Source organism: Streptomyces sp. AM 2-1-1, assembly GCF_029167645.1.
Lineage (GTDB): Bacteria > Actinomycetota > Actinomycetes > Streptomycetales > Streptomycetaceae > Streptomyces.
Window position 1 is genome coordinate 2,982,883 of sequence record NZ_CP119147.1, and the last position, 111,629, is coordinate 3,094,511.

Genomic DNA, 111,629 nt, shown 5'->3' on the forward strand with positions numbered 1-111,629 from the left:
GGGGTACTGCCGGACTCCGTACCGGTGGGGGCGTCGCCGTCCGGGCCGGAACCGGGGTCGGGGTGCGTCGCGTCACCGGTGGTGTCGTCGTTCGCCGGTTCGTCGCTCCCGGCCCTCGCGCCGTCGCTCGGTCCGGCGGGTTCGCGGAAGACGGAGAGCCGGGGGTCGCGTTCCTCAGGAGCCGTCCCCGAGGACTTCCGCTGCTCCGACTTGCCGGGGGACTCGCCCGCCACCAATGCCTCCTCTTAAAGCTGCGGGGACTGCCCCCGCTGTCCGAACCGTGTACCAGTGTCCTGTGTGAACCCTGGCTTCAGCTGCTAGACGAGAACGACATACGTACTGGTTCCCGTACAAAGCTGGCAGGCGCTCTCGACAGACAGTTGTGAGAGGGGTCACCCTGTCACTCATCCACGCGGGGAGGCATGGATGGGCAGGAGCCGCAGAACAATTCCGGAAGAGCTTTTGCTGCTCGCTCTGGACCCGACCACGGGTACCACGGCGCAGCCGCAGTCGCTCGACCTCGGCCTCGCCGGAGCACAGCTAGTGGAGCTGGCTCTGGCAGGTCGGATAGCCCCTGACGGGGATCGTATCGCCGTGGTGATGCCACGGCCGACTGGAGATCCGACACTGGACTCCGCACTGGAACTGCTGCGCAGACGCGGCAGCCCGGTACGGGCGGTCCACTGGATCGGCGGACCCCGACTCGGGCTCCGTCAGATCTATCTCGCTCATCTGGAGCGGTGCGGCATGGTGCATGCCGTGGCGGGCCAGATGTGCGGAGTACTGCCGACGACTCGCTACCAGGCGACGGACACGGCAGTCAGCAGGGACATCAAGTCCCGGCTGGACAGTGCGATCCGCACCGGCGTACCGCCGGACCCGCGGACCGCGGCGCTTGCCGCGCTGGCCCACGCGGTCGGACTCGGCAAGCACCTGTACCCGGGGAACGAGGGGCGTTCATCACGCTCCCGCCTCCGGGACCTGATCAGGCACGACCCGATGGGCGGCCTCGTGGCGCACGCCGTGATGGACGTCCAGAGCGGTGCGGGCGCACAGCCCCGCCGCAACCAGCAGGCAGCGGGAGTGCCGTTGCAGCCGCAAGCACGTCGCGGCTCCATGGCACAGACGGCTGTGAGCTGAACCGCGGTGCGCCGCGCGGGACATCCGCGCTGCGCACCGTGCTGGACCCGGGCGGGAGACCGCGCGGAAAATCCCATACCGCCGTACCGATGTCCACCAAGACCCGGTTCGGGAGCCGCACCACACGCGGGGCAGCCGGTCCACCGGCTGCCCCGCGTGCTTGCGTTCCCCGTTTCCCAGCGGAGCGAGGGCCAGGGGTGGCAGTCTGCTGAGCAGTAGATACGCACAGCTACACAGCCGGAGGTGCCGTTTCCGTGCCGTCCACCGTCAATCCCACCGTCAGGCGACGCCGGTTGGGCCAGGAATTGCGCCGCCTGCGCGAGCTCAAGGGCATGACCGCCGAAGAGGTCGCCGACCGCCTGCTGGTCTCCCAGTCGAAGATCAGCCGGCTGGAGAACGGACGCCGCTCCATCAGCCAGCGGGACGTCCGCGACCTCTGCGGGGTCTACGAGGTGGCGGACCACCGCATCGTCGACTCCCTCATGCAGATGGCCAAGGACTCGCGCCAGCAGGGGTGGTGGCACGCGTTCGGGGACATCCCGTACAGCGTCTACATCGGCCTGGAGACCGACGCGGAGTCGTTGCGCGGCTTCGAGCCCCAGGTCATTCCGGGTCTGCTCCAGACGCGGGCGTACTCCGAGGCGCTGATCACGGGCGCGCTGCCGGAGGCCCCGTCGGCCGACATCGAGAAGCGGGTGAACGTCCGGGCCCGCCGCCAGGACCGGATCAACGACCCCGAGCGTCCACTGCGGCTGTGGGTCGTCATAGACGAGTCCGCGCTGCACCGGACCGTCGGCGACAAGCAGGTGATGATCGAGCAGTTGGAGCACCTCGTCGCCTGCTCGAAGCTGCCCCACGTGACGGTGCAGGTGCTGCCGTTCGAGATGGGCGCGCATCCGGGCATCAACGGGCAGTACGCCATCCTGGAGTTCCCCGACACGGCGGACTCCAGCGTGGTCTACATCGAGGGCGTCACGAGCGACCTCTACCTGGAGAAGGCGAACGACGTGCAGCGGTACAGCGTCATGTACGAGCACCTCCGGGCCCAGGCGCTCAACGTCGAGCAGAGCCGGCAGTTCATCGTCGGGATCGCGAAGAAGTACACCGACTGAGCCGAGGGCGGATTTCCGGGAAAGGGGCCCCAGGAGAGGCCCGGAGAAAGGGGCCGGGAGAAAGGGGCCGGGGGAAGGGCCGGGCGGAAAGGGCCGAATACCCTGATCGTCGGGGGCTCGATCCGGCCACCCCGCCAAAGCACCCTTTGTGCGACATGCAGCGATGTGCCGCGTGGGGCGACGGCACGATACACCGTCGCCGCCCCATCCGGTAAGAGTTCTCTGGCAAATGCCATCCGGTCGAGTGAACGGCATCTTCCGCCAGTGGAGTTGGCGAGTAGCGTCGATCACGCCAGCTGACAGCAGTCTGGTGCGAGGCTCACCAGCAACTCATCGAAACCGGAGTGAACATGGCTATCTTCCAGGGTGCTACGGACATGTGGACCAAGTCGTCGTACTCCGGCGGCAACGGCGCCTGCGTCGAGGTCAAGTCCCCCGTCGCGGCCTCCATCGCGGTGCGCGACTCGAAGGTGACCGAGGGCCCCTCGATCACCTTCGTGCCCGGTGCCTGGAACGCGTTCGTGCGGGACGTCGCGGAGCGCACGCTCGACATCTGAGTCCGGTGACCCCCGCCGGTACGCTTCCGTCTCCGTGCCGCCCGCCCGGCTCTCTCGACCGGCCCGCCGTCCTGGCCGAGAGAGTCCGGCACGCCCGGCCGGGGACGGGGCGAACCGCCGAGGGCGCTCCGTACCGGGGGATCCGCACGAGGTGATCCGCACGGTGCCGTCCGCACCGCGCGGCCCTTCGGACCCCCGGCCGCATTCCTCACCCGGGTGGGGACCGGCTGTCGTTCCGGTTCCGTTCCGGTTTCCTTCCGGCGTCGCCGGTTGTCGATCGGCCAAGTTCCCCCCTTCTCGGACCGCACGGGACCCGCATCCCGTGCGGTCTTGCCGTTTTCGCGCGCCGCGTGCGGGGTGGGCCCGCGGGCCGCGCCCCACGCCGCTCGCGTGAGGGCGTCACGGTGGCGGGGCGAGTGGGCCCCGGCGACGGCGTGATGCCGCCGCCGCGGGATGCCCGCGTGCCCGGCAACCCCGCGGTTTCCGCGAGCCGTTCGCCGCGCCGCCCACCTCGCGCGCGTCGCGCGTATTCGATTGTCCGCACAGCCTGACGAAGTGCCCGCTCATCGTGTGGCCCCGGTCACGGTCGCGACAACGCCCCCCAAGGTCAAGAACGAGTAAAATCGTTCGAGTTACTGATTCGTGTTCACACTCATGACCGTGGATACCTTGACCGCGCCCGCGCGGAAGCGATTCAATCCCCCAAGTCCTCGTACCCGCACGGGGAACCGCTGGACGGCCGTACTGACGAAGAGCGTTCCCGTTCACAAGGCGGACCCCTGGAGGGGTACATGAACAGTCTCGACTGGACCGTACTCATCGGATACTTCGGTGTGATGGTCGCGATCGGACTCTGGTCGCACAAGCGCGTGGACACCGTCGGCGACTTCTTCACGGCCGGCGGGAAGATGCCGTGGTGGCTGTCCGGCATCTCGCACCACATGTCCGGGTACAGCGCGGTGATGTTCACCGGCTACGCCGGCATCGCCTACACGTACGGGGTCACCTCGTTCGTGACCTGGTCGCTGCCGATCGCCATCGGCATCTTCATCGGCGCGAAGCTCTTCGCGCCCCGGCTGAACCGGCTGCGCTCGCGCTTGCACGTCGCGTCGCCGCTGGAGTACCTGAAGAACCGCTACAACATCCAGACCCAGCAGGCCCTCGCCTGGTCCGGTCTGCTGCTGAAGATCGTGGACGTCGGCGCGAAGTGGGCCGCCATCGCCACCCTGCTCTCGGTCTTCACGGGGCTCACCATCACCCAGGGCATCCTCATCACCGGTGTGGTGACCGCCATCTACTGCACGGTCGGCGGCCTGTGGGCCGACGCCCTCACCGAGCTGGGGCAGTTCGTCATCCAGCTCTTCGCCGGCCTCGCGATGCTGATCGCCGTGATGGGCAAGCTGGACGGCTTCTCGACCCTGTGGACGGTCTGGGACAAGCTGCCCGAGGGTCACGCCGACCCGACGGCCGGCCCGTACACGGTCACCTTCCTGCTGGCGTTCCTCTTCATCAAGACCTTCGAGTACAACGGCGGCATGTGGAACCAGGCCCAGCGGTACATGGCCACCGACTCGGCGCGCTCCGCGACGCGTTCGGCGCGCCTCTCCGCCATCCTGTGGTTCGTCTGGCCGCTGGTGCTCTTCTTCCCGATGTGGTGCGCCCCGCTGCTCGTCGACGCGCAGAAGCCGGACGCCTCGGACAGCTACGCGCTGATGACCGAACAGCTGCTGCCGCACGGCCTGCTGGGGCTGGTGATCGTCGGCTTCTTCTCGCACACGATGGCCATGTGCTCCTCGGACGCCAACGCCATCGCCGCCGTCTTCACCCGTGACATCGCGCCGACCCTCTCGAAGGCGGCGCGCGGCTGGAACGAGCGCGCCGGGCTGATCGCGGCCCGCTGGACGACGATCGCCTTCCTGGCGTTGTCGATGTCGGTGGCCACGCAGGTCAACTCCCCCGCGTTCAAGGACATCATCACCGTCGTCATCAAGTGGGTCGCCGGTCTGATGGGCCCCATCGCCATCCCGTTCATGCTCGGCCTGCTGCGTACGTTCCGGAAGTCCGGGCCGACGGCGGCGCTGGTCAGCTGGGCGACGGGCCTGCTGGCGTTCTGGCTGGTCAACTACCCGATCAACTGGTCCGTGGACGGCGGCGTGCCGCTCCAGTACCAGGTCTCGGTGCCGCTGGCGGTGTCCCTGGTCCTGTACGTCGTGATCGGGTTCGTGAAACCGGAGGACACCCCCGAGCGCGACGCGGTGCTCACCCGCATCAACGAGGACGACGGCGACGGCTCGGCCGCCGCGGCCGTCCCCGCGCAGGCCGGTCCGGCCACGGACACCGCGCCGGTCCGGGACTGAGCCCCGCCCCGGGTCGATGCGGGGCCCGTGCGCGTGCGCACCCGGACGGATTCACGGGGTGGGTGCCTGCCCGGTGAACATCCGGAGCAGACCGTGGGGGGTGTCCCCGCCGAACATCGTCCCGTGGAGCTCGGCGGCGTCCACGGCCTCGGCCGCACTGCGGGGGAACAGCTCCCGCTCGTACGCGGCGAGCGCGGCCTCGGTGTCGCCGGGGTGCGCGGCGAGGGCCGTGCCGAGCTCGGCGGCGTCCAGCATGGCCAGGTTGGCGCCCTCGCCGGACGGGATCATCAGGTGCGCGGCGTCACCGAGCAGGGTCACCCCCCGCACCCGCTCCCACCGGTGCTCGTCGGGCAGGGCGAAGAGCGGGCGGAGCACCGGTGCGCTCTCGCCGTCGGTGATCAGCGCGGTGAGCTCCGGCGCCCAGCCGTCGAACTCCGCGGCGGTCCGCGCGGAGGCCGCGGCGGGGTCGCCGAAGTCGATCCCGGCGAACCACTCCCGCGGCCTGCGGAGCGAGACGTAGGTGTGCAGGGTGCCGTCGGCCTCGCGGTGGGCCTGGATGCCCTTGCCCGGCGCGAGCGCGTACATCGCCCCGTCGCCGACCGCCTTCGCCGCGGCGGGGTGCGCCGCGTCGGCGTCGCGGAGGTAGGTCTCGACGTACGACATGCCGGTGTAGGCGGGTACGGCGTCGGAGAGCAGCGGCCGCACGCGCGACCAGGCGCCGTCCGCGCCGACCAGCAGGCCGGTGGCGACGGAGGAGCCGTCGGCGAAGGCCACCTCGTGACGGCCGGCGCCGAGGGGGCGTACGCCGCTGACCTTGTGCCCCCACCGGACGGTGCCGGCGGGCAGCGAGTCGAGGAGGATCCGGCGCAGTTCGCCGCGGAGCACTTCGGGGCGGCCGCCGCTGCCGTCGTCGGCTTCGTCGAGGAGGACGGTGCCGTCCCGGTCGAGGATGCGGGCGGCCTCGTGGCCCTCCAGGACGATCGCGCGGAATGCGTCGAAGAGGCCGGCGGCCCGCAGGGCGGGCTGTCCGTTGTGGTGGTGGATGTCGAGCATGCCGCCCTGGGTGCGGGCGGTCGGGGAGGTCTCCGCCTCGTACACGGTGCACGGGATGCCGTTGACGTGCAGGACGCGGGCGAGCGTGAGGCCGCCGAGTCCGGCGCCGACGATCGTGACGTGGGTGCTGCTCATGGTGGCTCGTCCTCCCGCATAGATTGGAACGTTGTTCCAAACCATATTGGAACAACGTTCCATTCATGTCAAAATGGACGCATGACCACAGGACCGCGCCGGTCGCAGCGGCGCACGGAGGCGCTCTCCCGGGAGCGCATCGTCGAGGCGTCCGTCGAACTGCTCGACGCGACGGGCGAGAGCGGGCTGACGTTCCGGGCGCTCGCGCAGCGCCTCGCCACCGGCCCCGGAGCGCTCTACCACCACGTGGCCCACAAGGACGAGTTGCTGGGCGCCGCCGTCGACGCGGTCGTCACCGCCGCCGTGACCGTGGATCCACCGGGGGCGGCGCCCCTGAAGGGGTCGCCGCAGGACGCGGTCCGCGCCGTCGCGACCGGTCTGTTCGACGCCACCGAGGCCCACCCCTGGCTCGCACCCCAGCTCGCCGCCCGGCTCGCCCGCGGCCACGGCGGGACGGCGGCGCCCCGGATCTTCGAGAGCCTCGGACGGCAGGTCCGGGCGATGGGGGCGCCCCGGGAGAGCTGGTTCACGGTGACGTCGGCCCTGATGCACTACATCCTCGGCGCCGCCGGGCAGAACGCCGCGAACGCGGCGAACGCCCGGACGCTCGGACCGGACGCGAGTCGCGCGCGGTTCCTCGACGCCGCGTCCACGGCCTGGGAAGGGCTCGACCCCGACGACTACCCGTTCACCCGGGCCGTCGCGGACCAGATGCGGGGGCACGACGACCGCGAGCAGTTCCTCGCCGGCGTCGATCTCGTACTGGCGGGCATCGCTGCGAGCCGCCCGGCGGCCGGATAGCCGGCACCACCGGGCGCGGGGGCGAAGGGGTTGCCGGAAGGGGTTGCCGGAAAGCAGTGCGCCTTCCCCGGCTCAGGACTCCGCCGGGCCCCGCACCGCGCCGGTCAGCGGGGCCGGGACGCGCCATGCACGGCCATCACAGCAGAAGAGTGCGGGCCGTGACGGCCCTCAGGCGGGTCACGCCCCGAACTCCTTCCCCCCGCACCTCAGTCGCGGGGGCGGAGCGCGTCCACGACGAGGTCGAGCACCCGGCCGGTGCGTTCCGGGGTGTCGCCGATGGACACCGCCTGGAAGGCTCCGAAGACCATGGACATGACGTCGTCGGGTTCGACGTCCCCGCGGAGCGAGCCGGTGCGGGCGCCCGCCGCGAGGAGCGTCGCGATGGCGGCGGTGAGGCGTTCCCGGGTGGCGGGGGTGGCTATGGCCCCGGAGGCCCAGCCCGATCGGAGGGTGCCCATCAAGCCGCTCTTGGCCGCGACGAACCCGGCGTAACGGTCCATCCAGGCGCGCAGCGCCTCCTCGGGCGGGAGGGTGGCGAGCAACTCGTCGGCGCCGGCGGTGACCGCGTCCAGTTCGGCCGCGAAGACGGCCTCCACGAGCGCTTCCCGGGTGGGGAAGTGACGATAGAGGGTGCCGATGCCGACACCGGCCGCGCGGGCGACGGTCTCCAGCGGCACGGTGTCGTCGGCCCCGGCGAACGCGGCGCGGGCGGCAGCGACCAGCTTCTCGCGGTTGCGCCGCGCGTCCGCGCGGGCGGGACGCGCACCCCCGGCCGTGGGGGACGGTCCGTCCGGAACTTCGGCGTTCATCAAAGCGGAGGTCCCTCCGTTTGTGCTACGGTCAAACGAACGGAGGCTCCTCCGCTTATTCATCCTCTCACGAGACCTCACGAGAACGGGATGACCCCATGACGACCACAGACACCACCGCCACCGGTGCCCCCCGCGCCGGAGGGGCCGGCCGGCTCGGCGCCCGCACCGTCTCCCGCGTCGGCTTCGGCGCCATGCAGCTCCCCCGCCTCCACGCCGACCGCGCCGCCGCCCTCGCCCTGGTGCGCCGGGCGATCGAGCTCGGCGTCGACCACATCGACACCGCCCAGTTCTACGGGGACGGCTTCGCCAACGACGTCGTCCGCGAGGCCGTCCGGCCCGAGGACGACGTGTACGTCGTCAGCAAGGTCGGTGCCACGCCCCATTCCGGCGGCCCCCACCCGCTGCGCCTCGCCCAGCGGCCCGAGGAGTTGCGGGCCTCCGTCGAGGACAACCTGAAGAGCCTCGGGCTCGACCGGATCCCCCTGGTCAACCTGCGCCGCGCCTCCCGCGGCCCCGGCCTGATGGCCGAAGGCGACCAGGTGGTCGACCTCGACGACCAGCTCGCCGTCATGACCACCCTGCGCGACGAGGGCAAGATCGACGTGATCGGCATCAGCCATGTCGGCATGGACGAGCTGCGCCGCGCGCTTCCGGTCGGCCTGGCCTGCGTGCAGAACGCGTACAGCCTGGTCGCCCGCGACGACGAGGAGATGCTGCGGCTCTGCGTCGCGGAGGGCATCGCCTGGGTGCCGTACTTCCCGCTCGGCAGCGCCTTCCCCGGCATGCCGAAGGTGACCGACGAGGCCGCGGTCCTCGCGGTCGCCGAGTCGCTGGGCCGCACCCCCGCCCAGGTCGGCCTGGCCTGGCTGCTCCACCACGCGCCGAACACCTTGCTCATCCCGGGGACGGCCGACGCCGGGCACCTGGAGGCGAACGTGGCCGCCGGGACGATCACCCTCGACGAGGACGACCTCGCCGCCCTGGACACGGTCCCGACCCGCTCGGGGGAGATCGGGTGACGGGGAGTCCTCTCCCGCCCCCCGTCACCGCCCGCGAGGTCGCACCGTGTCGCCGAACGGAGCCGAAAGCCCCCGTACGAGCGAGGAGTCCACGAGCGAGGAGTAGAGGAGAAAGCGGGAGCTGTCCGGGCTCACCCCCGAGGAAGCCGCCGAGGACCTGGGCACCACCCCGGAACAGCTGCGCCGGACCCTCGGCCTCGCCGCCGCCGACCCCGTGGACGTCTGGCGACCGCGCGACTCCCCGGACCGGGCCGTACGGACGCGGGCGGCCGGCCCGTCCCCTTCACCGTCCCGACCCGCCGTGCCCGCCTCCTCGCCCGCGTGTGGTTCACCCTGCGGGAGGCGCCGCGCCACGAGTTCGCCCGGCGCTGAGACACCGAAGCGCCCCGGCGCCGAGGTCACCCCGGCGCGGCGGTTCCCGTACCGGGCGCGCCCGGGCAGCCCGCTGCCGGGATCAGGTCGTCGTCGACGGCTTCCCGCCGGACGGTTCCTCGCGCAGGGCGTCGACGACCGCGCGCTCCAGGACCGCCGACTCGTTGATCAGGGTGCCCTTCTCGCCCAGGGAGGAGTCCTCGATGAGGTAGCTCCTCTCGCCGAGGTACTCCAGCGTGACCGGGTCGAAGATCCAGGCGGTGCGCCAGCCGGCCCGGGTGTTGTCGCGGGCCACGCCGATCCCGGGCCGGCCGGCCGCGTCCACCGCGCCGGGGTCCACGGTCACGCCGGGGATCTTCGCCGCGGCCTTGTAGAGGGCGGCCGCGGTCTTCGGCGGCATCAGCGTCTCGCGCAGCAGTTCACCGATGGTGTCGAAGGCGTCCTGGTCCCGGTCCCGGTCTCCGGCCGGGGTGTCGCGCGCGTCCTGGTCGCGGGTGATCTCGGTGGTGAGTCGCCGGAGCAGGGCATCGGGGTCGGTGGGCAGCGAGGCCAGCCACGCGTACGTCGGCCGGCCGAGCCCGGCCGGAGAGCCCACGGCGGGCTCCCCGTCCGGGACCCCGACGGTGATCGGGAAGTACGAGCCGTCCTCGTGGATCAGGCCGACGTCGATCACCGGCCCCGGCTCCTGCGCCATCCAGACCTCGCGCACACGGGGCTCGGTCAGTCTCACCGGGCCGTCGAACGCACCCTCGTTCGCGGCCTGCACCGTCCTGACGTACACGAACTGCCCCTCACCGACCTTCTGTTCGTTCTTCTTCGCGGCGACGGAGGCGACTTGGTCGAGCAGCACGGCCGCACCCCGGGGAGCAGTGCTCCGGGAGGCCGCACCCGCTGCGGTCGGCGCCGGTGCGGGGTCATGGCCGGCCACGGCCAGCGTGGTCAGCAGCACCCCGCCCAGGGCCAGTCCGGCGACGGGCAGCAGGACGGCGGGGCGGAGCAGGACGGCGGGGCGCGGGAAGCGGGGGCGGACGGTGGCGCGGTCGCCGTCCTGGTCGATCAGACGCATCAGGGTGTCCTTGTGGTGGAGATGACGGCCCGGGGGGAGGTCCCGCTCGGCCGGGGCCGGCAGCAGCCGGGCCAGTTCCTCGTGGGCGGCCCGGTCGGGGCCCGCGGTGCGGTCGTTCATCGGGCTTCCTCCTGGATGGGCAGGGCCACGAACGCGGCCCTGCTCCCTGTCTCTCCGCGGCCGGGGCGGGGTTCCCTTCCGGCTCGGTCCGCCTCTGGGGTGCGCGCTTCCCGCGCGGCCCCCTCCGGGGTCCTGGGTGTCCGGCGGAGCCGGTCGTCGGTGAGCCGTCGCAGCCGGGTGCGGGCCCGGGAGAGCCGCGACCGCACCGTGCCCACGGGGATGCCGAGGGCTTCGGCGGCCTCGGCGTAGTCCAGCCCGGACCAGACGCAGAGGACGAGCACCTCGCGTTCCTGGCGGCGGAGTCCGCCGAACGCCTCCTGGACTGCGGCGAGCCGCCGCGTGTCGTCGACGCGCCCGGCCGTGGCGTCCGCGATGTCCGCCACCGGTTCCGGGGCGGGGCGGCGGGCCAGGAAGGCCAGGCGGCGCCCGGTGCCCCGGTTGGCGTTGCGCGCCTTGTTCGTGGCGATCCCGAGCAGCCACGGCCGCAGCGAGTCGCCCTCCGGGTCGAGCGCCTGCCGGGTGCGCCAGGCGGCCAGGAAGGTCTCCGACAGGACCTCCTCGGCCGTCGACCAGTCGCCCGTCAGCCGGTAGGCGTGGTTGTAGACCGCCCGCGCGTACTCCTCGTAGAGCGCGGCGAACGCCCCGCGGTCTCCCGCCCTGATGCGTGCGCGCATGCGCTGCCGCTCTTCCTGTTCATCACGTCTCACACCCCTTACCTCTCCGGCCGGAGGGAGGGGTTCCCGTGACCCGCACCACACGGAAGGCGCGCCGTACCGGATGGATGCGCATCCTCCGAGCGCCGACGGGCCGACAAGAACCATCATCGGGGCGCGGGGAGCGAGATCGGGCCATGCGGCCAGAAGGCGGTGCGTGCGGCATGTCACCCGCGCCGCACACCTCCCGGCCCTTGCCCGGCGGACGAGCCTCGCTCTACCTTACTTTGCAGTAAGTTGACTCAGGAGTAAGGGGTTTGGCGTGGTCGCGTACCAGACGGTCATGGTCGGCACGGACGGCTCGGAGTCGTCGTTGGCGGCGGTCGAGAGGGCGGCCCGGCTCGCCGCCGTCTGCGAGGCCGAACTCGTCATCGCCTGCGCGTATCAGCCGATGCGCGGGCACGAACTCGCGCAGGCGCAGGACGAGCTGGGCGCGGAGGCGTACCAGGTGGTGGGCTCGGCGCCGGCCGAGGCCACCCTGCGTGTCGCGACGGACCGGGCCAGGGCTCAGGGTGCGAAGGACGTGCGGACGGTCGCGGTGGAGGACGAGCCGGTCGCCGCGCTGACCCGGATCGCCCGGGACACCTCGGCCGATCTGCTGGTCGTCGGCAACCGCGGTCTGCGCTCCCTCGCGGGTCGCATCCTCGGTTCCGTCCCCGCCGACATCGCCAGGAAGGCGCCTCTCGACGTGCTGATCGTGCACACCACATGAGTGCGGCGGGACCGGCACAGGAGTCGTCCGGCCCCCTCGGCATCGACGCGCTGGGGGAGGCCGTGGAGGAGGTGCTCCTCGGCGGCGGCCGCGTCTGGACGCGGCAGGAGATGGCGGAACGCTCCGGGGTGGGTTCCGAGCGCACCGAGTCGATCTGGCGCGCGCTCGGCTTCCCCATGGTCGGCAAGGACGCGCGGATCTTCACCGACGCCGACGTCGAGGCGCTCCGGGCCGGGGAGCGGCTCATCGAGGCCGGGCTCATCACCGAGGAGAGCGAGATCATGATGGCCCGTGCCCTGGGCCACCACCTCTCCCGGCTCGCGGAGTGGGAGGTGCACACCCTCTGGTCCTGGATCAACCGCGAGTCGGCTTCCACCCTGGACGGGGGGACGTTGATGGCCCACGCCGCCGCACTGCTGCCGGAGATGGAGCAGTTGCAGCAACACGTCTGGCGCCGCCACCTCGCCGCGTACGCGCAGCGCGTCCTCGCCGAGGCCGACGAGGCCGCCCGCAGCCGGTCGGGGCAGGGTACGGACGGGCTCGGGGACGAGGCAGCCGGTGGCCCGGTGCCACCGTACGAGGGCGCCGACGTCCGCGACCGGGCAGTGGGCTTCACCGACATGGTCGGCTACACCCGGATGACGCGAGGCCTCGGCAACGCCGAACTCGTGCGCGTACTGGACCTGTTCGAGAGCCTCACCGGTGACGTGGTCGCCGAGGGGCGGGGCCGGGTGGTGAAGACCATCGGCGACGAGGTGCTCTTCGTCTGCGAGTCGGCCTCCGAGGCGGCCGACATCGCCCTGGAGCTCACCGCCCGCGCCGAGGCGGAGCAGCGGTTGCCGCAGGTACGGACCGGGCTCGCCCACGGAGCCGTACTCAGCCGCTTCGGCGACGTCTACGGGGCCGCCGTGAACATCGCCGCGCGGCTCACGGCGGTGGCCCGGCCCGACACCGTCCTCGTCAACACGGAGCTGGCCGGGGAGCTTTCCGGCATGGCCGCCTACGAACTCCGTTCGCTGCGGCCCGTGTCCGTACGCGGGTACAGCAGGCTCCGGCCGGTGCTGTTGCGGCCGGGCCGGGGCCACGGGCGGCCCCGGCGCGACTGACCGGCCGGAGCGACCGACCGGCCCAGCGACCGACCGGCCGGGGCGATCCCGGAACCGGCGGGCCGGAAACGCCGGACGGCCGATGTCCCGCCGTCCGCGTCGTGGATGCGCGGCGGGGCGATCGTCCGGGGCCGCCGGGGCGGACGGACCCCGGGGTCAGGTGAGGGCAGCGACCAGCAGGGCGAAGGCGGCGACGAGGACGGCGACGCGGACGTAGTGCCATCGCTCCCAGCGCTTCGTCTGCTCCTTCCAGTCCACCGGCCGGTTCTCGGGCGTCCACGTCTTGCTCCGGTTGTTGATCGGGACGAGCAGCAGGAGCGACATGACCACGCTGAGAAGCAGCAGCGCTCCCGCGCCGACGGTGAGGCCGGCGCCCTCGTGGTGCCGGCCGGCCACGGCCCAGACCACGATGAGGACGAGCGAGCCGATGTACCAGACCGGCATCACCGCGCCCAGCATCCGGCCCCCGTGCGCGCGGCCGAGTTGGCCGCTGTCCTCGGGGAGCGCGTCGAATATCCGGTTGATGACGAAGGCGACGGAGAACTCCACCCCCACCATCACGCCGACGATCACGGTGGTGGCGACCTGAAGTGCGTCGAACATGACGATCCTCCTGGGATCTAGCACTGCTAGATGATGAGGCAACGCTAGCCCTGCTGCCGCTCTCTTGTCTAGCGGCGCTAGGATCGATTCATGTCGGTACAGGAACGCAAGGAACGTGAGCGGGCGGAGCGCGAGCGCCTCATCGTCGCGACGGCCCGTGAGCTCGCCGAGCGGCAGGGCTGGGACGCGGTCACCACCCGTCGGCTGGCCGAGCGCATCGAGTACAGCCAGCCCGTCCTCTACAGCCACTTCCGCGGCAAGCGGGAGATCATCGGCGCCGTCGCCCTCCAGGGCGCCGCCGAACTGGCCGCGGCGGTGCGGGCGGCGACCGCCGCCGCGAACGGCCCGCGCGAGCGGGTCGCCGCCCTCGCGCGCGCCTACCTCGCCTTCGCCGCGGAGAACCCGGCGGTATACGACGCCATCTTCCGGCTCGACGGCGGTCTGGCGTACGCGCGGGAGGACACCCCGGCACCGCTCAAGGACGCTTTCGCCGCGCTGCTGGAGTGCCTGGGAGAAGTAGCCGGAGAGGGCGTCGCAGCTGAGTTGTTCACCGAGGTGTTCTGGGCGTCACTGCACGGCGTGGCGACCCTGACCCGGTCGGAACGGCTGCTGCCGCAGGACGCCGACTCGCGGGTGGAGCTGCTGGTGGACCGGCTCGCCGCCGTGTGAGGTCCAGGCGTCGGCCGCCCGTCGGCCGCCGTCGGTGCTCTCCGCCGGAGCCGCCGCCCGCTCCCCCCTCACGCCCGCGGGTAGCGGGCGAGCCAGCCCGGCGCCGCGGCCGTGGCGTTGTGCAGGGCCGGGCCCTGGGTCATCTCCATCGCGAAGTCGTCGGCGAGTTCGAGGAGGGTGGCCCGGCCCTCGATCTCCGCGAGCCAGGACGGCGGCAGCGCCGTCTCCCCGTGCAGCACGCCCAGCAGAGCCCCGCAGACCGCCGCGGTGGCCGAGGAGGGCCCGCCGTGGTTCACCGCCAACCGCAACCCGTGCCGTACGTCCTCGCCGACGAGCGCGCAGTACAGCCCCACCGCGAGCACCTCCTCCGCCGAGTCGTCCGCCCCCAGCGACTCGATCAGCGCGGGCCCCGGAATGCCCTGTCGTACGGCTCCGAGGGCCCGGCGCACCGCCTCGGTGACGGGCTCGTGGCCCGGGCGTTCCGCGAGCAGCGCCAGCGCCCGCTGCACCGACCCGTCCAGGGTGTCCCGCCGGGCCAGTCCGTGCATCACCACCGCGAAGGCGCCGGCGGCCAGTTGGGCCGTGGAGTGGCCGTGGCTCTGCGCGGCGCACTCGACGGCGAGCTGGTGCACCAGCTGCGGTTCCCACCCCGCGAGCAGCCCGAACGGCGCGGACCGGGTCAGCGCGGCCGAGTCCCGGGCCTCGGGGTTCTTCGGCCGCTCCAGGGTGCCCATCACGGCGTCCCCGAAGCCGAGCAGGCAGGCCCGTGCGGGGGTGCGGCGGGCGTACAGCCACTCCTCGCGCGCGAGCCAGCCGTCGTCCTCGCGCCGCTCGTCGGGCCCCCAGTCGCGCTGCGTCGCCGCCCACCGCAGATGGGCCCGGTGCACGTCGGTCGGCGGGTGCCAGGCCCCGGTGTCCCGCCGCACCTGCGCCCGTATCAGCCCGTCCACGGTGAAGAGCGTCAGCTGGGTGACTGCCGTGACACCCCCGCGCCGCCCGCCCACCGGCACGAAGTCGGCGACCCCGCCGACCCCGTACGCCTCCCGGATCTCCTCCAGCGCGAGCGGAGCGACCGCCGCCCCGAGGGCGTCCCCGAGCGCCGCGCCCAGCAGCGCCCCCCGTACCCGGCTGCGGAAGTCCTGCTGCTCCACACGGCCCCAGACAGCTGTGGTCCCGATGGTCATCCGGCCAGTCCCCCTACCGTCGGTACGGCTCCGCCAGCACTGTAATAGAGCGGGAACGACTGGTTCAGGGCTGGAACGGTATGTACGGAGTAGCTCCGGAGATCACCTTTGAACGGGATTCCCCGGGGTTCAGCCGCGTGCGCGAGCCCCGCGCCGGGCGGCCGGACGCCTCACGGCAAGGGCTTACGGCAATGGCTCACAGCGGAGGCTCCGGAGAAGTCCCGCCGGTGGTCCACGTCGACCGAGGACGACCCTCCCGGCACTCCGCGACCCGCAGCACGTCCCGCAGCGACTCGGTGGCCGCCTTCAGCGCGAACCGTACGGCCCCCTCCCCGGCCGACTCGTCGGCCAGCACCTCCCGCGCCCCGGCGAGCACGTCCTCCCCGCACGCGACGAGCTCGGCCTCCACGTCGTCGGCCAGCCGCGACATCCGGCTGCCCGGATCATCGGTGCTCAGGTAACAGCACCTGCCCTCAGGGGAGTTCCAGGGCAGCAGACGGAGCTGGGAATCGGCCATGACGTGTGCCTCGCAGAGGTGTGGGCTTCGGGTGACTTCCATCGGGTGACGCTCACCGTTCGTGACTCGGTGATCACCGCCGCGACCTACGCTCGGCAGCAGCACACGATTGCCCGCGCACAGGACAACGGGAGGACCACGATGACCGAACCGGCCGACGTGGACGAGGAGTCGGGCCGCGCCGCGCTCGGCCGGACACTGCGCTACCTGCGTGAGAAGGCCGGCAGGTCGCTGGGGCAGCTCGCCGAGGAGACCCGCTACGACAAGAGCTACCTCTACCGGCTGGAGGTGAGCCAGCGGCTCTCCAAGCTGGAGGTGATGCAGGACCTCGACCGGTACTAGGAGAGCGGGGAACTGCTCCAGGGGTTGTGGAAGGTCGCCCGGAGGGAAGTCTTCAAGGACAAGTACCAGGAGTTCATGCGGCTGGAGAACCGGGCTCGCGTCATGTGGATGTTCCAGCTCGCCATTCCTGGACTCTTCCAGACGGAGGAGTACGCCCGTGAGGTGCTGTCGGCGGCCCAGGCCTCGAACAGCAATCTCGACGTGGCCGAGGAGCAGGTCGCTGCGCGTATGAGCCGTCAGGAGATCTTGCATCGAGACCCGGTGCCCCACGTCCGACTGATCCTGGATGAGGTCGCGCTGCGACGGCCGACGGCGCACACGAAGTCGTGGCGGAGTCAATTGGACCATCTGATCGAGGTCTGCCATCTCCCCGACGTGGTTCTCCAGGTGCTGCCCTTTTCGGCTGGTGTGCACGGACTCATGGACAGCCATCTCACCGTACTCTGGGAGCCGGACGGCACCTCCGTTGCCTATGTGGAGGGCAACGGCATCAGCGAGTTGGTCGACGAGGCGGACAAAGTGACCAGCTATCGGCTGTCCTACGATCGGGTCCGCGATCTCGCCCTGTCCCCAGCGGAGTCGCTGGCATTCATCCGGGGCATTGTGGAGGAGCTTCCCTCATGAACCGCACGCTCGACTTCAGCCTCGCCGCATGGCGTAAGTCCACCTACAGCGACGGAGGCCAAACCAACTGCGTGGAAGTCTGCGACGGCTTCCCCGGCCTCGTCCCCATCCGCGACAGCAAAGTCCCCACCGGCCCCACACTCGCCGTCACCGCTCCAGCGTGGACCGCATTCCTCGACCAGTTCCGGAGCTCCGAATGACGCCTGCGTCGTCTGACCTCCGCCGCGCCGCCTGGCGCAAGTCGAGCTTCAGCGACGGCGGCCCCAACAACTGCCTGGAAGTCTCAGACGACTTCCCCGGCCTCGTCCCCGTCCGCGACAGCAAGAACCCCGCCGGCCCCGCTCTCCTCATCACCGCTCCCGCCTGGACGGCATTCGTCGCCTTCGCCGCCGGGCGCTGAGCGGGCTCCGGGCCGCGTCCCCGGGCGTGCGTCCCCGCTCGCGGGCCCCGGGGCCGTGGCCGGGCCAGCGGCCGGGGCTGCCGGCCCGCACCGGGCTGCCGGGGCAGCCCGCCGATGCGCACCGCACCCCGTAAATCCCGTTGCGTCTCACAACTGCCCCGGTAGCGTGCGCCGTTATGGACAACGAATTGAAGCGCCCCCCGTTCCAGGCGGACGAACGCACCTCACTGGTGGGCTGGTTGGACCTGCAACGCCAGATCCTGCGCTGGAAGTGCGAAGGACTGAGCGACGAGGACGCGCGCCGTCCGGTCGTCCCGACCTCACCGGCGATGACGATGGCCGGCCTCGTCTCCCACATGCGCTGGACCGAGCACACATGGCTGGAGGTGCTGTTCCTCGGCGGCGACGAGAAGGAGAACCCGGCGTTCCACGAGTCGGTCGAGGACGCCGACTGGGTCACCGACGGCCGCACTCTCTCCGAGCTCCTCGCGGAGTACGAGGCCCAGTGCGCGCGCAGCAACGAGATCGTCGCGGCGGCCTCCCTGGACGACGTCGGCCGGCACCCCGGCTTCCGCTCCTCGGGCGCCAACCTCCGCTGGATGCTGACCCACCTCATCGAGGAGACGGGGCGGCACGCGGGGCACGCGGACATCGTCCGGGAGCTGCTCGACGGCTCCAAGGGCTACTACTGAGGGCCACCGCACACCCCGCCCCGTGTCGGCTGAACCGGGCGTTCGGCCTGCCGGGGTGGTGACGGACCGGGGCTCAGCCCGTGAGGGGATCGTGCCGGGCAGCCTGCCCGGCGCCCAGGTCGATGGCGAAGACCTGGTCCAGGCCCAGGATGCCCAGGACGCGGGCGGTGTTGGCGGGCACCGAGACCAGGGAGATGCGAGCGCCTTGTCCGACGGCCTGGATCCTGGCGGACAGCAGAGCGCTGATCCCGCTGGAGTCACAGAACTCCAGACCGGCCAGGTCCAGGACCAGCAGTTGTCCCGTGGTGAGACTGAGGCCGTCCAGGGCATCGCGAAGTCCGGGCGCGGTCGCGTAGTCGAGATCACCGATGATCCCCAGTACGGGGCCGGTGGCTGCGGCGCGGGTGGTGATCGTCAGTGGGCTCATGTCAGTTCGTCACTCACGCGGGTGTGGGGCGGGGCGGGCACGCCGAGGGCGAGGAGTGCTGTGTCGTCGTCGAGACCGTCGCCGAAGGAGGCGAGCAGCCCGCCCAGGGCGGTGATCAGGGATTTCGGGCCCTGTGCGGGCTGGGCGGCGGCGAAAGCGCGCAGGGCTTCGTCGCCGTACAGCCGGCGGTCCGGTCCGATGCGGGCCTCGGTCAGGCCGTCGGTGTACAGGAGCAGGGTGTCACCGGGGAGCAGTCGGGTGCGGGCGGCGGTGAACGTCGCCCGGGGCAGGACGCCGACGAGCATCCCGCCGGGGGTGTGGAGGTAGTCGGCGCTGCCGTCGGCGCGCCGGATCAGCGCGGAGGGGTGGCCGCCCGAGGCCAGGTGCACCTCGACGTGGCCGTCGTGGGGTTCGAGGGTGCCGAACACGGCGGTGCAGAAACGCCCTTCGCCGCTGGAGTACCGCTCGTACAGCACCGTGTTCAACGTGGTGAGCGCGGAGACGGGGTCGGCGTCGTGCAGGGCGGCGGCGCGCAGGGTGTAGCGGGCCAGCGAGGTGACCGCGGCGGCCTGGGGGCCTTTGCCGCACACGTCGCCGAGGAAGAACGCCCACCGGTCGGAGCCCAGGGGGAAGAGGTCGTAGAAGTCTCCGCCCAGCAGGTCCGGGGAGGCCGTGTGGTAGTAGGAACCGGCTTCCAGACCCGGGATCTCGGGCAGCTGGGAGGGCAGCAGGCTCTGCTGGAGGACGGCGAACGCCTGCTGGAGCCGGACGCGGTCGGCCTCGGCCTGCCGCCGGGCTTCCTCGGCCTGCCGCCGGGCTTCCTCGGCCTGCCGCCGGGCTTCCTCGGCCGCCTGGCGCCCGCGCAGCAACTCGGTTTCGTAGGCGCGGCGTTCGCTGGCGTCGAAGACGGTGGTGCGGATCAGCAGCGGCTCGCCGGCGTCGCTGGTCTTCACCCGCGAGGTCACCAGCACCGGCATCCGTCGGCCGGAGGCTGCCTTTATGTCCATGGCAACGCCGCTGACCTCGCCCTTCATCTGCAGCAGCGGCGCGAAGTGCGTCTCGTGGTACAGCTTGCCGCCCACGGTCAGCAGGTCGGTGAACCGCATCCGCCCCACCACCCGGGACCGCTCCAGACCGAGCCAGCTCAGCAGGGTGTGGTTGATCTTCGCGATGGTGCCGTCCATCAGCGTCGACAGGTAACCGCACGGGGCCTGCTCGTAGAGCTCCTCGGCACTGTCCTCCAGCAGCGAGGTGAACACCGTGTTCGTGGTGTCCACGTCCTGCTCCCCACCCGGATCCGGGGACTGGCCCGGATCCGGGGACTGGCCGGTGCGGCACATCATCAGGCGGCTCCGACGAAGTCGACGATCGCGTCGGCCGTGGCCTCCGGTGCGCTCAGCTGGGGACAGTGCCCCGTCGCCTCGAGGGTGACCAGCCGGCTGCCGGGGATCGCGTCGCGGACGTAGGCGCCGACCTCGCGGGGGGCGATCACGTCCTGCCGGCACTCCAGGATCAGCGTCGGTGCCGTGACCGTCTTGAGGTCGCCGCGACTGTCGGACAGGAACGTCGTGCGGGCGAAGACGCGGGCCATGTCCGGGTCGGTCGCGCAGAACGAGGCAGTCAGCTCCTGACCGAGTTCGGGCCGGTCGTCGTTGCCCATGATGACCGGGGCCATCGCCGCCGACCAGCCCAGGTAGTTGGATTCCAGCGACTCCAGCAGTTCGTCGATGTCCTCCGCACTGAAGCCGCCGCGGTAGCCGTCCTCGTCGATGTAGCGGGGTGAGGGAGCCACCATCACCAGCCGGGAGAAGCGCTCCGGTGCCTTGGCCGCCGCGAGGACCCCGACCATCGCACTGACCGAGTGCCCCACGAACGTCACCTCCGTCAGGTCCAGCTCCTCGACCACGTCCAGCACGTCCTGGGCGTAGCCGTCCAGGGAGCTGTACCGCCGCTCGTCCCACGCCGACGGGGTCGCCCGGCCCGAGCCCACGTAGTCGAAGAGCACCACCCGGTAGTTCTCCGCCAGCGTCGGCACGACCAGGCGCCACATGTTCTGGTCGCAGCCGAACCCGTGCGCCAGCAGCAGCACAGGCCCGTCCGCACGGCCGGTGACGGTCACGTTGTTCCTGTGGCGGATATCCATACCCGCCAGTCTCCCACTCCCGGATTCTTACGAGCCTCCGAGCCCGCAGCTCCGGTGTCTCACCGCTCCACGGCTGCCTCGCCCGCCGCCGGGGCGGTGGGGATGCCGGGGTGACGGGCGGCCAGGGCCGGGTAGTCCGTGTAGCCGGTCGCCCCGCCGACGTACATCAGGTACGCGTCCCGCACCTGGTTGACCGGTGCTCCGGTGCGCAGTCGGTGGACGAGGTCGGGGTTGGCGAGGAACGGGCGGCCGAGGGCGATGAGGTCGGCGCCGGCGGCGAGCAGGCGGTCGCTCGCGGCGAGGCCGCCGTCCTCGGGGATGCGGTCCTGCGGGAGCACCGGGTTGGCGATCAGGGTGCCGGGCCAGTCCTTGCGGATGCGCTGGAAGACGGGCTGGTCCGGGTCGGCGTAACCGATGTGCAGATAGGCGATCCGGCTGCCGGCCAGGGCGGCGACGAGCGCGGGGTAGATCTCCTCGGTGTCGCCCTCCTCGATGCTGTTCACCGTGTTGCCGGGCGAGATGCGCAGTCCGACCCGGTCGGGGCCGATCTCCCGGGCGACGGCGTGGACCACCTCGGCGACGAACCTGACGCGGTTCACCACCGGGCCGCCGTAGGCGTCGGTACGGCGGTTGGTGTTCCGGGAGAGGAACTGGTGGAGCAGGTGCCCGTTGGCGCTGTGGACCTCCACCCCTTCGAAGCCGGCTTCGAGGGCGCGGCGCGCTGCGGTGGCGAAGTCGGCGACGTGGTCGCGGACGTCCCGGAGGCTCATCTCGCGCGGAACGGGCGCCTGCCGCATCCCGGCGGGCGTGTGCAGGGTTTCGGGGAGCGCCACCGGCGAGGGCGCGACCGGGGTCAGTCCGCTGGTGTCGGGGTGGCCGACACGTCCGCCGTGCTGGAGCTGGAGGAACATCCGCCCGCCCGCCGCCCGTACCGCGTCGGTGACCGCCCGCCATCCGGCGACATGGGCGGGGCGGTGGATCGCGGTGATGTTCGGGTACGTCTGGCCCACCGCGTTCGGGGTGGACGCCTCGGCGATGATCAGGCCGGCAGTGGCGCGCTGGGCGTAGTAGGTGACCATCAGGGGAGTGGGGACCCCGTCCGCCGTCGCGCGGTTACGGGTCAGCGGGGCCATCACCAGACGGTTCGGGAGCCGGAGCGGACCGAGCGCGGCGGGGTCGAAGACCGATGCCTTCGCAGAAGCGGATACGGGTGCGTTCGTCATGCCGGGAGGGTAAGAATTGACACCGGTGTCAGGTTCAAGTCCCGGAGGGAGCTGGAGCGTCGTGCGGATCGGTGAGCTGGCCCGGCGTACGGGCGTGAGCGAGCGTTCCCTGCGCTATTACGAGCAACGGGGTCTGCTGGCCTCGGACCGTACGCCCGGCGGTCACCGCGAGTACTCCGACGGCGCGGTCGACCGGGTCATCCGCATCCAGGAGTTCTACGCGGCCGGGCTGTGCAGCTCGAAGATCTACGAACTTCTGCCCTGTGTGCGGGACTCGGACGGTGGACCGTCCGCCGTCGCCACGCCCCGGCTCGTCAGCGACCTCGGTGCCGAACGCGACCGGATCGACCGCAGGATCGGCGAACTGCTGCGCTCCCGCGACGTCCTGGACGAGGTGATCACCACGGCGAAGGGGCAGTCACCGGCGCCGGAGGGCGGGAACGCCGTCACGTGACCTCCGCCCCGGCCGGCAGTTCCTCAGCCCCCGGGCGGATCTTCGGCCCGGGTTCTCAGGCCCCGGCGGCCGAACCGCCGGCGGCGCTGTCGCCGAAGGCGGTCCACGCCGGGGCCGCGCCGACCAGCGATTCGAGGCGCTCCAGGCGCTGGGTGGTGGCGGCGTCGGTGGGCGTCATGACGATGATCCGCTCGCCCCGCGCCCGGTCCAGCCACAGGCTCTGGAACTGGACGTCGAGGGCGCCGACGCGCGGCGACACATAGCGCCGCAACTGGGATCGCTCGCCCTTGACTTCGTACGACTCCCAGAGCCGGACGAAGTCCGGCGACTCCTGGCGCAACCGGGTGATCAGCGCGTTCCAGCGCGGGTCGTCACGGTGTTCCGGCTGGCGGGCGCGGAGCCTCGCGGCGATGTCGCGGAGGACGGACTCCTCGTCGAGGAGGCTGTCGCGCCAGCTCGGCTCGGTGAACATCAGCCACGCGCAGTTGCGTTCCTCGACCGGGTACGCGTCCAGGTCGGCGAAGAGGTAACGGTAGGCGCGGTTGGCGGCGACCAGGTCGTAGCAGTCGGTCTGCACGGCGGCCGGGTACGGCAGCAGCTTGGCCAGCACGGCGGTGTGCTCGGGGCGCAGGTCCATCGGCGGCCCCGGCTCGGTGGCCGTGCCGCGGCCCGCCAGCATCATGAGGTGCCGGTGCTCGGCCCCGTCCAGGCGCAGTACCCGCGCCACGGCGTCCAGTACCTGGTCCGACGCGTTCCTGGCCCGCCCCTGTTCGAGCCACGTGTACCAGGTGACCCCGACCCCGGCGAGCTGCGCGACCTCCTCGCGCCGCAGACCGGGGGTGCGGCGCCGGCCGCCGGCGGGCAGGCCCACCTCGCCGGGGGTGACGCGGGCCCGGCGGGCGCGCAGGAAGGCGCCGAGGGCGCTGCGGTCGGGCGTCGAAGAGGTCACCACCCCAGTCTCGGGGCTCCGGGCCGCCGGATCCAGGTGGTGGCGGTACCCGGATGACCAGGCTCCTGGTACCAGGATGAGGCGGCGCGCAGAGTCGTGTTCATGACCGCGCCGACCGTAGAGCCCGTAAAGCCCGCAGAGCCCGTCCCGACCGTTCCCCTCTCCCCCGTCTCCCCCACCGCGCGTGCCGTCCGTACCGCGTCCCCCGCGGCGCCGCACCCGGCGCGCGCCCTCACCGGCGCGGGCCTCGCCGTCCTGCTCCTCGCCTACCTGCCCGTAAACATGACGTTCGGGTCGGTCAACCTGCTCGAACCCGCGATCACCGCGGACCTGGGCGTGACGGTGTCGGGCGGGCAGCTCGTCCTCTCCGCGTACACCACGGCGTTCGCCGCGACCCTCGTCGTCGCGGGGCGTCTGGGCGACCGGTTCGGGCGGCGCCGGCTGCTCGCGGCCGGGGTCGGCGCGTTCGGTGTGGCCTCCGTGCTCGCGGCACTCGCGCCGGACCTGGTCGCGCTCGTCGCGCTGCGCGCCGTCCTGGGCGTCGCCGCTGGGCTGTTCACCCCGCAGGTGCTCTCCACCATCCAGTCCACGGCTCCCGAGAGACTGCGGGTGCTGGGGGTCACCCTGTTCGCCGCCGTCGGCGGGATCGCGACCGTGACCGGTCAACTCCTGGCGGGCGCCGTGTCGCAGAGCGCCGGCGACCACTGGGGGTGGCGGCTCGTCCAGATGGTCACCGGGGCGATCGGGGCGGTCGCCCTCCTCGCCCTGCGCACCGTGCCCGAGTCGCGTTCGGCGGCGCCGCTCTCCCTCGATCTGCGCGGGGCCGCGCTCCTCGGCACGGGGCTGCTCCTCGTCGTGGTGCCCCTGACGCTCGGCACCTCCGCGGGCGGGCCGGCCCCGGTCCTCGCGATGCTGGCCGCGGGCGGTGCGGTGCTCGCCGTCTTCGCCCGCTCGCAACGCGCCGCGGAACGCCGTGACGAGCTGCCCGTGGTGCCGCCGAGCGTGCTGCGCGCCCCGGCCGTGCGGCAGGGCCTGATCATGACGCTGCTCTTCTTCACCGGATACGGGGCTTTCCTGTACGAGTTCTCGGCGCTCTCCCAGGGGGCGTTCGGCGTGGACGCCTGGGGTGCGGTGGTGTTGCTTCTCGGCTTCGGCGCGGCGTTCGTCGTCACCGCCGTCGCCCTGCCGGCGATCGAACGCCGCACCGGCCGCTGGACGATGACGGGCGCGGCCGTCGGCCAGGCAGCCGTCCTCCTGGTCCTCGCCCTCGCCGTGAGCGGCGCCCACGGGGACACCCCGTCGGCCCTGCAGCCGCTCCTGATCCTGCTCGGTGTCAGCCAGGCCCTGATGTACGGGCCGGTCCTCCGCACGGTCCTGTCCCGCACCCCGACCTGGGCGGCGGGTGTGGCCGGTGGACTCTTCACCACCTTGCAGCAGTTGGGCCTCGGCCTGGGTGTGGCGCTCCTGGGCGGCCTCTTCCACGCCGTCTCGACCGCGTCGGCGGACGGTCCCGGCGCCGGGCTGCCGCACGGTTTCGCCGTCGCGGTGGCCGTCCAGGCCGCGCTGGCCCTCGCCTTCGCCTTCCTGGCCTCCCGCATCGCCCGCGCCGGTGCGCCCGTGACGGCCTGAGCGGTGCCGGGCCGTCCCGGACACGGCCCTCAGGACCGCCCGGCCCCCAGCACGAACCGCGCCCGCTCCCCCGCGACGACCCGGCCCAGGTCGCTCAGCATCGTCTCCGCCGTGCGGGCGGCGGTCAGGGCGGCCGGGTCGAGGTCGGCGGTGACCACCTCGGGGCGGTCCGGGCCGGCTTCGGTCAGCAGGCGTCCGTCCGGCCCCCACACGGCGCTGCCCCCGCAGGTGTTCCAGCCACCGGTGGTACCGATGTGGTTGGCGAGGACCGTGTAGACGGTGTTGTCGAGTGCGCGGGCGGGGAACCACGTACGGGACTCGTGGTGGCCGTTCCCGACGCTGAAGAGGGCCCCGACGAGGTACGCGTGACAGCCGTCCAGAGCCGCCGCGCGGGCGTGCTCGGGGAAGCCGGAGTCGTAGCAGATGCCGATACCGAGCCGCCAGCCGTCGACCTCCAGGGTGCACCCGGCGGTGCCCGGCCGGTACACCTCACGCTCGCTCGAGAAGAGGTGCTGCTTGTCGTAGCGGGTGACCAGCTCGCCGTCCGCGCCGACGACGAGGGCGGAGACGTACACCTCCCCCGCCTCGTGGAACGCGGCGCCGACGACGGCGACCGTGCCGGTCTCCCGGCAGGCGTCGGTGAGGGGGGCGAGGCGCGGGTCGCCCGGCTGCACGGCGCACCGCAGCGGTTCGGCGCGTACGAGGCCGGGCTCGTACCCGCTGAGGAACTTCTCCGGGAGGACCACCACCCGTGCCCCGGCCCCCGCGGCCTCGCGGACCAGGGCGGCGGCGGTGGCGGTGTTGGCCACGACGTCACCGGCGACGGCCCGCGCCTGCGCGGCGGCCACCCGGAGCCGGCCCGACGGGACGGGGTACGAACGGGGCGGGGCGGCGGGGGCGATGCGTGCGGTCACGGGAGTGCAGATTACCGCGCGGGCCCCGGTCACTCACGGAGAGCGGGCCTGAGGAGCGTGCCTGGGGAGCGGGTTCAAGCAGCGGGCTTGGGCAGTGGACTGGGGGCCCACCAGGCCGGGCGGCCGCCGATCCGGAGATCCCCCGGCCACAAGATCACAACGACGGCGCAACGGACGGGTGGAGACGCCGCGCCCCGTCGGGGGTCTTCCCTAACGTCCTGCGTACAGAGGGCGGCTCGTGCGGTCCTGGGACGGGGGATGTTCATGCGCAAGGCCGTGTTCTGGGCCGTGCTCCGGCGTGGGGTCGGCGCCGCGGCGGTCACCGCGGCGCTGGCAGCGAGCTCGGGGTGCACCGTGCCGATCGATGCCGTCACCGGTATCTCCGTGACCGGGGACGGTCATCTGCTCGGCGTCATCAGGGTCTGCGGCCATCACATCGACGGCGCGACCCTCTCCCCGCGGACCGACGGTGCCGAAGGGAGCAGGACGATCGGCTCGTGGACCGCCGCGGAGCCCTTCGAGGCCGGTCTCACCACCTGGTCACTCGACTCCCCTTCCCCTGGCTGGACCACGACCACACCCCTCGGACCGCTCGTCGCCGGGACCACCTACACCTTGTACGGCTGGACCGATGACAACTCGTGGTCGTCGGCTCCTGTCTCCTTCACCGTGGCCGACCGGGACCGGCTGGCTCCGGGGCAGGTCCTCCGCGAATCCGTGACGGACGGCGGCGAAGCGCTCACGTCCACCGTCTCCTCGGCGGAGTTCGAAGCCGGGGGCTGCGAGTGAACCGGGGCCGCGGGGGCGGGGGCGGTGCGTGGGCAGGGGGACGGACGAGCACCGACCGTGCGGCGGCAGCCGGTGAACGGTCCGGCCGGCCGGCGTGCTCCCCACCTCCTTCGGCGGAGCGGGTCCACGTGCCCCCTTCCCGGGAACCGTCGCACAAGGCCTTTCTGGATCACGGCGGTTGTTCGTAAGCTGCGCCCATGAAGACCCGAGCCGCCACCCCCGCCCTCGCTGCCCGTGCCGCCTCGGTCGGTGCCTCGCCCGTGCGCGAGATCCTCGCGCTGACCGCGCGGCCGGAGGTGATCTCGTTCGCGGGCGGGCTCCCGGCACCGGAGCTGTTCGACGCCGGGGAGATCCGGGCCGCGTACGACCACGTGCTGGCCGAGGACGCGGGGCGGGTGCTCCAGTACTCGGTGACCGAGGGCGATCCGGGGCTGCGGGCGGCCGTCGCCGCCCGGTACTGCGCGCGCGGGCTGGCCACCGGGGCGGACGATCTGCTGGTCTCCACCGGGTCGCAGCAGGCGCTGACACTCCTGGCGACGGCGCTGCTGGAGCCCGGGGACACGGTGCTCGTCGAGGACCCCACCTACCTCGCCGCGTTGCAGTGCTTCGGCTTCGCGGGGGCGCGGGTGGTGCCGGTGCCGTGCGACGAGGACGGCATCGACCCGGCCGCCCTCGCGGAGCTGGTGGAGCGGGAGCGGCCCAAACTTCTCTACACCATCCCCACGTTCCAGAACCCGACCGGACGCACCCTCCCGCTCGCGCGCAGGCGGGCCGTCGCCGAGGTGGCCGAGCGGCTCGGTCTGTGGATCGTGGAGGACGATCCGTACGGCGAGCTGCGCTACGAGGGCGAGCACGTGCCGTGGTTCTCCTCGCTGGACGCCACCGCCGACCGCACGGTCCTGCTGGGCAGCTTCTCCAAGGTGATGGCACCCGGCATGCGGCTCGGCCACCTCCGGGCCCCCGCCGCGCTGCTCCGCGCCTGCGCCATCGTCAAGCAAGCCGCCGACCTGCACTGTTCCGCCGTCGACCAGGCGGCGGCGGCCCGCTATCTGGCCGTCGCCGACCTCGACGCCCACGTGGGCCGGGTGCGCGTCGCCTACCGCGAGCGGCGGGACGCCCTGCTCGACGGCCTGCCGGCCGCGCTTCCGCCCGGCAGCACCTGGAACCGTCCCGAGGGCGGGATGTTCGTCTGGGTCCGGCTGCCGGACGGCCACGACGCGACCGCGCTGCTGCCGAAGGCGGTCGCGCACGACGTGGCGTACGTGCCGGGGGCGCCCTTCTTCGCGGGTACGCCCGATCCGGCCGCCCTGCGGATGTCCTTCACCACCCACACCCCCCAGGAGATCCGCGAAGGGCTGCTGCGGCTGGGCAAGGCGCTGGGGCGCGACTGACGGACGCGGACCCACCGCCCCCGTACCCCGCCCAGGAACGCGGAGGGGTACGGGGACCGGAGCGCCGGATCAGGCCGGCAGCACCGGCAACAGCTCCGGCAGGTGGCCGTCCGAGGCGGTCGCCGCCGCGACGCGCTCGGCGGGGACCTCTCCGTACAGGGTGGTACGCGGCTTCGCCGGCCGGCCGGCCAGTTCGGCGATGGCCACCAGGTCCTGGACGGACCGGTACGAGCCGTAACCCGACCCCGCCATGCGGGAGATGGTCTCCTCCATCAGGGTGCCGCCGAGGTCGTTGGCGCCCGAACGGAGCATCTCCGCCGCGCCCTCGGTGCCGAGCTTCACCCAGCTGGTCTGGATGTTGGTGATGTGCGGGTGGAGCAGCAGCCGGGCCATCGCGGTGACGGCCCGGTTGTCGCGGTCGGTCGGACCGGGGCGGGCGATGCCGGCGAGGTAGACCGGGGCGTTGGTGTGGATGAAGGGCAGCGTCACGAACTCGGTGAACCCGCCCGTCTCCTGCTGGAGCCGGGCCAGGGTGCGCAGGTGGCCGAGCCAGTGGCGGGGCTGGTCCACGTGTCCGTACATCATGGTGGACGAGGAGCGCAGGCCCACCTCGTGGGCGGTCCTCACGACCTCCAGCCAGGTGGCGGTGGGGAGTTTGCCCTTGGTGAGGACCCAGCGGACCTCGTCGTCCAGGATCTCCGCCGCCGTGCCGGGGATCGAGTCGAGTCCTGCCTCCTTGGCGGTCGTCAGCCAGTCGCGGATCGAAAGCCCGGTGCGGGTGGCGCCGTTGACGACCTCCATCGGCGAGAAGGCGTGCACGTGCATGCCGGGGACGCGTTCCTTCACGGCCCGCGCGATGTCGAAGTACGCGGTGCCGGGCAGGTCCGGGTGGATGCCGCCCTGCATGCAGACCTCCACCGCGCCCACGTCCCACGCCTGGGCGGCCCGGTCGGCGACCTGGTCGAGCGAGAGGGTGTACGCGTCGGCGTCGGTCCGGCGCTGCGCGAAGGCGCAGAAACGGCAGCCGGTGTAGCAGACGTTGGTGAAGTTGATGTTCCGGGTGACGACGTAGGTGACCTCGTCGCCGACCGTGTCGCGGCGCAGGGTGTCCGCGATCCGGCAGAGCTCGTCGAGCGCCGGGCCCTCCGCGTGGAGCAGGGCCAGTGCCTGGGCGTCGGTGAGCTTCGTCGGGTCGTCGGCGGCCCGGCCCAGCGCCTGGCGCACGTCCGCGTCGATGCGGGAGGGGACCATGCCGGGGGCGGCGGCCTCGCGGAGCGCCTCCCAGTCCCCGTACACCTCGTCGAAGTCCTCGCGGCGGTCGCCGGTGCGGCCCTCGGTGTCGATGGTGCGGTGCAGGTCGGTGCGGCCGCTCGCGCCGAACTCCTCGTCCGGTTCCTGCCAGGGCAGGCCGACCGGGATCGCGCCCTCCTTCGCCATGCCGGTCCCGGGGTCGGCGAGGGCCTGTACGTGCGGGAGGAGCCGCGGGTCGAGCCAGGGTTCGCCGCGCTGGATGAACTCCGGGTAGATGGTGAGGCGTTCGCGCAGGGAGAAGCCGGACTCGGCGGTGCGGGCGGCGAGTTCGTCGATGTGCGGCCAGGGGCGCTCGGGGTTCACGTGGTCCGGGGTGAGGGGCGAGACCCCGCCCCAGTCGTCGATGCCCGCGCCGACGATCAGCGCGTACTCGGAGTCCACCAGGTTCGGCGGGGCCTGGATGCGGGCGGACGGCCCGAGGATGTGCCGGGCCACCGCGATCGTCGCGGCCAGCTCCTCCAGTTCCGCGTCGGGCATCGCGCGCATCGCGGTGTCCGGCTTGGCGCGGAAGTTCTGGATGATGACTTCCTGGATGCCGTGGTAGGCGCGGGCGGTGCGGCGGATCTCGAAGAGGGAGTCGGCGCGCTCCTCGTAGTTCTCGCCGATGCCGATGAGGATGCCGGTGGTGAAGGGGACGTTGGAGCGCCCCGCGTCCTCCAGGACCCGCAGGCGGACGGCCGGTTCCTTGTCCGGGGAGCCGTGGTGCGGGCCGCCCTTCTCGGACCAGAGGCGGGTCGCCGTGGTCTCCAGCATCATCCCCATCGACGGGGCGACCGGCTTGAGCCGCTGGAGGTCGGTCCAGCCGAGCACCCCGGGGTTGAGGTGCGGCAGCAGGCCCGTCTCCTCCAGGACGCGGATCGCCATGGCGCGTACGTAGGCGAGGGTGTCGTCGTACCCCTCGGCCTCCAGCCACTCCCGCGCCTCGGGCCAGCGGTCCTCGGGACGGTCGCCGAGGGTGAAGAGCGCTTCCTTGCAGCCGAGCGCCGCGCCCTCGCGGGCGATGGCGAGGACCTCGTCGGGCGAGAGGAACATCCCGTGGCCCTCGCGGCGGAGCTTGCCGGGGACGGTGACGAAGGTGCAGTAGTGGCAGATGTCGCGGCAGAGGCGGGTGAGCGGAATGAACACCTTGCGGGAGTACGTGATGACCCCCGGCCGGCCCGCCGCCGCCAGGCCCGCGTCCCGCACCCGGGCGGCCGACGCGGCGAGATCCGTCAGATCGTCACCGCGCGCCTGGAGGAGCACGGCTGCCTCGGCCGCGTCGAGGGCCACACCGTCACGCGCCCGTCTGAGGGCGCGCCGCATGGCGTTGGTCGTGGGGCGTCCGCTCTGAGCATCGGTCATGGACCGAGCATACGAGCGGCCCGGTGGCCCCCGGCGGGTGGTTCTCCTCACGTCCGTGCACCTCACCGGGGTCGGCGCCGCGCGCCCGGACCGGATGTCGGCGGTGCGGCGGGGTCCGCCCCGTAGGGTCGGGACGGTGATGGAAACGATCGTGTTCGACATCGGTGAGACCCTCGTTCGCGACGACCGCCACTGGGCGTCCTGGGCCGACTGGCTGGGGGTGCCCGCGCACACGGTGAGCGCCCTGGTCGGCGCGGCCGTCGTCGGCGGCGGCAGCGCCGCGGACGCGCTCGCGCTGCTGCGCCCCGGCATGGACGTGGCGGAGGCGGAGCGGGCCCGGGAGGCGGCGGGGCGCGGCGAGCACCTCGGTGAGCGGGACCTCTACCCGGACGTCCGCCCGGCGCTCGCCGGGCTCCGCTCGCTCGGGCTCCGGGTGGTCGTGGCGGGGGACCGGCCGGCGCGGGCCGCCGAGCAGCTGGCGGCCCTGGACCTGCCGGTCGACCACGTCGTCACCCCCGCGGAGTGCGGCGGACTGGCCAAGCCGGACCCCGGGTTCTTCGCGCGGGTCCTGGAGGCGTCGGGCGCCGATCCGCGCACCACGGTGTACGTCGGCGACCACCCGGCCGAGGACCTCTTCCCCGCGCGGGCCGCCGGTCTGCGGACCGCGCACCTGCGCCGGGGCCCCTTCGGGCACTGGTGGGCGGATCACCCGGACGTGGTCGGATCGGCCGACTGGCGGGTGGACGCGCTCACCGAACTGGTCGCGCTGCCGGGTCTGGTGCGGGAGCGCCAGCCGGACCGGGCGCGGGACGAGGAGGACGGTGACGGCGGTCCGGCCGCGGTGGCGGACGGCGAGGAGGCCGTACCGGAGCCGGAGCGGCGGGCCGGCCGGCTCGGGGTTCCGGCACTGCGGGCGCTGCGGTCGGTGCGGTAGCGCGGGCGCCCCGGCTCCCGCGACCCGCCCGCGCCCCGCGACCCGGCCGGCCGGGCGCCGCGCGGGCCGCGCCGGCGGCCGGGCCGGGCCGGCCGGGCGCCGCCCTCCGGCCCTCCGCGTCAGAGGAGCGCGGCGTACGCGTCCAGTGCCCGCAGCACCGCGGGCGCACCGGCCGACGGCAGCTGCGCCACGACCTCCTCGATGCCCAGTTCCGCGAAGTGCGCCAGCTTGCCCGGTGTGGGCACCACCGCGTACGGCACCACCTGGAGGTGCGCCGGGTCGCGCCCCGCCTCCTCCCAGGCCGTCCGCAGCTTCGGCACGGACTCCGTGAGCCCGCGCCCGCCGATCGGCAGCCACCCGTCCGCGTACCGCGCGATGTCCGCGAAGAGCTTCGGGCCGGCCGCGCCGCCGATGAGCGTACGGGGGCCCGTGACGGGCCCCCGCGCCTTCCGCACCGGCTTCGGGTAGGCGAAGCTGGCACGCACGGAACCGAACTCCCCCTCGTAGGAGGTCGGATCGTCCGCCCACAGCGCCCGCATCAGGGCGAGCCGGTCACGGCCCCGGGCGCGCCGGGTCTTCCACTCCACGCCGTGGTCGGCGGCCTCCTCCACGTTCCAGCCGAAGCCGACGCCCAGGGTGAACCGGCCGCCGGAGAGGTGGTCCAGGGTGGCGACCTGCTTCGCGAGGTCGATCGGGTCGTGCTGCGCGACCAGCGTGATCCCGGTGCCCAGCGCGAGCCGCTCGGTCACCGCCGCCGCCTGCCCGAGCGCGACGAACGGGTCCAGCGTCCTGCCGTACTCGGGCGGCAGTTCGCCGCCCGCCGGGTACGGGGTGTCCCGGCTCGTCGGTATGTGGGTGTGCTCGGGCAGGTAGAGCCCGGCGAAGCCGCGCTGCTCCAACTCGCGGGCGAGCGCGACGGGAGTGACCGTCTGGTCGGTCAGGAAGATGGTGGTGGCGATCCGCATGCGGGGGAACCTCCGTCGTGGTCCGTGCTGCGTAGGGGGCCGGTCGGTTGCCGGTCGCCCGGCGGCCGCCGGAGCGACCGGCCCCACGGTAGGGCGCGACGGCGGCCGGGGCACGGGGCGGGCGCACACCGTTTCCGTACCCACCGGGGCCCCGGGCAGCGCGGGGCACCCCCACCGGTCAGGCGAACACCGGCCCGAGGAGCACGGAGCCCGCGGCGGCGAACAGCGCGGTGGCCCACCCCGTCCGTCCGCCCAGCCGCCGGCGGATCAGGTACCCGAGCGCCGAGGCGGCGAAGGCCGGCCACCAGATGCTCAGCGAGGCCTCGCCCCAGCCGACCCGCCGCACGATCAGGGCCTCGACGGCGTACACGGCGCTCGCCGCGTACAGGGGCCAGGTGTACTCCGGCCCCAGGGGTCTCCAGTCGCCGGGCTGGCCGCCCGCGCTCGCCGCCCTCCGCCTGCTCCGGGAGGACCGGACGATCGCGGTGATCAGCGACACTCCGGCGGCGGCGACCCACAGCACGCCGGGCACGACGACGAACGGGCCGGGGTCGCTCATGGGAATCCTTCTGCGGCGCCCGCCCCGGCCCGGTGGGGCCACGAGGGCCCCGGTCAGTCGGAGGGGAGCGGGTCGGCGCCCCGGAGGGCGGTCGGCGGACCTGGTCCGTCGGTCCTGGCCCATTGTGGCGCCCGGGGTCCGGCCCGTGGACGGCGGTCCCCCCGGACGTGGTCACCGGGACTTCCGGCGCATCCGGGCGCCTCCTCAGGGGTAGCGGGGCCGCCCGCTGGGAAGAGAGCCGGTGACGATGCGCGACCCGGGGGGGTACGAATGGCATTCCTGCTCTTCGTCGTGGCGGCGATCCTGAGCGTGATCGGGATGGCGACCGACAACGACACCGTGTTCGACGTCAGTTGGCTGGTCTGGCTGCTCGGCCTGCTGCTGGCGCTCCGCGCCTGGCGGCAGCACCGGAAGTACGGCACCCCGGAGAGGCTCGCCGCCGCGGCCGAGGGCGGTGACCTGCGGGCCCTGCGGTCGATGGCGCTGCTCGCGAAGATCGGGGGTGATCCGGACGAGGCGGAGCGCCTCTTCCGGCTGGGGGTGGAGCGCAAGGACCCCGAGTCGATGTGGGAGATGGGCCGCCTGGTGGAGGACCGCGACGGGCTCGCGGCTTCGGAGCAGTGGTTCCGGATGGCCGCCGAGCACGGCCACTTCTTCGCGAAGCGTTTCTTCCGCCCCGGGTCGGCGCTCAACCTGGACGGCAGCAACCCGCTGTAGGGACGGAAGGCCGGGCGGGGGCGAGCCGTCGGTCCGCCCCCGCCGCCACCCCTCAGCAGTCCGGGATCACCGCGCCGTTGTTGTCGCGGGCCTCGTCGTTGCCCCAGCGGGAGAGGTAGTACGCCGAGACGTAGGCGTTGTACCCGTTCTTGCCCGCGTACACCGTGTCCAGGTCGGTCCGCAGCCACCAGTGGTTGTACGCCGAGCCCGAGCCGACCTGTGCGCCCCAGACCTTGCAGTAGACGTAGTTGGTCCCCGCGTCGAGGACGCCCTGCGCGTCGGCGGTGTTGGCCGCCGCGTACCCGGTGGCGTTGGCGAAGGTGTCCACCCAGTACTTCCCCGCACCTCCGCCACCGCATCCGTTGTCGCTGGTCAGGTACCTGCTGTAGTAGGCGCCCGGATACGGCGCGAGGGACTGGCCGTTGAGCACGATGTTCTGGCCGACGCCGTTGTAGAGCTGCTCGTAGTGGATGTGCGCGCCGGAGCTGTTGCCCGTCGAGCCGGTCACCCCGATCTGCTGGCCCTGGGCGACCTGGGCCCCGTTGGCGACGGAGTACGCGGAGAGGTGGAAGTAGTAGGTCTTCCAGCCGCCGCCGTGGTCGACGGCGATGTAGTTGCCCGCGCCGCTGGGCTGCGCGTAGCGGTAGGCGGTACCGGCCGCCGAGGCGAGCACGGGGGTGCCCGCCGTGGCTCCGCCGTCGGTCCGGACGAAGTCGAGGGCGAGACGGACCTCGGCCGAGTGGTGGCTGTAGGTCCACTGCTGGCCGCAGGGGTAGGGGGCCTTGAAGTTCGGGGCCGCCGCGGCCGGGGTGGCCGTGAGCAGGCCGGCCAGCAGGGCGACGAGAGCGAGCAGGGCGATGCGCAGGGGGGATCGCACGCGGATTCATCCTCCGAGTCGAGAGCCGGGCGTCGTGGGGTACGGGCGTCAAGTCGGGTGTCGTGTTCCTTGAACGGCCCCCAGGATGACGGAAGTCGGGCGTTCCCATAAGCCCCGCGAGCCTTTCCGCAGGGCCTTGGCGCGCGCGGCGGTTCCGGGTGCGGTGCCGGAACGAGGACTTCCGCGCCCGCCCTCCGGGCATACCCTCCTCGGCCGGACGAACGTCGGCGGGGGCCGGGGTCACGGCCGGGGAAGGGGGAACAGTGGGCACCTGGCTGGGAAACGGGGTGGGGGTCCTGCTCACCTTCGCGGCGTTCGCGCTGCTCGTCGGTCCTGAACGGCGGTTGGGCGCCGCCTACCGGGCCGTACGTGGCCTGAGCGCGCCGGTGAGGCCGGTGGAGGACCGGCTCGACCTGTACGAACTGGCCTACCTGTGCGGCGGGGACTCGGGGCTGGGCACGACCGTCCTGGTGCGGATGCACGCGGAGGGCCGGGCCGCGGTGGAGCGGCGGGCGCCGTACCGGATCACGGCCGTGCTCTCCGGGGAGCCCCGGGACGGCGTCGAGGCCGCCGTGCGCGACGCCTGGGAGCAGCCGACCGAGGAGGACGACGAAGCGTACTGGCCGCTCACCGTGTCCCGCAGCGCGCCCCCCGTGCGGGCGGTGCGCGAACGGCTCGTCCTGGACGGCCTGCTCCGCGACGGGAACGCCCCCGTCGGCGTGATCGCCGACCATCCCGTGCTGCGCGCCTACTACGGAGCCCGGTACCGCTTCGCGCGGACGGTCCGGTGGTCCCCCGTCTTCGCCGTCGCGGGTATCGCCGTCGCGGTGCTGTGCCACGCGTATCCGCCCCTGCTGGCCTACCCACCCCTCCTCCTGGCGGCACACCTTCGCCTGCAGCGGTACGAACTCGCACCCACCGCCTACGGAGAGGTGACCCCGGCGGGCCGGAGGGCGATCTCGGCCGTGTCGGCCGGCGAGCCGTTCACCGCGGACGGTGGGGGCGCGGGCGACGGGCCGTCCGGGCCCGGCCGCCCGGAGCCCACCCGCGTGCCCCGCCTCGTACGCGAGGTCGCGCTCCACGGGCTGGATGCCCTGCCGCGCGGCCACGTCCTCGGCCCGCCCCCCGCACCTCCGGTACGGCCGCCCGCAACCCGCCCGGAACCGCCGGAGATCATCGTGGACGCGTCGCCGGGGCTGGGCGGTCTCTGAGCCGGGCCGCCACGCTGCCACCGCCCTGCCTCACTTCCGGTACAGCGCCTCGATCTCGGCGGCGAAGTCCCGTGCCACCACGTCGCGTCTGAGCTTGAGGGAGGGCGTGAGGTGGCCGCTCGCCTCGGTGAAGTCGACGGGCAGCACGGTGAACGCGCGGATCGACTCGGCGCGGGAGACGGAGGTGTTGGCGTCGTCCACGGCGTGCTGGATCGTCCCGCGCAGCTCGGGGTCGTCGATCAGCTCGCCGAGCGGGACGCCCTGCTTCTTCTTCATCTGCCGCCAGTGGGCGAGGCCGTCCTCGTCCAGGGTGATCAGGGCGGTGATGAAGGAGCGGTTGTCACCGACGACCATGCACTGGCCGACCAGCGGGTGGGCGCGCAGCCAGTCCTCCAGCGGGGCGGGGACGACGTTCTTCCCGCCCGAGGTGATGATGATGTCCTTCTTGCGGCCGGTGATGGTGAGGTAGCCGTCGTCGTCGAGCACGCCGATGTCACCGGTGGCGAACCAGCCCTCGTCGACGGCCGGGACGGGCTCACCGCGCCGCGCGTCCCAGTAGCCGGCGAAGACCTGGCCGCCCCGGAGCAGGACCTCGCCGTCGTCCGCGATCCGTACCGAGGCGCCGGGCAGCGGCCAGCCGACGGTTCCCATCCGGGGTTTGAGCGGCGGGGTCACCGTGTGCGCGGCGGTGGTCTCGGTGAGGCCGTACCCCTCGAAGATCTGGATGCCGGCGCCCGCGTAGAAGGAGGCGAGCCGGCGGCCCAGCGGGGAGCCGCCGCAGATGACGTACCGGACGTGGCCGCCGAGGGCCGCGCGGATGCGGCGGTAGACCAGCGGGTCGTAGAGCCTGCGGGCCATCTTCAGGGCGGTGCCGGGGCCGGGGCCCGTGCCGTGTTCGGCGGCCTCCACCGCTTGCCCGTACCGCTGGGCGATTCCGGCGGCCCGGTCGAAGGAGGAGGCGCGGCCCATCTTCTCGGCGGTGGCGCGACCGGTGTTGAAGACCTTCTCCAGGACGTACGGGATCGCCAGCAGGAACGACGGCTTGAAGCCGGCCAGGTCCGCCAGCAGGTCCTCGGTGCGGATCGACGGGGCGTGGCCGAGGCGGACCCGGGCGCGCATGCAGCCGATCGCGACCATGCGGCCGAAGACGTGGCTGAGCGGCAGGAAGAGCAGGGTGGAGGCGGGGTGGGCGGAGACGGACTTGAAGACCGGGTGCAGGAGTTCGATGGCGTTGTCGACCTCCGCGAAGAAGTTGCCGTGGGTGAGCACGCACCCCTTGGGCCGGCCGGTGGTGCCCGAGGTGTAGATGAGGGTGGCGGGGCTGTGCGGGCCGAGCAGCCCGCGGCGGGCGTCCACCGCCGCGTCGGGGACGCCCTGACCGGCCGTTCGGAGGCGGCCGAGCGCCCCGGTGTCGAACTGCCACAGGTGGGCCAGGCCGTCGAGTTCCCTGCGTTCCTGGCTGACGATGCGCGCCTGCTCCTTCGTCTCCACCGCGCAGGCCCGTGCGCCCGAGTCCTGGAGGATCCACCGCACCTGGTACGCCGAGGACGTCGGGTAGATGGGCACGGTGACCAGTCCGGCGGCCCAGGCGGCGAAGTCGAGCAGCGTCCACTCGTACGTCGTACGGGCCATGATCGCGATCCGGGCTCCGGGCTGGAACCCCTCCGCGATCAGGCCCTTGGCGACGGCGCGCACCTCGTCGGCGAACGCGCGCGCGGTCACGTCACGCCAGCTGCCGTCCGGCTCCTTGCGGCTGAGGACGGCGTCCTGCGGTGCCTCGCGGGCGTTGGCGAAGGGGATGTCGGCGAGCGAGCCGTGCCGGACGGGCGGGGCGAACGCGGGTACGGAGACCTCCCGCACCCGGCCGGCCGCGTCCCGCACCGTGCGCGGCTCGACCAGGACGGGGGACGGGGCGGGCGCGGGGGAAGCGGGGGGCGTGGACACGTACGGCTCCTGGGGTGGGGTCACGGTCGGAGGGTGGATCGGAGGGGCGCCGGAACTGTCTCTCCTGGTCACGGCCGCTCGAGGATGGCCGTCACCCCCAGGCCGCCGGCCGCGCAGATCGAGATCAGCCCGCGTCCCGGCCCTCCTCGCTCCGCGAGCAGCTTGGCCAGGGTGGCGACGATCCTCGCCCCGGTCGCCGCGAACGGGTGGCCGGTGGCGAGCGAGGATCCCGCCACGTTGAGCTTCTCCCGGTCGACGGGGCCGAGGCCCTGCTGCTCCCAGGCCGCGAGGGTGGCCAGCACCTGCGAGGCGAACGCCTCGTGCACCTCGACGAGGTCGAAGTCCTCCAAGGTGAGCCCCGCCCGCTCCAGCAGCCGGGGCACGGCGTGGGCGGGGGCCATCAGCAGGCCGTCCTCGCCGTGCACGTGGTCCACGGCGGCGCTCTCGTACAGCGAGAGGTAGGCCTGTGGTTCGAGGCCGCGCTCCCGGGCCCACTCCTCGCTCGCCAGGAGCACGGTGGCGGCGCCGTCGGTGAGCGGGGTGGAGTTCCCGGCGGTCATCGTCGCGTCGGGGTGTCCGGCCCCGAACACCGGCTTGAGCGTGGCGAGTTTCTCGACCGTGGAGCCGGGCCGCAGGTTCTGGTCGCGCTCCAGGCCGAGGTGGGGGACGACGAGGTCGTCCAGGAAGCCCCGGTCGTAGGCGGCGGCCAGGCGCTGGTGGCTGGTGGCGGCCAGCAGGTCCTGGTCCTCGCGGGGGACGGCCCAGCGGCGGGCGGTGATCGCGGCGTGTTCGCCCATCGAGAGGCCGGTGCGCGGCTCCGCGTTGCGCGGGATGTCCGGCACGAGGTGGCGGGGGCGTACCGCCGCGAGGGCCTTGATCCGGGCGGCGTTGCCCTTGGCCCGGCGGGCGTTCAGCAGGATGCGGCGGAGCTCGTCGTTGACGCCGAGGGGTGCGTCGCTCGCGGTGTCCGCGCCGCCCGCGATGCCCGAGTCGATGACGCCCAGGGTGATCTTGTTGGCGACGGTGATGACGGCCTGGAGGCCGGTACCGCACGCCTGTTGGAGGTCGTACGCCGGTGTGCGGGGGTCCAGCGCGGAGCCGAGCACGGTCTCGCGGGCGAGGTTGAAGTCGCGGCTGTGCTTGAGGACGGCCCCGGCGGCGAACTCCCCCACCCGCTGCCCGGCCAGCCCGAACCGTCCGACGAGCCCGTCGAGCGCGGCGGTGAGCATCTGCTGGTTGGACGCCTCGGCGTAGGGGCCGTCCGAGCGGGCGAAGGGGATGCGGCTGCCGCCGAGGACGGCGACCCGGCGCGGCTGCGGGAGGGGGATCATCGCGGTCCTCCCGTCCGGCACGTCCCGGCCGTCGCGGTCGCCGGGAACGTGCGGACCGTGCCGGCCGCCCCGTGCCGTCCAGCCGGTCCGGCCGTCCTGAGCACTCCGGCCGGTCCGGCCGTCCTGAGCCCTGCCGTCGCTCCGGGCCGTTTCCGCAAGCGGTTCATCTCGACCAGCTCCTGACTCCTGAGTAAACTTACTCCGGAGTAAATCTACGACCGAGCAGGGAGTCTGGACAATGGCCGACCGCTATCTGCACCTGACCGGCACAGCACCCGGCCGTTTCCTCTCCCGCCGCCTCGGCCTCCCCCAGCCCGTGCCGCTGCGCCGCTGGTCGCTGGAGACGCCCACGCTCGACGGCAAGGTGCTGCACCTCACGGCCGGTGGACCGGCCGTCCCCGGCGAGGTGCGCGAGCTGCTCGACGGTCTCGGCCTGCCGGTGGTGGAGCGGGCGGAGGAGGCGGTCCGGCCCGCCGGCATCGTGGTGGACGCCACGGGCCTCACCACCGTCCCGGGGCTCGCCGCCCTCCACGCGGCGCTGCACCCCGTCGTCCGCTCGGTCGCCCGCAACGGCCGGGTCGTCGTCCTCGGTACGACCCCCTCCCCCGACGACCACCACCAGGCCGCGGCGCAGCAGGCGCTGGAGGGGTTCGTCCGCTCGCTGGGCAAGGAGATCGGCCGGGGCGCCACCGTGCAGCTGGTGCGGATCGTCCCCGGTGCCGCCGCGTCCGCCGGGTCCACCCTGCGCTTCCTCCTCTCGCCCCGGTCCGCGTACGTCAGCGGCCAGGTCGTCGAGGTCACCGGCGCGACGCCGGACCCGGTCGCCGACTGGGTCGCCCCGCTCTCCGGCCGTACCGCCCTGGTCACGGGCTCCGCTCGGGGCATCGGCGAGGCCGTCGCCTCCGTGCTCGCCCGCGACGGGGCCCGGGTGATCTGCCTCGACGTCCCCCGGGCCGAGGAGGACCTGGCCCGTACGGCCCGCCGGCTCGGCGCCACCGCGCTGCCGCTCGACATCACCGCGCCGGACGCCGCCGAGCGGATCGCCGCCGCCGTCCCGGACGGGCTCGACGTCCTCGTGCACAACGCGGGCATCACCCGCGACCGGCGCCTCGTCAACATGGCGGCCGACCGCTGGACCTCCGTGATCGACGTCAACCTCGACTCGGTGCTGCGGACCACGGACGCGCTCCTGAAGGCGGGCACCCTCAACCGGGGCGGCCGGATCGTCGCCACCGCCTCCATCGCCGGGATCGCCGGCAACAACGGCCAGACCAACTACGCGGCGAGCAAGGCGGGCATCATCGGACTGGTCCGCTCCCTGGCCCCGCGCGCGGCCGCGGACCACGGGGTGACGGTCAACGCGGTCGCCCCCGGTTTCATCGAGACGAAGATGACGGCCGCCGTGCCGCTCTTCATCCGCGAGGCCGGCCGGCGCATGAACTCGCTCTCCCAGGGCGGCCTGCCGGTCGACGTGGCGGAGACCACCGCGTGGCTCGCGCAGCCCGCCTCCACCGCCGTCAACGGCCAGGTGGTCCGCGTGTGCGGCCAGAGCCTGCTGGGGGCGTGAGCCCCGTGACCGGTCTCGGACCCACCCTGCTGCGCGGCGCTGCCGCCTCCCCGTTCAAGCGTCCCGGCCGCCCCGGCGCCGTCCTCCCCGCCACCCGGCTCTCGCGCCCCGCCGCTCCCGTAGCCGCCGCACCCCTGGCGCGCTACCGCCAGATCTGCCGGTTCCCCGCCACCGGTCCGCTCCCCCTGACGTATCCGCACGTGGCGGCCTTCCCGCTCGCCATGCGGCTGATGACCGCGCGGGCGTTCCCGCTGCCGGTCCTCGGGCTGGTGCACACCTGGATCGAGATCACCTCCCACCGGCCGGTCCGCGCCGACGAGGCGCTCGGGCTCACCGTGTACGCGCAGTCGTTGGAGCCCCACCGGCGGGGGACCGAGGTGACCGTGGTGACGGAGGCCCGGGTGGCGGGCGAGCCGGTGTGGGAGTCCCGCAGCGGGTACCTCGCCCGGCACCCCGTACGGGGGGCGGCCCCGGCCCCCGAGACCTCGGCGCCAGAGACCTCGGCGCCAGAGACCTCGGCCCCCGCGCTGCCCGCCGTCGCCGAGTGGCGGCTCCCCGGCGACCTGGGACGGCGGTACGGCTCCGCCTCCGGCGACCGCAACCCGATCCACCTCCACCCGCTCACCGCCCGGCTGTTCGGCTTCCCCCGGCCCATCGCGCACGGCATGTGGACCGTCGCCCGCTGCCTCGCCGAGGTGGAGGGCGCCGAGCACGTCCGGTCCCTCCGGGCACGGTTCCGGGCGCCCGTACCGCTGCCGGGGACGGTGACGTACGCGGCGGACGGCTCGGGCACCGCCTTCGAACTGCGCGGCGGTCCGGACGGCGAGCGGATCCACCTCACCGGCTCGGTGACCCGGGACGTGTGAGGCACCGCGGGGGATCTGTGCCGGGGAGGGGCGACCCGGGAGGCGCGGCCTCTTCCCTTCGCGCGGCCGGCGACGGAGCATGCCCTACGACGCATCACGACGACCGGAGGAACCATGGAGAACGCGACCCGCTTCCGCACCGCGGTGGAGAAGGGCGACCCGGCGTCGTTCGACGCTCTGTTCACCGACGACGTACGCCTCTACAGCCCGGTCAAGTTCACCCCCTTCGAGGGCAAGCCCCAGGTGCTCGGCCTCTTCGGCGTCCTGCTCCGCGTCTTCGAGGACTTCCGCTACGTCGGCCACTTCGAGGGTGCCTCCGAGACCAGCGCCGACGGCGCGGAGGCCCCCTCGGAGGTGCTGCTCTTCCGGGCCACCGTGAACGGCGCGCAGATCCACGGCATCGACCTGCTCCACTTCGACGAGGCCGGTCTGATCAAGGAGTTCACCGTCATGGTGCGCCCCCAGTCCGCCGTACAGGCGCTGGGCACGGCGGTCTACGCCGAGCTGGTCGCCGAAGGGCTCGTCCCGGGCGCGGAGTCCTGAGCCCCGGCTCCTCACCCGGGGTGCGCGCCTAGGCCGGCGGCTGCCAGGGACGGCCGTGCATGAGGTTCTCCAGGCCCGCCCAGGAGAAGTTCATCAGCGTCGCCGCCGCCTCCCGGGCCGAGACGCCCGGCGTCTCGTTGGCCCAGCCGGCGAGCGCCTCGGCAGCCCCCACCAGCGCCTGCGCGAGGCCCACCACGTCCCGGTCGGGGAGCGCGGGGTCGTGGTGCGCCTCCCGGGCGGCGGCACCGATGAGACCGGTGACGAACGCGACGATCTCGTCCCGCATCGCGGTGATCTCCGAGGCGAACGGCTCCCCGTGGGTGCGCGCCTGACGGTGCAGCACCGCCCACCCGTCCGGGTTCTCGGCGGTGTGCAGGAAGAACGCCCCCAGCCCTTCCCAGAGTTGGCGGTCGGCGGGCAGACCCGGCTCGACCCCCGCCTGGACTGCGTCCACCAGTGCCTTCGCCTCGCGCCGGATGCACGCGGTGAAGAGCTCCTCCTTGGAGTTCAGGTAGAGGTAGACCAGCGGTTTCGACACACCGGCGAGCTCGGCGATCTCGTCCATCGAAGCCGCGCGGTAGCCGCGCTGCCCGAAGATCTGCACCGCCGCGTCCATCATCTGCTGCTCACGCACGGCGCGTGGCATCCGTTTGCTCTTCACCGCATCCATGTCGGACTTCCTTCCGCCCCCGCTGCCTTACTCCCCGGTAAGGGTACGGGGCACGGGCCCGGATCCAGGCGGCGCGACGCCCCTACAACGGCGCGGGGGCGCCCGGTCCCGTACGACCGGACGCCCCCGCGCGAGGTGCGGTGAGGTGGCGACGAGGCAGGTCAGGCGGCGACGGGGACCCGCGCCGGCTCGTCCTCGACGACCTCCGCCTCGTCCACCGGGGAGGCCGAGGCGGAGTGGTACTTGTCGAGGTCGAGGATCTTCTCGCGGGCCGAGACGATCACCGGGACCAGCGCCTGGCCGGCCACGTTGGTGGCGGTGCGCATCATGTCCAGGATCGGGTCGATCGCCATGAGCAGGCCGACGCCCTCCAGCGGGAGACCCAGCGTCGAGAGGGTCAGCGTCAGCATGACCGTCGCACCGGTGAGACCGGCGGTGGCCGCCGAACCGATGACCGAGACGAACGCGATGAGGATGTAGTCACCGACGCCGAGGTGCACGTCGAAGATCTGCGCGATGAAGATCGCGGCCAGCGACGGGTAGATCGCGGCGCAGCCGTCCATCTTGGTGGTCGCGCCGAACGGCACGGCGAAGGAGGCGTACGCCTTCGGGACGCCGAGGCGCTCGGTGACCTTCTGGGTGACGGGCATGGTGCCCACCGAGGAGCGGGAGACGAACGCCAGCTGGATCGCGGGCCAGGCGCCCTTGAAGAACTGCAGGGGGCTGACCTTGGCGACGGTGGCGAGCAGCAGCGGGTAGACGCCGAAGAGCACCAGGGCGCAGCCGACGTAGACGTCCGCGGTGAAGGTGGCGTACTTGCCGATGAGGTCCCAGCCGTAGTCGGCGATGGCGTAGCCGATGAGGCCGACGGTGCCGAGCGGGGCGAGGCGGATGACCCACCACAGGGCCTTCTGGAGCAGCTCCAGGATCGACTCGCTGAGGGTGAGGATCGGCTGGGCCTTCTCACCGAGCTTCAGGGCGGCGATGCCGGCGACGGCGGCCATGAAGACGATCTGGAGGACGTTCAGCTCGGTGAAGGGCGTGATCACGTCGGTCGGGATGATGCCGGTGAGGAAGTCGAGCCAGGAGCCGGCGTGCTCCGGCTTGAGGCCGTCCTTCGGCGTGAGGCCGGTGCCGGAGCCCGGGTTGGTGATCAGGCCGATGGTGAGGCCGATGGCCACCGCGATCAGCGAGGTGATCATGAACCAGAGCAGGGTTCGGGTGGCGAGCCGGGCCGCGTTGTTGACCTTGCGGAGGTTGGTGATCGACACCAGGATCGCGAAGAAGACGAGCGGCGCGACGGCCAGCTTCAGCAGCTGGACGAAGATGTGGCCAATCTTGTCGAGCGTGGTGTAGAGCCAGTCGACGTCGTACGAGCGGGTGATCCAGCCGAGGACGACGCCGAGGACCAGACCGGCGACGATCTGGGCCCAGAAGGGCACCTTCGGTATGCGGAAACCGGAGCTCTTGGGCTCGGTGGTCTCCGTGGGGGACGCGGAGTTCGCGGACACGGACACACTCCAGACAGGACGCGGCGTACGCACGGGGCGCGCGCACGCGGAGGAGAAAGAGGGGACGGGAGGCGGCGTCCTGCCGTGCAGGCGGCGCCGCTGCATGCTGCCGGTCAGTGGCGGCAACAGGCCGCGGACATACAGCGGCAGAGATCGACGTGCAGGCGCGCCACGAGCATGACGCCCGGGGCGTAGCGGATGCGCTCTGCTGTCTTCATGTCGTTCACGTTAACACCGGGGCTTTGAGGCCCTCAAAGTTTTCCTATGACCGCCCGGCGCCCCGCCCGTCGCGGCGCCGCTCGGCCCGGAACGCCAAAAACCCCGGTTCCGGAGCGACTTGCTCCGGTCCGGGGTCCACTCCGCGACACGCCGAAGGGCGCGGATGTGACGAAGGGCATACGCGCATCGCGCCGAAACGCGAACCACGCGCTACTGGACGGCGTCCTCGCGCGCGCGGTTCGCCTCCAGGCGGGCCTTGGCGCGGTCCACCTTGTCGACGACCTGCGCGGACATCTCGTCGCGCTGCTTGCGCAGCAGGACGTAGCTCAGCGGGGCGGACAGCACCAGCCCCAGCAGGACGACCCAGACGACGTTGGAGCCGCCGGCGCCGGAGGGGACCACACCGAAGTGGACCGCCACCCCCGCGACGAAGAAGCAGCCGACGAAAATCAACAGGCGCAGCGCGGAGTACCGGACCACGGCGCTCGGCTTGGCAGCGGACACGGCTGACCTCTCTCTACTCACGACGGTGGTGGGACCCTGCCCGACCAGTGAAGCATGCCCCGGAATCGCTCGGTTCCCGGGGTGTTCGCGGGTCCCCCGTGCGCCCCGCCCGACCCCGGCTGAACTGCGGGAACGCGGACGGGCGCCGACGGCCCCGGGCCGGTCGGCCCGGCCGCACCGTCCGGGCCGGCGGCCGGTCAGCCGAGGGTGAGCAGCATGATGATGTCGTCCCGGTCGTCGCCCTCGGCGACCCGGATCGCTCCGGGCACCCGGCCCATCTCCTTGTAGCCGCAGCTCGCGTAGAAGCGGTCCACCCCGGTGCCGCCCCGGCAGGTGAGGCGGACGGCCTCGATGCCGTCGATCCCGCGCGCCGCGTCGGCCGCCGCCGCCATGAGGTCGCGCCCGTATCCCTTGCCCTGGTGGGAGGGGTGCACCATCACGGTGTAGAGCCAGAGCCAGTGGCTCATCAGGCGGTGGGAGTTGAGGGAGAGGAAGGCGGTCGCCGCGACCGTGCCCTCCTCGTCCCGCCCGACGAGCAGCCGCATACGGCCCTCGGCGATGGCGGTGAGGTGCTTCAGCAGTTCGGGCCGGACGTCCTCGGTGGTGACCGGCGGGACGAAGCCGACCGCACCGCCCGCGTTGGAGACGTCGGCCCACAGCGTGAGGATGCCGTCGCGCAACTCGGGACCGAAGTCGGGGTCCAGGGTGAAAGTAAGTGGCATAGCGCCAGATTAACCATTACAGACGGCGCCCCTCAACTCCTTTCCGGCATGCGGGACGGCCTGCCCTGCCGCATGCCCCGCACCACCGTCACCGCACCCGCCCCCGCGCCCTCGTCCCCGCGCGCCCGGCCGCGACGCCGAAGGGCTCCGGCCGCAGGTGTCGCACCTGCGGCCGGAGCCCTTTTCGTCCGGGAACTAAGGGATCCGGAAACTACGGGAGATCCGGAAACTCCGGTGACTCCGGGTCGGATCCGGTCAGACCCTCATCGCCTGCGGCGACTCGCGCCGGTCGGCGTCCGGGCCCGGGTACTCGCGGATGATCTCGTACCGGGTGTTGCGCTCGACGGGCTGGAAGCCCGCGTCCCGGATGAGCTCCAGCAGATCGTCACGGCCGAGCTTGTTGGGCGTGCCGTAGTTGTCCGCGTCGTGCGTGATCTTGTACTCAACGACCGAGCCGTCCATGTCGTCCGCGCCGTGCTGGAGCGCCAGCTGGGCGGTCTGCACGCCGTGCATGACCCAGAAGACCTTGACGTGCGGCACGTTGTCGAAGAGCAGCCGGGACACGGCGAAGGTCTTCAGCGCCTCGGCGCCGGTGGCCATCGTGGTGCGCGCCTGCAGCCTGTTGCGGACCTTGCCGTCCTTCATGTCCACGAAGTCGTGCTGGTAGCGCAGCGGGATGAAGACCTGGAACCCACCGGTCTCGTCCTGCATCTCCCGCAGCCGCAGCACGTGGTCGACGCGGTGACGGGGCTCCTCGATGTGCCCGTACAGCATCGTCGCCGGGGTCTTGAGACCCTTCTCGTGCGCGAGGCGGTGGATGCGCGACCAGTCCTCCCAGTGGGTGTTGTGGTCGACGATGTGCTGGCGGACCTCCCAGTCGAAGATCTCCGCGCCACCGCCGGTCAGCGACTCCAGACCGGCTTCGATCAGCTCGTCGAGGATCTCGGAGGCGGTGAGGCCGGAGATCGTCTCGAAGTGGTGGATCTCCGTCGCCGTGAACGCCTTCAGCGCCACGTGCGGCAGCGCCTCCTTGAGGGCGCTGAGCGAGCGCGGGTAGTAGCGCCACGGGAGGGTCGGGTGGAGCCCGTTGACGATGTGCAGCTCGGTGAGGTTCTCGTTCTCCATCGCCTTGGCGAGGCGGACGGCCTCCTCGATGCGCATCGTGTACGCGTCCTTCTCGCCCGGCTTGCGCTGGAACGAGCAGTACGCGCACGAGGCGGTGCACACGTTCGTCATGTTGAGGTGACGGTTGACGTTGAAGTGCACGACGTCGCCGTTCTTACGGGTGCGCACCTCGTGCGCCAGACCGCCGAGCCAGGCCAGGTCGTCGGACTCGTAGAGAGCGATCCCGTCCTCGCGGCTCAGCCGCTCGCCGGCCCGGACCTTCTCCTCCAGCTCGCGCTTGAGTCCCGCGTCCACTAGGGCGCCTCCCATTTCCGTACGTAAGACTGACTTCGGCCCACCGTACGCCTAGCGCTCCTCGGGGAGCTCCCCGACCCGGTTCTCCCACTTGGTGGAGAGCACGATGGTCGTCCGCGTGCGGGAGACGCCCTTGGTGCCGCTCAGCCGGCGGATCGTCTTCTCCAGGCCGTCCACGTCGCCGACGCGCACCTTGAGCATGTACGAGTCGTCGCCCGCGATGAACCAGGCGTCCTCGATCTCCTCCAGATCGCGCAGCCGGCGGGCCACGTCCTCGTGGTCGGCGGCGTCCGAGAGGGAGATGCCGATCAGCGCGGTGACACCGAGGCCGAGCGCCGCCGCGTTGACGGTGGCGCGGTAGCCGGTGATGACCCCGGCGGACTCCAGCCGGTTGATCCGGTCGGTGACGCTGGGCCCGGAGAGGCCGACGAGCCGGCCGAGTTCGGCGTACGACGCCCTGCCGTTCTCCCGGAGTGCCTGGATGAGCTGCCGGTCCACCGCGTCCATAAGACAGAACCTTCCATTGTTCAGCAATATCGCAAGTCTATGTATAGAATTTAAGGCGAACGGGGCTCACGCCCTGCGGATCTTCTAGAAGATCCAAGAATTGCCGATGAACCTTCAGGAGTCGACACCGTGTTTCCGACCGCCGTGGCCTCGATCGAGATGGCTTACGCCCGCATGCGGTAGCAGCAGGACCTGGCCAACCGCTCGCGCGCCCAGCGGCCCGCCGCCGCGCCGCGTGCCGAGAAGCGCCACGTCCCGCGCCACAAGAAGCGCTGACCCGGCGGAGTCGTCCTCAGGGAGTGCGCGAACCGCCACCGAGTTCCCCCTCCCACCGCCGGTACAACCGGTGCTCCACCCCCGCCGCGTCGAGCACCCGTCCGGCGACGAAGTCCACCAGGTCCTGGATGTGCGTGGCGCCCGCGTAGAACGCGGGGGAGGCGGGCAGCACCACGGCCCCCGCCTCGTCCAGGGCCACCATCTGCTTCAGCGTCGCCCCGCTCAGCGGTGTTTCGCGGACGGCCACGACGAGGGTGCGCCGCTCCTTGAGCGTGACGCTCGCGGCCCGCTGGAGCAGGTCCTTCGACAGCCCGAGCGCGACCCCGGCCACACAGGCGGTCGAGGCCGGCACGATCAGCATCCCCTTGGCCGGGTACGACCCCGAGGAAGGGCCCGCCGCGAGGTCACCGGCGGGCCAGTGACGCACCCCGGAGAGGTCCACGCCGAAGGTGTCCGGCTTCCCGTCCGCGCCCCGCGCGAGCCAGCTCGCGAGGTCGTCCCGCCAGTGCGCGTCCCGGAAGGCGATCCCGGTCTCGTCCAGCAGCGTGAGCCGGGAGGCGCGGCTCACCACCAGGTCCACGTCCTCACCGGCGGCGATCAGTCCTCGCACCACCGCAGCGGCGAACGGAGTCCCCGAAGCTCCCGAGACCCCGACAATCCAAGGCCGTCGCCGCTGCTGACTCACTGAAGTCGTGGATTCCACACGCCGAGGGTATCCGTCCCCCGCGCACCGGCCGAACCCGGAACCGGGCAGGGGCCGGCGGGCGTTCTTCCCCGCGTCCTCCGCAGGGCGCACCGCCCCCGTACGCCGTCGTCACGGCGTGAGGCCGCGCACCACCAGGTCGAGCAGGGTGCAGGCGAAGAGCGCCATGCCGATGAAGCCGTTGACGGAGAAGAACGCCCGGTTGAGCCGGGACAGGTCGTGCGGGCGCACCACCCGGTGCTCGTAGACGAAGGCCACGACGACGATCACCATGCCGATCCAGTAGAAGAGCTCCGCGCCGGTGGCGAGGCCGAACCAGACGAGCAGCCCGGTCGTGATCACGTGGCAGACCCGGGCACCCCAGAGCGCGGCCGGGATGCCGAAGCGGGCGGGGACCGAGAGCACACCGTGCGCGCGGTCGGCGCGGACGTCCTGGCAGGCGAAGATCAGGTCGAAGCCGCCGATCCAGATGCCGACCGCCAGCCCGAGGATGACCGCGTCCCACGACCAGCTGCCGGTCACCGCGATCCAGGCGCCGATCGGGCCGATGGCCTGGGCGAGGCCGAGGATGGCGTGCGGGAAGTTCGTGAACCGCTTGCCGTACGGGTAGACGACCATCGGCACGACCGCGATCGGGGCGAGCGCGAGGCAGAGCGGGTTGAGCAGGGCCGCCGCACCGAGGAAGAAGACCAGCGCGACCAGGGCGCCCGTCCACGCGGAGCGCACCGAGACCGCGCCGGTGACGATCTCGCGGGTGGCGGTGCGCGGGTTGCGCGCGTCGATCTCCCGGTCGATGATCCGGTTCGCGGCCATCGCGAAGGTGCGCAGGCCCACCATCGCCACCGTGACGAGCAGCAGCTCGACCCAGTGGATCGACCCGCTGACCCGGAACATCGCGATCAGCGCCGCGATGTACGCGAAGGGCAGCGCGAACACGGAGTGCTCGATCATCACCAGTCGCAGGAACGCCTTCACCTTGCTCCTGGGCTGCGCCGGGCCGTGGCCCAGCGCTGCGTCCGCGGCAGTCACAGTCCGTATTCCTTCCAGCGGCGGTCGACCTTCGCCGCCGTCTCCGGGTCGGACTCGACCATTTCCGGCCAGCCTCCGTCCCGCGTGTACCCCTCCTCGGGCCACTTCCTCGTGGCGTCGATGCCCGCCTTGCCACCCCAGAACTGCTGGTAGGAGGCGTGGTCGAGGTGATCGACCGGCCCTTCGGCGACGGTCAGGTCCCGGGCGTAGTCGGTGTTGCCGAGCGCCCGCCAGGCCACCTCGTGCAGATCGTGGACGTCGCAGTCGGAGTCCACGACGACGATGAGCTTGGTCAGCGACATCATGTGGGCACCCCAGACGGCACTCATCACCTTCTGGGCGTGCTTGGGGTACTTCTTGTCGATCGAAACGATCGCACAGTTGTGGAAGCCGCCGGCCTCGGGGAGGTGGTAGTCCACGATGTCCGGGACGATGATCTTGAGCAGCGGCAGGAAGAACCGTTCGGTGGCGCGGCCCAGCGGCCCGTCCTCGGTGGGCGGACGGCCGACCACGATCGACTGGAGCAGCGGCCGCTTCCGCATCGTCACGCAGTCGATGGTCAGCGCGGGGAACGGTTCCTGCGGGGTGTAGAAGCCGGTGTGGTCGCCGAAGGGACCCTCCGGGAGCATCTGCCCCGGCTCCAGCCAGCCCTCGATGACGACCTCGGCGTGGGCCGGGACCTGGAGCGGAACGGTCCTGCAGTCGACCATCTCGATCCGCTTGCCCTGGACGAACCCGGCGAACAGGTACTCGTCGATGTCCCCGGGCAGCGGTGCGGTGGAGGCGTACGTCACGGCGGGCGGCGCGCCGAAGGCGATGGCCACCGGCAGCCGCTCGCCGCGCTTGGCGGCGACCTGGTAGTGGTTGCGGCTGTCCTTGTGGATCTGCCAGTGCATGCCGATGGTGCGGCGGTCGTGGCGCTGGAGGCGGTAGAGCCCGAGGTTGCGGACGCCGGTCTCGGGGTGCTTGGTGTGGGTGAGCCCCAGGTTGAAGAAGGAGCCGCCGTCCTCGGGCCAGGTGAAGAGCGCGGGAAGCTGGTCCAGGTCCACGTCGTCGCCGGTGAGGACGACCTCCTGGACGGGTGCGCTCTCGCCCTTCACCTTCTTCGGCGGCACGTGGATCATCGAGCCGAGCTTCCCGAAGGCCTCGCGCACACCGACGAACCCGTGCGGCAGCTCCGGCTTCAGCAAGCCGCCGATCTTGTCGCTGATGTCCGCGTACGCCTTCAGCCCGAGCGCCTTCAGCAGCCGCCGGTCGGTGCCGTACACGTTCATGGCCAGGGGCATCGAGGACCCCTTGACGTTTTCGAAGAGCAGCGCGGGCCCGCCGGCCTTGTTGACGCGGTCGACGATCTCACCGACTTCGAGGTACGGATCCACCTCGGCCTTGATGCGCTTGAGGTCGCCCTCACGTTCCAAGGCCCGGAGCAGGGAGCGAAGATCGTCGTAAGCCATGTCCACCAGTTTGTCATCCTCCCCCCGCTCCCCCTCGGCCCCTCCCCCACCGCCGCGCCGGGTCCGCGGCCCGCGTGCGCGGGTCTACCGTGGCCGGGACTTCGCCGCTGGCCCACGGCCGCACTCCAGGAGGCACCCATGACGCCGCGCCACGTACCGCCCGGGATCATCGACTTCTACGCCTCCGGCTACGACGAGGGAAGCCGGCTGAGCGAGAGCGCCGACGGGGTGCTGGAGCTGGTGCGGACCCAGGAACTGCTGCGCCGCCACCTGCCGCCCGCCCCGGCGAAGGTGCTCGACGTGGGCGGCGGCCCCGGGGCGCACGCACGGTGGCTGGTGGAGGCGGGGTATGCGGTCCACCTCGTGGACCCGGTGGAGCGGCACGTCAAGGAGGCCCTGGGGACCGGGGCCACCGCCGAACGGGGGGACGCGCGGGAACTGCCGGCCGGGGACGGTACGTACGACGCGGTGCTGCTCCTCGGTCCGCTCTACCATCTGACCGACTCCGCCGACCGGAGGGCCGCGCTGGCGGAGGCCCGGCGGGTGGTCCGGCCCGGCGGGCTGGTCGCGGCGGCGGCCATCAACCGGTACGCCCCGCTCTTCGAGCACGCCGCGTACGCCCACCTGCACGCCCCGGAGGTCCGGGAGAGCATCCCGCAGAGCCTCGCGACGGGGGTGTACGACGGCCGCCGCGGGTTCACCGAGGCGTACTTCCACACCGCCGACGAACTGGCGGCCGAGCTGCGCGACTCGGGGTGCGAGGACCCCGTGGTGTACGGGATCGAGGGGCCGGCCTGGTCGCTGCTGAAGGCGGCCGAACAGCACACCGGCGAGTCGCTGGTGGGAACACCGCTCTTCGAGTCCGCTCTCGTCGCGGCCCGCCTGGCGGATGCTCATCCCGCACTGCTCGCCGCCGGTTCGCACCTGCTCGCCGTGGGGTGTCACCGGTAGCCGGTACCCTGGCGCCTCACCGGGGGCCATCACGCCCCGCCGCCGTTTCCGGGGGGACTTCCTCAACCATGCTCAGGGCCCTGATCTATCTCCTGCCGCTGGCGCTGACGATCTACGCCTTCATCGACTGCCTCAACACCCCGGAGGACGAGGCGAAGCACCTGCCGAAGATCGCCTGGGTCTTCATCATCCTGCTGTTCTGGATCGTCGGCCCGATCGTCTGGCTGGCGGCGGGCAAGATGCGGTACGCCCCCGTCGGCGGCCGTACGCCCTCCGAATGGCACCGCAACCACCGCACCGAGTGGGTGGCGCCGGACGACAATCCGGAGTTCCTCAGCAGCCTCCGCGCGGAGAACGAGAAGGACGAGTCGCTCCTGAAGGACTGGGAGGCCGACCTGCGCCGCCGCGAGGACGAGCTGAAGCGGCGCGAGCGCTCCACCGGCCCGGACGAGGCGCCGGGGACTCCGCCGCCGGCGACCGCCTGACCGGCGGGACAGCCCGGACGGGACGAGCCCGCGCGGACCTTTCGACCGGTCCGCGCGGGCTCTCGCGTATGCCCACCGGCGTACGGGCTCCTGCCTACGGGCTCCGGCGTAGGGACCCTCGCCTTCGGGCCCGCGCGCTTCACGGGCCGAGCAGGGCGCCCAGGCGGTCGAGCAGCGGGAGCAGCGCGGTGCGCTCCTCCGGGGTGAGCGCCTCCAGCGCGCCGTGCACCACGCGCATCTCGGCGCGGATGCGGTGGGCCAGTTCGGTGCCCTCGGGGGTGCGGGAGGCCACCTTGGAGCGGCGGTCGTCCGGAGCGGGGGTCCGGACGAGCAGGCCCCGGGTCTCCATGCGGCCGACGAGCCCGGTGGCGTTGGACGCGTCGCAGACCAGGTGGCGGGCGAGGGCGCTCATCGGCATCGGCGCGTCGAGCGCGATGAGCGCGCGGGCCTGCGCGCTGCTCAGTCCGTGGCGGGCGGCGACGGCGGTGAGGTCGTCGGAGTGGCCCCGGACGACGACGGCCAGGGGCTCCAGCAGATCGTCCGGGGTGGGGACGGCGCGGTCGGCGCGGGGTGCCGGGTGCGGGGGCATGGGGTGGTCATCCTCGGGCAGGGGCGCGACGGAGGTCCGGCGCGGCTCACGGGTGCGGAGCCTCCACGGTACGTCGCCCGCGCGCCGCACTCCGATTACTTGACTTGCTCAAGCTCCCGCAGTTACATGGGACGCGTTGCTTGATGATGTCAACTTCATCCGCATCCAGAAGTCCTCCGTCTCCGGACACCAGGTCTCCAGACGCCCCGCAGTCTCCGGACACCCCCCACTCTCCAGACGCCTCTCAGCAGGGAGCCTTCATGCCCTCCGAGTCCCCGGCCGACGTCGTCGCCCGCCTCCGCACCACCTTCCGCACCGGCCGCACCAAGGACCTGGCCTGGCGCACCCACCAGCTGGAGCGGCTGCGCGCCCTGCTCACCGAGCACGGTGACGAACTCGCCGACGCGCTCCGCGCCGACCTCGGCAAGAGCCGCACCGAGTCCTACCGGACCGAGATCGACTTCACCGTCCGCGAGATCGACCACACCCTGGAGCACCTCGAGGACTGGCTGCGCCCCGAGCCGGCGCCCGTGCACGCCGGACTCGCCGCCGCCGGCGCCACCGCCTCCACGGTGCGCGACCCGCTCGGCGTCGTCCTGGTCATCGCCCCGTGGAACTACCCGGTGCAGCTCCTGCTCGCCCCGGTCGCGGGCGCGCTGGCCGGCGGCAACTGCGTGGTGGCCAAGCCCAGCGAGCTCGCCCCCGCCACCTCCGCCGCCGTGGCCCGGCTGCTCCCCCGGTTCCTGGACACCGACGCGGTCGCCGTCGTCGAGGGCGCCGTGGAGGAGACGACGGCCCTGCTGGAGCAGCGCTTCGACCACATCTTCTACACCGGCAACGGCACGGTCGGCCGGATCGTGATGGCCGCCGCGGCGAAGCACCTCACTCCGGTGACGCTGGAGCTGGGCGGCAAGTCGCCGGTCTTCGTGGACCGGGACACCGACCTGAAGACGGTCGCGCAGCGGCTCGTCTCGGGGAAGTTCCTCAACGCGGGCCAGACCTGCGTGGCCCCGGACTACGTCCTCACCGACCGCGAGACCGCCGCCGCCCTCACGGACGCGCTCGCCGCCGCCGTCGAGGCGCAGTTCGGTACGGACCCCTCGGCCTCCCCCGAGTACGGCCGGATCGTCAACGAGCGCCACTTCGACCGCCTCGTACGCCTGCTGGACTCGGGCCGTACGGTCACCGGTGGGGCCCACGACCGGGCGACGAAGTACCTCGCGCCGACCGTGCTCGCCGACGTCGCCCCGGACTCCCCGGTGATGGGCGAGGAGATCTTCGGCCCGGTGCTGCCGGTCCTCACCGTGGACGGCCTGGACGGGGCCATCGAGTTCATCAACGGCCGCGACAAGCCGCTGGCGCTCTACGCGTTCACCGAGTCGGCCGAGGTCCGCGGGCGGCTGCTGACGGAGACCTCCTCGGGCGGCGTCGGGATCGGCCTGCCGCTGGCCCACCTCACCGTCTCGGACCTGCCGTTCGGCGGGGTCGGCGAGAGCGGCATGGGCAGCTACCACGGGCGGTACTCGATGGACACCTTCAGCCACCGCAAGGCGGTCCTGGACACCCCGCTGGGCTGACCGCCCCCCGGACCGCCCGGCAGAGGAGCGGGAGGGGTCAGACCCTGCCCAGGAACCCCGGATCGGCCGGGCCCATCTGCCGGGCGAAGTCGGCGGCCACGCCGAGTACCTCCCGCATCGGTACGGCGCGGCGGCTGGTGGCCGCGAGGTCGTCCCGTGCCTCCTTCGACCACAGGAACGGAAACACGGACAGTCCCTGCGCGCAGGAGAGCGCGGCGGCCTCCTCACGCCAACCGGGCCATCGCAGGCCCTGGTAGAAGTTCTCCATCCCTCCGGAGACCATCCAGGAGATCCACTGCGAGTGGCCCATCTCCAGCGCCTCCCACTCCAGCGTGTCCGGTGCGAAGTAGATCATCTGTCCCGGGAGACCGGGCCGGGCCGCCGCTCCGGGGTCGTGGCCGTTCAGCGCGAAGACACCGCCCAGAACGTCATGGCCGACTATCAGGCCGGAGGCCGGACGCCAGGTGGGATCGAAGGCGGCGGGGAACGCGTTGACCTGGGCGAGACCCGGCAGCCGGCCCTCACCCCCGAAGCCGCCGCCGAACACGCGGACCCACCCGTCGAGGAGCAGGCCGCCGCTGTGCCACGCCAGGGCGCCGAGCGTGGACGCGACGGTGACCTGCATCTGGAGCAGACACCGGTCGGCCTCGTCCCGGTCGGCGGGGAGCATGACGACCGGAGTGGTACCGGCGCAGATGAGGTCCCGCACCTCGGGCCAGGCGGGACGGTCCACGTGGGTCAGTTCGTCGAGTGCGCGCATCCCCGGATGATTTCAGCACGCGGGAACGGCCGCCCGCTCCCCCGTGCGTACGGGAGGTGCGGGCGGCCGTCCCGGTCGCGGAGTGGCGTGTCAGACCCCGGCGTAGGAGTGCTTGCCGGTGATGAAGATGTTGACGCCGTAGTAGTTGAAGAGCCAGCAGCCGAAGGCGATGAGCGCCAGGTAGGCGGCCTTGCGGCCCTTCCAGCCGGCGGTCGCGCGGGCGTGCAGGTAGCAGGCGTAGGCGACCCAGGTGATGAACGACCAGGTCTCCTTGGCGTCCCAGCCCCAGTAGCGGCCCCAGGCCTCGCCGGCCCAGATCGCGCCCGCGATGATCGTGAACGTCCAGAGCGGGAAGACGGCCGCGTTGGCGCGGTAGGAGAACTTGTCGAGGGTGGCGGCGGAGGGCAGCCGGTCCAGGACGGACTGGGCGAACCGGCCCGGCGTCCCGCCGTCCTCGATCTTCTTCTCGTAGCTGTCCCGGAAGAGGTAGAGGAGCGTGGCCACCGCGCCGAGGAAGAAGACCGCACCGCAGATGATGGCGGTGGAGACGTGGATCCACAGCCAGTACGAGTGCAGGGCCGGTACCAGCTGGTCGCTGTCCGTGTAGAGGACGGTGGTGGCGATACCGAGGTCCAGCAGGACCACGGTGACCAGCAGCAGACCCATCCAGCGGACGTTCTTGCGGAGCGCGAGCAGGATCAGGTAGGCCGCGACCGCGACCGTGGAGAAGGTGATCGAGAACTCGTACATGTTGCCCCAGGGGGCACGCTCCACCGAGAGCGCGCGGGCCACGACGCCGCCCGCCTGCACGAGGAAGGCGAGGACGGTCATCGCGACCGCGATCCGGCCCCACATGTCGCCCTGGAACGTGCCTCCGGAGGCGCCGGGGCCGTCCGGGACGTCCCGGGTGCCGGCCACGGAGCGGGTGATCACCTGGGGACGTTCCAGCACGGTGGTCGAGCCACCCGCCCGGGTGACCTGGACCTTCACCGCGGATCCGGTGGCGGCCCGCTCCTGGGCGGTCAGCGCGGCGGCCGTGCGGCCGACCTTGCTGCGGCTGCCGAACACCCATTCCGCGATGTGCGCGAGGAAGGCCAGGGTGTAGACGGCCATCGACGAATAGATCAGCACATTGCTGGTGTGCGCCAGATTCTCGTTGGTGGCGGCGGCGAGATTCACTTCTCAGCCCCTTCGGCAGTGTCTGCGGCAGGTACGTCGGGACCGGGACCGGGTTCGGTCACGGCGTCGGTCTCCGGCCCCGGGTGGGGGCCGGGCTGCGGTGGTGGTGCGGTCGGCGCCACGTCGTTGAGCGCGACGGCCAGCGCCAGCAGTTCCTCGGGCAGCTTCGCGGACTCGCTGCGGCCGAGTCCGGCCATCTCCACGACGGTCACCCCGTCGGCCCCGCGCACGGCCCGCACCCAGACGCGGCGGCGCTGGATGAAGAGCGAGCCGGCGAGTCCGGCGATGGCCGCGACGGCCCCGCCGAGCGCCCAGCCGGCGGCCGGCTGACGGGAGATCTGGAAGCTCGCCCACTCCTCGACGCCGTCGAAGGTGACGGAGCCGGCGCCGTCCGGGAGCCGCATGGTGTCGCCGACCGCGAGGCGCTGCTTGAGGGCGTTGCCGTCCGCGTCCTTGAAGGCCGTCAGCTTGCTGGTGTCGAGCTCGTACACGTTCTGCGGCAGGCCGGAGTCGACGCCGAGGCTGCCGTGCAGCGCGTTGAGCGCCAGGACCGGGTTCTCGGCTCCGGGGAACTGCGAGAGCATCGTTCCGCTGCCCGCGCCCGCGAAGGTCGGTACGAAGAACGCCTGGAACCCGAGCTGGTCCCGCTTGCCGTTCTTGTCCTTGTAGCCGTCCATCACCTTGATCGCCCCGGAGGAGGTGATGTTGGCGTCGCGCGGCAGCAGCGGCACGGCGGACTTGAAGACCTGCTTGCCCGTGCCGTCCCGGACGGTGACCACCGGGGCGTAGCCGTGCGAGATCAGGAAGATCTTGGTCCCGTCGATCACCAGGGGCTCGTTGACCTTGATGACGCCCTTCTTGTCCTTGCCGTACGCGCCCTCGGCGTACGTCACGCGGGCCTCGAAGGTGCGGGCGGTGCCGCGCTGGGGACCGGTCTTCTCGTACGTGCCGACGAAGTCGTCGAGGGTGAAGCTGAACGGCGAGAGCGAGTCGGTGTCGTAGAGCGAACCGGACGTGAAGTCGTCGTACTGCGTCAGCGTGTTGGAGAAGCCGTCGCCTTCGGTGACGAGCTTCCCGCCCTCGGACTTGAAGAGCGAACCGGCCGCGAAGGCGACCAGCATCACGATCAGGGAGACGTGGAAGATCAGGTTGCCGGCCTCGCGCAGGTAGCCCTTCTCCGCCGCCACCGCGTCGCCCACGGGGTGGGAGCGGAACCGCCGCTTGCGCAGCAGGGCGAGCGCGGCCTCGCGGACCTGCTCGGGCTCGGCCTCCGTACGCCAGGTCGTGTAGGCGGGCAGCCGGGTGAGCCGCTTCGGGGCGCGCGGCGGCCGGCTGCGGAGCTGGCCCACGAACTGGACGCTGCGCGGCAGGATGCAGCCGATGAGCGAGACGAAGAGCAGGATGTAGATCGCCGAGAACCACACCGAGCCGTAGACGTCGAAGAGCTGGAGCTTCTCGTAGACCGGCGTGACGGTGGGGTGCTCCCGCTTGAAAAGCAGCACCTTCAGCTCGTCCACGCTGTTCTGCGGGATCACCGAGCCGGGGATGGCGCCGAGCGACAGCAGGAAAAGCAGGATCAGCGCGATCCGCATCGAGGTGAGCTGGCGCCAGAACCAGCGGATCCAGCCGAGGACGCCCATGGCGGGGAGCCCGGCCTCGCGGTCCGCGCGGTCCTCCACGGGTGCGGTGGAGAGCTGCGCCCCGGCGGCGCCGAGATCCCGGCGGTCCTGGTCGGCCCGCTCGCGCGCGTCGTCGCGCTCGTCAGTGGTGTTCAGCTTGCTCAATGGAACTCAGATCCCCACAGTGAAACCGTTGGACCAGCCCTGAACGTCCTGCATGAACGTGGCCCAGAGGCCCGTCAGCAGCAGGATGCCGGTCGCGATCATCATGACGCCCCCGATGCGCATGACCCAGGCGTAGTGGCGCTTGACCCAGCCGAAGGCTCCGAGCGCCTTGCGGAAGGCGACGGCGGCGAGGACGAACGGGACACCGAGACCCAGACAGTACGCGACCGTCAGAAGTGCCCCGCGCTCGGCGGTGCCCTGGTCGAAGGCGAGCATGGACACCGCGCTCAGCGTCGGGCCGAGGCAGGGGGTCCATCCGATGCCGAAGAGGGCGCCCAGCAACGGCGCGCCCAGCAGCCCGGTGACCGGCCTGCGGTGGATGCGGAACTCGCGCTGGGTCAGCCACGGCATCAGCCCCATGAAGAAGACCCCCATGAGGATCATCAGCACGCCGAGGACCTTCTGGAGGGTCTCGCTGTGTTCCTGGAGGTTGCCGCCGAAGTAGCCGAAGAGCGCACCGCCCGAGACGAACACGGCGGTGAAGCCGAGGACGAAGAGGGAGGCCCCGGCGACGACCCGGCCCCGGCGCGCGCTCGCCAGGTCGGTGCCGCTGATGCCGGTGACGTAGCTCAGGTAGCCGGGGACCAGCGGCAGGACGCAGGGCGAGAAGAACGAGACGAGACCGCCGAGCAGCGCGATCGGCACGGCGGCCAGCAGCGCGCCGTTGACGACCGTCTCGTTGTACGCGGCTGCGGCGAGGGCGGTCACCGGGTCACTTCTCCGCGATCAGCGGGTCGATCATCTTGTGCAGCTGCTCCGTGTCGAGTGCCTGGAGCGTGCGGGCGGCGATCCGGCCCTCGCGGTCGATGACCACGGTCGACGGGATGGTCTGCGGGTTCAGGGTGCCCTTGGGGAAGCGGAGGATGAGCTTGCCGACCCGGTCGTAGAGGCTGGGGTACGGGATGCCCATGTCCGTCTCGAAGTTCAGGGCCGCGTCCCTCTGGTTGTCGCGGGTGTTGATCCCGACGAACTGGACGCCCTGGTCCGCGGTCTCCTTGGAGACGGCGGCGAAGTGCTTCGCCTCCGCCCGGCAGGGTCCGCACCAGGAGCCCCAGACGTTGATGACGACGACCTTGCCCTTGAAGTCGGCGACGTCGAGCGCCTCGCCCTTCAGCGTGGTGCCTTCGAGCTTCGGCGCGGCGCGGCGCTCCTTCACCGGCACGGTCGAGATGCCGCCGCTGCCGGTGACGAAGTTGGTGTCACCACCGCCGCCCGACTTGATGTCGTCCCCCCCGCACGCGGACAGGGTGAGGGCACCTGCCACGACGGCGGTCGTGGCGGCGAGCAGGGTGAAGCGGCGTCGGGGTGCGCGGCCAGGGCTCATGTGAAAAGTTTCGCATGGCAGATCCGGGGATCTTGGGCGCCCCCCTCGCTGCCCGTAAAGCCCCTTGTCAGGCTCGCTTAAAGAATGCGTTCCAGCCTCCGGCGGGCGCCTGACCGACCTCCAGGGTACGGAGCTTCGCCAGGACTTCGGGGTCCTGGGCGTCCAGCCAGTCCACGAACTGGCGGAACGAGACGAGCCGCACGTCCGGCTCTCCGGCCACTTCCTTCAGCACCTCTTCCACGGCGTCCATGTAGATGCCGCCGTTCCACTCCTCGAAGTGGTTGCCGATGTAGAGGGGTGCGCGATTGGTCTCGTACGCCCTGCGGAATCCGGCGAGGTAGGCACCGGCGGCCTGTTCGCGCCAGCCGGGATAGCGCGAGGGCATGCCCCGGGTCGAATTCCGCGACTGGTTGGCGAGGATGTTGTAGTCCATCGAGAGGACCTCGAAGGTGTGGCCGGGGAACGGCATTCCCTGCAGCGGGAGGTCCCATACGCCGAAACGTTTCTCCGGCCACATCTGGACACCGCCCGGCGAGCTCGCGTCGTACCGCCAGCCGAGCCTGCTCGCGGTGGGCAGCAGGTTCTCCTGGCCGAGGAGGCAGGGGGTGCGCCCGCCGACGAGTTCCTTGCGGTAGTCGAACGGCAGCGGTTCGACGTCCTCCCAGCCGCTGTGCGTACGCCATTGGGTGACGAAGGACACCGCCTGGTTGATCTCGCTGTGCCACTGCGCGGGCGTCCAGTGTTCGACCGATCCGGAACCGGCGCAGAAATGGCCGTTGAAGTGCGTGCCGATCTCGTGGCCGTCGAGCCAGGCCTCGCGCACGTACCGCAGGGTCTGCTTGACGTGGTCGTCGGTGAGGTAGCCGATGTCCGAGGCGCCGCGCGGATTGTTGGGCGGCCGGTAGAGCGATTTCCTCGATTCGGGCAGCAGGTAGATTCCGGAGAGGAAGAAGGTCATCGCGGCGTCGTGTTCCCGGGCGAGTTCGAGAAAGCGCGGGAAAAGGCCGTTGCCGACCTCGCCCGCGCCGTCCCAGGAGAAGATCACGAACTGCGGGGGCGTCTGGCCCGGTTCCAGGGGGACGGGCGCGTCGGGTTGGTGCGGCTGCTTTCCGGTGTCGGAGGTGGAGCCGTCGCCGATCAGGCGTACGCCCCCGTTCGCCGGTCCTTTTCCGTGGCGCCGGGGCGCACCAGGGCCGGCGTCGTGGTCGGGGGTGGTACCGGCGGCGCCCGTGGGACTCTTACCGGGCCCGGGCCGCTCCCCTCCCGGTCCGGGCGAGCCGCAGCCCGCGATTCCCGCGGCGGCCGCGGCTCCCAGGCCGGCTCCCAGCAGACCTCGGCGGTTGATGTCGTACCCGTATGTGGAGTTCTGGTTCACGTCCACGTCCCCATCTGCGGTCGTTTTATCTCATGTCCATACAAACTGGCTAAGACTGAGATGACAGGAAACGACGCGGAGGTTCCTTCTCTTACCTGATTTTCACTACACGGCCAGACCCTCACCGGGTCTCCACACGGGCTCCTTGTCCGGAACGTCCGTCCAGCGCTCGGGCCGCCCCCGACTGTTCCGGGCACCCCGCGAGGCCCTCCGACCGGGCCCTCCGAGCCGACCGCGCGGGCTGACAACGGCGCCACGAGGGTGGCACAGTGGAGCGATGTTCCCGCGCCGGCCGCCGTCACCCCAAGAACTGGCCCGTACCGCGTCCGAGGTGACCGATCTCCTCGCGGTCCTCGGGGGAAGAGCCCAAGCCAACGCTCCGACGGGCCCGACCTCCCCGTCCCAGCTGCGCGCGCTCCTGGCGATCGAGCGCCGGGAAGGCGGCAACATGCGGTCCCTGGGCGAGGCGCTGGGATCGACCCCGCCGGCGACCAGCCGCCTCTGCGACCGGCTGGAAGCGGCCGGTCTGATCGAACGGCGGCTGAGTCCCGCCAGCCGCCGGGAGATAGAGCTCTACCTCAGCCGGCCCGGACGCGCCCTGCTGGAGGAGATCAGAGCCGGCCAGGTCCGGGAGGTCTCCCTGGTGCTCGCGGCGATGGACCCGGAGGCCGCCGAGGCGCTGCACAAGGGTCTCGCGGCGTTCCGGGACGCCGCCGAGGATGCCATCGACGGGGACAGATACGAGCGGGTCGCACCCGCTCGACTCGCCAACCCCGCCTGACCGCTCGGCGCCCCCGCCGCGAGTGAGAGGTACGGCCCGTGACACTCCCGCAGCACACGCCGCCCGGCACTCCCCCGGTCCTTCGGACCCTTCCCCCGGGGCGCCTCCCGGCCGTTCCCGGGCCATCCCCCGACGGTTCACCGTAGGCTCGTCGAGCACCCCTCCCGCGACAGTCCGCGAGAGGGTGAGAGTTGTCACGGTTTGCCCCGCACCGCCCCGACCAGGGATGTTTCCTTCCTGCAATTGTTGTCAGTGAACAACTATTACCTCTAGTCTCGTCGCGGACGCATCGTGCGGCCCCATGGCCCGCCGGTCCATGGTGAGAGGAGGCACAGCGCCTTGGGCACCCCGCCCCCCACGGTCCTCGTACCTCGTGACGGCAGTAGCCCCGAGCCGTCGAGGACCGGCACCGCCGCGCCCCTTCCCGCCGCCCGTACCGGTGGCTCGCCGGGCTTCGACCTGTGGAGCGGTGACGGCCCCAGCGTCCTGCTGATCGAGGACGACCCCGGTGACGCGCTGCTCGTCGAGGAGATGGTCGCCGACAGCGGGGTCGCCATCGACCTGTCCTGGGCGCGCACGCTCGCGGAGGCGCTCGACGCCCTCGACCGGGACGCCCCGGAGTGCGTCCTGCTCGACCTCCACCTCCCCGACTCCCAGGGCCTCGGCGCACTGGAGACGATCCTCTCCCGCTCGCCCGGCACGGCCGTGGTGGTCCTGACGGGGCTCGCCCAGGACGAGTCCGGCCTCGCCGCCGTCGCCGGCGGCGCCCAGGACTACCTGATCAAGGGGCGGCTCGAAGCGGACGTCTTCGTCCGGGCCATCCGCTACGCGATACAGCGCAAGCGCGCCGAACGCTCCGCGGCCGACCTCCGGGAGAGCCGGCTGCGTGCGGAGGAGAACAGCCGGGTCGAACGCGGCCTGCTGCCGACTCCGCTGCTCGTCGACGACACCACCCAGGTCTGCTCCCGCTACCGGCCCGGCCGTGCCCAGAGCCTCCTCGGCGGCGACTTCTACGACGTCGTCCAGACGCCCGACGGCACCACGCACGCCGTCGTCGGCGACGTCTCCGGGCACGGGCCCGACGAAGCGGCCCTCGGTGTGTGCCTGCGGGTCGCCTGGCGGTCGTTCATCCTCTCCGGAGCGCGCGGGCAACGCCTCCTGGACCTGCTCGAACAGATGCTGGTGGCCGAACGCTCCGGCCCCGAGATCTTCGCCACCCTCACCACCCTCAGCCGCGCGGCGGGCGCCCCCCGGGCCGACGTCATGCGGGCCGGCCATCCCGGGATGCTGCTCCGCCCGCCGGACGGCCCGGTGCGGCTGGAGGAAGTGCGGGGCGGCCCCGTGCTGGGCCTGCTGCCCGGTCGCGCGCGCTGGCCCGTGACCTCCCTGGAAGCGCCCCGGGGGACGCGGCTCGTCCTCTTCACCGACGGCCTCATCGAGGGCCGTACCGGCAAGGGGTACGAACGCCTGGGCGAGGCGGGCCTCGTGGAGATCGCGCGGGAGTACGCCGGCCTTCCGGCCGACGACTTCGTCGACTCCGTCATCCAGAGGTGCGAGGACCTCGCCGCCGACAGCGGCGGCCTCGCCGACGACGTGGCCGTCCTCCACCTCGGCTGGACGGACACCGTGTGACGGCGGCAGCCGCACCGGCCCCTTTCCGCCCCGCCGGGCGGTGAGTGCGGCCCGGTCGCTCCGCCGTCGGAGCGGCCCGGCGCGAAGGGCCCGGCCGTGGACCGCCGGACGCCCGCGGCCCCGTTACCCTGCTCCACCCCGAGCAGCCCTCCCGCGCGGTACCCCGAGAAACCCCCCTGTACTGCCCCGCCTCACCCTGGCGAGAAAGCCGACCGACTGTGACTAACTACCTGGCCGTGGAACGCGCCCTGCGCACCGCCGCGCCGCACGCACTGGTGGAGGCCGCGCGCGCCGTCCTGGCCGAGCACTACGGTGCCTCGGGCATCGAGCTGCTGATGGCCGACTACAGCCTCACGGTGCTCCAGCCGGTCGACGCCCCACCGCGTGCGGAGGGCCCGGTGCCGGTGAACAGCAGCCCCGAGGGGCGCGCCTTCGGCAGCCAGACGCCGTACGAGCGCCCCGCGGCGGGGAAGGACGGCTCGGTCGTCCTGCACCTGCCGGTGACGGTCCGGGGCGACCGGCTCGGTGTCCTGAACGTGATGCTCCCCCGGGAGCTGCGCACCACCGCGGCGGTCCACGACCTCACCGAGATCGCCCAGCTCCTCGGCCACGAGATCATCGTCGCCGAACGGGACACCGACCTCTACCTCCGGGCCCGCCGGGTCAGCCGGCTGACGCTCGCCGCCGAGATGCAGTGGCAGCTGCTGCCTGCCCGGGCCTGTTCCCGGCCGCAGTACGCCATAGGGGCCCAGCTGGAACCCGCGTACGCCATCCACGGCGACAACTTCGACTGGTCCACCACCGCCGACACCCTGACCCTCACCGTCACCAACGGCATGGGCGAGGGCATCGAGGCCTCGCTCCTCACCAACCTCGCGGTGAACGCCCTGCGCAACGCCCGCCGGGCGGGCGTCGGGATAGCGGACCAGGCGGCACTCGCGGACCAGGCGCTCTACGCCGAGTACCGGGGGGCGGCCCACGTCTCGACGCTGCTGCTCACCTTCGAACTGGCCACCGGCAACGTCCAGGTGGTGGACGCCGGTTCGCCGCAGCTGTGGCGCAGGCGCGGCAAGACCGTCGAGCGCATCGAGCTGGAGGCGCAGCTCCCGCTCGGCATGTTCGAGGAGACCGCCTACGTCGCCCAGGAGTTCCAGGTGCTGCCGGGGGACCGGCTGATCTTCGTCAGCGACGGCGTCTACGCGGCGGCGAACGGCACCGGAGAGGCGTACGGCGAACGGGCCCTGGCCCGGGCCGTCCAGGGGGCGAGCCTGCTGCACGCGCCGTCCGTGCCGCGGGCCGTGCTGGAGGCGCTCGCCGAGCACCGCGCCGCGGAGCCGGAGGACGACGCCCTGGTCGTCTGCCTCGACTGGTTCGGTGAGAAGGGCGGCCCGGAGGGCTGACGGGCCCCGGACGCGGCTGATCCCGGGTGCGGGCCACTCTCGTGGGCCGCACCCGGGATCAGCCGTATCCGGTCGGGTCCGTGCGCGACGTCACCCCCGGGCCGGACGTTCCCGCGCACGCGGTCACCCCTCGTACGGGGCGACCGGGCGCACGCGGGTCACGCCGTCAGGCGCCGACCCCCTTCGACTGCCCCTTCACCGGCTTCGCCCCGGCGAGCAGGTGCGCGGGCACCAGGTCGCGGGCGGGCTCGGAGTAGCCCACCGAGACGATCTTGTCGCCCTGGTAGGTGAAGGTGGTCAGCGAGGCGAGGGTGCACTGCCGCTTGCGCGGGTCGTGCCAGAGCCGGCGGCGCTCCACGAAGCTGCGCACGATCCAGATCGGCAGCTGGTGGCTGACGCAGACCGCCTCGTGCCCCCGGGCCGCGTCGCGCGCGGCGTCCAGGGCGCCCATCATCCGCACGACCTGCTCGACGTACGGCTCGCCCCAGGAGGGCTTGAACGGGTTGGTGAGGTGCCTCCAGTTGTCCGGCCTGCGCAGCGCGCCGTCGCCGACTCCGAAGGTCTTGCCCTCGAAGACGTTGCCGGCCTCGATCAGCCGCCCGTCGGTGGCGAGGTCGAGGCCGTGGGCCTTCGCGATCGGCGTGGCGGTCTCCTGGGCGCGCTCCAGCGGGGAGGCGACGACGTGCGTGACGTCGCGCCGCTCCAGGTGCTCGGCGACCCGGTCGGCCATCTTCCGGCCCAGCTCGGAGAGGTGGTAGCCGGACCTGCGCCCGTAGAGGACGCCGTCCGGGTTGTGCACCTCGCCGTGGCGCATCAGGTGGACGACGGTGATGTCCTTGGCGTTCTCGCTCATGCGGTGGCCTCCGAGGCGGCGCGGGCTGCGGCGGGCAGGGCGGCGGCGATGCGCTCGACGGCCCGCGCGTCGTGGGCGGTGGAGACGAACCAGGACTCGAACGCCGAGGGCGGCAGGTAGACGCCCTGGGAGAGCATCGAGTGGAAGAAGGCGGTGTAGCGGAACGCTTCCTGCTTCTTCGCGTCGGCGTAGTCCCGGACCGGCCCGTCGGTGAAGAAGACGGAGAACATGTTGCTCGCCGTGGAGACGTGGTGGGCCACGCCCTCCTTGCTGAGCGCGCCGCTCACCAGGCCCTGGAGCTCGGCGGAGACCGCGTCGAGCTTGGCGTAGGCCGCGTCGTCGAGCAGCCGCAGCTGGGCGAGGCCGGCGGCGGTGGCGACCGGGTTCCCGGAGAGGGTGCCCGCCTGGTAGACGGGACCGGCCGGGGCGAGGTACGCCATGACGTCGGCGCGGCCGCCGAAGGCCGCGGCCGGGAAGCCGCCGCCCATGACCTTGCCGAAGGTCATCAGGTCGGGGCGGACGCCGTCGACGCCGTACCAGCCGGCCTTCGACGTGCGGAAGCCGGTCATGACCTCGTCGGAGACGTACAGCGCGCCCTCGGCGGCGCAGAGTTCCTTGAGGCCGGCGTTGAAGCCGTCCGCCGGGCGGACGACGCCCATGTTGCCGGCGGCGGCCTCGGTGATCACACAGGCGATCTCGCCGGGGTGCGCGGCGAAGGCGGCGCGGACGGCTTCCAGGTCGTTGTACGGCAGCACCAGGGTCTCTCCGGCCTGCGCGCCGGTGACCCCCGGGGTGTCGGGGAGCGCGAAGGTGGCGACGCCGGAGCCGGCGGCGGCCAGCAGCGCGTCGACGTGACCGTGGTAGCAGCCGGCGAACTTCACGACCTTGGCCCGGCCGGTGAAGCCGCGTGCCAGCCGGATCGCGGACATCGTCGCCTCGGTGCCGGAGGAGACCAGGCGCACCTGCTCGACGGGCTCGACGCGGGCCACCATCTCCTCGGCCAGCGCGACCTCGCCCTCGCCCGGCGTACCGAAGGAGGTGCCCCGGCCGACCGCCGCCCGGACTGCGCCGACGACCTCGGGGTGGGCGTGGCCGAGGATCATCGGCCCCCACGAGCAGACGAGGTCGACGTATTCGCGACCGTCCGCGTCGGTGAGGTAGGGACCGGTGCCGGACACCATGAACCGGGGCGTACCGCCGACGGCGTTGAAGGCGCGCACCGGTGAGTTCACACCACCGGGCGTCACGGCGGACGCCCGGTCGAAGAGCGACTGTGAGACTGGGGCTTCGTATGAATACGCCACTTTGGTCCTGATCTGCGATTCGGGGGGTCGGAGGGCCGGTGGGGACTTCGCGGCCACCGGTGCGGGCGGGGACGGCCCTGAGGAGCGCGCACTCCTCGTATCACGGAAGGGCGTCACCCCCCGCGCGTCTGCGAAACTGGGGCTTCATGGGGAAAGCTCACACATGCCATGGTGTCAGAGGCGCGCGCGGACTCGCGGGCAGGTGTTTCGCCGCACGCCTGCTGGGGAGGTCACTGACACGATGATCGGGTTGCGCGGTGTGGCTGGTGTCTCCTAAGAAGTAGTCGGGTGGATGAAATATGCATCGCGGTGGCGGAGTGGGCGAAGGCACCGACGGCCCGGGGCCCGAGCCTGCCCGGCGTGGGCGGCACCGGCGCGATGCTGAACGCGTACCGGGCAGCGGACCGGCACCGGATGCCGGCGGCGGCCCGGGGATCAGGAGCGGTGGCCGGATGGGGGTGACCTACAAGTACTTCGGTGCTCCGGACGGGGCGACCGCGGCACGCGTCCCCATCTCCATGCGCCCGGAGGAGCTGGGCGGGGACGAGCTCGGCATGGGCGGCATGTTCAGCAAGATCAAGCCGGAGACGGTGGCCGCCATGGTCCTCACCGGCATACAGGGGATCCCGCTGCACCAGGTCCCGCCGCTGGAACTCGTCGTCCTCCACCCCGACTACGCCGTCGTGAAGCTGCCGATGACCGTGGTCGACCCGCTGCGGGAGGTGGGCGAGGAGACGGTGGGCGCGGCGGCGTTCATATGGTCGACCGTCCCGGACCGGGGCGGCCCGCGCGACGCCTTCAACGTCTACCGCCTCCTCCACGAGTGGCAGGACTTCTCGGTCCGGCTGCACGACGCCGGCCACCAGGCGTACTGCCTGGTGTGGCCCTGACCCGAGGGACCGGCGGAACACCAGGGGCACACGGGGCTCCCGAGACTCCTGATACGCACGAGAACGCCCCCGCGGTCCGCTCGGACGGAGCGCGCGGCTGCCGGCCACACGCGCCCGGGTACACCGGAGCAGCGCCGCTCCTGATGCACACCCATCAGCAGTCTTCCGGCCATTCATTGGCCGAGAATCGATCTTCAGCCGAGTCCTCGAACCTGCCGACACAAGAGGACATCCGCTGAAGGAGGTCCCCCCGTGGGCGACGTGCTGCCGATCCTCTCCGTCCCCGCCGTGCTCCTCGCCGGCGGCGCGTACGCCGTCGGGTCGACCTGGTGGCGCCGGCACCACCCCGCCCCGCCGTCCCCGTACACCCGCCAGGCGCTGCGGATCGCCGAGGAACGGACGCTGGTCTCGGCCCGCGAGATCCTCGAGGACGCGTACGCCGCGTTCGGCCCGCTCTACACGGCTCCCGCCGCCCCGGCCGGCGGTCCGGACCCGCAGGTGCCCGCCTCCCGGGCTCCCGCCCCGCGGGCCTGACACCTTCCGGCGGCCGCCGGACGCCGGGCACGGACAATTCCCTCGCCGCCCGCACCCGCCGGTGGCATCCTGGGCCGGTGACCGAGCCCACCGTGACCACCCAGCGCATCACCGTCGAAGTAGCGCCCGAGCTGGGGGTGTTCGTCGCGCGCGACCGGCGCCGGGGGGTGACCGGGCTGACGACGGACGGCATGTCGACCCTCGGGCACGTCGTGGAGTCCCTCGGCGTGCCGCTCACCGAGGTGGGCGAGCTGGTGGTGGACGGGCTCGCGGTGCCGGTGTCCCGCGTCCCACGCACCGGCGAGCACCTCGCCGTACACGCGGTGGAGCGCCCGCAGCGGGTGCCGGGAGCGCCGTTGCGGTTCCTGCTCGACGTGCACCTCGGGACCCTCGCCCGCCGGCTGCGGCTGCTGGGCGTGGACGCGGCGTACGAGAGCGAGGACATCGGCGACCCCGCGCTGGCGACGCTCTCCGCGCGCGAGCGGCGGGTGCTGCTCTCCCGGGACCGGGGGCTGCTGCGGAGGCGGGAGATCTTCGCCGGGGCGTACGTCTACAGCGACCGGCCCGAGGAGCAGCTCCGCGACGTGCTGGGGCGCTTCGCTCCGGTCCTCGCGCCGTGGACCCGCTGCACCGCCTGCAACGGGCCGCTGCGGGAGGCCGACAAGGACGCGGTGAGCGACCGGCTGGAGCACGGCACGCAGGCGGCGTACGACGTGTTCGCGCAGTGCACGCTGTGCGAGCGGGTGTACTGGCGCGGCGCGCACCACGGGCACCTGGAGACGGTGGTCGCCGACGCGGTGCGCGAGTTCGGACCGGCCGCGGGCTGAGGGTACGGGCGGCGGTACGGCCGGGGGGCGGGCGGTGGTACGGCCCCGGGGCGGGCGGCGGCGTCCGCCTATCCTGGCCCCGTACCGGTCACCTGTCCGAGGAGTTCGTCATGGCCGCCACCCCCATCGCCGTCATCACCGGTGCGAGCAGCGGTATCGGTGCCGCGACCGCCCGGCAGCTCGCCGCCGCCGGTTACCGCGTGGTGCTCACCGCCCGCCGCAAGGACCGCATCGAGGCGCTGGCCGAGGAGATCAACGCGGCGGGCCACCAGGCGGCCGCGTACGCCCTGGACGTGACCGACCGCGCGGCGGTCGACGAGTTCGCCACCGCGTTCGGCTCGCTCGCGGTCCTGGTGAACAACGCGGGCGGCGCCCTCGGCGCGGACCCGGTCGCCACCGGCGACCCGGCGGACTGGCGCCAGATGTTCGAGACCAACGTCCTGGGCACCCTCAACCTCACCCAGGCCCTGCTGCCTGCCCTCACCGCGAGCGGTGACGGCACGATCGTGGTGCTGACCTCGACGGCGGGCCACGGGACGTACGAGGGCGGCGCGGGTTACGTGGCGGCCAAGCACGGCGCGCACGTCCTCGCCGAGACGCTGCGGCTGGAGATCGTGGGGACGCCGGTGCGGGTCATCGAGATCGCGCCCGGCATGGTGAAGACCGACGAGTTCGCCACCAAGCGCTTCCGCGGTGACGTGGAGAAGGCGGCGAAGGTGTACGCGGGCGTCGACGCGCCGCTCACCGCCGAGGACGTGGCCGACACCGTCACCTGGGCGGTGACCCGTCCCAGCCACGTCAACGTCGACCTCCTGGTCCTGCGCCCGCGTGCCCAGGCCTCCAACACCAAGGTGCACCGCACGCTCTGAGCGGGACGCGTACGGGTCCGGCCCCCCGGACCGGACCCGTACGCACACCCCGCTTCCCCCGTCTCAGCCCTTCACGCAGACCAGCTGCTTCAGCTTCGCGACGACCCGCACCAGGTCCCGCTGCTGGTCGATGACCTTCTCGATCGGCTTGTACGCGCCGGGGATCTCGTCCACCACTCCGGAGTCCTTGCGGCACTCGACGCCCCGCGTCTGCTCCTCCAGGTCCCGGGTGGTGAAGCGGCGCTTCGCGGCCATCCGGCTCATCCGGCGACCGGCGCCGTGCGACGCGGAGTTGAAGGACTTCTCGTTGCCGAGGCCCTTCACGATGTACGAGCCGGTGCCCATGGAGCCGGGGATGATCCCGTACTCGCCGGAGCCGGCCCGGATCGCGCCCTTCCGGGTGACCAGCAGGTCCATGCCGTCGTACCGCTCCTCCGACACGTAGTTGTGGTGGCAGGAGATGACCGGCTCGAAGGCGACCTTCGCCTTGCGGAACTCCTTGCGGACGACGTCCTGGAAGAGGCCCATCATGACGGCGCGGTTGAACTTGGCGTACTCCTGCGCCCAGAACAGGTCGTTGCGGTAGGCGGCCATCTGCGGGGTGTCGGCGACGAAGACCGCGAGGTCGCGGTCGACGAGCCCCTGGTTGTGCGGGAGGCTCTGCGCGATGCCGATGTGATGGTCGGCCAGCTCGTTGCCGATGTTGCGCGAACCGGAGTGCAGCATCAGCCAGACCGCGCCCTCCTCGTCGAGGCAGAACTCGATGAAGTGGTTGCCGCCGCCGAGCGTGCCCATCTGCCGCACCGCGCGCTGCTGGCGGAACTTGACCGCGTCCGCGATGCCGCCGAACCGCGACCAGAAGTCGTCCCAGCCCGCCGTACCCGTCCCGGTCAGGCCGGCCGGGTCCACCAGCTCCTCGTGCATCCCGCGGCCGACCGGGATCGCCTCCTCGATGCGCGACCGCAGCCGGGAGAGGTCACCGGGCAGGTCGTCGGCGGTCAGGGAGGTCTTCACGGCGGACATGCCGCAGCCGATGTCCACGCCGACGGCGGCCGGGCAGACCGCACCGTGCATCGCGATCACCGAGCCGACCGTCGCCCCCTTGCCGAAGTGGACGTCGGGCATCACCGCGAGCCCCTTGATCCAGGGCAGGGTCGCCACGTTGCGCAGCTGCCGCATCGCGACGTCCTCGACCGACGCCGGGTCGGCCCACATCCGGATCGGCACCTGCGCGCCCGGCAACTCCACGTACGACATGGTTCCTCGATTCCCCCGACACACAGGACAGCTGAAGACGACGACAGCTGGAGACGACAACAGAAAGAAGCCTGAAAGGGCGCATAAGACGCAAAGCGCAAAACCGGTGCGAAGATCGGCAAACATCTCGGCCGACCGGCGTGCACAGCCGCACGTGCGATACACATTGTGTCCATCGGCCGCCCTCGCGCGGCAACTCGTTTTCGTACCGAAGGGGGCCTGGGACCTTGCGACCCATGGCGTACGTTCCCGGCATCGCGCTCCTCGCGGCGCTCGTCGCCGGCTGCACCGGGAGCTCGGGCACCGAGGACGCCACCGCCGACGCGAAGCCCGGCGGCCCCACCGTCCTCGTCGCACCCCCCGGCAAGTACCGGACGCTGCCCGAGGCCTGCCGGTCCGTGAGCACGGCCACCCTCGAGCAGTTGCTGCCCGGCGTGGCCGAACTCCCCGAGGAACAGCGGGAGAAGGTGTACGAAGGCCGGGCGTCGGTCACCTACGACACCGACCGCAAGGCGGGCTGCACCTGGCGGGCGCCGTCCGCCGACTCGACCCGCACCCTGGTGGTCGACTTCGAACGGGTCGTCTCCTACGACCCCTCGGTGAGCGACGAGGACAGCGCCGCCGCGGTGTACGGGAAGAAGGCGGAGGCGGCCGGACTGCCCGCCCCCTCACCGTCCGCCGACCCCTCTTCCCCCTCTCCGGCCTCCCCGGCCTCGCCGGGCGACGCCACCGCGTCGCCGTCCGCCGGGGACGGGGTGGCGCCCCAGGGATCCACCTCCCCCACGGCGCCCGCGTCGCTGGCACCGAGCACCGGCGACACCGGGGACGGGTCCGGAGCGGGGCACTCCGGCGACTCGGAGAACGCCGAGGACGCCGAGAACACGGCTCCCCGGACCCTGGATCACATCGGGAATGCCGCATTTCTCAATGATTCGGTCGAAAGCGGAGGTTCCACCGCTCAGCGCCGGACCGTCAGCGTGGTCTTCCGCACATCGAACGTGCTCGTCACCGTCCGGTACGCCGAGCAGGCCATCCGCGCGGCCGACGCACCGGAGAGTGCGGAACTCCAGGAGAAGGCCCAGGCACTGGCCCGGGGACTGGACGAGAGCATCAACGAATAGACCGCCGTTCCGGCCCGCGCCCGGGTCCTCGCCGGGGCCGCCGCGGCGGCCCGCCCCGGCCACGCGGGCTCCGCGTCCGTCGTACGGTGGCTCTCCGGAACACGTACCCGTACCGCCCGACCGCGCGACCGCGAGCAGGAAGACAACCGCCCGCACGACCGCGACCGCTGTCCCGTCCGAGTGAAGGAACCATGCACCGATCAGCTCCGCGACTGTCCCGCATACTCCTCTGCGCCGCCGTCCCGGTGATGCTCGCCGCCGCCGGCTGCTCGTCGGACTCCGACGACGCGAAGGAGAAGAGCTCCGCCTCCGGCTCCAGCGCCTCCGGATCGCCGAGCACGCCCTCCGCCAGCCCGACCGTGGAGCCGGCGAAGTTCGCCGGGCTGCCGGAATCGTGCAAGGCGCTCTCCACGAAGACGGTCAAGAAGCTCGTCCCGTCCGTGAAGAAGGCGTCGGGCACCGTGGCCAAGTCCAACGACGAGGACGCCCGGGGCGGCTGCTCCTGGAACGGCCTGGACGACCAGGGCGTCAAGGGCTCGGTCTACCACTGGCTGGACATCGGTTTCGTCCGGTACGAATCCGACCAGTCCCTCGGCAGCGGCGCGGAGCGCGCGACCACCGACTACACCAAGTCGGTCACCAAGGCGCAGTCCGCCGACGGCGCCAAGAAGCTCGCGACCACGCCGGTCTCCGGCATCGGCGACCAGGCGACCGCGATCACGTACACCCTGAACAAGACGAGCGAGGACTTCTCCTACGCGACGCTCGTCGTGCGCACGGCCAACGTCGTCGTCTCGGTGAACTACAACGGCACCGGGTACGCGGGCGCCAAGGCCCCCTCCGCCGCGGACATCCTGGCGGGCGCCCGAACAGCGGCGAAGGAAGCGGTCGCGGCCGTCGGCGGCACGGGCGGCGCCGCCGCGTCCGGGTCGGCGAGCCCGAGCGCCACCACCAGCGCCGATCCCAAGACGAGCAGCAGCAAGAGCACCGGCGCCGGCGACAGCCCGAAGACCAGCAGCAGCGAGAGCAGCGGCTCGGACGACTCGGACTCCGGCGCCACGGCGAAGGCGACCCCGAAGGCGACCAAGAAGTCCTGACGCGGGTCCGGCGCGGCCCGCGACGCCGGGCAGTCTCCGCCCGATCGGACCTCGCCCCGGGGTCCGGCCCTCCGCGCCGGACCCCGGCGGCACGTCCGGGCGGCCTCCGAGGGTCGGAGAGGCACCTGACGCCCTGTCGCGACCACCGCGCAGGGCCGGCGACGGGCGGCTCCCGCCGGTCGCGGCCAAGTCGTGACCGAAAGTCGCCCCCGGCGCAACGTCCCAGCCCAGAGCCCACCTTGCGGAATGCGGGGCTCCCCCCGGACTCCCCCGGGGACGGCCCTCCCGCCCTCCCCGCGCGTCACGTCTCGTACACGTGTGCCAGGCTGGCCCTTCGCCGGATGGTAGAAGCCGGGCGGAGAACAGAGGTCGGGGAGGGGATCGCGGGTGGCCGCGATGCAGCTCACACGCACGCACCGGATACTCATCGGGCTCGTCGTCGCCGGAGCGGTGGTCATCGCCGCGATCGGTTTCGCGGGCTCGTACGCGGCCGTGCGCGAACTCGCCCTGGAGAAGGGCTTCGGGAACTTCTCACTGGTCTTCCCGATCGGCATCGACGCGGGCATCTGCGTCCTGCTGGCGCTGGACCTGCTCCTGACGTGGATGCGCATCCCGTTCCCGCTGCTGCGCCAGACGGCATGGCTGCTGACGGCCGCGACCATCGCGTTCAACGGCGCCGCCGCCTGGCCCGATCCGCTCGGCACCGGCATGCACGCGGTGATCCCGATCCTCTTCGTCGTCGCCGTCGAGGCCGCCCGCCACGCGGTGGGCCGGATCGCCGACATCACCGCCGACAAGCACATGGAGGGCGTGCGCCTCACCCGGTGGCTGCTCTCCCCCGTTCCCACGTTCAAGCTGTGGCGGCGGATGAAGCTCTGGGAGCTGCGCAGCTACGAACAGGTCATCAAGCTCGAACAGGACCGGCTGATCTACCAGGCCCGCCTGCAGGCCCGCTTCGGCCGCGCCTGGCGGCGGAAGGCCCCGATCGAGTCGCTGATGCCGCTGCGGCTCGCCAAGTACGGAGTACCGCTCGCGGAGACCGCCCCGGCGGGCCTCGCGGCGGCCGGCATCGAGCCCGTGCTGCTGCCGCCCGCGCCGAAGGCCGCGCTCCTCCCGTACGAGGGGACGGAGCACGCGCAGGACGCCGGGCGCCGGCAGGACGCCACGCCCCACCCCCAGCAGCGGGACCTCCCGCCGCGCGCCGCCCTGCCGCAGCCGCGGGACCGGGACGCGCGGGGGCGCGACGGGTTCGCCCGGGACGGCTTCGCCCAGAACGACGTGCCGCCGGACGCGTATCCGCAGGACCCGTACCCCCAGGGGCCGTACCCGCAGGACACCCACCAGCAGCAGCGCGGTGACGACTACGTGCCGGTGGACCCCGACGCGCAGGTCAGCCCGTGGTTCGCGGGACAGCCGGCGGACCAGCCGTACCAGGGCGACTACGACCCGTTCCACGAGGACACCTTCGAGCGCGGGCCCTCCCAGGTGCCCTCGGGCGCCGGCGGCCGTACCCGCCCGCTGGGCAACGTCGGCACCATCGGCGCCGTCCCGTACCCGCGCGACGGCCGCCCCTTCGACCCCGACGAGGACGCCAGGGAGGCCGTCCAGGCCGCCGAGGAGACCGTGCGGGAGGCCGAGCGGGCCGCCCAGGAAGCGTCCGGGGCCGGGAGCGCCGGAACGGCTGGGTCCGCCGAGACCGCGCAGACCGCGGAGACCGCGGAAGATGCCGAGTACGCCGAGCTCGCGTACCAGGTCTTCCGGGACTTCGTCGCGACGAACAGCGGCTACCCCAGCACCGACGTCCTCGCCATCCACCTCGCCGACGGCCAGGACGTCCACCACCCGCGCAGCGCGGCCCTGTTGCGCCGCCTGATGCCGGAGTTCAAGCAGCGGTACGACGCGGAACTCGCGGCCGACCACATCGCCTGAGAGACGGCAAGGGGCCGCCACCCGGATGATCCGGGTGGCGGCCCCTTCCGTCGTCCTGCGGGCGGCCGGAGGCCTTACGCGCCGAGCAGCGCCCGCACCCGGTCCGCGCCGACGGCGAGGAGCAGGGTGGGCAGGCGCGGGCCGGTGTCCCGGCTGACGAGCAGGCGGTAGAGCAGCGCGAAGAACGACCGCTGCGCCACCTTGAGTTCGGGCGTCGGCTTGGCGTCGGGCGCGAGGCCCGCCAGCACCTTCGGCACGCCGTAGACGAGCGTGGTGAGCCCGTCCAGCGACCAGTGGCTGTCCAGGCCCTCCACGAGCAGGCGCAGCGACTCGCGGCCCTGCTCGTCCAGCGAGCCGAGGATCTCCGCGTCCGGCTCGGTGCGGACGACGGTGCGGGCTTCCGCCGGGACCTGGGTGGTGATCCAGTTCTCGGCCCGGTCGAGGCGGGGGCGCACCTCGTCGAGCGAGGTGAGCGGGTTCTCCGGGTCGAGCTCGCCGAGGATGCGCAGCGTCTGGTCGTCGGCGCCGGCGGTGATGTCGGCGACGGAGGCCAGCGTGCGGTACGGCAGCGGGCGCGGGGTGCTCGGCAGCTCACCGGCGGCCGTGCGGACGGCGCGCCCGTGGGCGGCGAGGTCGGCCGGCAGCGCGGTGCCGTCGGCGACCTTGCGCTCCAGGGAGTCCCACTCGTCGTAGAGGCGGTTGATCTCCTGGTCGAAGGCGATCTTGAAGGACTGGTTGGGCCGGCGGCGTGCGTAGAGCCAGCGCAGCAGCGGCGCTTCCATGATCTTCAGGGCGTCGCCCGGGGTCGGCACCCCGCCCTTGGAGGAGGACATCTTCGCCATCCCGGAGATGCCGACGAACGCGTACATCGGGCCGATCGGCTGGACGCCGTCGAAGATCTCGCGGACGATCTGGCCGCCGACGACGAACGACGAGCCCGGCGAGGAGTGGTCCACGCCGCTGGGCTCGAAGATCACGCCCTCGTACGCCCAGCGCATCGGCCAGTCGACCTTCCAGACCAGCTTGCCGCGGTTGAACTCGCTCAGCCGCACGGTCTCGGCGAAGCCGCACTCCGAGCAGGTGTAGTTCAGCTCGGTGGAGTCGTCGTCGTAGGAGGTGACGACGGTGAGGTCCTTGCCGCAGTTGCCGCAGTACGGCTTGTACGGGAAGTAGCCGGCGCTGCTGCCGCTGCCGTCGTCCTCGTCCGCCGCGCCGGAGCCCTCGGCGGCCTCCAGCTCGGCTTCGTCGACCTTCTTCTGCTGCTGCTTGCCCTTGCCCGCGGCGGCCGGGTCCTTCTTCGTCCGGTACCGGTCGAGGACGGCGTCGATGTCCGCGCGGTGGCGCATGGCGTGCAGGATCTGCTCGCGGTAGACACCGGCGGTGTACTGCTCGGTCTGGCTGATCGGGTCGTACTCGACGCCCAGCTCGGCCAGTGCCCCGGTCATGGCGGCCTTGAAGTGCTCGGCCCAGTTCGGGTACGCGGACCCGGCCGGGGCGGGCACCGAGGTGAGCGGCTTGCCGATGTGCTCGGCCCAGGACGCGTCGATGCCGGGGACGCCGTTCGGGACCTTGCGGTACCGGTCGTAGTCGTCCCACGAGATCAGGTGGCGGACCTCGTACCCGCGGCGGCGGATCTCGTCGGCGACCAGGTGCGGGGTCATGACCTCGCGGAGGTTGCCGAGGTGGATCGGGCCGGACGGGGACAGCCCGGACGCGACGACGACCGGTTTGCCAGGCGCACGACGCTCCGATTCGGCGATGACATCGTCCGCGAAGCGGGAGACCCAGTCGGTCTCTGTGCTGGTCTGACTCTCGGCCACGGTCGGCACGCCCTTCTCTCGTACGGGAAACTTCGGGGGCCCCGCCATTCTCCCAGGTACAGGGCGGAGCGCGAAAATGGCTTTGCGAGCGCGCTCACCGCCCGTGGGATACTCGGGGAAACCCTTACCCCCTACGGAAACGGCAGCCGGCACATGGCCTCGGTCCCTTCCCTCGCTTCCACGCTCCAGCAGCAGCTGGCGGACGCCCTGACGGCAGCACTGCCCGACGCCGGCGCCGCCGACCCGCTGCTGCGACGAAGCGACCGGGCCGATTTCCAGGCCAACGGCATCCTGGCGCTCGCCAAGAAGCTCAAGGGCAACCCCCGCGAGCTGGCCTCCCAGGTCACGGCCGCGATCCCGGTTGGCGGGCTGATCGAGGAGATCGAGGTCTCCGGACCCGGCTTCCTCAACGTCACCCTCACCGACCGGGCGATCGTGGAGACGCTCGCCGCGCGGGCCGCCGACGAGGAGGGCCGCCTCGGCGTGCCGACCGCGCCGGACGCCGGTACGACGGTCGTCGACTACGCCCAGCCGAACGTCGCCAAGGAGATGCACGTCGGCCACCTGCGGTCGGCGGTCATCGGCGACGCGATGGTGCGGATCCTGGAGTTCACCGGCGAGTCCGTGGTCCGGCGCCACCACATCGGCGACTGGGGCACGCAGTTCGGCATGCTCATCCAGTACCTCGTCGAGCACCCGGACCAGCTGGGCCACGCGTCCGAGGGCACGGACGCCGCGTCCGCGGGCGAGGCGGCGATGTCCTCGCTGAACCGGCTCTACAAGTCCTCCCGCGCGCTCTTCGACTCCGACGAGGAGTTCAAGGCCCGCGCCCGGGACCGGGTGGTCGCGCTCCAGGCGGGCGACCCGGAGACGCTCGCCATGTGGCAGCGGTTCGTGGACGAGTCGAAGGTCTACTTCTACTCCGTCTTCGACAAGCTCGACATGGAGATCTCCGACCCCGACATCGTCGGCGAGTCGGGGTACAACGACATGCTCGAGGAGACCTGCCGCATCCTGGAGGAGACCGGCGTCGCCGTCCGCTCCGAGGGTGCGCTCTGCGTCTTCTTCGAGGACGTGAAGGGCCCGGACGGCAACCAGGTCCCCCTGATCGTCAAGAAGACCAACGGCGGCTACGGCTACGCGGCGACCGACCTCTCCGCGATCCGCGACCGGGTGGGCAGCCTCAAGGCGAACACCCTGCTCTACGTCGTGGACGCCCGGCAGTCGCTGCACTTCAAGATGGTCTTCGAGACGGCCCGGCGGGCCGGCTGGCTGAGCGAGGACGTCAAGGCGCACCAGTTGGCCTTCGGCACCGTCCTCGGCAAGGACGGCAAGCCGTTCAAGACCCGTGAGGGCGTCACCGTCCGGCTGGAGGACCTCCTCGACGAGGCGGTCTCCCGGGCGACGGCCGTGGTGCGGGAGAAGGCCGAGAAGGTGGGCCTCTCCGAGGAGGAGATCGTCGAGAACGGCCGGTACGTCGGCATCGGCGCGGTGAAGTACGCCGACCTGTCCACGTCCGCCGTGCGCGACTACAAGTTCGACCTCGACCAGATGGTCTCGCTCAACGGCGACACCTCGGTCTACCTCCAGTACGCCTACGCCCGTATCCGCTCGATCCTCCGCAAGGCCGGGGACGCGAAGCCGGTCGCCCATCCGGAGCTGGAGCTCGCCCCGGCGGAGCGCGCGCTCGGGCTGCACCTGGACCGGTTCGGCGAGACGCTGGACGAGGTCGCGGCGGGGTACGAGCCGCACAAGCTGGCCGCCTACCTCTACCAGCTGGCGTCGCACCTGACGACCTTCTACGACCAGTGCCAGGTGCTCAGCGACGAGAACGCCCCCGAGGTCGTCGAGAACCGGCTCTTCCTGGTGGAGCTGACCGCGCGCACCCTGCACACGGGCATGGAGCTGCTGGGCATCCGGACGCCCGAGCGCCTCTGACACCCGGCGCGCCCGACGTGACGGGGCCCGGCGGATCCACTGATCCGCCGGGCCCCGTCCCAGGACGAAACGGCTACTGCGGGCGGCCCAGGGTCCAGCCGGACACGTCGGAGAGGCGCCCCCGCCAGAGCGGGAGCAGCACCGGGCTGACCCCGCCGACGCTGAGGGTGACGTCCCGCAGGTGGATCCAGCGCGGCAGACCGGGGTCCTCCTCGGCGCCGAACTCGCTGAGGCCCTGGTCGACGGATTCGGGGAACTCCGCGAGGAGGTTCGCTCCCTCGCCCTCCACCTGGCGCAGGCTCCGCGCCCACTCCGCCTTCCACTCCTCGTGCCCGATCACGTCGCCGTGCAGAACCCCACCGGCGATGGTGAGGGTCAGCGGGAGGCTGGAGCGGAGTTCGCGGTCGAGGAGCTGGATCAGCAGCTGGAGCTGGAGATCGGGCAGGGGTTCGGTGATCACCGCGGCTGTCGTTTCCCGTGACGTGTCAGCGGTCGCGCTCATGGGCCACTCCCTCTAGGTGACGTACGTCCCGGCGCTCCGGCGTCGGCCCCGGTCGTACGGCGGGTGCTGCGGCGGACACCGCTGGTGGCACGTGTGCCCCGGGCGGCCCGCCGCACACGTGCGGCGGGCGTGCGGCGGGTGTGCCGCGGACGGGCGACGGTCCGTCGCCGTCCGGGTGGGTCAGAGGAACCGGCGGATCGGGTACACGGAGGCCTCGCGGGCCCGCTGCACGACGGAGCGGCGGCGCCAGCGGCGGCCGTCGATCTGCACGCTCGCCGCGCGGTCCTCTTCGAAGTGGCCGTCGAGCACGGCGGTGAACTCGGGGTCCAGCACCGCGAGCATCACCTCCTCGTCGTGGTCGAGCGAGCGCCGGTTGAAGTTGGTGGAGCCGATGAGGGCGGCGACCCGGTCCACCGTGAGGGTCTTGGTGTGCATCATCGTCGGCTGGTACTGGTGGATCTTCACACCGCACGCGGTGAGCGCCTCGTAGTACCGCTGCCCCGCGAGCTGGCAGACCCGCTTGTCGGTGTACGGGCCGGGCAGCAGGATCTCCACCTCGACGCCGCGCCGGGCGGTGGCGCAGAGCAGCTCGGTGAAGTACTCGTCGGGCGCGAAGTACGCGGTGGTGAGGCGGACGCGCTCCTCGGCGGACTCGAGGACGACCCGGATCAGTGTCTGCATGTCCTGCCAGCCGAAGCTGGCGGAGCCGCGTACCACTTGGACGATCGCGTCGCCCTCCTGGGCACCGGAGACGAAGCGGTCGCTGTCGTCGAAGAGTTCCGCGTGGCACTCGGCCCAGTTCTGCGCGAACGCGGCGGCGAGTCCGTCGACGGCGGGCCCGCGCAGCCGGACGTGGGTGTCGCGCCACTCGTGCTCGTTGCGCGCGTCGCCGCACCACTCCTCGGCTATCCCGACCCCGCCGGTGAACGCGGTGCGCTCGTCGACGACGAGGACCTTGCGGTGGCAGCGGTGGTTCTGCTTGAGCGGCGAGAGGTAGAGCGGCTTGCGGAACCAGGCGACGTGCACGCCCGCGTCGCTCATCATCGCCAGCTGGTCCTTCTCGATGAGCCGGCTGCCGAACCCGTCGAGGAGCAGCCGCACCCGGACACCGGACCGGGCGCGCTCGGAGAGCGCCTCCGCGAACTTCTGGGCGATGTCTCCCCGCCAGTACACGAAGGTCATCATGTCCACGGTGTGCTCGGCGGTCCGTATCGCTTCGAGCATCGCGCCGAATATCTCGTCGCCGTTGCGCAGCGGGAGGAGGCCGTTCCCCTCGGTCGCGGCGATCCCGATGAGCCGCTCCAGCCGCCGTCGGAGGCGCTGGACGCGCTCGACCGCGAGTGCCGGGTCGATCTCCGTCGTTGCCGGGGTCCGCGCGTTTTCCGTCTCCTCGCTGCCGGAGGCGGCGGTGAGAGTGCTGCTGGTCATGGATCACCTTCCGGAGGACGAGGGCGGCGGCCCGCTGTCCCCCGCGGGCACGGGGGACGGAAGCCGCAGTCGGGCAGTCGGCCGTCGTACAGGTTGCCCGCGATACGCCGGGTCACTCCCCCGGGTGGTTTCGGTGCCCGCACCCGCCCTCCTGTTCACCGCCCCGGCCGCCGCCGACGTGTCCACCGCGGCGCGTGCGTTACCGATCCGCAGCACGCCGCCCGTCCGGGAGGTCACTCCCCCTCGTCCGCCAGGGCCGGATCCACGTACTCCGAGGACATCCACTGCGCCCGGTCGGCCCAGTAGACGTACCCGGGGCGGGCCTTGATGCTGCTCGTGCGGAAGGGCTCGCCGTGGTCGTCCACGCGCAGGGTGCCGCTCCGGTCGCCGCTGGTCCAGTCGAGCTCCAGGTACCAGCTGACGTCATGCCCTTCCACGTGGGCGTCGAGGTGGAAGACCTGCACGTCGGTGGAGCTGGTGCGGAACGGGAAGTCCTGCGCGGGGACGACGGCGTCGCCCTGCTGCCCGGCGACCGGCTTCGTGCGCGGCCGGCTGTCGTCGAGGTCGATGTCGAAGCTCCACGGGACGATCGCGCTGCCGCATCCCTCGCCCATCGAGAACGAGTTCCACGCGAGCGGCGCCTTGCGCGACTGGACCCGGACGTGGAGGGCGCTGACCACCACGGCCTGCGACGACGAGCCCTGCACGGTCACCTCCAGCAGTTGCGAACCACCGTCCACCCCGCCCAGCGCCTTCGCCCAGCTCCGGGCGTCCTGCGGCGGGGGCGGCGGCACGTCGTTCGCATCGTCGCCCAGGAGGTAGTACTGCCCGCAGGGCGAGTCCCAGTTGTACGAGGTGATGGAGGCGCTCAGCGGCACCGCGTCCGACGCCGCCGCCGCTTCCTCCTTCGCCGGGGGCACCGGGGTGGCCGCCCCGGTGGAGGAGGCCGGCGGGGAGGGCCGCGTCGAAGCCGACGCGGAGGCCGAGGCGCTCACCGACGGTGTACCGGACGGCTTGCGGGAGGGGGTCGGCGAGGCGGTCGTGGCGGTGGCCCCGGTCGCGTCGGCGTTCCGGCCGTCGCCGCCGCCGTCGGCGAGGTGACGGGCGACGAGCGCGGACGGCACGCTGAGCGCCACCACGACGGCGGCCGCCAGCAGCACCCGCGTGCGCCGTGGACGCGGGCGGCCGGCTCCACCGCCCTCTCTGCCCTCCCCTCCCGTCACCAGCGGTTCGGCCGGCTCCGGCCGCTCCGCGGGGTCCGCACCGGAAGCCCGGCGCCCACGGCGCCCCGGGACGGGGCTCGCGGGGGCGGGGCTGCGGGTCGCGGGGCTTCCGGTGGGGAGGACCCCGGACGCGGCGGCCGACGGGCCGGCGGGCGCAGGTGCGGGAGCGGGCGTGGGCACGGTGGGGACAGGCTCTCCCTCCCCGCTCCGATCCGGTTCCGTTTCTCCTCCCGTACCTGATTCCGTTTCCGGTCGGCGGGACGTGTCCCCAGCCGACGGGGTGCCCTCCACGCCCTCTGGGGTCCGGCCGTCGTCCGCGGCTTCGTCCCCCTCGTCCGCGGCTCCTTCTCCCTCTTCCGCATCGGCCGGGCGGGCCCAGGAGGGAACGGTCGCCGCGGGCGTCGCCGCCTTCACCTTCCGTGTTCCCCCGGCCTTCTTCGCCTGGTCCGCCAGGATCCACTGCCGGTGCAGTCCGACCAGTTCGTCCGGCGTCGCGCGGCAGAGCCTCGCCAGGCGCTCGACCGGCGCGTAGTCGTGCGGGACCGCGTCACCGTTGCAGTACCGGTGCACCGTGGACGTGCTCATGTGCAGCCGCTTGGCCAGCGTCCCGTAACTCATTCCGGACCGTTCCTTCAGCGCGACCAGCGCTGCGGCGAAGTCCTGGATTTCCGTGCCCACGCGACCGTTCCCCCTTCGTTCCCGTCCCGGAAGAGCATTCCAGGGACCTCACATATCCGCAGGTCAGAGGCGGTGCAAGCGTTCCCGCGTCCCAGTTCTGCGGTGATCCGTTGCCGCTGGGACGGGGCGCCGGACACGATGTGGCCATGCCGGGTCGCCGACCGCGAACGGCCCTCACCCCACCGCCTCACCACCCGGAGCCGTCATGCCCGGATCCGGTCGTACCCGCTTCGTCGGCACCGTCGCCGCAGGAGTCCTGATCATCGTGTGCACGGCGGTCCCCTCGCTCCTCCGTCTCTGAGGAACGCCCCTCGGCGACGACGTCATTGTCCAGTACACCGGTTCAACCCGGGGACGCCCAACCGGCGCCCCACCGCGACCCACACAACTTCGGAAAGAGGAAACTCACCATGCGTCACCTCCGTGTCCGCCGTTCCACCCGCATCCCGGTCCTCGGCGTCGCCGCCCTGGTCGGCGCGCTCACCCTGACGGGCTGCACCGACGAGGACACCGCCGCCGTCGACCAGGCCGTCTCCTCGGCCCAGGACGCCGCCGCAGACGGCGCCGCCGCGCCGGCCACCACCCACGCCCCCTCCCCCGCCCCGGCCGCTCAGGGCGACAAGGGCTCCCCGCAGGAGCGGTCCTCCGCCTCCTCCGGCTCGAAGTCGGGTTCCGCTTCCGGATCGGGCAGCGATTCCGCTTCGGGTAGGTCGAACGGTTCGGCGGACGCGGCCGGTTCCTCCGGCGGTACCTCCGACGACTCGCCCGGCAGCGACGACGGGAGTGACTCCGCCACCCGTACGACGTGCGACGGATCCACCAGCAAGGTGAAGGCCAGCATCCTGAGCCGCCCGGTCAACCACGTCCTGCTGACGATCACCAACACCGGATCGACCGCCTGCGATGCGTATGCCTACCCGGGGGTCGGCTACGACGGCGCCCAGGCGGTCATGGACCACGTCCGGGAGAGCGTGCCCCAGTCGGTCGTCTCGCTGGAGCCCGGCCAGTCCGCCTACGCCTCCGTGCGCACGTCCTCGGCGGACGGCAGCGGCGAAGGCGGTGCCGACGTGAGCGCCTTCACCGTGGACTTCCAGGACGCCTCCGGAAGCTTCGGGAACACCACGCAGACCATCGCCCCGCTGGGCAAGGGTGTCTGGGTCGACAGCTCGGCCGCCGTCACGTACTGGCTGACCGATTTCGACGCCGCCACCTCGTACTGAGCCCTCCGGCAGCGGCAGGGTCACCGGGGCCGCAGCACCACGCGGCCACCGCCCCCTCCGCGCGCAGCGACAGGGGCAACGTCAACCACGGGCCGGGCGCCCACCGCCCGGCCCGGGCACCGGGAGGTGCGGGGCGGTGGTGGAGAGCTTCGCCGGGGCGGGCGCGACGAAGACCGCGAGGCAGCGGAACTCACCGTTCGGGCCGCCCAGTTGCGCATAAGGGCGCCAGCGGAGCAGGTAGGTGCCCCGCAGGACCCGGGTGTTGGCCGGAAAGGAGCCACCGGCCCAGAGCAGGGTGCCGCTCAGTTCGCGTTCCTCGTGGATGCGGAACTCCTCGTCCCTGGTGGGCGTCGTGCGCTGCCTGGGGCTCCACAGGGACGCCTCGTTGGTGATGAGGAGGGCCAGCCCGTTCTGGTCCTCGCGCTCGCAGAAGCGTTCCAGCCTTCCCACGTCCCGCACGAAGTCCCTCCGTGCGAGGTCCGGTGCGTTGTGCCCGCGCAGCGCGTACTCCTCGGGAGGTGACCCGACCGTGCCCGACCACCGCCGGGTCACGTACTTGAACTCCACGGCCGTGCGGCCCGCCGGTCCCAGGCACAACAGGTCGAGGTACTCGGACGCCTCGCTGCCGCGCACCGGCACCTCCAGACGGCACCCGACCTCCCGCGCGACCTCGTGCACCGCGAGGGCGAAGCTGTGCTGGAGGTCGGCCTCCGAGTGGAACACCGGCCGGTGCCCCCGCAGCCGGGCCAGGACATCGTCCAGCGTGGCACTCCCGGCGATCGTCTCCGGAGCGGCGGGGGAGGGCGGGAACATACAGGTGGCCATGACGCCATCCAAGCCCTCGCGTGTCGACCGCGTCAGCCGTTGACTGATTCCCGCCCACAGCAATCGGGGCCCACCAAGCCGGGTCACGGGCTGCCGAGGTCCCCGCCCGCCGCGAACTCGCACCACACGATCTTCCCGGGCTGCCGCACCGAGACGCCCCACCGGTCGGCGAGCGCGTTCACGATGATCAGTCCGCGCCCGGACTCCTCGCTCACCTCGTCCCCGACGGCCCCCGCGGCCCCCGCCGCCCCCGAGAGCCGGACCCCGTGCCGGCCGTCACCGCTGTCGTGGACCTCGATCCGCAGGCCGGCCGCCGCCCGCGCCCCGCCCGCCCTCTCCACCCGGACGAGATACCCGCGTCCGGCCGGCACCCCGTGCACCACCGCGTTGGCCGCCAACTCACTCGCGCACAGCACCACATCGTCCACCCGGCCACCGGGCCCCCACTCCTCCGCGGCCCTCCGCACGAACTCCCGCACGGAGGCGACCGAGTCCCGCCGCCGCAAGAAAAACAGCTCACGGAAAGCGACGGATCGGGGGCGGACGGGGAGAGCGGGCCGGGCGGGACGAGGGGTGGGCCTCTTCGTTGTTTCGTTCACCGGCCAAGAGTCACCCTGGGTAGCTATGCTGTCGCAGTGCGCTCACCCGTACAGATCTTTTGTACGGGCCGCCCGCGCGTGACGTACGGATCCCGGTGGGGAGGGGGAGACCATGCACACCAGGAATCGGCAGCGCAGAAATGCGTCAGCCATGAAGCTCGTCGGCGCTGGTCGGCCTGTTCCGCACCGCGGCCGCGCTCACGCAGGCCCAGTTGGCGGTGAGCGCCGGCGTCCAGGTCGAGACGATCGCCTCGATCGAACAGGGCAGACGCACGCTCCTCCCCGACCTGGCCCACCGCCTGGACGAACTGCTGGACACCAAGGGCGCCTTGGCGACGGCGGTGGAGAACATGCCGGAGGTGGACCTGATCCCGGCGTGGGCCGAGCAGTACATGGACCTGGAACGCGAGGCACTGGCGCTGTCATGGTTCGAGAACCAGGTGTTGCCGGGATTGCTTCAGACGGAGGAGTACGCCCGGGCGGTGTTCTGTAGCAAGGTGCCGGTGATGGGCCCTATGGAGATCGAGAAACAGGTCGCCACCCGCATTGCTCGACAGAACATCCTGCAACGGGACCCTCCACCCACCCTGAGCTTCATCATTTCGGAAGCCGTAATCCGCGATCGTCTTGGCAGCGACAGCGTGTACTTCACGACCCTCCACCACCTGCGCGCTTGCACGGACCTCGCAGGAGTCACCTTGCAGGTGATGCCCCTGGGCCGGGCAAGTCACGCCGCACTCGATGGCCCGTTCATCCTGCTGGAAACTCCTGAGTTCCAACACCTTGGATACACCGAGACGCAGCGGGGCAGCCAACTTGTGGCCGACGCGAACGAGGTCAGCATCCTTACCCAGAAATATGCGATGCTGCGGACGCAGGCTCTCAACGCGGAAGAATCGAGGAGCTTGCTGGACCGGTTGCTAGGAGAGCAATGAGCACGGTACTCGCGTGGTTCAAGTCCACCCACAGCCCTGAGCAGGGCGGCGCCTGCGTCGAAGTGGGCTACTCCTGGCGGAAGTCAAGCTACAGCGGCAGTGAAGGCGGCGCCTGCGTAGAGGTCTCCGCCCACCCCGCCGCCATCCACATCCGGGACTCCAAGAACCCCGAAGGCCCCATCGTCACGGTCGACACCGCCTCGTGGTCCGCCTTCACCGCCTACGCCGCCGCGTAGCCCGTCCGCCGGACGAGCCCCGCGTCCCGCAGCACGGGCCAGGGGCGTACGAGGCACCCATGCCGCGGGGTTGAGGCGTCGAACGCCTCCCCCGACGGCAGCACGGGTGCCTCGTACGCTGCGCGCGCCTGACGCCGTCACTCGACGGGCGGCCACGTTGAAAACGCTCGGTGAACCCACCGCGGCGACGTCGTACGGCCCGGCCGCGCTGTCACCTCATGCGCGGACGAGGCGTGCTACCAGATCCGGATCTTCGTGATCTTGTGGATGGGCTCGCCGGTGACCTTCCCGTAGCTCCACTTCTCGATGGTCTCGCTGGTCGCCGACGCGCCCAGCCTCGGCACGTACTCGAACGTGACCTTGTTGTTGCCGGTCCAGATCTGGTCCACGCCGTAGATCGCCACGCTCTCCACCCCGGCGTTGGCGAAGCAGAGGGAGCCGCCTGAGTTGTGGAGCGTCAGGTAACCCGACTCATTGCAACCGACGCGGTTGATGGCGGACGCCGACGAGGCCGGCAGCACGACGGCTATGGATCCTGCAGCCACGACTACCGCGAGACGTGTGAGGAAGCGCTTCACTGGTGGGTTGTTCCTTCCATGGTGGTGGTGCGGGACGCACGCACGTCCCCTCACCGCAACGGGGAGAACGCCGCTCCGGTTCAGCGCCTGGGCACCTCTGCTCGTGGGCGGCCGCGATCCCGGGGAAGCCCCGCCCGCGTCACCCCCGCCCGGCGCCGTCCTCCCCGTCGCCCCCGACCGCGTACCGCAACAGCACCACGCCGTTGCCGAAGGGCCGGGTCTCCACGAGGCGCAGGCTCGTGCGGGTGTCCGTGGAGCGGAAGAGCGGGGTGCCGCGTCCGACGAGTACCGGATGCACGTAGATCCGGTACTCGTCGATGAGCCCGTGACGCCGGAACTCGTCCGCCAGCCTCGGCCCGCCCACCACCAGGTCTCCGCCCGGTTCCGCCTTCAGCGCACGGATCGCCCCGGGGTCCACCTCGCGCACGATCTCGGAGCCCCAGCCGGCCTCGGTGAGGGTGCGCGAGTACACGTACTTGGGCATGTCGCGCCAGATCCCGGCGAACTCGGCCACCGCTCCCGCGTGCGCCGGATCGGCGTCCGCCGTCGGCCAGAAGTCGGCCATCAGCTCGTACGTCACCCGCCCGTGGATGAACGCGCCCATCCTGCCGAGCTCGTCGTTGAAGTGCTGGTGCAGTTCCTCGTCGACGAGGCTCCAGCCGATGTCGTGGCCGTCCCCCTCGAAGAAGCCGTCGAGGGAGACGGAAAGGGAAAGGATGATCTTGCGCATCGGCGGCCTCGCGAATCGGCGGGAGCGGGCGGTACGGGGCCCGTGGCGCACCTCGTACGACTACGGGCACTTCGGAGTACGAACGGCCCGCGACGCTACCGCCGCACCACCGCTCGACCCCGGACCCGCGTGCTCCCGGCATGTCGCGCCCCGCCTCGTCGGAGAAAAGGGGATGCGGTGGGGAGCCCCGAGCCGACACCATGCGCTGTGCGGAAGATCGGAACGACGGAGACCGGCCCGGCCCCCACCCGGGACGGGGACCGGGGCGCGCTCTATGCGTACCGGGTGCGCGGGGCGAGCCGCAGCGGGATCGTCCTGTGGATCGCGGGCACCGGCGACGGCCCCGACCGGGTGCTGACGTCGACGGAGGGCGGCCGCCGCCGCGTCCCCGTGTTCGTGACGGCCCGGCAGGCACGGCTGTACGTGCGACGCCACGGCCGGCGGCTCGCCGGTCCCGAAGTGGCGGGGCCACTGGAACTCGTGCGGGTACAGCACTGGTTGGCCGATCCGGCGCGACGACGGGTCCCGCCGGGGCAGGTGCTGGACGCGTGGAACTTCTTCGAGGACCTGGCCCGGGGGATCGACGCCCACCACCCGCTGCTCACCCAGGGACCGGTCCAGGACAGCGCCTACGAGAAGCTGGCCACCGGCGAGTGCGCCGCCTGGACACCCGAGGAGCGGAACGCCGTACTCGGCCTGCTCACCGCTGGACTGGAGCTGTGGGACCACGCACGTACAGCGGCGTGAAGACCACCTCCCCCGGTGCCCCCTCGCCCTCCCCGGGCTCGCGCCACCGCGCCTCCGGTGACAAGCGTGCGCTCCGCTCCTCGTGCGCCCCCCGGTGCGCCACCGTCCGCGATTCGCCGCGAACCACCCCGGGCAGCATCCCCTGACATCCCCCACCCGCCACCGGAGCGCGCGTCCTCCCTCGGCCCTCGGCGCCGGCCGGCCCGCACGGCCCCGGCTCCGCTTCCGTCTCCGGCCTCGGCTCCGACTCTCTCGTGAGGTTGCCTCCGTATGACCGCGATCGTCGGGCTCGTCCACAAGAACCGTGTCCATCTCGGCGGCGACTCGGCAGGTGTCGCCGGCCTCTCGATCACCGTGCGCCGGGACGCCAAGGTGTTCCGGACCGGCCCTTACGTCATGGGGTTCACCACGTCGTTCCGCATGGGACAACTCCTGCGGTACGCGTTCGAGGCGCCGCATCCCAGTGGTGACCTGGACCGTTTCATGGTGACCAAGTTCATCGACTCCCTGCGTTCCTGCCTCAAGGACGGCGGCTGGGCCCGCAAGGACTCGGAGCAGGAGCAGGCCGGCACCTTCCTGGTCGGGATAGCCGGACGGCTCTACAGCATCGAGAGCGACTACCAGGTGGCCGAGCCCACGGACCAGTACGCGGCGGTCGGATGCGGGGACGATCTCGCCCTCGGCGCGCTCCACGCCACCGCCGCCCTCGGCTGGAAACCGCGTCAGCGGATCACCACCGCGCTGGAGGCGGCGGCCTATCACAGCGCGGGCGTCACCGGCCCCTTCACCTACGCGACGACACCCAAAGCGGACTGATCAGAGCCTGGTGGCGGCGCTGTTCACTCCTCACTCAGAGCCCTCTCGCCCGTCTCGCCCGCCCGTCTCGCCCGCCTTCTCCGCCGGAGTGCCCGCTCGGGCCCGGAGGCCCGGCGGAAGGTTGATGTCGGCGGTGCGCAGGGCCCGTTGGAGCGGGCTCCGGCCCGGAGGAAGCTCCAGGTCGATGTCGGCGATGAGCAACCGGCCGTCGGCCAGGCGCGAGGTCTTCGTGCGCTTGCGCTGCCGGGGCTGCTCGCCCGCCTCCTGAGCCCGCCCGGCTCGACGCTGCCGCTCCGGCCGCGGGGCCCGCGACGGCCGCCGGCCCTGCTCCGGGCGCCCGGACGGCCCGGGCCGGGCAGATCGTTCGGGTTCGTCGGATTCTTCGGGCTGTTCGGGCTGTTCGGGTTGAGAGGCCATGTCTCCTCTTCGGCGGCGGGGGCTCCACGGATGCCCCACCGACGAATTCTCGCCCGAACCCCTCCTCCGGGCAGGGGTGTTCGAGCACTTCTGGCCGTCCGCACCTGCGGTGTCAGTGGCCCCACCAGGGTGTGCGGCATGGAGACGCTTCCGCATCCCCTTCCGTCCCTCGCCTCTCCCGGGCCGGGGCTGCCGCCCGGTTCCCTCGTGGACACGGTTCCACCGGTCTGCGCCCGGCTCGCGTACCTGCCCGGCGCAGCGCGGACACTGGAGTCCTGGTCCTTCCGGTGGGACCGGTCCCGCCGACGCGGCACCCGCCCAGAGGTCACCGGTCCGGTGGTCACAGGTCCGGTGGTCACGCGTCGGGCGGTCACACGTCCGGTGTCACGTCCCGGGTGCAGGGAAGCGCCGCGACGTCGTCGATGGGCAGCAGCGGGATGCCGCCGGGAGGCATCGCGGCGAACAGCGCGGTGGTCGCCGGGTCGTCGGGCACGGTGCCCTCGTTCTCCTCGAAGTACTCCGTCATGTACTCCCGGACGGGCGCGGACGGCAGCACGTCCGCGCCGGCCAGTTCCGGCGCGGTCGCGAGGAGTACCAGGACCATGCCGGGCACCCGGGGGGCGCCGGGGCGCAGCGAGGGCTGGAAGTAGGGCACGTCCAGGACCCGGGCGCCGTGCCGGGCGTAGAAGCGCAGGCGGGCGCTCTGGTCGCCGTGCTCACCGTCCGGGGTGTGCGCGGCCGGGTGCTCGACCTCGGCGAGGGTGAGCAGCGGGTGGACGCGGTCCTGCCAGCCGGTGTGGATCTCGGCCATGAGGGTGCGGCCGATGCCGGAGGACCGCAGGTCCCGGCGGACCGCCATGTACGCGAGCAGCAGCACCCGGCTCCGCGGCGACCATTCGGCGATCGCGATGCCGTCGGGCCGGCCGTCCCGGACGACGGCGGAGATCCACAGCACGCCCGCCTTCAGTCCCGCGCGCAGCGACGCGGGGGTGAGCAGCTCGTGGTCCGGGAAGTTGGGGACGAGGAGTTCGTCGTACACCACGTCCAGCAACGGGCTGTCCAGCCCGATCTCACTCACCTGCATGTCGCCTGCCTTCTCCCGCGTCGGTTCCCGACCCTCCCATGGTGGAGCCGGAGAGCCGCACGACATGCCGGTGTGTCCGGGATCCGCCCGCCGGAGTCGCCGGCGGTGGCGTCACACGGCCGGCTCGCGCACCGGTTCCTCGACGGACTTGTCCAGCTCGTCCCCCATGGTACGGATCACCCATTTCGCCGTCCTGAAGAAGTCGGTCTGGTCGGTGCCGAGGTCATGGGGGGCCGCCGGGTGCGGCAGGCCGAAGGTGTCCCCCGGGTCCTGACCGAGGTGCCGCCAGTACGGTGCGAAGAGCGCACGGCTCCTCGCCTTCGCGGCAGCCACCTCCTCCGTGAGACCGGCGTCGAGCGCCTCGCGTTCGCGCTCTTCCATGTGGGTGAGGACGCTGCGGTAGAGCGAGTCGGTGTAACTGCTGGGGAACTGCCCGTCGTCCTGGCGCACGTGGTAGACGAAGCCGTGCAGGACGGCCCGGATCCGGGCGTCGAAGGACCGCCGGTGGTCGTTCTCGGCCCAGGCGATGTCGGCGAAGGTCTCGGCGAGCCACACCGGCAGTTCGTGGTCGTCCTCGGCCGCGACGCGGTCTTCGAGGCCGTCGAGGAGGATGCGGGCGCGGGCCGGGTCGGAGGTGGCCCGGAGCATGGCGATGTGGAGGTCGGCCCAGTTGCGCATCCACAACTCCTTCTCGCCGGTGCAGGCGTCGCGGCTCGCCCGGAACCACACCTCCGCCCGGTCCCGGTCCGCGTCCGTCCCGTCACTGGCGAACCAGATCGTCTCCGCCTGCAGTTGGGAGTGGACGATGTAGATGCGCCGCAGGTCCGGGTCGGCGGGTACGTGCCCCCGCCGCAACCGCAGGTAGTCGGCGACGGAGTCCAGCGCCGCTCCGGCCCGCTCCCAGCGCTCCCGGTCCCGGCCGGGCACCTGGTTCACGCGGCCGGCGACGTAGCCGGTGCGCAGGTCGTCGAGCCAGGTCACCCACCGCAGGTCACGGTCGGCCGGCAGCGCCCGGTAGGACGAGACGAGTTGGTCGCAGTAGCTGGAGGGGGCCTCCATGCCCCACCAGTAGAACGCCTCCAGGAAGAGCCGGATCATGGCCCGCTTGCTTCCCTCGAACGCCGCGCGGGGCACGTACGCGGCGTGGTACAGCCACTCCTGGGAATCGCGTTGCCAGTCCGCGTACTCGTAGCGCGAGCCGAGCGCCATCACCGTCTGGTCCTGGCGTTCCTCGTCGAAGTTCATCGTGGCCCGGTAGTGGCGCTCCACGGCGGCGTGCAGGTCGGCGTGGGCCGCCGGCCGGTCCAGGCGGAAGCGGCGGTCGAGGTTCTCCCGCAGGTAGTCGTGGAGCCGCCAGCCCTCGTTCTCGTCGTCGTCGAAGGGGGTGACGAAGGCGCGGCGCGTCAACCAGTCGTACAGCTCGAACCCCTGCGCTTCGGGCACCCCCTCGGTCGCGTGGAGGACCGCGGCGAGGATCGTGGGGGTGCAGCGTCGCACCACCACGAGCAGGTCGAAGAGAGCGAGGGGGCGGCCGACGACGCGCGCCGCGTAGTCGTCGACGTAGGTGCGTACCGCCTCGAAGGCCCCGTCGTCGTCCCAGTGCCCGGCCCCGCCGAGGAGCAACGAGCGGACCTCCGCGACCGCGGCGTTCGCCGGGAGCGAGTCGCGGACGATCGCGGCGCAGGTCGCCACACCGATCGGGTGGCCCCGGGTGAGGGTGGCGATTTCGTCGGCGGCGGAGGTGGCCTCGGCCCTGCGCCAGTCGGCGTCGGTCAGTCGCTCCCGCAGATACGTGGTGGTCTCCTGCCGGGACAGGAGTCCCAGCCGGAGGCGGCGTACGCCCGGGACGCTCTCGGCTCCGCCGGAGGCGGGCCGCCCGGCGTGGACGACCACCGCGGTGGACATCCCCCGCACCACGTTCATCAGCCACGCCTCGACCGGGGTGCCGGCCACGGTGTGGACGTCGTCCACGAGCAGGGCGGTCGGCCGGTCCCGGGCCAGTCGGTCCAGCACCCCGGTCAACCGCAGCTGCATCTCGTCGAGCCGGCTCGGCGCGGGTGCCTGGGAGAGTGCTCCGGAAAGCGCCCCCGCGACCGACTCTCCGAGGGCGCCGACACGTACGTCGCTGGAGTGGCTGACGTCGATGGTGACGTGGGTCGGACGGGCGGGGGCCGTCGAGGGCTCCTGGCGCCGGCCGTCCCGCGTCGCGAGGACGGCGGCCTCCCACTCCCGCCCGACCGTCGGATCCAGCAGCGGTGCCGTGCCGTCCTCGCCGGCGTACGCCCGGCGCACGTCGGCGGCGATCGCGTCGATGATCTGACGGCAGGCGGCGTACTCGGCCATCTCCCGCCCGGCGCCGGTCACCTCACCGCCCTCGCCGTACTGGGGGGCGCCGGCGGTGATGAACAGGACGAGCCGGCCGTCCTCCTTCAGCCCGGCGGCGACCTCGTCCAGCAGCAGGGTCTTGCCGCAGCCGCTGTCGGCGACGATCTCGAAGCGCACCCCGTCACCCCGGGCGCCGCCCCGCGCGGCGTTCAGCACGGTGTCGCGGTTGCGGGCCAACGTGGGGGTGTACGGGGTACGGGCCCCGGGCCGCCGCGGCTCCGCGGGCCCGGTACCCGGCGACGGGTCCGGGACCGGGGGCGGCTGCGGGACCGGCGGCGCCGCGGGCGCGGACTCCCACGCCGGGGAGCCGCCGATGAACACGTCCTCGCTGCGGTCCACGTCCACCCGGCGGTTCCCGCGGTACTCCTCGAAACGGGGCACGTGCACCCGCCGGGACCGCCGGACCCTCGCCCTCGCCCGAGCACCGTCGGCCGTCGCCACCTCCGACCGCGAACGGGCGCTCCCCCACCGCCGGAAGGCGAAGTGGGCGAGGACGGCGAAGGTGTAGATACCGCACAGCACCAGGACGACGGGGAGGAAGGGCGCGTCGCTCAGGGCGCTCGCCACCGTCGCGAGGAGCATCGTCGCGTACCCGGCGAGCAGGATCGGCGCGGTCTTCAGGCTCTCTCCGATGGTGGAGAGAACCTCGGAAGCGGCCGTCAGGATCTGGCCCCACGCCTCCAGCGGCCCACCGCCTCCGGGGTCCGGCGGGGCGGGGGGCGAACTCGGCTCCGACATGTGACCTCCACGATCAAACACCCTCGGTGAACCTTAGGGGCCGGAGGTCCGGCAGCACGCGCATTTATGCGGTCGGTCCGCGCAACTGCTGCGCACGAAAAGGGCGTTCGCCGCATACCCGCGTCAACCTGTCCGGACCTCTCCCGCATGTCTCCCTGCGGTGTCAGGAGTTGGACGGCGGAATGCAAGCCCGACACCCTGCCCCCGGACGGCGGGAGTGAGACAGGGCGTCCGGGGAAACGCATATCCCATGAACCGGACGGAAAAGCTGATCACGGAGTACGGGACCCTCCCCCAGGAGAGCGACCGCAGGCGGGAGATCGTCTACGAACTCGGCGGCATGCTCTCCACCGAACCGGACCACCCGGGCATCCTGCCGTTCCTCATCGGGGTCGTCGCCGACTACGAGGCGCTTGACCTCGCCCGTGTCGAGGCGACGAAGGCGCTGCGGCTCTGGCCCCCGTCGGACCCGGAGACCTGGCGCCTCGCGGGTGCCGTCCTGGTGTCGGCGGTCGAGCACCCGGACGAGGACCTGGTCCGCCAGTACGCGGTGATGGCGCTCTCCTCGTACGCCGACGACTCCGTCGTCCACGCGGCGCTGGCCGAAGCCGTGCTCGGCGACCACGACCCGCTCGTACGGGACAACGCGCTGGCGGCCCTCAGCGAGGCCGGTCCCAGCGAGGGCCGGTCCGAGGTCCTCCGTCGCCTCTCCACCGACGCCCACCGCGGTCACGAGGCCGCCCGCATCCTCACGGGCTGGGAGCCCCGGCCGGCCTGAGGCAGGAGCCGCTCGCGGGGTGCGGCCGCGGCTCATCGGGCGCGGGCGGCCGCCAACTCGCCGACCGGGGAGACACGGTGGCGCGCGTCCTCCTGTCCGCCCCCGCACCACCACGCCGGTGGGCCGGCCAGTTCTGCTTCGCTCGGGTACCAGCCGCGGCCGGTGTCCGGGGGCAGGAGGTGCATGCCCGTCCCGTGGGCCGGGCAGAGGGGCCAGGCCTGCCAGAGCAGCTCCATGACCGTGTCCTGCGCCGCCTCCGCGACCACCCCCAGGGCCGTCTCCGCGTCGTCCGGCTCCGGCGGCTCGCCCTCCTCCGGGTCGCACGCGTTGACCTGGTTGCCCTGCCAGCGGCCGTCCGCCATCGCCACGTAGATCTGGTCCCCGTTGGTGGCTCCCCGGCACGGCGGCGCGCACGAGGGGAGGCACATCAGTATCAGCGGTTCCTGGCCCGGCAGGGTCGCCAGCACGTCGCGGTTGACCACCGCGAGCGCGGCCTCCAGCTTCGGCCACCGGCCGGACTCGGCCCGTACGGGCTCCGGGAGGTGCCGGCACCTGTCACCGGGACCGAGGGGGACGTACGAGAAGTGGTTCACCGGCGCATCGTGCCATCAGCCTCGCGAACGAGCACGCGATTTCGCGCACCACGGACACGCCCCGCCCGGAAGGCGGGGTCCACGCAGCCGGGTCCGGCCCCGCGGCTACACCGAGCGCCCGCCCAGCCGCTGCGCGACCTCGGTCGCCCAGTAGGTGAGGATCATCTGCGCCCCCGCGCGCCGGATGCCCGTGAGGCTCTCCATGATCGCCGCGTCACGGTCGATCCAGCCCTTCTCGGCGGCGGCCTCGATCATCGCGTACTCGCCGCTGATCTGGTACGCCGCGACCGGCACGTTCACCTGGTCCGCGACCTTGGCGAGGATGTCGAGGTAGGGCCCGGCCGGCTTCACCATCACCATGTCGGCGCCCTCTTCGAGGTCGAGCGCCAGCTCGCGCAGCGACTCGCGGATGTTCGCCGGGTCCTGCTGGTACGTCTTGCGGTCGCCCTGCAGCGAGGAGCCGACGGCCTCCCGGAAGGGGCCGTAGAAGGCGGAGGAGTACTTCGCGGTGTACGCGAGGACAGACACGTCCTCGTACCCGGTCTGGTCCAGAGCGTCCCGGATCACACCGATCTGACCGTCCATCATGCCGCTGGGGCCGACCGTGTGGGCGCCCGCGTCGGCCTGCACCTGGGCCATCTCGGCGTACCGCTCCAGGGTGGCGTCGTTGTCGACGCGACCGTCCTCGGTCAGCACCCCGCAGTGGCCGTGGTCGGTGTACTCGTCCAGGCAGAGGTCCGACATGACGACGAGGTCGTCCCCCACCTCCGCGCGCACCGCGCGCAGCCCCTGCTGGAGGATGCCGTCCGGGTCGGTCCCCGCCGTGCCCCGGGCGTCCTTCTTCTCGTCGGCCGGTACGCCGAAGAGCATGATCCCGGAAACCCCGGCCGCCACCGCGTCGGCAGCGGCCTCGCGCAGGGTGTCCAGCGTGTGCTGCCGCACGCCCGGCATCGCCGAGATCTCGACCGGAGCGTCGATGCCCTCACGGACGAACGCGGGCAGGATCAGGTTCGCGGGGTGCAGGCGGGTCTCGGCGACCATCCGTCGCATCGCCGGGGTCGTCCGCAGCCGCCGGGGGCGGGAGCCGGGGAAGTTTCCGTACGCAGTCATCCTTCGACCATAGACCCGCCCACATCGCCCGCTTACCGACACCCCGGCCGGGAAAGCGGGCCTCCTCGCGTGACCGGAGCCCCCTCTCCGGGCGAGCGCCGGACGCCCCGCCTACCCGTCGGCGGGTTCGTAGCGGGCATGCGCCTCCGGCCAGCTCCGGTCCATGAACGGCGCCCGGTCGAGTCGGTCGAAGCAGCGTGTCAGAAAGGCGGTGAAGGGCCCGTCGGTGCGGTACCACTCGCCGGCTTCGCTGCCGACCACGATCTCCCACGCACCCGGGTCCGCGTCGCCGGGCAGGAAGTAGTACTCGTTGCAGTGCTCGTCCCCACCCCAGCAAATGAGCCCACCGGGGTCGGGGTGGAAGGGGAACGGAGAGAACTCCTCGTGTCCCGCCCGTGCCTCGCGCAAGCCGTCCAGGGACCAGAACGCGGCCAGTTCGTCGGGGGTGAGGAGGTCCGTCGGCCGGTCGAGATGGAGGTAACCGCCGAGGGTGCCCGGCCCGTACAGGTCCATGAAGGCCTTGTAGTCCGAGGGCAACGCGGTCCCGAGGTGCTCTTCGGAGTCCTCCCAGATCTGCCGACGTGGCCATCCCCAGGGCTCCTCCGGTTCACCGAGCAGGCCCCGGAGGCGTTCCAGCGGCGACGCCATCTCCACCTCGTTCCCTGTGCACATGGCTGGTGGAGAACATCATCGGGCTCGCCGTCCACGGGCGTCCACCGGCGTCCACCGACGGAAAGGGCCCGGCGGCTCCACGAGGGAGCCGCCGGGCCCGTACGTCACCCACGCCGGCCGTCAGGTCGTCGTACGCCTCCGCCGCGCACCCGGACGGCGCTCGCTCGGGCGGGTCACCGGGTCGCCGGCCTCCTTGGCCGCATCCCGGCGCCGCGCGCCGAACTCCGCCAGCGCCTCGGCCAGCTTGTGCACCGAGGGCTCCGGCGCAAGGACGTCGACCCGCAGGCCGTGCTCCTCGGCGGTCTTCGCGGTGGCCGGGCCGATGCACGCGATCACCGTCACGTTGTGCGGCTTGCCCGCGATGCCGACCAGGTTGCGGACGGTCGAGGACGAGGTGAAGAGCACCGCGTCGAAACCGCCGCCCTTGATCGCCTCCCGGGTGTCCGCCGGGGGCGGCGAGGCGCGGACCGTGCGGTACGCCGTCACGTCGTCGACCTCCCAGCCCAGGTCGATCAGGCCCGCCACCAGGGTCTCGGTGGCGATGTCGGCGCGCGGCAGGAAGACGCGGTCGATCGGGTCGAAGACCGGGTCGTAGGGCGGCCAGTCCTCCAGCAGTCCGGCGGCGGACTGCTCGCCCGAGGGCACCAGGTCGGGCTTCACACCGAAGTCGACGAGCGAGGCGGCGGTCTGCTCACCGACGGCCGCGACCTTGATCCCGGCGAAGGCGCGGGCGTCGAGCCCGTACTCCTCGAACTTCTCCCGCACGGCCTTCACCGCGTTCACCGAGGTGAACGCGATCCACTCGTACCGGCCGGTGACCAGGCCCTTGACGGCCCGCTCCATCTGCTGGGGCGTACGCGGCGGCTCGACGGCGATCGTCGGCACCTCGTGCGGCACCGCGCCGTAGGAGCGCAGCTGGTCGGAGAGCGAGGCCGCCTGCTCTTTCGTGCGCGGGACGAGCACCTTCCAGCCGAAGAGCTGCTTGGACTCGAACCACGCGAGCTGGTCGCGCTGGGCGGCCGAGGTGCGTTCCCCGACCACGGCTATGACGGGCTGGTGCCCGTCGGGCGACGGGAGCACCTTCGTCTGCTTGAAGAGCTGCGCGATGGTGCCCAGGGTCGCGGTCCACGTCCGCTGGCGGGTGGTGGTGCCCGCGACCGTGACGGTCAGCGGGGTGTCGGGCTTGCGGCCCGCCGACACCAGCTCGCCCGCGGCCGCCGCGACGGCGTCCAGCGTGGTCGAGACGACGGCCGTCGCGTCGCTGGCGCCGACCTCGCTCCAGCAGCGGTCGGTGGCGGTGCGGGCGTCCACGAAGCGCACGTCCGCGCCCTGCGCGTCACGCAGCGGCACACCGGCGTACGCGGGCACGCCGACGACGTTGGCGACGCCCGGGACTACCTCGAAGGGCACTCCGGCGGCGGCGCACGCGAGCATCTCGGCCCCCGCGCCCCCGTCCAGCCCCGGGTCGCCCGCGACCGCACGGACGACCCGCCTGCCGCCCTTCGCGGCCTCCATGACAATATTGGCCGCGTCCCTGAGTACAGGCACTCCGGCGGCTGTTGACGTCGTGTCAACGACGGTCAGCTCAGGGGTGCTCACGCCTGCCCGCGCATGTGTGCGCACGACGTCGAGCACCTCGGGCTCTGCGACAAGGACGTCCGCGCTCGCGAGCGCCTCGACGGCGCGCAGCGTCAGCAGACCCGGGTCGCCGGGACCGGCGCCGAGGAAGGTGACGTGTCCCTGTGCGGACAGCAGCGGAAAGTCGGACACGGCGGGGCCGGTGGGGCTCAAAGTGCTCGCTCCCCCATAAGACCGGCCGCACCCTTGGCGAGCATCTCCGACGCGAGTTCGCGACCGAGGGCCGCCGCGTCGTCGTGCGACGTGGGAACGGGACCGGTAGTGGACAGCTGCACCAGCGAGGAACCGTCGGTGGAACCGACGACGCCGCGCAGGCGCAGTTCGTTGACAGCCTGACCGTCGACCAGGAGGTCGGCCAGCGCACCCACGGGTGCGGAGCAGCCGGCCTCCAGGGCGGCGAGCAGGGAACGCTCGGCGGTGACGGCGACCCGGGTGTACGGGTCGTCGAGCTCCGCGAGCGCGGCGGCGAGGTCGGCGCTGGTTGCGGCGCACTCGATCGCCAGTGCTCCCTGACCGGGAGCGGGCAGCACGGTGTCGGGCGACAGGAAGTCCGTCACCTCGTCCGTGCGGCCGAGACGGCTGAGACCGGCCGCGGCGAGAACCACCGCGTCCAGCTCACCGTCGCGTACGAATCCGATGCGCGTGTCCACGTTGCCGCGGATCGGCACGGTCTCTATGGAAAGGCCGTGCGACCGGGCGTACGCGTTCAGCTGCGCCATGCGGCGCGGCGAACCCGTACCCACCCGGGCACCGGCCGGAAGCTCCGCGAAGGTCAGCCCGTCGCGGGCCACCAGCACGTCGCGCGGGTCCTCACGGACCGGCACGGCGGCCAGCACCAGACCCTCGGGCTGCGCGGTCGGCAGGTCCTTGAGGCTGTGGACCGCGAAGTCCACCTCGCCCCGCAGCAGCGCCTCGCGCAGCGCGGCGACGAACACTCCGGTGCCGCCGATCTGCGCCAGGTCCTCGCGCGAGACGTCGCCGAACGTGGTGATCTCGACGAGCTCGACGGCCCGTCCGGTCACCTCGCTGACCGCCTCCGCGACCAGGCCCGACTGGGCCATGGCGAGCTTGCTGCGCCGGGTGCCGAGCCGGAGCGGCGTGTTGTTGGCCCCACCCTGGGGTGAGCTGTCGGTCATGACCGCCCTCTATTCGGGTCGTTCAGGTCTGCCCGGGAGACGGCGGCCACCGTCTGCGGGTCGAGGTCGAAGAGTTCTCGCAGCGCGTCCGCGTACCCGGCACCGCCGGGCTCGCTCGCCAGCTGCTTGACCCGCACGGTCGGCGCGTGCAGGAGCTTGTCGACGACGCGGCGCACCGTCTGCGTGATCTCGGCGCGCTGCTTCTCGTCGAGGTCGGGCAGGCGTCCGTCGAGCCGGGCGATCTCACCGGCCACCACGTCGGCGGCCATCGTGCGCAGGGCGACGACGGTCGGGGTGATGTGCGCGGCGCGCTGGGCGGCGCCGAAGGCGGCCACCTCGGCGGAGACGATGCCCCGCACCCGGTCGACGTCGGCCGCCATCGGGGCGTCCGCGGACGCCTCGGCGAGCGACTCGATGTCGACGAGGCGCACGCCGTCGATCCGGTGCGCGCCGCCGTCGACGTCCCGCGGCATCGCGAGGTCGAGGACGGCGAGCCGCACGGGTCCGGCGTCCCGCGCGGAGGTGTTCCGCGCGTTCGGGTTCCGCTCCGAGACGCTCTGGGCGGGGATGGCGCGGGGTGCGGCGTCCGTCTCCCCGTCCTGGGCGGGCGAGCCGTTCTCCACCCAGGCGGCGTGCTGGTCCAGCGCGTCCACCGGGGCGCCGGGCGAGGCCGGGGGTACGGCGACGGAGGTGGCGTCGTACTCCGCGCCGATGGCCTCCGCGATCGCCTCGGCGGTCAGCACGAGTCCGGTGGATCCGGTGCAGGACACCACGACGTCGGCACGTGTCAGTTCGTCCGTGACGGCGCCCATCCCGACGGCGCGGGCGCGCAGCTCCGGTCCGGCGGCCTGGCCGAGGATCTCCACCAGGCGGTCGGCACGGGCCCGGGTCCGGTTGGCGACGACGATCTCGCCGACCCCGGTACGGGCCAGGGTCGCGGCGGCCAGCGAGGACATCGAACCGGCCCCGATGACCAGGGCGCGCTTGCCCCGGGCCCAGGCGGCGACGTCCTCGCCGTCGGCGAGCTGCTCCAGGCCGAAGGTGACCAGCGACTGTCCGGCGCGGTCGATGCCGGTCTCGCTGTGGGCGCGCTTGCCGACCCGCAGGGCCTGCTGGAAGAGGTCGTTGAGCAGCCGGCCCGCCGTGTGGAGCTCCTGCCCCAGGGCGAGCGCGTCCTTGATCTGGCCGAGGATCTGGCCCTCGCCCACGACCATCGAGTCCAGCCCGCAGGCCACCGAGAGCAGGTGGTGGACGGCACGGTCCTCGTAGTGCACGTAGAGATGAGGAGTGAGTTCGTCCAGCCCGACCTGGCTGTGCTGCGCGAGCAGGGTGGAGAGCTCGGCCACGCCCGCGTGGAACTTGTCCACGTCGGCGTAGAGCTCGATGCGGTTGCAGGTGGCCAGCACGGTCGCCTCGGCCGCGGGCTCCGCGGCGAGGGTGTCCTGCAACAGCTTGACCTGGGCGTCCTGGGCGAGCGAGGCCCGCTCCAGTACGGAGACGGGGGCGCTGCGGTGGCTCAGTCCGACGACGAGGAGGCTCATGCCGGCATCACCGCGGGCATGTCCCCGTCGGGTCCCTTCCGGCTGACGGGGGTCGCGCGCATCGGCGGCGCACCCTCGTCGGTGTCGTCGGGGGCGCCGTCCTCGCCGGCCTTGCGCTGCTCGTGGAAGGCGAGGATCTGGAGCTCGATGGAGAGGTCCACCTTGCGCACGTCGACGCCCTCCGGGACGGAGAGGACGGTCGGCGCGAAGTTCAGGATCGAGGTGACACCGGCGGCCACGAGGCGGTCGCAGACCTGCTGGGCGGCGCCGGGCGGGGTGGTGATCACGCCGATGGACACGCCGTTGTCGGCGAGGATGCGGTCCATGTCGTCGGTGTGCTGGACCGGGATGCCGGCGACCGGGGTACCGGCCATCGCGGGGTCGGCGTCGATCAGCGCGGCGACCCGGAAGCCCCGGGAGGCGAAGCCGCCGTAGTTGGCGAGGGCCGCGCCGAGGTTACCGATGCCGACGATGGCGACGGGCCAGTCCTGGGTGAGGCCGAGCTCGCGGGAGATCTGGTAGACGAGGTACTCGACGTCGTACCCCACCCCGCGGGTGCCGTAGGAACCCAGGTAGCTGAAGTCCTTGCGGAGCTTCGCGGAGTTGACCCCCGCGGCCGTGGCGAGTTCCTCGGAGGAGACCGTCGGAACGGAGCGCTCCGACAGAGCGGTGAGGGCGCGCAGATACAGGGGGAGTCGGGCGACAGTGGCCTCGGGAATTCCTCGGCTTCGGGTCGCCGGTCGGTGAGTTCGGCCAGTTGCCACGGTGCTCCTGCGGGATGAGCGGGGCTGTAGGCGGCCGTATGTCCCAGGACCGCCCCGTCGAATGCAGGCTATGTCTTTGTGAACACGTGCACAAAGATTGTGTCCGTTTTGTCCGGTCAAAGTGACCGGGGTCACGCGAATTCGCCGCGCGGCCCCGGAACCGCGGATCGCATCGACCCGTTGTGGACTCGAAGGGGACAAAGCGGAGCACCTCTCTCATGACCACGCCCCCGAGATCACCCAAAACGCCCATGATGGTAGCCGTAAACCGTTGACTCAGGCACCCAATGCCGTGCGCAGCCGCTTCGCGTCCACCCGCCAGAAGGTGTGCTGTTCCCCGTCGATCAGCACCACCGGGATCTGCTCCCAGTACTGCGCGTACAACGCCTCGTCCTGAGTGATGTCCTTCTCCTCCCACGACGCGCCGGTCTCCGCGCACACCGCCGCCACGACCTCCCCGGCCTCCTCGCAGAGATGGCAACCGGGCTTCCCGAGGAGCGTGACGACCCGGTCGGCGGGCTTCTTCTTCGTACGACGCAGCAGGGCACTCATGCCGCCCATTCTCCGCCCGCCGCGCCCCGGAACGGCACCACCGCGACACCGCCACCGAGCCGCCGCGAACACCGGCCGAACAAGCGGGCCACGGAGAGTTCACGTCCTCCCCCACCGGCCGGACGGGAAGCGGCCGACGAAATGGTTATGCTCGCCGCATGGCCTCTCTTGGATGGCTCACACCCCGCGGGCGCTCCGCCACGGCACGGAGCGTGCTGGCGGGCGAGGCGGCGGCCGAGGCCGCCCGCAAAGCGTCGCTGGACGGCGACACCGCGATCACCGCGGAGCCGGACGCCGGTGCGCCCGGGGAGCCGGTCTTCCCGGTCTCCGGCGACCACCGCGCCGCCGCCTTCTTCGACCTCGACAACACCGTGATGCAGGGCGCCGCGCTCTTCCACTTCGGCCGGGGCCTCTACAAACGGAAGTTCTTCCAGCGCCGGGAGCTGGCGCGGTTCGCCTGGCAGCAGGCGTGGTTCCGGCTGGCCGGCGTGGAAGACCCGGAACACATGCAGGACGCCCGCGACAGCGCCCTCTCGATCGTCAAGGGCCACCGCGTCTCCGAGCTGACCTCCATCGGCGAGGAGATCTACGACGAGTACATGGCGGACCGCATCTGGCCGGGCACCCGCGCGCTCGCCCAGGCGCACCTGGACGCCGGGCAGAAGGTCTGGCTGGTCACCGCCGCTCCGGTGGAGACCGCCACGATCATCGCCCGCCGGCTCGGCCTCACCGGCGCGCTCGGCACGGTCGCCGAGTCCGTCGACGGCGTCTACACCGGCCGCCTCGTCGGCGAACCGCTGCACGGCCCCGCCAAGGCCGAGGCGGTACGCGCGCTGGCCGCGGCCGAGGGCCTGGACCTCGGGCGCTGTGCCGCGTACAGCGACTCGCACAACGACATCCCGATGCTCTCGCTGGTCGGCCACCCGTACGCGATCAACCCGGACGCCAAGCTCCGCAAGCACGCGCGCACCCACGACTGGCGGCTGCGGGACTACCGCACCGGCCGCAAGGCCGCCCAGGTCGCGCTGCCGGCCGCCGCCGGGGTCGGCGCGCTGGCCGGCGGCACCGTCGCCGCGGTCGCCCTGCACCGCCGCCGCCGCTGACCCACCGGCGTTCTCGCCTCCGGGCACCGCGTCCCGTCCCCGCCCGCGCCCACCGGCCGTTCGCCCCCTCGAACGGCGGTGCGCGCGGGCGTTCGCGCACCCGCACCTCCGTGCGCACCCGCGTGCCCGCGCCCCCGGGACACCTGTCCGGATCAGGCCCCCTCTCCGAACACTCCCGGCGCGCGCCGTTGCGCGCCGTGCACTCCCCCTCGGCGCTCCGTGACGTCGCCGGGACGTCGCCGGGACGCGCCCGGCACCGCGCGGGCGCCCGGACCTCGCACCGGCCCGCGGGGGAGACCGGGCGAGCCCTCCCCCACTCCCCTCCGTCACCCCGTCCCGGCGGGCCCCGGAGGTCCGTGGGCGAGCACAACCCGTAATGAGCTGAGACAGATCGCGAAGCATTCCGATCAATAAGCGGTCACCATCTGCGACTCGAATAGTCACGGAGCGATACGGGAATTGGCGCAACCGGTGATTTTAGCAACTCGGTGTAGCGCTGCCTGTACGAAGCGTTATTCTCCTCAAACGCATGATGGAGCCCGCCACCCCCGACAAAAGGTGACGGATTTCGAACTGCTCGTGATGGAAGCTCTGCCTCTGGGAGTCCCGTGTACCCACACGTCGGGGTTGACGCCTCGGGCCTGGCTACGCTGCGTGCAACGGTCCTCGACCGCTTGCGCGGCTTCGTCCCCACCGCGTACGCCGCACCCGCGCTCGCCACCCCTGCACCCGCACCTGCCGGCCCTTGCTATGCCCTGGCGGAACGCGGTGCGGTGGTCGGAAGACGCAGCAACCGCGCCGCCCCGGCCTCGTCCACCGTCCGCCGCCCCACCGCCGACAGCGACAGCGCGCGCATGATGGACCTCGTCGAGCGCGCACAGGCCGGCGAGGCCGACGCCTTCGGCCGCCTCTACGACCAGTACAGCGACACCGTGTACCGGTACATCTACTACCGCGTGGGCGGCAAGGCCACGGCGGAGGACCTCACCAGCGAGACCTTCCTCCGCGCGCTGCGCCGCATCTCGACCTTCACCTGGCAGGGCCGTGACTTCGGTGCCTGGCTGGTCACCATCGCGCGCAACCTCGTCGCCGACCACTTCAAGTCCAGCCGATTCCGGCTGGAAGTGACCACCGGCGAGATGCTCGACGCCAACGAGGTCGAGCGCTCCCCCGAGGACTCCGTGCTGGAGTCGCTCTCCAACGCCGCGCTGCTGCAGGCCGTGCGGCGGCTCAACCCGCAGCAGCAGGAGTGCGTCACGCTCCGGTTCCTGCAAGGGCTCTCGGTGGCCGAGACCGCCCGCGTGATGGGCAAGAACGAGGGTGCGATCAAGACCCTCCAGTACCGGGCCGTCCGCACCCTCGCCCGTCTCCTGCCGGACGACGCCCGCTGAGCCGGCCCGCCGCCGGCGGCCGCCCGTGCCGGCTCCGGCGGGGCGCCCCCGCGCCGCGCGTTCCGGCTGCCCGCGTGTCGCGTTCATGACGCACTGGTCCGATCATCTTTCGTCCGTAACCCAACTGCCGCGCCGCTCGTTGTGCCGGATGCAGGCCCCCTGTAGCTACACCTCGACCGGCGTCACTCACTCCATCGAGTGGCACCGATCGCGGGTGTACAACCTTCCGGACCCTCAGGGGAGTCGACCGTCATGACGAGAGGAGGTGCCGCCAGTGATCGCAAACGTTTCGGCACACCGGCGGGCGAACGCCTTCGCCCAGGCCCTGGAGGAGCAGACGCCCCAGGGTGCGGCGGCCGGACAGCCCGAGGAGACGGCCGGCCCGGCCGCCCCCGGACCGCTGCTGGCCCTGGCGAACGGCCTCGGTGAACTGCCGGCGCCGCAGTTCGATCCCGAAGTCAAAGTGGTGCAGCGGGCACAGCTCGTCGCCGCCATGGAAGCGATGTTCGCCGAGGGCGGTGCGTCCACGGGTCCCGCCGTGCCCGAGCAACGCCCCAGGGGAGCCCACCGGGCCTCCCCGCTCCGCAAGCTCCGCCCCCGCTCCCGGTGGGCGAAAGGGCTCACGGCCGGCGGGCTCACCGTCGGCGTGGCGGCGGGCGCGTTCGGCGGAGTGGCCGCCGCCAGCTCCAACGCGCTCCCCGGCGACTCGCTGTACGGCCTCAAGCGGGGCATGGAGGACATCCAGCGCTCCATGGCCGACAGCGACACCGACCGGGGCGAGGCCTTTCTCGACCAGGCCTCCACCCGGCTCAGCGAGGCGCGCCGCCTGATGGAGCGCGGCCGTTCCGGTCCGCTCGACCACGAGTCCCTGGGCGAGATCCGGCGCGCTCTCAGCGGTATGTCGCACGACGCCGCCGAGGGTCACCGGCTGCTCCACGCCGCGTACGAGAGCGAGGGCACCCTGGGTCCCATCCAGACCCTGGACTCGTTCACGCGCTCGCACCGGGACAGCTGGAGCAGTCTGCGCGACCGGCTGCCCGTCCAGCTCGCCGACGTCGGGGAGAAGGTGAGCTCGGTACTGGCGGCCATGGACGAAGAGGTCGCCCCGCTGGAGTCGCTGCTGCCCCGCACCCCGGACCGGAGCGGTGCGGGGTCGGAGCGGTCCGGGGTTCCGCAGGACGAGAGTGGCTCCCCGCGGACCACCCCCTCCGCGGCCGCCTCGTCGGCACCCTCCGCGGCGCCCCCGGCCGAGGACGCCTCACCCGCGCCCTCCGGTTCGTCGGCGTCGCCGGAGGCTCCGGACGGGCTCCTCACGGGCGGCACGGACGGGCTGCTGGACGGGCTGCCGACGGACGACCGCGCCGCCCCGTCGGACTCGGGCGGCGCGGAGGAAGCCGGTGGCTCCGACGGTTCGACCACGCCGGACGTCACCCTGCCGCCCCTGCTGCCCGGTCTCCTCCCCGGCCTGGGCATCAGTGCGGAGGACGAGGGCGAGTAACCGCCCTCGTCACCTCACGGGGCGGGCACCGGTCCGAAACCGGGCGCCCGCCCCGTGACGCATGCCCTCAGAAGAAGACCGAGCGGCGCTCCACCAGCAGGGTGTAGAGCGTGTGCTGGATCTGTTCGCGTACCTGGTCGGTCAGGTTGAACATCAGCATCGGGTCCTCCGCCGCCTCCGGCGCATAGCCGTCGGTGGGGATGGGCTCGCCGAACTGGATGGTCCACTTCGTCGGCAGCGGCACCATCCCGAGCGGCCCGAGCCACGGGAAGGTCGGCGTGACGGGGAAGTACGGGAAGCCGAGCACCCGGGCGACCGTCTTGGCGTTGCCGAGCATGGGGTAGATCTCCTCCGCGCCCACGATCGAGCACGGCACGATCGGCACCCCGGCCCGCAGCGCGGTCGAGACGAAGCCGCCGCGGCCGAAGCGCTGGAGCTTGTACCGGTCGCCGAAGGGTTTCCCGAGCCCCTTGAAGCCCTCGGGCATCACCCCGACGATCTCGCCGAGTTCGAGCAGCCGCTGCGCGTCCTCCGCGCAGGCCAGGGTGTGGCCGGCCTTCCGGGCCAGCTCGTTGACGACGGGCAGCCGGAAGACGAGGTCGGCGGCGAGCAGCCGCAGGTGGCGTTCGGCGGGGTGGTGGTCGTGCACGGCGACCTGGAGCATCAGCCCGTCCAGCGGCAGCGTGCCGGAGTGGTTGGAGACGACGAGCGCCCCGCCGTCCGCCGGGATGTTCTCGACGCCCTTCACCTCCACCCGGAAGTACTTCTCCGCGAGGGGCCGCAGCAGCGACATGAGGACCTGGTCGGTCAGCTCCTCGTCGTAGCCGAACTCGTCCACCTCGTAGTCGCCGGTGACGCGCCGCCGCAGGAAGGCCAGACCGCCCGCGAGCCGCCGCTCCCAGTCACCGCGCCCGGCGTCCCCCGGTGGGTTCGGGGCCTCGTGCGGCTCCTGCGCCCCCTGGGGCGGTTCCGTACCGCCGTACCCCTGTCCGGGCACCTGGGCCCCCGGCAGGGCGCTCACGGGTGCCGTGGTGCCCTCGGCCCGCCCGGAGGCCGGACCGGTGTGCGGGCCGGTGCCGGTCCGGCGGCGGGCGGCACGGGATCCGCCCCCGCCCGAGGACCGGGACCGGTCGTCGTCGAAGGGAATGACCTTGGCGTCCGCCATCGTCGATGCGCTCCTCTACCTGGCGCCGTGCGTCGTCTGGGTCGTCGCCGGGACCGCCGCCGGCACCACCGTGCGGGTGCGGCGTGCCGGGCCGACGAGCGGCAGGGCCGCGAGGCGGTCGACCGCGCGGCCGGCCGTCCCCGGCGGCAGCAGCCCGGGGCCGCGGCTCCGGGCGTACTCCGCGAAGGTCTCCGCCGTGGTGAACTTCGGGCGGAAACCGAGCGTCTCGTACATCTGGGTCGTGGAGACCACTCTGCCGTGGGTGAGCAGCCGGATCTGCTCCGGCGAGAAGTCCGTCATGCCGACCGCGCGGAGTGCCGACCCGACCCAGGTGACGGCGGGCAGCAGCACCGGGACCGTCGGCCGGCCGAGGCGCCGCGCGCACTGCGAGAGCAGCAGCACCCCGTCGCCGGCGATGTTGAAGGTCCCGCTGTTGAGGGTGGACCGCCGCGGTTCGCCCGCCGCGATCCCCAGCACGTCGACGACGTCGTCCTCGTGGACGAACTGGAGCCGGGGGTCGTACCCGAGGACCGTCGGCAGTACCGGCAGCGCGAGGTAGTCCGCCAGCGGCGAATCCGGCATCGGTCCGAGGATGTTGGCGAACCGCAGCACGCAGACCGCGACGTCCGGGCGGCGCCGGGCGAAGCCGCGCACGTACCCCTCGACCTCCACCGCGTCCTTGGCGAAGCCGCCGCTCGCGACCGACTTCGGCGCGGTCGTCTCGGTGAAGACGGCCGGGTCGCGCGGGGCGGAGCCGTAGACGCTGGTGCTGGACTTCACCACCAGGCGCTGGAGGGTCGGCGACTTCTGGCAGGCGCCGAGGAGCTGCATGGTGCCGATGACGTTGGTTTCCTTGATGGCCGTCCGGCCGGTCGCGCCGAGCGCCTTGCCGGAGACGTTCAGGTGGACCACCGTGTCCACGCCGTGTTCGGCGAGCACCCGCCCGATGGCGGGCTGCCGGATGTCCGCGCGGACGAACTCCGCGTCGCCGAGCCCGTGCTCGGGCTCCGTCGCGTCGACGGCGATCACCCGGTCGACGCCGGGCTCCCGCTGGACGCGCCGCACGAAGCGGCCTCCCAGCTGCCGGGCGGCTCCTGTGACGAGCACGACCTTCCCCAAGATCAGCGCCTTCCGTCGGTCCACGGGTCGGGACGCCTCGCGGAAGAGGCGGTCCCCTGCGGGTCACCGTAGCGGGTGGACGTTTCCCCGCGGCTCCCCCATGACGGGGTTCGGCGAACTCGTCGTGCCCCGGCAGGGAGCGGCGCCCCTTCGGCACCGCTCTCCCGGGCAGCCGCCGGAAAACACCGCAGCCCCTCCGCCAGGACGGCGGAGGGGCTGCGGATTCACGAACTGCGTTCGCTTACTTCTTGTTGCGACGCTGAACGCGCGTGCGCTTGAGCAGCTTGCGGTGCTTCTTCTTGGCCATCCGCTTGCGCCGCTTCTTGATAACAGAGCCCACGACTACCCTCGCTCACTTCTCTTCACTGGTGCGGGGCGTCTGGGCCCACACGACCTACGTCGGCCTAGCCTACCCGTCACTTGGTGAGGGACGTAATCCGAGGGAAAACGTCAGGCGGACTCGACCCCCACAAAGGATTCGCGGAGGTACTCGTGAACCGCTTGCTCCGGCACCCGGAACGACCTGCCCACCCGGATCGCCGGCAGATGACCGCTGTGCACCAAGCGGTACACGGTCATCTTCGACACTCTCATGACCGAGGCGACTTCCGCCACGGTCAGAAACTTGACCTCGTTCAGAGGTCTCTCGCTGCCAGCAGCCATGACCCACCTGTACCTTCCGCAGGCGACGCGCACCGGCTTCCCCTCCGGTGACTCTTCGTCGTTGTGCGCTCACTGCCCAGATTAGGGGCGGGTGATGCGAGTGGGGAAGAGGTGAGGCGATCGGGCGCCTACGGTGACAGACGCGCCCGATTGAGCACATAGCGCGTCAGCGGGAGGTAGTGCTCCGCCGCGACGGCGTCGTCCACGGGTACGGCGACCGAGAGGCAGCCTTCCGCCTCCGCCACGAAGAGCGCCGGGTCGTTCACATCGGCCGGCCCCATCGCCTCGATACCCATCTGACCTGCGCCGCAGGCCCATCCGTGATCGCCGATCACCAGCCGGGGCAGCCCGTCGGCGCTCTCCGCCGCGCTCTCCAGCGCCGCCCGGACGGGGAGCGGTGAGTGGGAGTGCGCCCCCTGTCCACCACCCTCCGCCCGTGCGCCGGGGTCCCGCACGAACGCGACACCGCCTACGTAATCAAGCTGGTGCGGACGTACGCCGAATCGAGTCGGTATGTCGACACGACGGCCCCGCCCGGGGGTGAGGACCGTACAGCCGGCCGCCGACAGGGCGTCCGCCAGCCCGGCGTAGAAGCCGAGGAGCCGCTCCGGGTGCCCGGTGCCGAACAGGACGGGCGCGCGTCGCGCCGCCGCCCCGGCGAGCCGGCCGGCGAACGCGTCCAGCCGCGCCAGGGTCCGCTCCGGGTCGATCGCGTCGGCCCCCGTCACCTGCCGGGGATCGCCCGAGACCCCGCACCGCTCGGCCATCAGCCGCAGCAGCTCCCGCTCGCCCCAGACCCCTTCGGGACGGACGCCCAGGGTCACCCGGGGATCCCCGGCGGCGAAGAGGCGGTAGCTGCGCAGACTGTTCTCGCGCGAGGTGGCGACGGGCCCCGCGAGCCGGGCCGCCAGCAGGTGGGCGCGCAGCGCCCCGGTGCTCAACACCCGTGCCATGCTTCCGCACCGGGGACCCGCGGGTGCCACAACCCCTCCACCGACGCCCCGTTGGCGTAACACGGATTGCGAAAACCCTGTGCCCGACGTCCCCACAGCCCGTCAGCGGCGTTGTGCACGACGGCGTTTCAGGCCAGCAGCCCCCGCAGGGGGTACGCGGAGCGGCGCGTCGCCAGCACCGCCTGGTCCAGCCGGTCCACCGGGTCGTAACCGGACTCCCAGGGCTGCCAGCGGGGGGTCCGCCCGTCCGTCATCCGCTGGGGTGCCGCCC

Annotated in this window: 111 protein-coding genes and 1 pseudogene (2 of these 112 only partly in view); 48 read left to right on the forward strand and 64 right to left on the reverse strand. The window is 72.3% G+C overall.

The annotated features are described in order from the left end of the window. Positions 1-233, reverse strand: the 5' end (the start) of a protein-coding gene (locus PZB77_RS12630) for a serine hydrolase (protein ID WP_275492694.1). The gene continues 2,728 nt to the left of window position 1, outside the view; the window shows 233 of its 2,961 coding nt (coding positions 1-233); its start codon is at positions 231-233; its stop codon lies off the left edge, out of view. 193 nt (positions 234-426) lie between these two features. Here PZB77_RS12630 and PZB77_RS12635 point away from each other — a divergent pair, with 193 nt between their 5' ends. The 4 genes from PZB77_RS12635 (at position 427) to PZB77_RS12650 (ending at position 5,166) form a co-directional block, all read left to right on the forward strand. Beyond that, complete coding sequence (locus PZB77_RS12635; protein WP_275492695.1) at positions 427-1,140, forward strand: GPP34 family phosphoprotein; 714 nt, start codon at positions 427-429, stop codon at positions 1,138-1,140. A 254-nt stretch (positions 1,141-1,394) separates the two neighbouring features. Next, positions 1,395-2,252: a helix-turn-helix transcriptional regulator gene (locus PZB77_RS12640; RefSeq protein WP_275492696.1), complete on the forward strand. Its 858-nt coding sequence runs from the start codon at positions 1,395-1,397 to the stop codon at positions 2,250-2,252. Between the two features lie 350 nt (positions 2,253-2,602). Then, a complete protein-coding gene (locus PZB77_RS12645; protein ID WP_275492697.1) occupies positions 2,603-2,809 on the forward strand; it encodes a DUF397 domain-containing protein in 207 nt (68 codons plus the stop codon). A 791-nt stretch (positions 2,810-3,600) separates the two neighbouring features. Beyond that, entirely contained in the window at positions 3,601-5,166 is a 1,566-nt protein-coding gene (locus PZB77_RS12650; RefSeq protein ID WP_275492698.1) for a sodium:solute symporter family protein, read from the forward strand. Positions 5,167-5,217: 51 nt separating this feature from the next. Here PZB77_RS12650 and PZB77_RS12655 read toward each other — a convergent pair whose 3' ends face one another. Further along, the gene (locus PZB77_RS12655) at positions 5,218-6,354 is read right to left on the reverse strand and encodes an NAD(P)/FAD-dependent oxidoreductase (protein WP_275492699.1); all 1,137 of its coding nucleotides are present in this window, start codon (positions 6,352-6,354) and stop codon (positions 5,218-5,220) included. An 81-nt stretch (positions 6,355-6,435) separates the two neighbouring features. On the opposite strand from PZB77_RS12655, the gene PZB77_RS12660 reads away from it, so the two are divergent. Further along, the gene (locus tag PZB77_RS12660; protein WP_275492700.1) at positions 6,436-7,155 is read left to right on the forward strand and encodes a TetR/AcrR family transcriptional regulator; all 720 of its coding nucleotides are present in this window, start codon (positions 6,436-6,438) and stop codon (positions 7,153-7,155) included. 206 nt (positions 7,156-7,361) lie between these two features. On the opposite strand, the gene PZB77_RS12665 is transcribed toward PZB77_RS12660, so the two are convergent. Beyond that, complete coding sequence (locus tag PZB77_RS12665) at positions 7,362-7,964, reverse strand: TetR/AcrR family transcriptional regulator (RefSeq protein WP_275492701.1); 603 nt, start codon at positions 7,962-7,964, stop codon at positions 7,362-7,364. Positions 7,965-8,062: 98 nt separating this feature from the next. On the opposite strand from PZB77_RS12665, the gene PZB77_RS12670 reads away from it, so the two are divergent. Then, positions 8,063-8,986 carry an aldo/keto reductase gene (locus PZB77_RS12670; protein WP_275492702.1) on the forward strand — a complete coding sequence of 308 codons (924 nt, stop codon included), beginning with the start codon at positions 8,063-8,065 and terminating at the stop codon, positions 8,984-8,986. A 454-nt stretch (positions 8,987-9,440) separates the two neighbouring features. Here PZB77_RS12670 and PZB77_RS12675 read toward each other — a convergent pair whose 3' ends face one another. Both PZB77_RS12675 and PZB77_RS12680 read right to left on the reverse strand, forming a co-directional pair. Continuing rightward, complete coding sequence (locus tag PZB77_RS12675; protein WP_275492703.1) at positions 9,441-10,544, reverse strand: CU044_5270 family protein; 1,104 nt, start codon at positions 10,542-10,544, stop codon at positions 9,441-9,443. Continuing rightward, a complete protein-coding gene (locus PZB77_RS12680) occupies positions 10,541-11,218 on the reverse strand; it encodes an RNA polymerase sigma factor (protein ID WP_275492704.1) in 678 nt (225 codons plus the stop codon). Before PZB77_RS12680 ends, PZB77_RS12675 begins: the two co-directional genes overlap by 4 nt. Before the next feature lie 301 nt (positions 11,219-11,519). On the opposite strand from PZB77_RS12680, the gene PZB77_RS12685 reads away from it, so the two are divergent. Further along, positions 11,520-11,969 carry a universal stress protein gene (locus PZB77_RS12685; protein WP_275492705.1) on the forward strand — a complete coding sequence of 150 codons (450 nt, stop codon included), beginning with the start codon at positions 11,520-11,522 and terminating at the stop codon, positions 11,967-11,969. Beyond that, positions 11,966-13,075 carry an adenylate/guanylate cyclase domain-containing protein gene (locus PZB77_RS12690; protein WP_275492706.1) on the forward strand — a complete coding sequence of 370 codons (1,110 nt, stop codon included), beginning with the start codon at positions 11,966-11,968 and terminating at the stop codon, positions 13,073-13,075. The genes PZB77_RS12685 and PZB77_RS12690 overlap by 4 nt, the downstream gene beginning before the upstream one ends. 156 nt (positions 13,076-13,231) lie before the next feature. Here PZB77_RS12690 and PZB77_RS12695 read toward each other — a convergent pair whose 3' ends face one another. After that, positions 13,232-13,678 (reverse strand): DUF1772 domain-containing protein, encoded by a 447-nt coding sequence (locus PZB77_RS12695; protein ID WP_275492707.1) that lies wholly within the window; start codon positions 13,676-13,678, stop codon positions 13,232-13,234. A gap of 90 nt (positions 13,679-13,768) precedes the next feature. Between PZB77_RS12695 and PZB77_RS12700 the strand changes: the two genes are divergently transcribed. Beyond that, positions 13,769-14,347 carry a TetR/AcrR family transcriptional regulator gene (locus PZB77_RS12700; RefSeq protein ID WP_275492708.1) on the forward strand — a complete coding sequence of 193 codons (579 nt, stop codon included), beginning with the start codon at positions 13,769-13,771 and terminating at the stop codon, positions 14,345-14,347. Between the two features lie 68 nt (positions 14,348-14,415). Here the strand turns inward: PZB77_RS12700 and PZB77_RS12705 are convergent, their stop codons facing one another. Next, the gene (locus tag PZB77_RS12705) at positions 14,416-15,531 is read right to left on the reverse strand and encodes an ADP-ribosylglycohydrolase family protein (RefSeq protein ID WP_275492709.1); all 1,116 of its coding nucleotides are present in this window, start codon (positions 15,529-15,531) and stop codon (positions 14,416-14,418) included. Between the two features lie 196 nt (positions 15,532-15,727). Then, positions 15,728-16,048 carry a hypothetical protein gene (locus PZB77_RS12710; protein ID WP_275492710.1) on the reverse strand — a complete coding sequence of 107 codons (321 nt, stop codon included), beginning with the start codon at positions 16,046-16,048 and terminating at the stop codon, positions 15,728-15,730. A gap of 141 nt (positions 16,049-16,189) precedes the next feature. Here PZB77_RS12710 and PZB77_RS31240 point away from each other — a divergent pair, with 141 nt between their 5' ends. The 5 genes from PZB77_RS31240 (at position 16,190) to PZB77_RS12730 (ending at position 18,106) form a co-directional block, all read left to right on the forward strand. Beyond that, positions 16,190-16,390, forward strand: coding sequence for a helix-turn-helix transcriptional regulator (locus PZB77_RS31240; protein WP_343299861.1), 201 nt, complete (start codon positions 16,190-16,192; stop codon positions 16,388-16,390). 75 nt (positions 16,391-16,465) lie between these two features. Then, positions 16,466-17,014, forward strand: a complete 549-nt coding sequence (locus tag PZB77_RS12715; RefSeq protein ID WP_343299862.1) for a DUF5753 domain-containing protein — start codon at positions 16,466-16,468, stop codon at positions 17,012-17,014. Beyond that, the gene (locus tag PZB77_RS12720; RefSeq protein WP_275492711.1) at positions 17,011-17,214 is read left to right on the forward strand and encodes a DUF397 domain-containing protein; all 204 of its coding nucleotides are present in this window, start codon (positions 17,011-17,013) and stop codon (positions 17,212-17,214) included. Before PZB77_RS12715 ends, PZB77_RS12720 begins: the two co-directional genes overlap by 4 nt. Further along, on the forward strand, positions 17,211-17,414 hold the full coding sequence (locus tag PZB77_RS12725) for a DUF397 domain-containing protein (RefSeq protein ID WP_275492712.1): 204 nt from the start codon (positions 17,211-17,213) through the stop codon (positions 17,412-17,414). The genes PZB77_RS12720 and PZB77_RS12725 overlap by 4 nt, the downstream gene beginning before the upstream one ends. Before the next feature lie 176 nt (positions 17,415-17,590). Then, complete coding sequence (locus PZB77_RS12730) at positions 17,591-18,106, forward strand: DinB family protein (protein WP_275492713.1); 516 nt, start codon at positions 17,591-17,593, stop codon at positions 18,104-18,106. Positions 18,107-18,179: 73 nt separating this feature from the next. Here the strand turns inward: PZB77_RS12730 and PZB77_RS12735 are convergent, their stop codons facing one another. Genes PZB77_RS12735 through PZB77_RS12750 form a run of 4 tightly spaced genes read right to left on the reverse strand, consistent with a single transcriptional unit; the run spans position 18,180 to position 21,899 of the window. Then, a complete protein-coding gene (locus PZB77_RS12735; protein ID WP_275492714.1) occupies positions 18,180-18,533 on the reverse strand; it encodes an STAS domain-containing protein in 354 nt (117 codons plus the stop codon). Continuing rightward, positions 18,530-19,873 (reverse strand): SpoIIE family protein phosphatase, encoded by a 1,344-nt coding sequence (locus PZB77_RS12740; protein WP_275496035.1) that lies wholly within the window; start codon positions 19,871-19,873, stop codon positions 18,530-18,532. Before PZB77_RS12740 ends, PZB77_RS12735 begins: the two co-directional genes overlap by 4 nt. A 2-nt stretch (positions 19,874-19,875) precedes the next feature. Beyond that, entirely contained in the window at positions 19,876-20,676 is an 801-nt protein-coding gene (locus tag PZB77_RS12745) for an alpha/beta hydrolase (RefSeq protein ID WP_275492715.1), read from the reverse strand. Positions 20,677-20,735: 59 nt separating this feature from the next. Then, positions 20,736-21,899 carry an alkene reductase gene (locus tag PZB77_RS12750; protein ID WP_275492716.1) on the reverse strand — a complete coding sequence of 388 codons (1,164 nt, stop codon included), beginning with the start codon at positions 21,897-21,899 and terminating at the stop codon, positions 20,736-20,738. Between the two features lie 61 nt (positions 21,900-21,960). Between PZB77_RS12750 and PZB77_RS12755 the strand changes: the two genes are divergently transcribed. After that, positions 21,961-22,353 carry a MerR family transcriptional regulator gene (locus tag PZB77_RS12755; RefSeq protein WP_275496036.1) on the forward strand — a complete coding sequence of 131 codons (393 nt, stop codon included), beginning with the start codon at positions 21,961-21,963 and terminating at the stop codon, positions 22,351-22,353. Between the two features lie 55 nt (positions 22,354-22,408). On the opposite strand, the gene PZB77_RS12760 is transcribed toward PZB77_RS12755, so the two are convergent. Beyond that, positions 22,409-23,302, reverse strand: coding sequence for a helix-turn-helix transcriptional regulator (locus PZB77_RS12760; RefSeq protein WP_275492717.1), 894 nt, complete (start codon positions 23,300-23,302; stop codon positions 22,409-22,411). Between the two features lie 102 nt (positions 23,303-23,404). On the opposite strand from PZB77_RS12760, the gene PZB77_RS12765 reads away from it, so the two are divergent. Beyond that, positions 23,405-24,931: an MFS transporter gene (locus PZB77_RS12765; RefSeq protein ID WP_275492718.1), complete on the forward strand. Its 1,527-nt coding sequence runs from the start codon at positions 23,405-23,407 to the stop codon at positions 24,929-24,931. A 29-nt stretch (positions 24,932-24,960) separates the two neighbouring features. Here PZB77_RS12765 and PZB77_RS12770 read toward each other — a convergent pair whose 3' ends face one another. Further along, on the reverse strand, positions 24,961-25,845 hold the full coding sequence (locus tag PZB77_RS12770; RefSeq protein ID WP_275492719.1) for a carbon-nitrogen hydrolase family protein: 885 nt from the start codon (positions 25,843-25,845) through the stop codon (positions 24,961-24,963). Positions 25,846-26,109: 264 nt separating this feature from the next. Between PZB77_RS12770 and PZB77_RS12775 the strand changes: the two genes are divergently transcribed. Continuing rightward, a complete protein-coding gene (locus PZB77_RS12775) occupies positions 26,110-26,634 on the forward strand; it encodes a hypothetical protein (RefSeq protein ID WP_275492720.1) in 525 nt (174 codons plus the stop codon). 197 nt (positions 26,635-26,831) lie between these two features. Next, the gene (locus PZB77_RS12780) at positions 26,832-28,025 is read left to right on the forward strand and encodes a PLP-dependent aminotransferase family protein (RefSeq protein ID WP_275492721.1); all 1,194 of its coding nucleotides are present in this window, start codon (positions 26,832-26,834) and stop codon (positions 28,023-28,025) included. A 69-nt stretch (positions 28,026-28,094) separates the two neighbouring features. On the opposite strand, the gene PZB77_RS12785 is transcribed toward PZB77_RS12780, so the two are convergent. Then, entirely contained in the window at positions 28,095-30,677 is a 2,583-nt protein-coding gene (locus tag PZB77_RS12785) for a bifunctional FO biosynthesis protein CofGH (RefSeq protein ID WP_275492722.1), read from the reverse strand. 139 nt (positions 30,678-30,816) lie between these two features. Between PZB77_RS12785 and PZB77_RS12790 the strand changes: the two genes are divergently transcribed. Next, positions 30,817-31,611 (forward strand): HAD family hydrolase, encoded by a 795-nt coding sequence (locus PZB77_RS12790; protein ID WP_275496037.1) that lies wholly within the window; start codon positions 30,817-30,819, stop codon positions 31,609-31,611. Positions 31,612-31,730: 119 nt separating this feature from the next. Here PZB77_RS12790 and PZB77_RS12795 read toward each other — a convergent pair whose 3' ends face one another. Both PZB77_RS12795 and PZB77_RS12800 read right to left on the reverse strand, forming a co-directional pair. After that, a complete protein-coding gene (locus tag PZB77_RS12795; RefSeq protein WP_275492723.1) occupies positions 31,731-32,576 on the reverse strand; it encodes an LLM class F420-dependent oxidoreductase in 846 nt (281 codons plus the stop codon). 178 nt (positions 32,577-32,754) lie between these two features. Next, complete coding sequence (locus PZB77_RS12800) at positions 32,755-33,135, reverse strand: hypothetical protein (RefSeq protein WP_275492724.1); 381 nt, start codon at positions 33,133-33,135, stop codon at positions 32,755-32,757. 270 nt (positions 33,136-33,405) lie between these two features. Between PZB77_RS12800 and PZB77_RS12805 the strand changes: the two genes are divergently transcribed. After that, positions 33,406-33,852 (forward strand): sel1 repeat family protein, encoded by a 447-nt coding sequence (locus PZB77_RS12805; RefSeq protein WP_275492725.1) that lies wholly within the window; start codon positions 33,406-33,408, stop codon positions 33,850-33,852. Positions 33,853-33,904: 52 nt separating this feature from the next. Here PZB77_RS12805 and PZB77_RS12810 read toward each other — a convergent pair whose 3' ends face one another. Continuing rightward, on the reverse strand, positions 33,905-34,729 hold the full coding sequence (locus PZB77_RS12810; protein ID WP_275492726.1) for a M23 family metallopeptidase: 825 nt from the start codon (positions 34,727-34,729) through the stop codon (positions 33,905-33,907). Positions 34,730-34,992: 263 nt separating this feature from the next. Here PZB77_RS12810 and PZB77_RS12815 point away from each other — a divergent pair, with 263 nt between their 5' ends. Beyond that, positions 34,993-35,940 carry a TIGR04222 domain-containing membrane protein gene (locus PZB77_RS12815; RefSeq protein ID WP_275492727.1) on the forward strand — a complete coding sequence of 316 codons (948 nt, stop codon included), beginning with the start codon at positions 34,993-34,995 and terminating at the stop codon, positions 35,938-35,940. A 30-nt stretch (positions 35,941-35,970) separates the two neighbouring features. Here the strand turns inward: PZB77_RS12815 and PZB77_RS12820 are convergent, their stop codons facing one another. Next, positions 35,971-37,884, reverse strand: coding sequence for a long-chain fatty acid--CoA ligase (locus PZB77_RS12820; protein ID WP_275496038.1), 1,914 nt, complete (start codon positions 37,882-37,884; stop codon positions 35,971-35,973). Positions 37,885-37,952: 68 nt separating this feature from the next. Further along, a complete protein-coding gene (locus tag PZB77_RS12825; protein ID WP_275492728.1) occupies positions 37,953-39,215 on the reverse strand; it encodes an acetyl-CoA C-acetyltransferase in 1,263 nt (420 codons plus the stop codon). A gap of 238 nt (positions 39,216-39,453) precedes the next feature. On the opposite strand from PZB77_RS12825, the gene PZB77_RS12830 reads away from it, so the two are divergent. The 3 genes from PZB77_RS12830 to PZB77_RS12840 all read left to right on the forward strand — a co-directional run bounded on the left by PZB77_RS12830 (position 39,454) and on the right by PZB77_RS12840 (position 42,191). After that, entirely contained in the window at positions 39,454-40,782 is a 1,329-nt protein-coding gene (locus PZB77_RS12830) for a 3-oxoacyl-ACP reductase (RefSeq protein ID WP_275492729.1), read from the forward strand. Between the two features lie 5 nt (positions 40,783-40,787). Next, positions 40,788-41,648: a MaoC/PaaZ C-terminal domain-containing protein gene (locus PZB77_RS12835; protein ID WP_275496039.1), complete on the forward strand. Its 861-nt coding sequence runs from the start codon at positions 40,788-40,790 to the stop codon at positions 41,646-41,648. Positions 41,649-41,762: 114 nt separating this feature from the next. Continuing rightward, on the forward strand, positions 41,763-42,191 hold the full coding sequence (locus PZB77_RS12840) for a nuclear transport factor 2 family protein (protein WP_275492730.1): 429 nt from the start codon (positions 41,763-41,765) through the stop codon (positions 42,189-42,191). Between the two features lie 28 nt (positions 42,192-42,219). Here PZB77_RS12840 and PZB77_RS12845 read toward each other — a convergent pair whose 3' ends face one another. The 9 genes from PZB77_RS12845 to PZB77_RS12885 form a co-directional block, all read right to left on the reverse strand. Next, positions 42,220-42,861, reverse strand: a complete 642-nt coding sequence (locus PZB77_RS12845) for a TetR/AcrR family transcriptional regulator (RefSeq protein ID WP_275492731.1) — start codon at positions 42,859-42,861, stop codon at positions 42,220-42,222. Positions 42,862-43,022: 161 nt separating this feature from the next. Next, the gene (locus PZB77_RS12850; RefSeq protein ID WP_275492732.1) at positions 43,023-44,372 is read right to left on the reverse strand and encodes a dicarboxylate/amino acid:cation symporter; all 1,350 of its coding nucleotides are present in this window, start codon (positions 44,370-44,372) and stop codon (positions 43,023-43,025) included. Between the two features lie 429 nt (positions 44,373-44,801). Further along, positions 44,802-45,095 carry a DUF4229 domain-containing protein gene (locus tag PZB77_RS12855; RefSeq protein ID WP_275492733.1) on the reverse strand — a complete coding sequence of 98 codons (294 nt, stop codon included), beginning with the start codon at positions 45,093-45,095 and terminating at the stop codon, positions 44,802-44,804. A 197-nt stretch (positions 45,096-45,292) separates the two neighbouring features. Further along, positions 45,293-45,817, reverse strand: coding sequence for a GNAT family N-acetyltransferase (locus PZB77_RS12860; RefSeq protein WP_275492734.1), 525 nt, complete (start codon positions 45,815-45,817; stop codon positions 45,293-45,295). Positions 45,818-46,072: 255 nt separating this feature from the next. Continuing rightward, on the reverse strand, positions 46,073-47,236 hold the full coding sequence (gene mqnE, locus PZB77_RS12865) for an aminofutalosine synthase MqnE (RefSeq protein ID WP_275496040.1): 1,164 nt from the start codon (positions 47,234-47,236) through the stop codon (positions 46,073-46,075). 51 nt (positions 47,237-47,287) lie between these two features. Further along, positions 47,288-47,743 (reverse strand): Lrp/AsnC family transcriptional regulator, encoded by a 456-nt coding sequence (locus tag PZB77_RS12870; protein ID WP_266707593.1) that lies wholly within the window; start codon positions 47,741-47,743, stop codon positions 47,288-47,290. 292 nt (positions 47,744-48,035) lie between these two features. Further along, positions 48,036-48,704 (reverse strand): UbiX family flavin prenyltransferase, encoded by a 669-nt coding sequence (locus PZB77_RS12875; protein WP_275496041.1) that lies wholly within the window; start codon positions 48,702-48,704, stop codon positions 48,036-48,038. Between the two features lie 129 nt (positions 48,705-48,833). Next, on the reverse strand, positions 48,834-49,751 hold the full coding sequence (gene mqnP, locus PZB77_RS12880; RefSeq protein WP_275492735.1) for a menaquinone biosynthesis prenyltransferase MqnP: 918 nt from the start codon (positions 49,749-49,751) through the stop codon (positions 48,834-48,836). Then, positions 49,748-51,205 (reverse strand): menaquinone biosynthesis decarboxylase, encoded by a 1,458-nt coding sequence (locus PZB77_RS12885; protein ID WP_275492736.1) that lies wholly within the window; start codon positions 51,203-51,205, stop codon positions 49,748-49,750. Before PZB77_RS12885 ends, mqnP begins: the two co-directional genes overlap by 4 nt. Before the next feature lie 138 nt (positions 51,206-51,343). Here PZB77_RS12885 and PZB77_RS12890 point away from each other — a divergent pair, with 138 nt between their 5' ends. Both PZB77_RS12890 and PZB77_RS12895 read left to right on the forward strand, forming a co-directional pair. Beyond that, on the forward strand, positions 51,344-52,156 hold the full coding sequence (locus PZB77_RS12890; protein WP_275492737.1) for a class I SAM-dependent methyltransferase: 813 nt from the start codon (positions 51,344-51,346) through the stop codon (positions 52,154-52,156). Positions 52,157-52,224: 68 nt separating this feature from the next. Further along, positions 52,225-52,641 carry a PLD nuclease N-terminal domain-containing protein gene (locus PZB77_RS12895; protein WP_275492738.1) on the forward strand — a complete coding sequence of 139 codons (417 nt, stop codon included), beginning with the start codon at positions 52,225-52,227 and terminating at the stop codon, positions 52,639-52,641. Between the two features lie 139 nt (positions 52,642-52,780). Here PZB77_RS12895 and PZB77_RS12900 read toward each other — a convergent pair whose 3' ends face one another. After that, positions 52,781-53,230, reverse strand: a complete 450-nt coding sequence (locus PZB77_RS12900) for a MarR family transcriptional regulator (protein WP_275492739.1) — start codon at positions 53,228-53,230, stop codon at positions 52,781-52,783. Between the two features lie 260 nt (positions 53,231-53,490). On the opposite strand from PZB77_RS12900, the gene PZB77_RS12905 reads away from it, so the two are divergent. Further along, complete coding sequence (locus PZB77_RS12905) at positions 53,491-54,807, forward strand: aldehyde dehydrogenase family protein (protein WP_275492740.1); 1,317 nt, start codon at positions 53,491-53,493, stop codon at positions 54,805-54,807. A gap of 37 nt (positions 54,808-54,844) precedes the next feature. Here PZB77_RS12905 and PZB77_RS12910 read toward each other — a convergent pair whose 3' ends face one another. From PZB77_RS12910 to PZB77_RS12935, 6 genes are all read right to left on the reverse strand, one after another. Further along, positions 54,845-55,567 (reverse strand): DUF2625 family protein, encoded by a 723-nt coding sequence (locus PZB77_RS12910; RefSeq protein WP_275492741.1) that lies wholly within the window; start codon positions 55,565-55,567, stop codon positions 54,845-54,847. 90 nt (positions 55,568-55,657) lie between these two features. Continuing rightward, positions 55,658-56,746 (reverse strand): c-type cytochrome biogenesis protein CcsB, encoded by a 1,089-nt coding sequence (gene ccsB / locus PZB77_RS12915; RefSeq protein WP_275492742.1) that lies wholly within the window; start codon positions 56,744-56,746, stop codon positions 55,658-55,660. Then, a complete protein-coding gene (locus tag PZB77_RS12920; RefSeq protein WP_275492743.1) occupies positions 56,743-58,530 on the reverse strand; it encodes a cytochrome c biogenesis protein ResB in 1,788 nt (595 codons plus the stop codon). Before PZB77_RS12920 ends, ccsB begins: the two co-directional genes overlap by 4 nt. Before the next feature lie 6 nt (positions 58,531-58,536). Beyond that, positions 58,537-59,298, reverse strand: a complete 762-nt coding sequence (locus PZB77_RS12925) for a cytochrome c biogenesis protein CcdA (protein ID WP_275492744.1) — start codon at positions 59,296-59,298, stop codon at positions 58,537-58,539. 4 nt (positions 59,299-59,302) lie between these two features. Beyond that, positions 59,303-59,914 carry a TlpA disulfide reductase family protein gene (locus PZB77_RS12930; RefSeq protein WP_275492745.1) on the reverse strand — a complete coding sequence of 204 codons (612 nt, stop codon included), beginning with the start codon at positions 59,912-59,914 and terminating at the stop codon, positions 59,303-59,305. 67 nt (positions 59,915-59,981) lie between these two features. Then, on the reverse strand, positions 59,982-61,289 hold the full coding sequence (locus tag PZB77_RS12935; protein WP_275492746.1) for a hypothetical protein: 1,308 nt from the start codon (positions 61,287-61,289) through the stop codon (positions 59,982-59,984). A 277-nt stretch (positions 61,290-61,566) separates the two neighbouring features. Between PZB77_RS12935 and PZB77_RS12940 the strand changes: the two genes are divergently transcribed. The 3 genes from PZB77_RS12940 (at position 61,567) to PZB77_RS12950 (ending at position 65,102) form a co-directional block, all read left to right on the forward strand. Then, on the forward strand, positions 61,567-62,070 hold the full coding sequence (locus tag PZB77_RS12940; RefSeq protein ID WP_275492747.1) for a MarR family transcriptional regulator: 504 nt from the start codon (positions 61,567-61,569) through the stop codon (positions 62,068-62,070). 459 nt (positions 62,071-62,529) lie between these two features. Next, positions 62,530-63,702 (forward strand): SpoIIE family protein phosphatase, encoded by a 1,173-nt coding sequence (locus tag PZB77_RS12945; RefSeq protein ID WP_275496042.1) that lies wholly within the window; start codon positions 62,530-62,532, stop codon positions 63,700-63,702. Positions 63,703-63,920: 218 nt separating this feature from the next. Further along, positions 63,921-65,102 (forward strand): PP2C family protein-serine/threonine phosphatase, encoded by a 1,182-nt coding sequence (locus PZB77_RS12950; protein ID WP_275492748.1) that lies wholly within the window; start codon positions 63,921-63,923, stop codon positions 65,100-65,102. A 166-nt stretch (positions 65,103-65,268) separates the two neighbouring features. Here PZB77_RS12950 and PZB77_RS12955 read toward each other — a convergent pair whose 3' ends face one another. Next, entirely contained in the window at positions 65,269-65,955 is a 687-nt protein-coding gene (locus PZB77_RS12955) for a histidine phosphatase family protein (RefSeq protein WP_275492749.1), read from the reverse strand. Next, positions 65,952-67,259 (reverse strand): glutamate-1-semialdehyde 2,1-aminomutase, encoded by a 1,308-nt coding sequence (gene hemL, locus PZB77_RS12960; protein ID WP_275492750.1) that lies wholly within the window; start codon positions 67,257-67,259, stop codon positions 65,952-65,954. Before hemL ends, PZB77_RS12955 begins: the two co-directional genes overlap by 4 nt. Positions 67,260-67,547: 288 nt before the next feature. Between hemL and PZB77_RS12965 the strand changes: the two genes are divergently transcribed. From PZB77_RS12965 to PZB77_RS12985, 5 genes are all read left to right on the forward strand, one after another. Then, on the forward strand, positions 67,548-67,721 hold the full coding sequence (locus PZB77_RS12965) for a hypothetical protein (RefSeq protein ID WP_275492751.1): 174 nt from the start codon (positions 67,548-67,550) through the stop codon (positions 67,719-67,721). Next, on the forward strand, positions 67,712-68,149 hold the full coding sequence (locus PZB77_RS12970; protein WP_275492752.1) for a hypothetical protein: 438 nt from the start codon (positions 67,712-67,714) through the stop codon (positions 68,147-68,149). The genes PZB77_RS12965 and PZB77_RS12970 overlap by 10 nt, the downstream gene beginning before the upstream one ends. Positions 68,150-68,401: 252 nt before the next feature. Next, positions 68,402-68,683, forward strand: coding sequence for a hypothetical protein (locus PZB77_RS12975; RefSeq protein ID WP_275492753.1), 282 nt, complete (start codon positions 68,402-68,404; stop codon positions 68,681-68,683). A gap of 77 nt (positions 68,684-68,760) precedes the next feature. Further along, the gene (locus PZB77_RS12980) at positions 68,761-69,510 is read left to right on the forward strand and encodes a Mut7-C RNAse domain-containing protein (protein ID WP_275492754.1); all 750 of its coding nucleotides are present in this window, start codon (positions 68,761-68,763) and stop codon (positions 69,508-69,510) included. 110 nt (positions 69,511-69,620) lie between these two features. Then, positions 69,621-70,379, forward strand: coding sequence for an SDR family NAD(P)-dependent oxidoreductase (locus tag PZB77_RS12985; protein ID WP_275492755.1), 759 nt, complete (start codon positions 69,621-69,623; stop codon positions 70,377-70,379). A gap of 63 nt (positions 70,380-70,442) precedes the next feature. On the opposite strand, the gene PZB77_RS12990 is transcribed toward PZB77_RS12985, so the two are convergent. Beyond that, positions 70,443-71,636, reverse strand: coding sequence for an RtcB family protein (locus PZB77_RS12990; RefSeq protein ID WP_275492756.1), 1,194 nt, complete (start codon positions 71,634-71,636; stop codon positions 70,443-70,445). Between the two features lie 236 nt (positions 71,637-71,872). Here PZB77_RS12990 and PZB77_RS12995 point away from each other — a divergent pair, with 236 nt between their 5' ends. The 3 genes from PZB77_RS12995 (at position 71,873) to PZB77_RS13005 (ending at position 75,783) form a co-directional block, all read left to right on the forward strand. Next, entirely contained in the window at positions 71,873-72,757 is an 885-nt protein-coding gene (locus PZB77_RS12995; protein ID WP_275492757.1) for a DUF3558 domain-containing protein, read from the forward strand. Between the two features lie 191 nt (positions 72,758-72,948). Beyond that, complete coding sequence (locus tag PZB77_RS13000; RefSeq protein WP_275492758.1) at positions 72,949-73,854, forward strand: DUF3558 domain-containing protein; 906 nt, start codon at positions 72,949-72,951, stop codon at positions 73,852-73,854. Positions 73,855-74,250: 396 nt separating this feature from the next. Then, complete coding sequence (locus PZB77_RS13005) at positions 74,251-75,783, forward strand: DUF2637 domain-containing protein (RefSeq protein ID WP_275492759.1); 1,533 nt, start codon at positions 74,251-74,253, stop codon at positions 75,781-75,783. A 74-nt stretch (positions 75,784-75,857) separates the two neighbouring features. On the opposite strand, the gene lysS is transcribed toward PZB77_RS13005, so the two are convergent. Beyond that, positions 75,858-77,612, reverse strand: coding sequence for a lysine--tRNA ligase (lysS, locus tag PZB77_RS13010; RefSeq protein WP_275492760.1), 1,755 nt, complete (start codon positions 77,610-77,612; stop codon positions 75,858-75,860). Between the two features lie 144 nt (positions 77,613-77,756). Here lysS and argS point away from each other — a divergent pair, with 144 nt between their 5' ends. Then, positions 77,757-79,541, forward strand: coding sequence for an arginine--tRNA ligase (argS, locus tag PZB77_RS13015; protein ID WP_275492761.1), 1,785 nt, complete (start codon positions 77,757-77,759; stop codon positions 79,539-79,541). 73 nt (positions 79,542-79,614) lie between these two features. Here argS and PZB77_RS13020 read toward each other — a convergent pair whose 3' ends face one another. The 3 genes from PZB77_RS13020 to PZB77_RS13030 all read right to left on the reverse strand — a co-directional run bounded on the left by PZB77_RS13020 (position 79,615) and on the right by PZB77_RS13030 (position 83,372). Further along, the gene (locus tag PZB77_RS13020) at positions 79,615-80,043 is read right to left on the reverse strand and encodes a hypothetical protein (RefSeq protein WP_275492762.1); all 429 of its coding nucleotides are present in this window, start codon (positions 80,041-80,043) and stop codon (positions 79,615-79,617) included. A 180-nt stretch (positions 80,044-80,223) separates the two neighbouring features. Continuing rightward, positions 80,224-81,471 carry a phospholipase D-like domain-containing protein gene (locus PZB77_RS13025; protein ID WP_275492763.1) on the reverse strand — a complete coding sequence of 416 codons (1,248 nt, stop codon included), beginning with the start codon at positions 81,469-81,471 and terminating at the stop codon, positions 80,224-80,226. A 233-nt stretch (positions 81,472-81,704) separates the two neighbouring features. Further along, positions 81,705-83,372, reverse strand: a complete 1,668-nt coding sequence (locus PZB77_RS13030) for a transcriptional regulator (protein ID WP_275492764.1) — start codon at positions 83,370-83,372, stop codon at positions 81,705-81,707. 410 nt (positions 83,373-83,782) lie between these two features. On the opposite strand from PZB77_RS13030, the gene PZB77_RS13035 reads away from it, so the two are divergent. Continuing rightward, entirely contained in the window at positions 83,783-84,592 is an 810-nt protein-coding gene (locus PZB77_RS13035; RefSeq protein ID WP_275492765.1) for a DUF4232 domain-containing protein, read from the forward strand. Between the two features lie 81 nt (positions 84,593-84,673). On the opposite strand, the gene PZB77_RS13040 is transcribed toward PZB77_RS13035, so the two are convergent. Together PZB77_RS13040 and PZB77_RS13045 are read right to left on the reverse strand one after the other, a co-directional pair. Then, positions 84,674-85,417, reverse strand: coding sequence for a hypothetical protein (locus PZB77_RS13040; protein ID WP_275492766.1), 744 nt, complete (start codon positions 85,415-85,417; stop codon positions 84,674-84,676). 83 nt (positions 85,418-85,500) lie between these two features. After that, entirely contained in the window at positions 85,501-85,932 is a 432-nt protein-coding gene (locus PZB77_RS13045) for an ATP-binding protein (protein ID WP_275496043.1), read from the reverse strand. A 235-nt stretch (positions 85,933-86,167) separates the two neighbouring features. Here PZB77_RS13045 and PZB77_RS13050 point away from each other — a divergent pair. Both PZB77_RS13050 and PZB77_RS13055 read left to right on the forward strand, forming a co-directional pair. After that, positions 86,168-86,951: pseudogene (locus tag PZB77_RS13050) on the forward strand (DUF5753 domain-containing protein). Further along, positions 86,948-87,187: a DUF397 domain-containing protein gene (locus PZB77_RS13055; protein WP_275492767.1), complete on the forward strand. Its 240-nt coding sequence runs from the start codon at positions 86,948-86,950 to the stop codon at positions 87,185-87,187. Before PZB77_RS13050 ends, PZB77_RS13055 begins: the two are co-directional and overlap by 4 nt. A gap of 236 nt (positions 87,188-87,423) precedes the next feature. Here PZB77_RS13055 and PZB77_RS13060 read toward each other — a convergent pair whose 3' ends face one another. After that, positions 87,424-87,732 carry a beta/gamma crystallin domain-containing protein gene (locus tag PZB77_RS13060; RefSeq protein WP_275492768.1) on the reverse strand — a complete coding sequence of 103 codons (309 nt, stop codon included), beginning with the start codon at positions 87,730-87,732 and terminating at the stop codon, positions 87,424-87,426. A 172-nt stretch (positions 87,733-87,904) separates the two neighbouring features. After that, entirely contained in the window at positions 87,905-88,495 is a 591-nt protein-coding gene (locus tag PZB77_RS13065) for a dihydrofolate reductase family protein (RefSeq protein ID WP_275492769.1), read from the reverse strand. Positions 88,496-88,702: 207 nt separating this feature from the next. Here PZB77_RS13065 and PZB77_RS13070 point away from each other — a divergent pair, with 207 nt between their 5' ends. Beyond that, positions 88,703-89,242 (forward strand): hypothetical protein, encoded by a 540-nt coding sequence (locus PZB77_RS13070; RefSeq protein ID WP_275492770.1) that lies wholly within the window; start codon positions 88,703-88,705, stop codon positions 89,240-89,242. Between the two features lie 270 nt (positions 89,243-89,512). After that, positions 89,513-90,058: a hypothetical protein gene (locus PZB77_RS13075; RefSeq protein ID WP_275492771.1), complete on the forward strand. Its 546-nt coding sequence runs from the start codon at positions 89,513-89,515 to the stop codon at positions 90,056-90,058. Positions 90,059-90,088: 30 nt separating this feature from the next. Here the strand turns inward: PZB77_RS13075 and PZB77_RS13080 are convergent, their stop codons facing one another. The 3 genes from PZB77_RS13080 to PZB77_RS13090 all read right to left on the reverse strand — a co-directional run bounded on the left by PZB77_RS13080 (position 90,089) and on the right by PZB77_RS13090 (position 94,682). Next, positions 90,089-90,475, reverse strand: coding sequence for a hypothetical protein (locus PZB77_RS13080; protein WP_275492772.1), 387 nt, complete (start codon positions 90,473-90,475; stop codon positions 90,089-90,091). Between the two features lie 370 nt (positions 90,476-90,845). Further along, positions 90,846-91,559, reverse strand: coding sequence for a GNAT family N-acetyltransferase (locus PZB77_RS13085; RefSeq protein WP_275492773.1), 714 nt, complete (start codon positions 91,557-91,559; stop codon positions 90,846-90,848). Positions 91,560-91,670: 111 nt separating this feature from the next. Then, on the reverse strand, positions 91,671-94,682 hold the full coding sequence (locus tag PZB77_RS13090) for a hypothetical protein (protein WP_275492774.1): 3,012 nt from the start codon (positions 94,680-94,682) through the stop codon (positions 91,671-91,673). Positions 94,683-94,932: 250 nt separating this feature from the next. Between PZB77_RS13090 and PZB77_RS13095 the strand changes: the two genes are divergently transcribed. After that, positions 94,933-95,460 (forward strand): HEAT repeat domain-containing protein, encoded by a 528-nt coding sequence (locus tag PZB77_RS13095; protein WP_275492775.1) that lies wholly within the window; start codon positions 94,933-94,935, stop codon positions 95,458-95,460. 32 nt (positions 95,461-95,492) lie between these two features. Here the strand turns inward: PZB77_RS13095 and PZB77_RS13100 are convergent, their stop codons facing one another. From PZB77_RS13100 to PZB77_RS13135, 8 genes are all read right to left on the reverse strand, one after another. Continuing rightward, the gene (locus tag PZB77_RS13100; protein WP_275492776.1) at positions 95,493-96,053 is read right to left on the reverse strand and encodes a hypothetical protein; all 561 of its coding nucleotides are present in this window, start codon (positions 96,051-96,053) and stop codon (positions 95,493-95,495) included. Positions 96,054-96,158: 105 nt separating this feature from the next. Further along, positions 96,159-97,163, reverse strand: coding sequence for a porphobilinogen synthase (gene hemB, locus PZB77_RS13105; protein WP_275492777.1), 1,005 nt, complete (start codon positions 97,161-97,163; stop codon positions 96,159-96,161). A 111-nt stretch (positions 97,164-97,274) separates the two neighbouring features. Next, complete coding sequence (locus tag PZB77_RS13110; protein WP_275492778.1) at positions 97,275-97,835, reverse strand: SMI1/KNR4 family protein; 561 nt, start codon at positions 97,833-97,835, stop codon at positions 97,275-97,277. 120 nt (positions 97,836-97,955) lie between these two features. Then, a complete protein-coding gene (locus PZB77_RS13115; RefSeq protein WP_275492779.1) occupies positions 97,956-99,626 on the reverse strand; it encodes a bifunctional uroporphyrinogen-III C-methyltransferase/uroporphyrinogen-III synthase in 1,671 nt (556 codons plus the stop codon). Continuing rightward, on the reverse strand, positions 99,623-100,609 hold the full coding sequence (gene hemC / locus PZB77_RS13120; protein WP_275492780.1) for a hydroxymethylbilane synthase: 987 nt from the start codon (positions 100,607-100,609) through the stop codon (positions 99,623-99,625). Before hemC ends, PZB77_RS13115 begins: the two co-directional genes overlap by 4 nt. Continuing rightward, positions 100,606-102,150 carry a glutamyl-tRNA reductase gene (locus PZB77_RS13125; protein ID WP_275492781.1) on the reverse strand — a complete coding sequence of 515 codons (1,545 nt, stop codon included), beginning with the start codon at positions 102,148-102,150 and terminating at the stop codon, positions 100,606-100,608. The genes hemC and PZB77_RS13125 overlap by 4 nt, the downstream gene beginning before the upstream one ends. Next, on the reverse strand, positions 102,147-102,914 hold the full coding sequence (locus PZB77_RS13130; RefSeq protein ID WP_275492782.1) for a redox-sensing transcriptional repressor Rex: 768 nt from the start codon (positions 102,912-102,914) through the stop codon (positions 102,147-102,149). Before PZB77_RS13130 ends, PZB77_RS13125 begins: the two co-directional genes overlap by 4 nt. 276 nt (positions 102,915-103,190) lie before the next feature. Continuing rightward, positions 103,191-103,466, reverse strand: a complete 276-nt coding sequence (locus tag PZB77_RS13135) for a glutaredoxin family protein (RefSeq protein WP_275492783.1) — start codon at positions 103,464-103,466, stop codon at positions 103,191-103,193. A 158-nt stretch (positions 103,467-103,624) separates the two neighbouring features. On the opposite strand from PZB77_RS13135, the gene PZB77_RS13140 reads away from it, so the two are divergent. The 3 genes from PZB77_RS13140 to PZB77_RS13150 all read left to right on the forward strand — a co-directional run bounded on the left by PZB77_RS13140 (position 103,625) and on the right by PZB77_RS13150 (position 107,458). Then, positions 103,625-104,569, forward strand: coding sequence for an HAD-IB family hydrolase (locus PZB77_RS13140; RefSeq protein WP_275492784.1), 945 nt, complete (start codon positions 103,625-103,627; stop codon positions 104,567-104,569). Positions 104,570-105,177: 608 nt separating this feature from the next. Then, positions 105,178-105,960 carry an ECF subfamily RNA polymerase sigma factor, BldN family gene (locus tag PZB77_RS13145; RefSeq protein WP_275492785.1) on the forward strand — a complete coding sequence of 261 codons (783 nt, stop codon included), beginning with the start codon at positions 105,178-105,180 and terminating at the stop codon, positions 105,958-105,960. A gap of 274 nt (positions 105,961-106,234) precedes the next feature. Then, positions 106,235-107,458 carry a DUF5667 domain-containing protein gene (locus tag PZB77_RS13150; protein ID WP_275492786.1) on the forward strand — a complete coding sequence of 408 codons (1,224 nt, stop codon included), beginning with the start codon at positions 106,235-106,237 and terminating at the stop codon, positions 107,456-107,458. A gap of 67 nt (positions 107,459-107,525) precedes the next feature. Here PZB77_RS13150 and PZB77_RS13155 read toward each other — a convergent pair whose 3' ends face one another. From PZB77_RS13155 to PZB77_RS13180, 6 genes are all read right to left on the reverse strand, one after another. Continuing rightward, on the reverse strand, positions 107,526-108,623 hold the full coding sequence (locus PZB77_RS13155; protein ID WP_275492787.1) for a lysophospholipid acyltransferase family protein: 1,098 nt from the start codon (positions 108,621-108,623) through the stop codon (positions 107,526-107,528). Positions 108,624-108,638: 15 nt separating this feature from the next. Then, positions 108,639-109,742 (reverse strand): NAD-dependent epimerase/dehydratase family protein, encoded by a 1,104-nt coding sequence (locus PZB77_RS13160; protein WP_275496044.1) that lies wholly within the window; start codon positions 109,740-109,742, stop codon positions 108,639-108,641. A 241-nt stretch (positions 109,743-109,983) separates the two neighbouring features. Next, positions 109,984-110,082 (reverse strand): AURKAIP1/COX24 domain-containing protein, encoded by a 99-nt coding sequence (locus PZB77_RS13165; RefSeq protein ID WP_003948845.1) that lies wholly within the window; start codon positions 110,080-110,082, stop codon positions 109,984-109,986. A 110-nt stretch (positions 110,083-110,192) separates the two neighbouring features. Then, the gene (locus tag PZB77_RS13170) at positions 110,193-110,405 is read right to left on the reverse strand and encodes a helix-turn-helix domain-containing protein (protein ID WP_014046653.1); all 213 of its coding nucleotides are present in this window, start codon (positions 110,403-110,405) and stop codon (positions 110,193-110,195) included. Between the two features lie 128 nt (positions 110,406-110,533). After that, positions 110,534-111,349 carry a phosphatase gene (locus PZB77_RS13175; protein ID WP_275492788.1) on the reverse strand — a complete coding sequence of 272 codons (816 nt, stop codon included), beginning with the start codon at positions 111,347-111,349 and terminating at the stop codon, positions 110,534-110,536. A gap of 137 nt (positions 111,350-111,486) precedes the next feature. Next, positions 111,487-111,629 carry the 3' end of an acetoin utilization protein AcuC gene (locus PZB77_RS13180; protein WP_275492789.1) on the reverse strand. Its footprint extends 1,030 nt past the window's final position, so 143 of the gene's 1,173 nt are visible here — the last part of the coding sequence; the start codon falls outside the window, past its right edge; its stop codon occupies positions 111,487-111,489.

Coding starts and splice junctions, on each gene's coding strand:
- PZB77_RS12775 (WP_275492720.1), top strand. CDS start 26,110: ATGCGCAAGGCCGTGTTCTGGGCCGTGCTCCGGCGTGGGGTCGGCGCC.
- PZB77_RS12895 (WP_275492738.1), top strand. CDS start 52,225: ATGCTCAGGGCCCTGATCTATCTCCTGCCGCTGGCGCTGACGATCTAC.
- PZB77_RS13085 (WP_275492773.1), bottom strand. CDS start 91,559: ATGCAGGTGAGTGAGATCGGGCTGGACAGCCCGTTGCTGGACGTGGTG.
- PZB77_RS13065 (WP_275492769.1), bottom strand. CDS start 88,495: ATGCGCAAGATCATCCTTTCCCTTTCCGTCTCCCTCGACGGCTTCTTC.
- PZB77_RS12930 (WP_275492745.1), bottom strand. CDS start 59,914: ATGAGCCCTGGCCGCGCACCCCGACGCCGCTTCACCCTGCTCGCCGCC.
- PZB77_RS31240 (WP_343299861.1), top strand. CDS start 16,190: ATGACCGAACCGGCCGACGTGGACGAGGAGTCGGGCCGCGCCGCGCTC.
- PZB77_RS13000 (WP_275492758.1), top strand. CDS start 72,949: ATGCACCGATCAGCTCCGCGACTGTCCCGCATACTCCTCTGCGCCGCC.
- PZB77_RS12785 (WP_275492722.1), bottom strand. CDS start 30,677: ATGACCGATGCTCAGAGCGGACGCCCCACGACCAACGCCATGCGGCGC.
- PZB77_RS12700 (WP_275492708.1), top strand. CDS start 13,769: ATGTCGGTACAGGAACGCAAGGAACGTGAGCGGGCGGAGCGCGAGCGC.
- PZB77_RS12660 (WP_275492700.1), top strand. CDS start 6,436: ATGACCACAGGACCGCGCCGGTCGCAGCGGCGCACGGAGGCGCTCTCC.
- PZB77_RS12645 (WP_275492697.1), top strand. CDS start 2,603: ATGGCTATCTTCCAGGGTGCTACGGACATGTGGACCAAGTCGTCGTAC.
- PZB77_RS12765 (WP_275492718.1), top strand. CDS start 23,405: ATGACCGCGCCGACCGTAGAGCCCGTAAAGCCCGCAGAGCCCGTCCCG.
- PZB77_RS12910 (WP_275492741.1), bottom strand. CDS start 55,567: ATGCGCGCACTCGACGAACTGACCCACGTGGACCGTCCCGCCTGGCCC.
- PZB77_RS12870 (WP_266707593.1), bottom strand. CDS start 47,743: ATGGACGCGGTGGACCGGCAGCTCATCCAGGCACTCCGGGAGAACGGC.
- PZB77_RS12840 (WP_275492730.1), top strand. CDS start 41,763: ATGGAGAACGCGACCCGCTTCCGCACCGCGGTGGAGAAGGGCGACCCG.
- PZB77_RS12985 (WP_275492755.1), top strand. CDS start 69,621: ATGGCCGCCACCCCCATCGCCGTCATCACCGGTGCGAGCAGCGGTATC.
- PZB77_RS13110 (WP_275492778.1), bottom strand. CDS start 97,835: ATGTGCACAGGGAACGAGGTGGAGATGGCGTCGCCGCTGGAACGCCTC.
- PZB77_RS12750 (WP_275492716.1), bottom strand. CDS start 21,899: ATGACGAACGCACCCGTATCCGCTTCTGCGAAGGCATCGGTCTTCGAC.
- PZB77_RS12825 (WP_275492728.1), bottom strand. CDS start 39,215: ATGATCCCCCTCCCGCAGCCGCGCCGGGTCGCCGTCCTCGGCGGCAGC.
- PZB77_RS12995 (WP_275492757.1), top strand. CDS start 71,873: ATGGCGTACGTTCCCGGCATCGCGCTCCTCGCGGCGCTCGTCGCCGGC.
- PZB77_RS12710 (WP_275492710.1), bottom strand. CDS start 16,048: ATGGCCGATTCCCAGCTCCGTCTGCTGCCCTGGAACTCCCCTGAGGGC.
- PZB77_RS12780 (WP_275492721.1), top strand. CDS start 26,832: ATGAAGACCCGAGCCGCCACCCCCGCCCTCGCTGCCCGTGCCGCCTCG.
- PZB77_RS12745 (WP_275492715.1), bottom strand. CDS start 20,676: ATGGATATCCGCCACAGGAACAACGTGACCGTCACCGGCCGTGCGGAC.
- PZB77_RS12800 (WP_275492724.1), bottom strand. CDS start 33,135: ATGAGCGACCCCGGCCCGTTCGTCGTCGTGCCCGGCGTGCTGTGGGTC.
- PZB77_RS13140 (WP_275492784.1), top strand. CDS start 103,625: ATGGCCTCTCTTGGATGGCTCACACCCCGCGGGCGCTCCGCCACGGCA.
- PZB77_RS12670 (WP_275492702.1), top strand. CDS start 8,063: ATGACGACCACAGACACCACCGCCACCGGTGCCCCCCGCGCCGGAGGG.
- PZB77_RS12955 (WP_275492749.1), bottom strand. CDS start 65,955: ATGAGCGAGAACGCCAAGGACATCACCGTCGTCCACCTGATGCGCCAC.
- PZB77_RS12675 (WP_275492703.1), bottom strand. CDS start 10,544: ATGAACGACCGCACCGCGGGCCCCGACCGGGCCGCCCACGAGGAACTG.
- PZB77_RS13025 (WP_275492763.1), bottom strand. CDS start 81,471: ATGACCAGCAGCACTCTCACCGCCGCCTCCGGCAGCGAGGAGACGGAA.
- PZB77_RS13020 (WP_275492762.1), bottom strand. CDS start 80,043: ATGAGCGCGACCGCTGACACGTCACGGGAAACGACAGCCGCGGTGATC.
- PZB77_RS13125 (WP_275492781.1), bottom strand. CDS start 102,150: ATGAGCCTCCTCGTCGTCGGACTGAGCCACCGCAGCGCCCCCGTCTCC.
- PZB77_RS12740 (WP_275496035.1), bottom strand. CDS start 19,873: ATGTGCCGCACCGGCCAGTCCCCGGATCCGGGCCAGTCCCCGGATCCG.
- PZB77_RS12940 (WP_275492747.1), top strand. CDS start 61,567: ATGTTCCCGCGCCGGCCGCCGTCACCCCAAGAACTGGCCCGTACCGCG.
- PZB77_RS12900 (WP_275492739.1), bottom strand. CDS start 53,230: ATGCCCCCGCACCCGGCACCCCGCGCCGACCGCGCCGTCCCCACCCCG.
- PZB77_RS12885 (WP_275492736.1), bottom strand. CDS start 51,205: ATGGCTTACGACGATCTTCGCTCCCTGCTCCGGGCCTTGGAACGTGAG.
- PZB77_RS12655 (WP_275492699.1), bottom strand. CDS start 6,354: ATGAGCAGCACCCACGTCACGATCGTCGGCGCCGGACTCGGCGGCCTC.
- PZB77_RS13080 (WP_275492772.1), bottom strand. CDS start 90,475: ATGGCCTCTCAACCCGAACAGCCCGAACAGCCCGAAGAATCCGACGAA.
- PZB77_RS12860 (WP_275492734.1), bottom strand. CDS start 45,817: ATGCCACTTACTTTCACCCTGGACCCCGACTTCGGTCCCGAGTTGCGC.
- PZB77_RS12690 (WP_275492706.1), top strand. CDS start 11,966: ATGAGTGCGGCGGGACCGGCACAGGAGTCGTCCGGCCCCCTCGGCATC.
- PZB77_RS13090 (WP_275492774.1), bottom strand. CDS start 94,682: ATGTCGGAGCCGAGTTCGCCCCCCGCCCCGCCGGACCCCGGAGGCGGT.
- PZB77_RS12890 (WP_275492737.1), top strand. CDS start 51,344: ATGACGCCGCGCCACGTACCGCCCGGGATCATCGACTTCTACGCCTCC.
- PZB77_RS13040 (WP_275492766.1), bottom strand. CDS start 85,417: ATGGCCACCTGTATGTTCCCGCCCTCCCCCGCCGCTCCGGAGACGATC.
- PZB77_RS12680 (WP_275492704.1), bottom strand. CDS start 11,218: ATGCGCGCACGCATCAGGGCGGGAGACCGCGGGGCGTTCGCCGCGCTC.
- PZB77_RS12650 (WP_275492698.1), top strand. CDS start 3,601: ATGAACAGTCTCGACTGGACCGTACTCATCGGATACTTCGGTGTGATG.
- PZB77_RS12725 (WP_275492712.1), top strand. CDS start 17,211: ATGACGCCTGCGTCGTCTGACCTCCGCCGCGCCGCCTGGCGCAAGTCG.
- PZB77_RS12970 (WP_275492752.1), top strand. CDS start 67,712: ATGGGGGTGACCTACAAGTACTTCGGTGCTCCGGACGGGGCGACCGCG.
- hemC (WP_275492780.1), bottom strand. CDS start 100,609: ATGACCGACAGCTCACCCCAGGGTGGGGCCAACAACACGCCGCTCCGG.
- PZB77_RS12705 (WP_275492709.1), bottom strand. CDS start 15,531: ATGACCATCGGGACCACAGCTGTCTGGGGCCGTGTGGAGCAGCAGGAC.
- PZB77_RS13005 (WP_275492759.1), top strand. CDS start 74,251: ATGCAGCTCACACGCACGCACCGGATACTCATCGGGCTCGTCGTCGCC.
- PZB77_RS13095 (WP_275492775.1), top strand. CDS start 94,933: ATGAACCGGACGGAAAAGCTGATCACGGAGTACGGGACCCTCCCCCAG.
- PZB77_RS13075 (WP_275492771.1), top strand. CDS start 89,513: ATGACCGCGATCGTCGGGCTCGTCCACAAGAACCGTGTCCATCTCGGC.
- PZB77_RS12795 (WP_275492723.1), bottom strand. CDS start 32,576: ATGCGGATCGCCACCACCATCTTCCTGACCGACCAGACGGTCACTCCC.
- PZB77_RS12635 (WP_275492695.1), top strand. CDS start 427: ATGGGCAGGAGCCGCAGAACAATTCCGGAAGAGCTTTTGCTGCTCGCT.
- PZB77_RS12990 (WP_275492756.1), bottom strand. CDS start 71,636: ATGTCGTACGTGGAGTTGCCGGGCGCGCAGGTGCCGATCCGGATGTGG.
- PZB77_RS12730 (WP_275492713.1), top strand. CDS start 17,591: ATGGACAACGAATTGAAGCGCCCCCCGTTCCAGGCGGACGAACGCACC.
- PZB77_RS12805 (WP_275492725.1), top strand. CDS start 33,406: ATGGCATTCCTGCTCTTCGTCGTGGCGGCGATCCTGAGCGTGATCGGG.
- PZB77_RS13035 (WP_275492765.1), top strand. CDS start 83,783: ATGCGTCACCTCCGTGTCCGCCGTTCCACCCGCATCCCGGTCCTCGGC.
- argS (WP_275492761.1), top strand. CDS start 77,757: ATGGCCTCGGTCCCTTCCCTCGCTTCCACGCTCCAGCAGCAGCTGGCG.
- PZB77_RS12790 (WP_275496037.1), top strand. CDS start 30,817: ATGGAAACGATCGTGTTCGACATCGGTGAGACCCTCGTTCGCGACGAC.
- PZB77_RS12695 (WP_275492707.1), bottom strand. CDS start 13,678: ATGTTCGACGCACTTCAGGTCGCCACCACCGTGATCGTCGGCGTGATG.
- PZB77_RS12665 (WP_275492701.1), bottom strand. CDS start 7,964: ATGAACGCCGAAGTTCCGGACGGACCGTCCCCCACGGCCGGGGGTGCG.
- PZB77_RS12905 (WP_275492740.1), top strand. CDS start 53,491: ATGCCCTCCGAGTCCCCGGCCGACGTCGTCGCCCGCCTCCGCACCACC.
- PZB77_RS13135 (WP_275492783.1), bottom strand. CDS start 103,466: ATGAGTGCCCTGCTGCGTCGTACGAAGAAGAAGCCCGCCGACCGGGTC.
- PZB77_RS12735 (WP_275492714.1), bottom strand. CDS start 18,533: ATGAGCCCACTGACGATCACCACCCGCGCCGCAGCCACCGGCCCCGTA.
- hemB (WP_275492777.1), bottom strand. CDS start 97,163: ATGACTGCGTACGGAAACTTCCCCGGCTCCCGCCCCCGGCGGCTGCGG.
- PZB77_RS13170 (WP_014046653.1), bottom strand. CDS start 110,405: ATGGCTGCTGGCAGCGAGAGACCTCTGAACGAGGTCAAGTTTCTGACC.
- PZB77_RS12715 (WP_343299862.1), top strand. CDS start 16,466: ATGCGGCTGGAGAACCGGGCTCGCGTCATGTGGATGTTCCAGCTCGCC.
- PZB77_RS12830 (WP_275492729.1), top strand. CDS start 39,454: ATGGCCGACCGCTATCTGCACCTGACCGGCACAGCACCCGGCCGTTTC.
- PZB77_RS13055 (WP_275492767.1), top strand. CDS start 86,948: ATGAGCACGGTACTCGCGTGGTTCAAGTCCACCCACAGCCCTGAGCAG.
- PZB77_RS13155 (WP_275492787.1), bottom strand. CDS start 108,623: ATGGCGGACGCCAAGGTCATTCCCTTCGACGACGACCGGTCCCGGTCC.
- PZB77_RS12845 (WP_275492731.1), bottom strand. CDS start 42,861: ATGGATGCGGTGAAGAGCAAACGGATGCCACGCGCCGTGCGTGAGCAG.
- PZB77_RS12720 (WP_275492711.1), top strand. CDS start 17,011: ATGAACCGCACGCTCGACTTCAGCCTCGCCGCATGGCGTAAGTCCACC.